The sequence below is a fragment of the Streptomyces cyaneofuscatus genome, assembly GCF_000718135.1.
Classification (GTDB): Bacteria; Actinomycetota; Actinomycetes; order Streptomycetales; family Streptomycetaceae; genus Streptomyces; species Streptomyces cyaneofuscatus.
In genome coordinates this window covers 1-106,412 of the sequence record NZ_JOEM01000024.1, presented here as the reverse complement: position 1 = coordinate 106,412, position 106,412 = coordinate 1, and the positions used below count along the sequence as shown (strand labels likewise).

General features: G+C 72.1%; 85 protein-coding genes, 1 pseudogene and 1 riboswitch. Of the genes and pseudogenes, 29 read left to right on the top strand and 57 right to left on the bottom strand.

What is annotated here, in order from left to right:
* Positions 1-478: 478 nt before the first annotated feature.
* A complete protein-coding gene (locus tag IF17_RS0131190; protein ID WP_018512548.1) occupies positions 479-928 on the top strand; it encodes a PTS sugar transporter subunit IIA in 450 nt (149 codons plus the stop codon).
* 76 nt (positions 929-1,004) lie between these two features.
* Positions 1,005-2,675: a phosphoenolpyruvate--protein phosphotransferase gene (gene ptsP / locus IF17_RS0131185; RefSeq protein ID WP_030573193.1), complete on the top strand. Its 1,671-nt coding sequence runs from the start codon at positions 1,005-1,007 to the stop codon at positions 2,673-2,675.
* 75 nt (positions 2,676-2,750) lie between these two features.
* Here ptsP and IF17_RS0131180 read toward each other — a convergent pair whose 3' ends face one another.
* Positions 2,751-3,701, bottom strand: a complete 951-nt coding sequence (locus IF17_RS0131180) for a hypothetical protein (RefSeq protein ID WP_030573191.1) — start codon at positions 3,699-3,701, stop codon at positions 2,751-2,753.
* 62 nt (positions 3,702-3,763) lie between these two features.
* Positions 3,764-5,743 (bottom strand): acetoacetate--CoA ligase, encoded by a 1,980-nt coding sequence (locus IF17_RS0131175; RefSeq protein WP_030573190.1) that lies wholly within the window; start codon positions 5,741-5,743, stop codon positions 3,764-3,766.
* Positions 5,744-5,957: 214 nt separating this feature from the next.
* On the opposite strand from IF17_RS0131175, the gene IF17_RS0131170 reads away from it, so the two are divergent.
* Positions 5,958-8,321 (top strand): glycoside hydrolase family 31 protein, encoded by a 2,364-nt coding sequence (locus tag IF17_RS0131170; protein ID WP_030573188.1) that lies wholly within the window; start codon positions 5,958-5,960, stop codon positions 8,319-8,321.
* Positions 8,322-8,377: 56 nt separating this feature from the next.
* On the opposite strand, the gene IF17_RS0131165 is transcribed toward IF17_RS0131170, so the two are convergent.
* Complete coding sequence (locus IF17_RS0131165; RefSeq protein WP_030573186.1) at positions 8,378-8,944, bottom strand: NUDIX domain-containing protein; 567 nt, start codon at positions 8,942-8,944, stop codon at positions 8,378-8,380.
* Between the two features lie 60 nt (positions 8,945-9,004).
* Between IF17_RS0131165 and IF17_RS0131160 the strand changes: the two genes are divergently transcribed.
* The 4 genes from IF17_RS0131160 (at position 9,005) to IF17_RS0131145 (ending at position 12,092) form a co-directional block, all read left to right on the top strand.
* Positions 9,005-9,862: a M15 family metallopeptidase gene (locus IF17_RS0131160; protein WP_032772878.1), complete on the top strand. Its 858-nt coding sequence runs from the start codon at positions 9,005-9,007 to the stop codon at positions 9,860-9,862.
* Between the two features lie 106 nt (positions 9,863-9,968).
* Positions 9,969-10,316: an Mpo1-like protein gene (locus IF17_RS0131155; RefSeq protein WP_030573178.1), complete on the top strand. Its 348-nt coding sequence runs from the start codon at positions 9,969-9,971 to the stop codon at positions 10,314-10,316.
* Between the two features lie 124 nt (positions 10,317-10,440).
* Positions 10,441-10,905 (top strand): Zn-ribbon domain-containing OB-fold protein, encoded by a 465-nt coding sequence (locus IF17_RS0131150; protein ID WP_237667011.1) that lies wholly within the window; start codon positions 10,441-10,443, stop codon positions 10,903-10,905.
* A complete protein-coding gene (locus IF17_RS0131145) occupies positions 10,902-12,092 on the top strand; it encodes a lipid-transfer protein (RefSeq protein WP_030573174.1) in 1,191 nt (396 codons plus the stop codon). Before IF17_RS0131150 ends, IF17_RS0131145 begins: the two co-directional genes overlap by 4 nt.
* Before the next feature lie 143 nt (positions 12,093-12,235).
* Here IF17_RS0131145 and IF17_RS0131140 read toward each other — a convergent pair whose 3' ends face one another.
* From IF17_RS0131140 to IF17_RS0131125, 4 genes are read right to left on the bottom strand one after another with little or no spacing between them, the layout of a single operon-like run.
* On the bottom strand, positions 12,236-12,844 hold the full coding sequence (locus IF17_RS0131140; RefSeq protein WP_030573172.1) for a GTP-binding protein: 609 nt from the start codon (positions 12,842-12,844) through the stop codon (positions 12,236-12,238).
* Positions 12,825-13,280, bottom strand: coding sequence for a DUF742 domain-containing protein (locus tag IF17_RS0131135; RefSeq protein WP_030573168.1), 456 nt, complete (start codon positions 13,278-13,280; stop codon positions 12,825-12,827). Before IF17_RS0131135 ends, IF17_RS0131140 begins: the two co-directional genes overlap by 20 nt.
* Positions 13,281-13,289: 9 nt before the next feature.
* On the bottom strand, positions 13,290-13,733 hold the full coding sequence (locus IF17_RS0131130) for a roadblock/LC7 domain-containing protein (RefSeq protein WP_015607287.1): 444 nt from the start codon (positions 13,731-13,733) through the stop codon (positions 13,290-13,292).
* Complete coding sequence (locus tag IF17_RS0131125) at positions 13,730-16,774, bottom strand: sensor histidine kinase (protein ID WP_030573165.1); 3,045 nt, start codon at positions 16,772-16,774, stop codon at positions 13,730-13,732. Before IF17_RS0131125 ends, IF17_RS0131130 begins: the two co-directional genes overlap by 4 nt.
* A gap of 626 nt (positions 16,775-17,400) precedes the next feature.
* Between IF17_RS0131125 and IF17_RS0131120 the strand changes: the two genes are divergently transcribed.
* Positions 17,401-17,754 (top strand): hypothetical protein, encoded by a 354-nt coding sequence (locus IF17_RS0131120; RefSeq protein WP_018512535.1) that lies wholly within the window; start codon positions 17,401-17,403, stop codon positions 17,752-17,754.
* 104 nt (positions 17,755-17,858) lie between these two features.
* Here IF17_RS0131120 and IF17_RS0131115 read toward each other — a convergent pair whose 3' ends face one another.
* The 7 genes from IF17_RS0131115 to IF17_RS0131080 form a co-directional block, all read right to left on the bottom strand.
* Positions 17,859-22,607 (bottom strand): hypothetical protein, encoded by a 4,749-nt coding sequence (locus IF17_RS0131115; protein ID WP_030573162.1) that lies wholly within the window; start codon positions 22,605-22,607, stop codon positions 17,859-17,861.
* 59 nt (positions 22,608-22,666) lie between these two features.
* Positions 22,667-23,593, bottom strand: a complete 927-nt coding sequence (locus tag IF17_RS0131110; RefSeq protein ID WP_030573160.1) for a membrane protein — start codon at positions 23,591-23,593, stop codon at positions 22,667-22,669.
* A gap of 109 nt (positions 23,594-23,702) precedes the next feature.
* Complete coding sequence (locus tag IF17_RS0131100; protein WP_030573156.1) at positions 23,703-25,229, bottom strand: hypothetical protein; 1,527 nt, start codon at positions 25,227-25,229, stop codon at positions 23,703-23,705.
* Between the two features lie 101 nt (positions 25,230-25,330).
* Complete coding sequence (locus IF17_RS0131095; RefSeq protein WP_030573153.1) at positions 25,331-28,930, bottom strand: hydantoinase B/oxoprolinase family protein; 3,600 nt, start codon at positions 28,928-28,930, stop codon at positions 25,331-25,333.
* Between the two features lie 52 nt (positions 28,931-28,982).
* A complete protein-coding gene (locus tag IF17_RS0131090; protein WP_030573150.1) occupies positions 28,983-29,549 on the bottom strand; it encodes a DUF4240 domain-containing protein in 567 nt (188 codons plus the stop codon).
* A 71-nt stretch (positions 29,550-29,620) separates the two neighbouring features.
* Positions 29,621-31,039 (bottom strand): HEAT repeat domain-containing protein, encoded by a 1,419-nt coding sequence (locus tag IF17_RS0131085; protein WP_030573147.1) that lies wholly within the window; start codon positions 31,037-31,039, stop codon positions 29,621-29,623.
* A 293-nt stretch (positions 31,040-31,332) separates the two neighbouring features.
* Positions 31,333-31,725 (bottom strand): ankyrin repeat domain-containing protein, encoded by a 393-nt coding sequence (locus IF17_RS0131080; RefSeq protein WP_030573144.1) that lies wholly within the window; start codon positions 31,723-31,725, stop codon positions 31,333-31,335.
* A gap of 322 nt (positions 31,726-32,047) precedes the next feature.
* On the opposite strand from IF17_RS0131080, the gene IF17_RS0131075 reads away from it, so the two are divergent.
* Both IF17_RS0131075 and IF17_RS0131070 read left to right on the top strand, forming a co-directional pair.
* Entirely contained in the window at positions 32,048-32,242 is a 195-nt protein-coding gene (locus IF17_RS0131075; RefSeq protein WP_003970432.1) for a hypothetical protein, read from the top strand.
* Positions 32,243-32,279: 37 nt separating this feature from the next.
* Positions 32,280-33,929 carry a membrane protein gene (locus tag IF17_RS0131070; RefSeq protein WP_030573142.1) on the top strand — a complete coding sequence of 550 codons (1,650 nt, stop codon included), beginning with the start codon at positions 32,280-32,282 and terminating at the stop codon, positions 33,927-33,929.
* A 20-nt stretch (positions 33,930-33,949) separates the two neighbouring features.
* Here the strand turns inward: IF17_RS0131070 and IF17_RS0131065 are convergent, their stop codons facing one another.
* Entirely contained in the window at positions 33,950-35,449 is a 1,500-nt protein-coding gene (locus tag IF17_RS0131065; protein ID WP_030573138.1) for an SCO1417 family PLP biosynthesis transcription factor, read from the bottom strand.
* A 102-nt stretch (positions 35,450-35,551) separates the two neighbouring features.
* Here IF17_RS0131065 and yczE point away from each other — a divergent pair, with 102 nt between their 5' ends.
* The 4 genes from yczE to IF17_RS0131045 all read left to right on the top strand — a co-directional run bounded on the left by yczE (position 35,552) and on the right by IF17_RS0131045 (position 39,072).
* The gene (yczE, locus tag IF17_RS0131060; RefSeq protein WP_030573135.1) at positions 35,552-36,247 is read left to right on the top strand and encodes a membrane protein YczE; all 696 of its coding nucleotides are present in this window, start codon (positions 35,552-35,554) and stop codon (positions 36,245-36,247) included.
* Positions 36,244-37,008 carry a glycerophosphodiester phosphodiesterase family protein gene (locus IF17_RS0131055; protein ID WP_030573134.1) on the top strand — a complete coding sequence of 255 codons (765 nt, stop codon included), beginning with the start codon at positions 36,244-36,246 and terminating at the stop codon, positions 37,006-37,008. Before yczE ends, IF17_RS0131055 begins: the two co-directional genes overlap by 4 nt.
* Positions 37,009-37,054: 46 nt before the next feature.
* Entirely contained in the window at positions 37,055-38,431 is a 1,377-nt protein-coding gene (locus tag IF17_RS0131050) for an MFS transporter (RefSeq protein WP_030573132.1), read from the top strand.
* A gap of 266 nt (positions 38,432-38,697) precedes the next feature.
* The gene (locus IF17_RS0131045; RefSeq protein WP_003959706.1) at positions 38,698-39,072 is read left to right on the top strand and encodes an RNA polymerase-binding protein RbpA; all 375 of its coding nucleotides are present in this window, start codon (positions 38,698-38,700) and stop codon (positions 39,070-39,072) included.
* A gap of 138 nt (positions 39,073-39,210) precedes the next feature.
* On the opposite strand, the gene fxsA is transcribed toward IF17_RS0131045, so the two are convergent.
* The 4 genes from fxsA to IF17_RS0131025 all read right to left on the bottom strand — a co-directional run bounded on the left by fxsA (position 39,211) and on the right by IF17_RS0131025 (position 43,349).
* Positions 39,211-39,822 (bottom strand): FxsA family membrane protein, encoded by a 612-nt coding sequence (gene fxsA, locus IF17_RS0131040; protein WP_030573129.1) that lies wholly within the window; start codon positions 39,820-39,822, stop codon positions 39,211-39,213.
* A gap of 76 nt (positions 39,823-39,898) precedes the next feature.
* Positions 39,899-40,666 carry a polyprenol monophosphomannose synthase gene (locus tag IF17_RS0131035; RefSeq protein WP_030573126.1) on the bottom strand — a complete coding sequence of 256 codons (768 nt, stop codon included), beginning with the start codon at positions 40,664-40,666 and terminating at the stop codon, positions 39,899-39,901.
* Between the two features lie 549 nt (positions 40,667-41,215).
* Positions 41,216-42,862, bottom strand: a complete 1,647-nt coding sequence (locus IF17_RS0131030; RefSeq protein ID WP_030573124.1) for an amidohydrolase — start codon at positions 42,860-42,862, stop codon at positions 41,216-41,218.
* 46 nt (positions 42,863-42,908) lie between these two features.
* Positions 42,909-43,349 carry an Lrp/AsnC family transcriptional regulator gene (locus IF17_RS0131025; protein WP_015607305.1) on the bottom strand — a complete coding sequence of 147 codons (441 nt, stop codon included), beginning with the start codon at positions 43,347-43,349 and terminating at the stop codon, positions 42,909-42,911.
* Positions 43,350-43,552: 203 nt separating this feature from the next.
* Here IF17_RS0131025 and IF17_RS0131020 point away from each other — a divergent pair, with 203 nt between their 5' ends.
* On the top strand, positions 43,553-43,951 hold the full coding sequence (locus tag IF17_RS0131020) for a hypothetical protein (RefSeq protein ID WP_030573122.1): 399 nt from the start codon (positions 43,553-43,555) through the stop codon (positions 43,949-43,951).
* A gap of 395 nt (positions 43,952-44,346) precedes the next feature.
* Here the strand turns inward: IF17_RS0131020 and IF17_RS0131015 are convergent, their stop codons facing one another.
* Positions 44,347-45,519, bottom strand: a complete 1,173-nt coding sequence (locus IF17_RS0131015) for an acyl-CoA dehydrogenase family protein (RefSeq protein ID WP_030573121.1) — start codon at positions 45,517-45,519, stop codon at positions 44,347-44,349.
* A gap of 387 nt (positions 45,520-45,906) precedes the next feature.
* Between IF17_RS0131015 and IF17_RS0131010 the strand changes: the two genes are divergently transcribed.
* The gene (locus tag IF17_RS0131010; RefSeq protein ID WP_030573118.1) at positions 45,907-47,178 is read left to right on the top strand and encodes a glycoside hydrolase family 18 protein; all 1,272 of its coding nucleotides are present in this window, start codon (positions 45,907-45,909) and stop codon (positions 47,176-47,178) included.
* A gap of 201 nt (positions 47,179-47,379) precedes the next feature.
* Complete coding sequence (locus IF17_RS0131005; protein WP_030573116.1) at positions 47,380-48,525, top strand: LLM class flavin-dependent oxidoreductase; 1,146 nt, start codon at positions 47,380-47,382, stop codon at positions 48,523-48,525.
* Between the two features lie 101 nt (positions 48,526-48,626).
* Here the strand turns inward: IF17_RS0131005 and IF17_RS0131000 are convergent, their stop codons facing one another.
* From IF17_RS0131000 to IF17_RS0130980, 5 genes are all read right to left on the bottom strand, one after another.
* Positions 48,627-49,124, bottom strand: a complete 498-nt coding sequence (locus tag IF17_RS0131000; RefSeq protein ID WP_018512512.1) for a cupin domain-containing protein — start codon at positions 49,122-49,124, stop codon at positions 48,627-48,629.
* A 6-nt stretch (positions 49,125-49,130) separates the two neighbouring features.
* Positions 49,131-50,132, bottom strand: a complete 1,002-nt coding sequence (cysK, locus tag IF17_RS0130995) for a cysteine synthase A (protein WP_032772873.1) — start codon at positions 50,130-50,132, stop codon at positions 49,131-49,133.
* A 123-nt stretch (positions 50,133-50,255) separates the two neighbouring features.
* Positions 50,256-50,873, bottom strand: coding sequence for a serine O-acetyltransferase EpsC (gene epsC / locus IF17_RS0130990; RefSeq protein ID WP_030573112.1), 618 nt, complete (start codon positions 50,871-50,873; stop codon positions 50,256-50,258).
* Complete coding sequence (locus IF17_RS0130985) at positions 50,870-51,859, bottom strand: DMT family transporter (RefSeq protein ID WP_030573110.1); 990 nt, start codon at positions 51,857-51,859, stop codon at positions 50,870-50,872. The genes epsC and IF17_RS0130985 overlap by 4 nt, the downstream gene beginning before the upstream one ends.
* A 48-nt stretch (positions 51,860-51,907) precedes the next feature.
* Positions 51,908-56,038, bottom strand: a complete 4,131-nt coding sequence (locus IF17_RS0130980; RefSeq protein ID WP_030573107.1) for an amino acid adenylation domain-containing protein — start codon at positions 56,036-56,038, stop codon at positions 51,908-51,910.
* Between the two features lie 334 nt (positions 56,039-56,372).
* On the opposite strand from IF17_RS0130980, the gene IF17_RS0130975 reads away from it, so the two are divergent.
* Positions 56,373-57,215 carry a helix-turn-helix transcriptional regulator gene (locus IF17_RS0130975; protein WP_157851187.1) on the top strand — a complete coding sequence of 281 codons (843 nt, stop codon included), beginning with the start codon at positions 56,373-56,375 and terminating at the stop codon, positions 57,213-57,215.
* Between the two features lie 19 nt (positions 57,216-57,234).
* On the opposite strand, the gene IF17_RS0130970 is transcribed toward IF17_RS0130975, so the two are convergent.
* Positions 57,235-58,521: an MFS transporter gene (locus tag IF17_RS0130970; RefSeq protein ID WP_244890563.1), complete on the bottom strand. Its 1,287-nt coding sequence runs from the start codon at positions 58,519-58,521 to the stop codon at positions 57,235-57,237.
* 253 nt (positions 58,522-58,774) lie between these two features.
* Here IF17_RS0130970 and IF17_RS01000000136770 point away from each other — a divergent pair, with 253 nt between their 5' ends.
* Positions 58,775-59,440, top strand: a complete 666-nt coding sequence (locus IF17_RS01000000136770; protein WP_030573100.1) for a hypothetical protein — start codon at positions 58,775-58,777, stop codon at positions 59,438-59,440.
* A gap of 168 nt (positions 59,441-59,608) precedes the next feature.
* Positions 59,609-61,150 (top strand): PepSY-associated TM helix domain-containing protein, encoded by a 1,542-nt coding sequence (locus IF17_RS0130960; RefSeq protein ID WP_030573096.1) that lies wholly within the window; start codon positions 59,609-59,611, stop codon positions 61,148-61,150.
* A 56-nt stretch (positions 61,151-61,206) separates the two neighbouring features.
* On the opposite strand, the gene IF17_RS0130955 is transcribed toward IF17_RS0130960, so the two are convergent.
* Together IF17_RS0130955 and IF17_RS0130950 are read right to left on the bottom strand one after the other, a co-directional pair.
* Positions 61,207-61,989, bottom strand: a complete 783-nt coding sequence (locus tag IF17_RS0130955; RefSeq protein WP_030573094.1) for an SAM-dependent methyltransferase — start codon at positions 61,987-61,989, stop codon at positions 61,207-61,209.
* A gap of 93 nt (positions 61,990-62,082) precedes the next feature.
* Positions 62,083-63,453, bottom strand: a complete 1,371-nt coding sequence (locus tag IF17_RS0130950) for a peptidase C39 family protein (protein WP_030573092.1) — start codon at positions 63,451-63,453, stop codon at positions 62,083-62,085.
* 186 nt (positions 63,454-63,639) lie between these two features.
* On the opposite strand from IF17_RS0130950, the gene IF17_RS0130945 reads away from it, so the two are divergent.
* Both IF17_RS0130945 and IF17_RS0130940 read left to right on the top strand, forming a co-directional pair.
* Positions 63,640-64,269 (top strand): uridine kinase family protein, encoded by a 630-nt coding sequence (locus IF17_RS0130945; RefSeq protein ID WP_030573090.1) that lies wholly within the window; start codon positions 63,640-63,642, stop codon positions 64,267-64,269.
* A gap of 359 nt (positions 64,270-64,628) precedes the next feature.
* Positions 64,629-66,560 (top strand): AAA family ATPase, encoded by a 1,932-nt coding sequence (locus IF17_RS0130940; protein WP_030573087.1) that lies wholly within the window; start codon positions 64,629-64,631, stop codon positions 66,558-66,560.
* Between the two features lie 57 nt (positions 66,561-66,617).
* Here IF17_RS0130940 and IF17_RS0130935 read toward each other — a convergent pair whose 3' ends face one another.
* From IF17_RS0130935 to ribD, 10 genes are all read right to left on the bottom strand, one after another.
* Positions 66,618-67,715, bottom strand: a complete 1,098-nt coding sequence (locus tag IF17_RS0130935) for a hemolysin family protein (RefSeq protein ID WP_030573083.1) — start codon at positions 67,713-67,715, stop codon at positions 66,618-66,620.
* Positions 67,712-69,118 carry a hemolysin family protein gene (locus tag IF17_RS0130930; RefSeq protein ID WP_030573081.1) on the bottom strand — a complete coding sequence of 469 codons (1,407 nt, stop codon included), beginning with the start codon at positions 69,116-69,118 and terminating at the stop codon, positions 67,712-67,714. Before IF17_RS0130930 ends, IF17_RS0130935 begins: the two co-directional genes overlap by 4 nt.
* 206 nt (positions 69,119-69,324) lie before the next feature.
* Complete coding sequence (locus IF17_RS0130925; protein ID WP_030573078.1) at positions 69,325-69,786, bottom strand: PH domain-containing protein; 462 nt, start codon at positions 69,784-69,786, stop codon at positions 69,325-69,327.
* 66 nt (positions 69,787-69,852) lie between these two features.
* Positions 69,853-70,701, bottom strand: coding sequence for an ATP phosphoribosyltransferase (gene hisG / locus IF17_RS0130920; protein ID WP_018512496.1), 849 nt, complete (start codon positions 70,699-70,701; stop codon positions 69,853-69,855).
* Between the two features lie 59 nt (positions 70,702-70,760).
* On the bottom strand, positions 70,761-71,033 hold the full coding sequence (locus IF17_RS0130915) for a phosphoribosyl-ATP diphosphatase (protein ID WP_018490177.1): 273 nt from the start codon (positions 71,031-71,033) through the stop codon (positions 70,761-70,763).
* A 35-nt stretch (positions 71,034-71,068) separates the two neighbouring features.
* The gene (gene ribH, locus IF17_RS0130910; protein ID WP_015607322.1) at positions 71,069-71,554 is read right to left on the bottom strand and encodes a 6,7-dimethyl-8-ribityllumazine synthase; all 486 of its coding nucleotides are present in this window, start codon (positions 71,552-71,554) and stop codon (positions 71,069-71,071) included.
* 42 nt (positions 71,555-71,596) lie between these two features.
* Complete coding sequence (locus IF17_RS0130905; RefSeq protein WP_030573075.1) at positions 71,597-72,901, bottom strand: bifunctional 3,4-dihydroxy-2-butanone-4-phosphate synthase/GTP cyclohydrolase II; 1,305 nt, start codon at positions 72,899-72,901, stop codon at positions 71,597-71,599.
* A complete protein-coding gene (locus tag IF17_RS0130900; protein ID WP_030573073.1) occupies positions 72,898-73,542 on the bottom strand; it encodes a nicotinamide mononucleotide transporter family protein in 645 nt (214 codons plus the stop codon). The genes IF17_RS0130905 and IF17_RS0130900 overlap by 4 nt, the downstream gene beginning before the upstream one ends.
* Positions 73,539-74,219, bottom strand: coding sequence for a riboflavin synthase (locus tag IF17_RS0130895; protein WP_030573069.1), 681 nt, complete (start codon positions 74,217-74,219; stop codon positions 73,539-73,541). Before IF17_RS0130895 ends, IF17_RS0130900 begins: the two co-directional genes overlap by 4 nt.
* On the bottom strand, positions 74,220-75,320 hold the full coding sequence (gene ribD / locus IF17_RS0130890) for a bifunctional diaminohydroxyphosphoribosylaminopyrimidine deaminase/5-amino-6-(5-phosphoribosylamino)uracil reductase RibD (RefSeq protein WP_030573067.1): 1,101 nt from the start codon (positions 75,318-75,320) through the stop codon (positions 74,220-74,222).
* 160 nt (positions 75,321-75,480) lie between these two features.
* A riboswitch (FMN riboswitch) is annotated at positions 75,481-75,611 on the bottom strand.
* A 300-nt stretch (positions 75,612-75,911) separates the two neighbouring features.
* On the opposite strand from ribD, the gene IF17_RS0130885 reads away from it, so the two are divergent.
* Complete coding sequence (locus IF17_RS0130885; RefSeq protein ID WP_030573064.1) at positions 75,912-78,281, top strand: chitinase C-terminal domain-containing protein; 2,370 nt, start codon at positions 75,912-75,914, stop codon at positions 78,279-78,281.
* 158 nt (positions 78,282-78,439) lie between these two features.
* Entirely contained in the window at positions 78,440-79,186 is a 747-nt protein-coding gene (locus IF17_RS0130880; protein WP_030573061.1) for an SDR family oxidoreductase, read from the top strand.
* A gap of 40 nt (positions 79,187-79,226) precedes the next feature.
* Here the strand turns inward: IF17_RS0130880 and IF17_RS0130875 are convergent, their stop codons facing one another.
* The gene (locus IF17_RS0130875; RefSeq protein WP_030573059.1) at positions 79,227-80,408 is read right to left on the bottom strand and encodes an ROK family transcriptional regulator; all 1,182 of its coding nucleotides are present in this window, start codon (positions 80,406-80,408) and stop codon (positions 79,227-79,229) included.
* A gap of 171 nt (positions 80,409-80,579) precedes the next feature.
* Between IF17_RS0130875 and IF17_RS0130870 the strand changes: the two genes are divergently transcribed.
* The 3 genes from IF17_RS0130870 (at position 80,580) to IF17_RS0130860 (ending at position 84,109) form a co-directional block, all read left to right on the top strand.
* Positions 80,580-81,833 (top strand): MFS transporter, encoded by a 1,254-nt coding sequence (locus tag IF17_RS0130870; protein ID WP_030573056.1) that lies wholly within the window; start codon positions 80,580-80,582, stop codon positions 81,831-81,833.
* Between the two features lie 124 nt (positions 81,834-81,957).
* Entirely contained in the window at positions 81,958-83,352 is a 1,395-nt protein-coding gene (locus tag IF17_RS0130865; RefSeq protein WP_030573053.1) for a uracil-xanthine permease family protein, read from the top strand.
* A 127-nt stretch (positions 83,353-83,479) separates the two neighbouring features.
* A complete protein-coding gene (locus tag IF17_RS0130860) occupies positions 83,480-84,109 on the top strand; it encodes a DUF5995 family protein (RefSeq protein WP_030573050.1) in 630 nt (209 codons plus the stop codon).
* Between the two features lie 39 nt (positions 84,110-84,148).
* Here IF17_RS0130860 and IF17_RS0130855 read toward each other — a convergent pair whose 3' ends face one another.
* From IF17_RS0130855 to IF17_RS0130835, 5 genes are all read right to left on the bottom strand, one after another.
* Positions 84,149-85,843, bottom strand: coding sequence for a flavin monoamine oxidase family protein (locus IF17_RS0130855; RefSeq protein WP_030573047.1), 1,695 nt, complete (start codon positions 85,841-85,843; stop codon positions 84,149-84,151).
* Between the two features lie 48 nt (positions 85,844-85,891).
* Positions 85,892-86,689 carry a carbon-nitrogen hydrolase family protein gene (locus tag IF17_RS0130850; protein ID WP_030573044.1) on the bottom strand — a complete coding sequence of 266 codons (798 nt, stop codon included), beginning with the start codon at positions 86,687-86,689 and terminating at the stop codon, positions 85,892-85,894.
* Positions 86,690-86,910: 221 nt separating this feature from the next.
* Positions 86,911-87,369, bottom strand: a complete 459-nt coding sequence (locus IF17_RS0130845; protein WP_030573041.1) for an Lrp/AsnC family transcriptional regulator — start codon at positions 87,367-87,369, stop codon at positions 86,911-86,913.
* Between the two features lie 193 nt (positions 87,370-87,562).
* The gene (locus IF17_RS0130840) at positions 87,563-89,020 is read right to left on the bottom strand and encodes an aldehyde dehydrogenase family protein (protein WP_030573038.1); all 1,458 of its coding nucleotides are present in this window, start codon (positions 89,018-89,020) and stop codon (positions 87,563-87,565) included.
* 164 nt (positions 89,021-89,184) lie between these two features.
* Positions 89,185-90,651, bottom strand: a complete 1,467-nt coding sequence (locus tag IF17_RS0130835; protein WP_030573035.1) for a GuaB1 family IMP dehydrogenase-related protein — start codon at positions 90,649-90,651, stop codon at positions 89,185-89,187.
* A gap of 319 nt (positions 90,652-90,970) precedes the next feature.
* Here IF17_RS0130835 and IF17_RS0130830 point away from each other — a divergent pair, with 319 nt between their 5' ends.
* Positions 90,971-92,041, top strand: coding sequence for a terpene synthase family protein (locus IF17_RS0130830; RefSeq protein ID WP_030573033.1), 1,071 nt, complete (start codon positions 90,971-90,973; stop codon positions 92,039-92,041).
* A 95-nt stretch (positions 92,042-92,136) separates the two neighbouring features.
* Here IF17_RS0130830 and IF17_RS0130825 read toward each other — a convergent pair whose 3' ends face one another.
* The 4 genes from IF17_RS0130825 to fmt form a co-directional block, all read right to left on the bottom strand.
* Positions 92,137-93,132 carry a sugar-binding transcriptional regulator gene (locus IF17_RS0130825; protein ID WP_030573030.1) on the bottom strand — a complete coding sequence of 332 codons (996 nt, stop codon included), beginning with the start codon at positions 93,130-93,132 and terminating at the stop codon, positions 92,137-92,139.
* Positions 93,133-93,264: 132 nt separating this feature from the next.
* A complete protein-coding gene (gene rpe, locus IF17_RS0130820; RefSeq protein WP_030573027.1) occupies positions 93,265-93,948 on the bottom strand; it encodes a ribulose-phosphate 3-epimerase in 684 nt (227 codons plus the stop codon).
* Positions 93,949-94,096: 148 nt separating this feature from the next.
* Positions 94,097-95,530: an RsmB/NOP family class I SAM-dependent RNA methyltransferase gene (locus IF17_RS0130815; protein WP_030573023.1), complete on the bottom strand. Its 1,434-nt coding sequence runs from the start codon at positions 95,528-95,530 to the stop codon at positions 94,097-94,099.
* Positions 95,531-95,660: 130 nt separating this feature from the next.
* Positions 95,661-96,593 (bottom strand): methionyl-tRNA formyltransferase, encoded by a 933-nt coding sequence (gene fmt / locus IF17_RS0130810; RefSeq protein ID WP_030573020.1) that lies wholly within the window; start codon positions 96,591-96,593, stop codon positions 95,661-95,663.
* 312 nt (positions 96,594-96,905) lie between these two features.
* Between fmt and IF17_RS0130805 the strand changes: the two genes are divergently transcribed.
* Positions 96,906-97,475: a hypothetical protein gene (locus IF17_RS0130805; RefSeq protein WP_030573017.1), complete on the top strand. Its 570-nt coding sequence runs from the start codon at positions 96,906-96,908 to the stop codon at positions 97,473-97,475.
* Positions 97,476-97,546: 71 nt separating this feature from the next.
* Here IF17_RS0130805 and IF17_RS0130800 read toward each other — a convergent pair whose 3' ends face one another.
* From IF17_RS0130800 to IF17_RS01000000136765, 9 genes and pseudogenes are all read right to left on the bottom strand, one after another.
* Complete coding sequence (locus tag IF17_RS0130800) at positions 97,547-99,712, bottom strand: primosomal protein N' (protein WP_030573015.1); 2,166 nt, start codon at positions 99,710-99,712, stop codon at positions 97,547-97,549.
* Positions 99,713-99,834: 122 nt separating this feature from the next.
* Positions 99,835-101,043, bottom strand: coding sequence for a methionine adenosyltransferase (gene metK / locus IF17_RS0130795; protein ID WP_030573012.1), 1,209 nt, complete (start codon positions 101,041-101,043; stop codon positions 99,835-99,837).
* Between the two features lie 235 nt (positions 101,044-101,278).
* Positions 101,279-102,487 carry a bifunctional phosphopantothenoylcysteine decarboxylase/phosphopantothenate--cysteine ligase CoaBC gene (gene coaBC / locus IF17_RS0130790; protein ID WP_030573010.1) on the bottom strand — a complete coding sequence of 403 codons (1,209 nt, stop codon included), beginning with the start codon at positions 102,485-102,487 and terminating at the stop codon, positions 101,279-101,281.
* A gap of 144 nt (positions 102,488-102,631) precedes the next feature.
* Positions 102,632-102,904 (bottom strand): DNA-directed RNA polymerase subunit omega, encoded by a 273-nt coding sequence (rpoZ, locus tag IF17_RS0130785; RefSeq protein WP_015607348.1) that lies wholly within the window; start codon positions 102,902-102,904, stop codon positions 102,632-102,634.
* Positions 102,905-102,965: 61 nt separating this feature from the next.
* Entirely contained in the window at positions 102,966-103,559 is a 594-nt protein-coding gene (gmk, locus tag IF17_RS0130780; protein WP_030573008.1) for a guanylate kinase, read from the bottom strand.
* Positions 103,560-103,609: 50 nt separating this feature from the next.
* Entirely contained in the window at positions 103,610-103,933 is a 324-nt protein-coding gene (locus IF17_RS0130775) for an integration host factor (protein WP_014157387.1), read from the bottom strand.
* 244 nt (positions 103,934-104,177) lie between these two features.
* On the bottom strand, positions 104,178-105,017 hold the full coding sequence (pyrF, locus tag IF17_RS0130770; protein WP_030573003.1) for an orotidine-5'-phosphate decarboxylase: 840 nt from the start codon (positions 105,015-105,017) through the stop codon (positions 104,178-104,180).
* Positions 105,014-106,126 carry a quinone-dependent dihydroorotate dehydrogenase gene (locus tag IF17_RS0130765; RefSeq protein ID WP_030573000.1) on the bottom strand — a complete coding sequence of 371 codons (1,113 nt, stop codon included), beginning with the start codon at positions 106,124-106,126 and terminating at the stop codon, positions 105,014-105,016. Before IF17_RS0130765 ends, pyrF begins: the two co-directional genes overlap by 4 nt.
* 15 nt (positions 106,127-106,141) lie before the next feature.
* Positions 106,142-106,412, bottom strand: a pseudogene (locus IF17_RS01000000136765) (hypothetical protein); the annotation flags it as partial.

The window sequence follows — 106,412 nt, the reverse complement described above, 5'->3', positions numbered from 1 at the left end:
GGGGCCCTCCGGGCGCTTCCCTTCGTGTTTCTTTGTCTTGCTGTCCTGCGTTTCCGACTCTATCAGACTCTTTCGTGTCCGATTCCCGGTCGAAGCGGGTCAAGTGGTTTTCCTGCTTTTCGCTTCCAGGTAATTCGCTTTCGCGCTTTTCCCTTTCGGCGAGTCCGACTCTATCAGGCCTTTTCCGTCTTCCTGACCACGTCCCTCGGGCATGCCGAAGAGAGGTTCAGGGTTAGGATCTGGGCTTAAAGGTCGCCGCCGACCCCCGACTCAAAGTCGCGTTGGGGTCAGGCAGGAGTACGACAGTACAGGCCGCCGGGGATCGAGGCAAATCGCTTGCGGTGCACCCCTAGGCCTGTCAACCGGGCGGTCTCGGGCGGAACCGGGACTTCATATGACTTACTCTGCTGAGCAGTACGCCGTCCTCACATCAGCCGCGGCGGCGACACCTGAATCTCCACCCCCTGGGAGGCTCCCCATGACCAACGTGACGTCCCCTCTTGCTGGACGCGCCATCGGACTCACCGCGGTTCCCGACCCGGTCTTCTCCGGCGCGATGGTCGGTCCCGGCACCGCCATCGACCCCGTACGCGAGCCCTCCGAGGCCGTGTCCCCGGTCGACGGCATCGTCGTCTCTCTGCACCCCCACGCGTTCGTCGTCGTCGACGCCGACGGGCACGGGGTGCTGACGCACCTCGGTATCGACACCGTCCAGCTCAACGGCGAGGGCTTCGAGCTGCTCGTCAACAAGGGGGACACGGTGACCCGGGGCCAGAGCATCGTGCGCTGGGACCCGGCCGGCGTCGAGGCGGCCGGTAAGTCACCCATCTGCCCGATCGTGGCCCTGGAGGCCACCGCCGAGTCGCTCTCCGATGTCCGTGAGGACGGGGACGTGAAGGTCGGCGACACGCTGTTCGGCTGGCAGTAACGCCTCGGGCGCAGTGACAAGCCAGTTGCACAACCACCGCGGTGACTCGGTCGCCGCACAACCGGAGACGGGTGAAATGGAGACAACGCTGCGAGGCGTCGGCGTGAGCCACGGTGTGGCCATCGGCGAGGTTCGGCACATGGGTACGGCGGTGCTGGAGCCGCCGGCCAAATCGATTCCCGCCGAGGAGGCCGGTCGCGAACAGGGGCGCGCCCGGCAGGCGGTGGAGGCGGTCGCGGCCGATCTGATCGCGCGCGGCAATCTGGCCGGCGGCGAGGCACAGCACGTGCTCGAGGCGCAGGCCATGATGGCCCAGGACCCCGAGCTGATGTCCGATGTCGACCGGCGTATCGCGGTGGGCAGCACCGCTGAGCGCGCGGTGTACGACGCGTTCGCCGCGTACCGGGCGCTGCTCGCCAACGCCGGGGAGTACCTGGCGGGGCGGGTCGCCGACCTCGACGACGTACGGAACCGGATCGTGGCGCGGCTGCTCGGTGTGCCGATGCCCGGGGTTCCGGACAGCGACGAGCCGTACGTGCTCATCGCGCGCGACCTGGCGCCGGCGGACACGGCGCTGCTCGACCCGACTCTGGTGCTCGGCTTCGTCACCGAGGAGGGCGGGCCGACCAGCCACAGCGCGATTCTGGCGCGGGCGCTCGGTGTGCCGGCCGTGGTGGCTCTGCCCGGCGCCGGTGAGCTGGCCGAGGGCACGGTCGTGGCGGTGGACGGCAGCACGGGCGAGATCTTCGTCGACCCGAGCGCCGAGAAGCGGGCCGAGATGCAGGCCGCCGCCGCTGCTCGTAAGGCTGCGCTGTCCGCCTCGACCGGTCCGGGTGCCACGTCGGACGGGCACAAGGTGCCGCTGCTCGCCAATGTCGGCGGTCCGGGCGATGTGCCCGCGGCGGTCGAGGCGGGGGCCGAGGGTGTCGGGCTGTTCCGCACGGAGTTCCTCTTCCTGGACGACAGCAAGCAGGCTCCTTCCGAGGAGAAGCAGGTAGCGGCCTACCGTGCGGTGCTGGAGGCGTTCCCCGAGGGGCGTGTCGTCGTACGCGTACTGGACGCGGGCGCCGACAAGCCGCTGGACTTCCTGACGCCGGCCGACGAGCCGAACCCGGCGCTCGGTGTCCGGGGGCTGCGCAGCCTGCTGGACCACCCCGATGTGCTGCGTACCCAGCTGACCGCGCTGGCGAAGGCCGCCGAGGGTCTGCCGGTGTACCTGGAGGTCATGGCGCCCATGGTGGCCGACCGCATCGACGCCAAGGCGTTCGCGGACGCGTGCCGTGAGGCCGGGCTGCAGGCGAAGTTCGGCGCGATGGTGGAGATTCCGTCCGCCGCTCTGCGGGCACGGTCGATCCTCCAGGAGGTCGAGTTCCTTTCGCTGGGCACCAACGACCTGGCGCAGTACACCTTCGCGGCCGACCGCCAGGTGGGTGCGGTGTCGCGGCTTCAGGACCCGTGGCAGCCGGCGCTGCTGGATCTTGTCGCGCTGTCCGCCGAGGCGGCTCGTGCCGAGGGCAAGAGCTGTGGTGTCTGTGGTGAGGCCGCGGCGGACCCTCTGCTGGCCTGTGTGCTGACGGGTCTGGGTGTCACCTCGCTCTCCATGGGTGCCGCGTCCATTCCTTATGTACGCGCCACGCTGGCCAAGTACACGCTGGCCCAGTGCGAGCGTGCGGCCAACGCCGCCCGGTCGGCCGACTCCGCCGAAGAGGCGCGCAACGCCGCTCAGGCTGTGCTGTCCGGCGAGTAGTTTGGGTGAGTTGTTTGTCGGAGGGGCTTCCCGCCTGGTGGTGGGGAGCCCCTCCTGCTGTGCGCGCTGTCCTCGTCAGTGGTGCCTTTCCGCGGGTTCGGCCCCGATGTCGAAGCCCGCGCTGTACTCCACGCCGGATTCCGGGGAGACGGGCTCTCCGGTCTCGGCGTCGGTGCAGTAGGCGTTGAAGACCTCACCCGCGGTGAGCGGGGCGAGGGCGCCGTACGCGAGGCGCCAGCCGTGGACGCGGTCCGGGCTGTCGGGGGTGCTGGTGCGGAGCACCACTCCCCCGGGTGTTTCCAGGGCGATCGCCACCGCGAGCACCGTGGCGAACTCCGCTCCTTCCGAGGCGTCCAGGCGGGCCGGGCCCGTGGCGTCGCGGTGGGTGTGGAGCACCGCGAGGAGCTGGTCGTTCTCCGTCGGGGTGGAGCAGACCAGGTGGTGGGTGCCCGGGCCCGCCGTTTCCAGCAGGCGGGTCAGGAGGTGGGAGGCCCGGTCGAAGGCGGCCCGCCCGATGTCCTGGCCGCACTCCGCGCAGGCGCCGAGGTCGGCGAGGAGGAGCGTGGCGTACTCCCAGGTGGCCTGGCGGACCGCGCGGGAGACCAGGAGCGGGATGAGATCGGTCAGGCGTTGGCCGGTGTAGGCGACGGTGGCTCCGGCGGCGGCGATCTCGGCGGTGAAGCGGCTGCGGCTGGCGCCGGTGTCGGCGTCCAGTCCGGACTCCGCGCAGAAATCGGCGTAGTCCTCCGGGTCGAAGAGCGCCACCGTGGTGTGCATGCCCTGGGCGGCCAGGGACTTGAGCAGACCTTCGACCTGGTGCAGGTAGGCGGTGTGGTCGTCGAAGGGGAAGGTGCGGTAGCGGCGCATGGCCGCGAAGTCCTGGGCGTCGACCAGGAGGCCGACGGTGCTGGGGGCTTCGCGGCGCAGTGTGCGTCGCAGAGTGGTGCCGTGTCGTGTGGTGGCGTGTTTCGAGCTGTGTTTGGTGTTCGGCTTGATGGTGCGCTTGGTGTTTTCCTGCTGCGCCATGTGTCCCCCTGTGCGCGGTGAATCCTTGCTCACTCAGCGTAATCAGGAGGACTGACAATCGGTCAGCGGCGGCGGTTCGCGGCCAGTTCGGCGTAGAAGTGGAGCAGGTCGAGGTTGTCGACCGAGCCCGGGTTGACCGCCTTGGCGAGCTCGGTGCCCTGGAGCAGGCGCTTGACCGGGACCTCGATGCGCTTGCCGGTGAGGGTGTGCGGGATGGCGGGGACCTCGATGACCTCGTCCGGTACGTGGCGCGGGGAGAGGTTCTCGCGGATGGTCGCCTTGATCGCGGCGCGCAGGTCGTCGTCGAGGGTGGCGCCTTCGGTGAGGTGGACGAAGAGCGGCATCCAGTATCCGCCGTCGGGTTCTTCGATCCCGATGACGAGGGACTCGCGGATCTCGGGGAGCCGTTCGACGGCCTCGTAGATGTCGGCGGAGCCCATGCGGACGCCCTGGCGGTTCAGGGTGGAGTCGGAGCGGCCGTGGATGATCACCGAGCCGTGGTCGGTGATGGTGATCCAGTCGCCGTGGCGCCAGACGCCGGGGTACATGTCGAAGTAGCTGTCGTGGTAGCGGGAGCCGTCGGGGTCGTTCCAGAAGCGGATCGGCATGGAGGGGAGCGGGTTGGTGACGACCAGTTCGCCCACCTCGCCGGTGAGGGGCTTGCCCGAGGGGTCCCAGGACTGGAGGTCGGTGCCGAGGCAGGGGGCCTGGAGTTCGCCGATGTGGACGGGGAGGGTGGGGACGGCTCCGGCGAAGCAGCTGCAGACGTCGGTGCCGCCGCTGACCGAGGCGATCCAGAGGTCTTCGGCCACCTCGTCGTGGAGCCAGCGGAAGCCGTCGGGCGGGAGCGGGGAGCCGGTGGTGGCGACGCACTGGACGCGGGAGAGGTCGAAGTCGCGGCCGGGGTGGATGCCGGCCTTGCGGCAGGCCATGACGTACGCGGCGGAGGTGCCGTACAGGGTGGCGCCGGTCTGTTCGGCGATCCGCCACTGGGCACTGACGTCCGGGTAGCCGGGGCTGCCGTCGTACAGGACGACGGTGGTGCCGGTGAGGAGGCCGGAGACGAGGAAGTTCCACATCATCCAGCCGGTGGAGGTGTACCAGAAGAAGCGGTCCTCGGGGCCGAGGTCGCAGTGGAGGCCGAGCTGCTTGAAGTGTTCGAGCAGGATGCCGCCCTGGGACTGGACGATGGCCTTGGGCAGGCCGGTGGTGCCGGAGGAGTAGAGGACCCAGAGCGGGTGGCCGAAGGGGATCTGTTCGAAGACCGGCTCGGTGTCGGCGGAGGTGAGGGCGGCCCAGGCGAGGGCGCCTTCGGGGGCGTCGGTACCGAGGAGCGGGATGTGGACGACGGCGCGGAGGGTGGGCAGTTCGCGGCGGAGTTCGGCGACGGTCTCCGTACGGTCGTGCTCCTTGCCGCCGTAGCGGTAGCCGTCGACGGTGAAGAGGACGACGGGTTCGATCTGCTGGAAGCGGTCCAGGACGCTGCGGGCGCCGAAGTCGGGGGCGCAGGAGGTCCAGACGCCGCCGACGGCCGCGGTGGCGAGGAAGGCGACGACGGCCTGCGGGATGTTGGGGAGGTAGCCGCTGACGCGGTCGCCGGGGGTGACGCCGAGGGCGCGGAGTTCGGCGGCGAGCGCGCCGACCTGGCGGCGGAGGTCGGCCCAGCTGATGGGTACCTGGGTGTGGGTCTCGTCGACGTACAGGAGGGCCGGGGTGTCGGCGCGGGCCGGGTCCTCGGCGGTGCGCAGGGCGTGCTCGGCGTAGTTGAGGGTGGCGCCGGGGAACCAGGCGGCGCCGGGCATGGTGCGGTCGCCGAGGACGCTCTCGTACGGCGTGGAGAAGCGGATGTCGAACCACTCGGCGACGGCCTGCCAGAAGGTGTCGAGCTCGTCGACGGACCAGCGGTGCAGGGCCGCGTACCCGCCCTCGGCCGGAGCCCCGAAGCGGCTCGCGGCCCAGCTCTGGAAGCGGGTCACGGCCGCGGCCTCGATGCGCTCGGGGCTGGGCTGCCAGAGGGGGGCGTCGGGCGTGGCTGCGGTCATGGGGCGGCTCCCTGGCTGGACGGGTACGCGGGTGGCGTGTCGGCGCGCACGGGCTGGGGTGTGCGCGTGAGCGGCTGACACGGACGATGCCATGTGATCGTCTTCGGCACCAGGGTGGCCCGGCGTGATGCGGGCTTCGATTCCTCGGCCGAGGCGGGTGAACGGGAGTTGAACGGGAGGTTCTGCGGTCCTGGCGGGTGGCAGGGTGTGCGCCATGGACGGTCGTGACCTGGTGCGTCGGGTGAGGTTGGTCGGTTCGGTACGGGGGCTGCGCACGGTGCGCGCGGCCTGGCGGCGCAGGTCGGCGGACGCGCGTGCGCTGCCTCCGCGCGGTGCGGAGCGGGCCCGCGTGCCCGGTGCGCTTGTGGGGGCGGAGCCGGGGCCCGGTGGGGGTGTGGTGCGGTTCGCCCGGTCGGAGCTGCGGATCCGGGTGGCGGTGGGGGGTGCGGTGTTCTGGGCGTGGGACGGGGCGGATCCGCTGCCGTCGTACGCCCTGGCGGGTGAGGTGCCGGCGGCGGATCCGCGGGCGGTGCTGGAGCCGGACAAGGACGGCGGCTGGCAGGTGGTCTCCGAGCGGCTGACCGTGGTGGTGTCGCGGACGGGTGCGGTGGAGCTGCGGACGCCGGGCGGGGTGCTGCTGCGCCGCGAGCTGCCGCCGCGCTGGTGGGAGCCGGTGGGCGGGGGCGCGGTGCGGTGGGTGCAGCGGTCGGAGGTGCCGGCGGACGCGCGGTTCTTCGGGCTCGGCGGGCGGGCGTCGGGGCCCCGGCTGCGGGACGGGGCGTACGGGCTGTGGAACACGGACCCGGGCGGGCGGTTCGGTCCGGGGGACGATCCGCTGTATCTGACGATGCCGGTGCAGGTGGTGGTGTCGGACGCGGGGACCCATCTGGCGTTCCATGACAACACCTGGGCGGGCCGGGTGGTGGTGCGGGAGGGCGAGGAGGGTGCGGGCTCCGGGCATGACCGGCCGGGCACGTGCGAGGTGCGGATGGAGGGCGGTCCGCTGCGGTGCTGGGTGGTGGCGGGGACGCCGGCCCGGGTGCTGCGGGGGTGGACGGCGTTGACGGGGGCGCCGGCGGTGCCGCCGTCGTGGGCGCTGGGGCCGCAGCACGCCCGGTGGGGGTTCGGGAGTGAGCGGGAGGTGCGGCGGGTGGTGGCCGGGTACCGGGAGCGGGGGCTTCCGCTGTCGGTGCTGCATCTGGACATCGACCACTACGACGCGCACCGGGTGTTCACGGTCGACCGGGAGCGGTTCCCTGCCCTGCCCGGGCTGGCGAAGGAGCTGCGCGACGAGGGCGTGCGGCTGGTGTCGATCGTGGATCCGGCGGTGAAGGCGGCGCCGGGGGACGCGGTGTTCGACGCGGGTGTGGCGCTCGGGGAGCGTGGGGCGTACGTCCGGGACGCGCGGGGGCGGGTCGTGGTGGGTGAGGTGTGGCCCGGGGCCTGCGTCTATCCGGATTTCACTGATCCGGTTGTGCGGGAATGGTGGGGATCTCTGTACGAGGAGCGGCTGGCGCAGGGCTTCTCGGGGCTCTGGCACGACATGAACGAGCCGGTGTCATTCACCGCGTTCGGGGACCCGTCGCTGCCGCGTTCGGCCCGGCATGTCCTGGAGGGCGCGGGCGGCGACCATCGCGAGGCGCACAACGTGTACGGGCTGGCGATGGCGCGTGCCGGGTACGAGGGGCTGCTCCGGCTGCGCCCTGAGGAGCGGCCGTTCCTGTTCTCGCGGTCGGGGTGGGCGGGGATGCAGAGGTACGGGGGCACCTGGTCCGGTGATGTGTCGACCGGGTGGCCGGGGCTGCGGGCCTCGCTCTCGCTGGTGCTGGGACTCGGGCTGTGCGGGGTGCCGTACTCGGGTCCGGATGTGGGCGGGTTCGACGGGTTCCCGTCGCCGGAGCTGTATCTGCGGTGGTTCCAGCTGGGCGCGTACCTGCCGCTGTTCCGGACCCATTCGGCGATCGACGCGGGGCGCCGGGAGCCGTGGGAGTTCGGGCCGGAGGTGCTGGAGCACGCGCGGGGGGCGCTGGTGGAGCGGGACCGGCTGCACCCGTACTTCGTGACGCTGTCGCACGTGGCGCGGCTGTCGGGGGCGCCCTATGTGCGGCCGGTGTGGTGGGCGGCGCCGGGGGACCGGGCGTTGCGGGGGTGCGAGGACGCGTTCCTGCTGGGCGATGCGCTGCTGGTGGCGCCGGTGATGGAGAGCGGGGCGGAGCGGAGGGTGGTGCGGCTGCCCCGGGGGCGCTGGTACGACACGGCGACCGGGCGGGCGTACGAGGGGCCGGGGCCGGTGGTGGTCGACGCGCCGCTCTCCCACATTCCGGTGCTGGCCCGGGCGGGGGCCGTCATTCCGGTGCGGGATGCGGACGGGGAGCTGGAGCTGGAGGTGTGGGCGCCGGCTCCGGGGCGTACTGGGGGCGGTCTTGTGGTCCGGGACCCGGGTGACGGGTGGGCCGAGGCCGAGGTGGAGCGGTATGTGGCGCGGTGGGAGGGCGACCGGGTCGTGGTGGAGCGGGACGGTCGGGAGGGGGCGGGGGCGGTGGGGCTTCCGGTGCGGGTGCGGGGGGTGGAGGGGTAGGGGGCGCGTCCCCCCCAGGCGGAGCCCCGTACGCCTCTGGCGGAGCCCCGTACGCCTCAGCCGTACCGGCCCGCGAACCAGGCGTCCACCGCTTCCGTGTGCAGCGGGAAGGCCAGCGGGCGCGGGGCGTGGAGGATCTCGTACCCCGTCGTCTCGTGGGTGGGGACGGAGGGCGGCAGGCTCGCGAGGGGGCGGGGCGGGAGGAGGCCGAAGAGCAGGAGGTGGCCGGCGGTGTCACTGAGGGCGTCGGCGAGGCGGACGTCCTGTTCGTCGGCCTCGATCCCGGTCTCCTCCCGCAGTTCGCGGACGACCGCGTGGCGCCAGTCCTCGGCGTGGTCGATGAAGCCGCCGGGCAGCGCCGTGCCGCCCTTCTGCGGCTGGATGGTGCGCGTGATGACGACGAGTCCGAGTGAGGCCGGGCCGGTCACGGGGAGCAGGGCCACGGCGACCGGGAGCGGGTTGCGGTAGGCGGTGGTGCCGCAGCGCGGGCAGGTGCGGGGCCAGGTGCCGGGAGCGGTCAGGGCGGGGTACGGGGCTCCGCAGGTGGAGCAGTGGGAGTCCCTGACGTACGGGGTCGGCTGCCGGCCGGTTGTCGGGGCGGGGCTGTCGGTGGGCTCGGACACGGGCGGACTGTATCCGATCGTCCTTCCGCGGGGGCGGCGAAGCTGATAGACGGTGTGCCCATGACAGGAATGCGTACCGCTCTCCGCGCCTTGGCCACCGCTGCCGCCGTCACCGCGCTGCTCGCCACCGCGGGCCTCTCCCCCGCGTCCGTCTCCCCCGCGGCCGCTCAGGTCCGGCCCGGATCCGCTTCGGCGGACGCCCGCTCCGAACCGAAGGCTCCCGATGGGTTCGTGGCGTTGCGTTCGGTGGATCCGACGATCATCCAGGAGATGCGCTACACCACGGCGCACACCTTCCTCGGCGAGCGCGTCGACGGATACCGACAGCCGGTCTGCATCCTGACCCGGCCCGCCGCCCGCGCTCTGCATCTGGCGCAGAAGCGGCTGTTGCGGCAGGGGTACGCGCTGAAGGTGTACGACTGTTACCGGCCGCAGCGGGCGGTGGACCACTTCGTGCGCTGGGCGAAGGATCTCGACGACCAGTCCATGAAGGGGGAGTTCTATCCGCTGGTGGACAAGAGCCGGTTGTTCGAGGACGGTTACATCGCGGAGAAGTCCGGGCACAGCAGGGGCAGCACGGTGGACCTGACGCTGGTCCGGCTGCCGGCTCTGCCGACCAGGCCGTACCGTCCGGGCGAGCGGCTGACGCCCTGCTTCGCACCGAAGGACGAGCGCTTCCCCGACAACTCGGTGGACATGGGGACCGGTTACGACTGCTTCGACACCCTGTCGCACACGGACGACCCCCGGATACAGGGCGTGCAGCGCGCCAACCGGCAGTTCCTGAAGCGGACGTTGACCGAGGTGGGGTTCGTGAACCTGCCGGAGGAGTGGTGGCACTTCACCCACAAGCCCGAGCTGTTCCCGGACACCTATTTCGACTTCCCGGTCGATCGCAGGGCGGTGGCGGGGCGCTGAAAGAACGGGCGACCGGGACCACCCCCGTGGGCTCCGGCCGCCCGTTCTTCCTTTCGGACGCGAAAGGGGCGTGTTCGGTTGCCGGTCGGGCGGCTACGGTGCCCGTATGTCACAGCAGACGTTCGATTCGTACGAGGAATTCTGGCCGTACTACGTCGCGATGCACTCCCGCGCCGCCACCCGCTGGGTCCATCTGACCGGCACGCTCACCGGTCTCGCGATCACGGCTTACGGGCTGGCGCGGGGGCGGAAGCGGTATCTGGCGGCGCTGCCGCTGATCGGGTACGGCACGGCCTGGCCCGCGCATTTCCTGATCGAGAAGAACAACCCGGCGACCTTCGGGCATCCGGCGTGGTCGCTGCGCGGGGACGCGCAGATGATCGGAATGATGCTGGCCGGCCGGAACGACGAGCTGGCGGAGACCGCGGCGAAGTGGCTCGCCGAGAACGGATGAGTCGCGTGCGGAGGGGCTCTGATGGCCGCGTGCGGAGCGGCTCTCCTGGTCGCTCCTCTCGCCGGGGGACGCCGCCCGTGGCACACTTCTGACGTTCCGTCAGACTCCGTGCCGGGGAGGGGCTTTGCCGCATACGCGCATACCCGTGGTGGCCGGTTGGTTCACCGAGGACACCGCGGAGGAGGAGTTCCGGCTGCTGGGCACCCGCTGCTCGGGCTGCCGGTCGGTCCACTTCCCCCGCGAGGACGGCCACTGCCGCAATCCGGGCTGCCCCGGCGGGGAGCTGGAGGAGGTTCCGCTGTCGAAGCGGGGCACGGTGTGGTCCTGCACCGACGGGCGCTACCGGCCCCCTCCCCCGTACGTCAGCGATCCCGGAGTGCCCTGGGTGCCGTACACCCTGGTCGCCGTGGAGCTGGCGGCCGAGCGCATGGTGGTGCTGGGGCAGGCCGCGCCCGGGGTGGGCGTGGACGATCTGCCCGTCGGCTCGGTGGTCGAGGTGGTGCCGGGTGTCCTGGACGAGGACCGGGCGGCCGGCACCGTACACACGACGTGGAACTGGCGGCCCGTGGCGGCGGGGGCTCTGTCGTGACCGGCGATGTGGCCGTCCTCGGGGCCGGGATGCACCCGTGGGGCAAGTGGGGGCGCGGCTTCGTCACGTACGGGCAGGCCGCCGCGCGTGCCGCCCTCGACGACGCGGGCATCGGGTGGCCCGAGGTGGGGTCGGTGGTCGGCGCGCAGACGGTCCGGGGCGGCTATCCGGGGTACGTGGCCGGGGCGACGTTCGCGCGGGCGCTGGGGTGGCAGGGGGCGCGGGTGACCTCCGTGTACGCCGCGTGCGCTTCGGGGGCGCAGGCGATCAACACCGCGCGGGCCCAGATCCTGGCGGGGATGGCGGACGTCGTTCTGGTGGTGGGGGCCGACGCGGCGCCCAAGGGGTTCTTCGCCCCGGCGGGCGGGGAACGGCGGGACGATCCGGACTGGCTGCGGTTCCGGGTGCTCGGGGCGACGAACCCGGCGTACTTCGGACTGTACGCGCGCCGCCGGATGGCGCTGTACGGGGATACGCCGGAGGACTTCGCGCTGGTCAAGGTGAAGAACGCGGCGGCGGGGGCGATGAACGCAAACGCCCGCTACCGGAAGCCGGTGACCGCGGAGGAGGTCGCCGCCTCGGCCGTCGTCGCCGATCCGCTGCGGCTGCTGGACATCTGCGCCACGTCCGACGGGGGTGCCGCGCTGGTGCTGAGCAGTGTGGAGTTCGCGCGGCGGCGCGGGGTGGCCGATCCGGTGCGGATCCGGGCCGTCTCGACCGTGACGCCGACGTTCCCGCGCACCGTCCTCGATCTGCCGGACATCGGCACCGACTCGGCGGTGGCCGTGGAACCGTCGCCGAAGAGCTTCCGGTCCTCGATCGCCCGGGCCGCGTACGAGGAGGCGGGGATCGGGCCGGAGGATCTGTCGCTGGCGGAGGTCTACGACCTTTCCACCGCACTGGAGTTGGAGTGGTACGAGGACATCGGACTGTGCGGTGCGGGTGAGGGCGCGAAGCTCGTACGGGAGGGAGCCACCGCGCTGGGCGGCCGCATCCCGGTCAATGTGAGCGGGGGGCTCGCCTCGTTCGGGGAGGCGGTGCCCGCGCAGGCGATCGCCCAAGTGTGCGAGCTGACCTGGCAGTTGCGCGGTCGGGCCGGGGAGCGTCAGGTGCCGGGGGCCCGGGTGGGCATCACGGCGAACCAGGGGTTGTTCGGGCACGGTTCGGCGGTGGTCGCCGTCCGCTGAGAACACCTTTTGCCCGGGCATGGCTTGACGGCTCGTCATGGCCGCAGAACACTCGCAGCCCGGCCCGCCGGACGTCGTGCGGCCCGTACCCCTGTCGGCGGGGGTACGGGCCGTACGCGTACGACCGTGGGAGCGCAGGGCCGTCAGGTGGCGACGGGCCGACCGTCCCGCGCCGCGCGCTCCAGGGCGTGCTCGACGACCGCGATCAGGACGTCGCGTACGGAGGAGCGGTCCCGCGCGTCGCACAGCAGCACCGGGACCTCGGGGTCGAGATCGAGGGCCGCCTGCACGGTCTCGGCGGGGAACTGTCCCGCCCCCTCGAAGCAGTTGACGGCCACGGTGAACGGGATCCGGCGGCGTTCGAAGTAGTCGACCGCGGCGAAGCAGTCCTCCAGGCGCCGGGTGTCGGCGAGGACGACCGCCCCCAGGGCGCCTTGGGCCAGCTCGTCCCAGAGGAACCAGAAGCGGTCCTGGCCCGGCGTGCCGAAGAGGTAGAGGACCAGGTCCTCGCGGACCGTGATCCGGCCGAAGTCCATCGCGACCGTGGTGGTGGTCTTGGACTCGACCCCCTCCAGGTCGTCCACCGGGCGGCCCGCCTCGCTCAGGCGCTCCTCCGTACGCAGCGGTCTGATCTCGCTGACCGCCCCGACCGCCGTCGTCTTGCCGACGCCGAACCCTCCCGCCACCAGGATCTTCAGGGTGACGGGCTCGACGGGCCGCTGCTTGACGCGGCTAGAGCGCCCGAAGGCCATTGATTACCTCGCGAAGAATGTTCACGTCCGGCAGCTCGGCCGGGGGAACGGGACGGGTGACGTGCACCAGCTCGTCCTCGACGAGATCGCCGACCAGGACCCGTACCACCCCTACCGGGAGGTCGAGTTCGGCGGCGAGCTCGGCGATCGACTGGGGCGCGTCGCTGCAGAGTTCGACGATCGTGACGTGTTCGGGCGCGAGCGTCTGGTCCCGGCCGGGGTCCTCGGCCGCCGGTTCGGGCACGACGAGGGCGATCAGGTCGAGCCGGTGCCGGGAGGCGCTGCTGGTGCGCCCCCGGGTCATGGCGTACGGGCGGACGACCGGCCCGGCCTCCGCGTCGTACCACCGCGACGACTGGGGGTCGGCGGCAGTCGTGTCCGTGGAGCCGGAGTCCGTGGGTCCGGGGTCCGTGCCCCGGCGGGAGTCAGCGCTCATGCCCGGCCCTCACCCTCCGGCGGGCAGACCGGTCGTCCGTGGGGCGTTGGCCAGGTGGGCCCCCACGCGCTTGACCATCAGCGTCATCTCGTACGCCACCTGGCCCACGTCGGAGTCCGCGTCGGCCAGGACGGCGAGACAGCTGCCGTCCCCGGCCGCGGTGACGAAGAGGAACGCCTCGTCCAGTTCGACGACGGTCTGACGCACCCGGCCTGCGTCGAAGTGGCGGCCCACGCCCTTGGCGAGGCTGTGGAACCCGGAGGCGACGGCGGCCAGATGCTCGCTGTCCTCCCGGGTCAGATCCTGCGAGGTGCCCGTGGCGAGCCCGTCGCTGGAGAGCACCAGCGCCTTGCGGATGCTGGCGACGCGCTGGACGAGTTCGTCGAGCAGCCAGTTCAGCTCGCCCGAGCCGTGGCGTGCGGGGTTGGGTGCTGCGGCGTTCGGTGCGGTCATCGACCGTCCCCTCCCGGAGTGGTTCCTGGTGCTGTTCCCTCGGGGCCGGTCGCGTCGTATGTGTCCTCGGCGTTCTGCCGACGACCGCGCTGCCAGCCGCGCTGGAGTGAAGCCATGCGGTTGCGTACCTCGTCCGCGTCACGGTCGTAGTCGTCGACCGTGTCCACGGGCGCCCGGTGAGGAGTCCGGTCGGCGGACTCCTCACGGAGCTGATGGGCGAGGCTGGCCTGCCGGACCCGCCGGGGCAGGCCGCCCACGGTGTCGGGGGCGGTCGGGCCGTTCGGCGCCGGAGGACTCTCGGGGCGCGCCTCGGTGGTGCGGGGTGGTTCTGGGGTGTGCGGGGGTTCGGTGGTGCGGCGGCCGGTGGTGCGGCGTGGGTCGGTGGTGCTGAGCGGGTCGGTGGTCCTGAGTGGTGCGGGGGTGCGCTGGGCGGCGCGGGCCGCCCAGGGGGTGGTGTGCGCGACCGGGCCGGTCGGGGTGCGGGGTGCGGTCGCGGGCGGCTCGGCGGCGTCCCGGTGCAGGTCCCCGTCCTGGTCCTGGTGGCGGTCCCGGTCCTGGCCCTGGTCGTCCACCCGGCGGCCCCGGTCGGTGACCAGGGTCGGCGGGGTACGGCGCGGCAGCGGTACCGGGCCCGCGGGGCGCATCGGGCGGACCTCGGCCGTGGGGCCCTCGCCGTGGTCGCGGGCCTGCTGGTGTTGTTCGCGGCCGGTGGACCGGCGCCGGTCCCGGCCGTCGTCACCGTGCGGGCTCCGGTCGTCCTCGCGGCGCGGGTCCCGGCCGTCGTCGCGGCGCAGGTCGCGGGCGCGGAAGATGCCGCCGCGCTCGCTCTCGGTGTCCTCCAGGTCCGAGACGCCGTCGAGTACGGGCCCCAGGGCCGGATCGAGGGCCGGGTCGGAGGCGCGGTCCAGCCGGTCGCCGGTGAGGTCCAGGGGGCCGACCGGGGCTTCCAGCTCCACCGGGCCGTCGAGCACCGCCGGTCCGGTGAGCCCGGTGGGGACCGGAGAGAGCACGGCGGACCGGCCGCCCGCCCTGCGGTCGCCGCCCGATGGGGTGCCGTCGGAGGACGGGGCGTCGCCGTCGGTGCGGCCGCTGCCGATGGCCCGCTCGGCGCGGCGGTCGAGACGGAAGCCGGTGCCGTGGGTGTCGGGGGCCTCGGTAAGGAGGGCCGCCGGGATGAACACGACCGCGGTGGTGCCCCCGTACGGCGATTTCTGAAGGGAGACCCGGACGTTCTGGCGCTGGGCGAGCCGGCTGACCACGAAGAGGCCGAGGCGGTCGGTGTCGGAGAGCTCGAAGTCGGGGGTCTCGGCGAGCCGGAGGTTGGCGTCGAGGAGGACTTCGGGGGGCATGCCGAGACCGCGGTCGTGGATCTCGAGGGTGAAGCCGTTGGAGACGCGTTCGCCGTGCACCTGGACCGCGGTGTGCGGGGGCGAGAAGACGGTGGCGTTCTCCAGGAGTTCGGCGATGAGGTGGGTGAGGTCGGCGACGGCGGGGCCGCCCACGCCGATCCGGGGCAGCCGCCGGACCTCGATGCGTTCGTAGTCCTCGACCTCGGCGACGGCGGCCCGGACCACGTCCATGAGCTGGATGGGTTTGCGCCACTGGCGGGAGGGGGCGGCGCCGGAGAGGATCACGAGCCCCTCGGCGTGGCGCCGCATACGGGTGGTGAGGTGGTCGAGGCGGAACAGGTCGGCCAGCTCGTCGCTGTTCTCGGTGCGGCGCTCCATGGTGTCCAGCAGGGTCAGCTGGCGGTGCAGGAGGACCTGGTTGCGGCGGGCGAGGTTGACGAAGACCTCGGAGACGCCGCGCCGCATGTCCGCCTGCTTGACGGCGGCCTCGACGGCGGCGCGCTGGAGGGTGTTGAGGGCCTGGCCGACCTGGCCGATCTCGTCGCGTTCGTAGGTGAGGTGCGGGGCCTCGGTCTCGACGTCGACCTGTTCGCCGGAGGCCAGCCGCCGCATGACGCTCGGCAGGCGTACGCCGGAGACCTCGTGGGCGTCCTTGCGCAGCCGGGAGAGGTCGCGGACGAGTTCACGGCCGATGCGGACGGAGACGAAGATCGAGATGATCAGGGCCAGGAAGCCGAGGACTCCGGCGATTCCGGCCTGGGCGAGGACCCGGTATCCGGCCGGTTCCGCCCGGTCCTGGAAGCGGTTGCCCATCTCCGTGGAGTCGCCGGCCAGCCGGTCGAGGACGGGTACGGCCGCCGCCTGCCAGCGCTCGGTGTCGACGGCTCCGGGGCGCTTGGTGGGCCCGGCGGCGATCAGGGTGTCCTCGGCCGTGCGCAGCGGTTCGGCGTCCGGGCTGCTCCAGAACTGCTGGACCCGGCGGCGTTCGGCGGCGGGGAGGTTTTCGAGACTGACCTCGTAGAGCAGCTCGCGCTGGGCCACCAGGCCGGATATCTGGCGCAGTTCGGCGGTGGTGAAGCGGCCCGCGATGAGGCTCGAAGCGACGAGCGCGTCCTCGCGCGACAGCATCTCGCGGGCCCTGGATATCCCCACCAGCGCCCGCATCTGCTTGTCCAGCGATCCGTTGTCCGTGGTGTGGAGGCCGTTGAGGAAGCGGTACGCGGGGTCGACGAGGCCGTTGTAGAAGTCCAGCGCCTTCGACCGGCCGATGGTGCGCTTCTCGACGGATTCGCGCAGGGAGTCCAGGCCGTCGACGGCGCTCAGGATCGCGTCGAGGCGGGTGCGGGCCTCGGCGTCGAGCGCCTCGCGGACGTCGTTCTGCCGGGCGCTGTCCCTGACTTCGGCCACGATCCGGTCGGTGTCGGCGCGTTGGCTCAGCAGGAGCGGCAGGGCGTCGGAGGCACGGGGGTCGGCCAGGAAGACCAGGGTCTGCCGGCGTTCGGCCTGGACGACCCGGACCGCTTCCTCCAGGGGGCCGGCGACCTTGTCGACGGTGGTGCTGACGCTCATCAGCTCGCTCGCCTGGCGGCCGGTGATGTACGTGGCGAGGACCCAGAGGCCCGTGAGGGAGACGAGCGGCACCAGCAGCAACGCCACGATCTTCCTGCGGATGGACTTCCCGCGAAAGCGCATGGCCTCCCCCAGATCGGCCCCGCACCGCGGGGGTGGTCTTCTCCCGGTCGTCCCTCGACCCTGCCCCGAGGTCCGCCGTACGTACACCGGCGCGCATCGGAAACGCGGGCGAGGGTCCGTCCTGCGTCAATAAACGGCGCGAGCCTACTACTGACACAGAGACAACTCGAAGACACGTCCGGATGATTTTCAGCCGTCCGGCAAGGATTTGATCATGAGTTGTCCCGGTATTCCCGGAGATGAAATTCGCGAAAGCGACAGAGGATCCCCACCGATCCCCCGAGTTCGGGCCCGGATCAGTTGGCTGGAATTATTCGTTCCGTAGCGTTCTGGGTCTCCGCGGTGGCTTTCAGCGGGAATCTTCGGAGCGGGTGGTTCGTCCATATGTACGGGGTAGACGCACGGCGGGGGCGCGCGCGGCGGTATGGAGTCCATCCGCCCGCGTAGAACCGGCGCAAGCCGGGCAGCCACCCTGAAGTCGGACAGTGGTGGGGAGTTGAAGGACCTTGAGCACGCAGGAGCGCGGGAGCGCCGGAGCACCGGTCGGCACCGCGAGGGCGGATGCCGCGTACGGGGCGAGAGTTCCGCGGCAGTTGTGGGTGGAGGAGCCGGCCAGGAAGCGGCGGATGCCCGATGCGGTGCGGACGGCCGCGGTGCGCGCCGTCCTCATCATGTCGCTGACGATCATCCAGGCGATGGTCGCCTTTCTGAGCACGTTGACCGGTTCCTGGCTGGCCTTCCCGATGGTGCTCAGCAGTGTGGCGAGCACGGTGGTCGCCACCTGGGCGGTGCTGGACGTCTGGGTCACCCGGCAGGTGTGGAACCAGCGCCATGGCGTGGTGTCCGAGCCGAGCAGCACCGCCCGGCAGATGCGCCGGGAGCGGCGGCGGGCCCAGCGGGCGGCGCGAGCGGCCGAGCGGGACGAGGCGGGCGGCAGGATACGCGGCCGCCGGAACGCCGGAGATCTCTCCCGGGCCTGAGGCCTGTCTGCGGACCGTCTCCGCAGGGCGTGGGGCCTGCTCTCCTCCGGGCTTGAGTCCTTTCCGCGGGCCCGATCTCTCATCGGGCCCGCGGGAGCCGGGGGTTACGCCTCCGGCTGCGGCTCGGCGGCCTGCTGTGTGCTCCGCTTGAACATGCGGGTCGCCGTGATCTCGCCGTGGACCGTCTCGCCGTCCGGGTCCTGCTGCGGCAGCCCGGGGCGCAGGTGCTCCTCCACGCTGATGTATTTCAGCCCGGCCCTCAGGTCGGCGTCGTTGCGCAACCGGATGACGAGGGGGAATTCGGCGAGCGCGGTCGTGTCGAAGAGACCGGTCGTGTAGAGCAGCTGCACACCGAGGGCGTCGGAGACCGCGCGCTGGAGCTCCAGCAGATACGTGGCGTTGGCGCGGCCGATCGGGTTGTCCAGGAACAGGGTGCCCGCGTGCCGGTGGCGGTCGCGGCCCCGGTCGTTGCTGCGGAGCGCCGCCATCGTGCAGTAGAGGGCGATGGCGGCGGTGAGGAGCTGGCCGCCGGAGAAGACGTCGCCCATCTGCCCGACCGGGACCCGCTCGGCGCGGAGCACGGCGTCCGGCTTGAGGATCTCCACCGCGATGCCCTTGGGCCGCAGGGCCGCCTCGACTCCCCGCAGGAGCAGGGACATGCCGTCCCGGCGCAGGTCGGAGTTCTTCTTGAGGGCGGCGTGCGTCGCCTCGTCGATGACCTCGCCGAGACGTTCGGTGAGGGTGGCCTGATCGGGCTCCTCGAAGCGGATCCGGAGGAATTCCTGCCCCGACCACTCCCCCAGCCCTTCGGGCAGTTGGGAGAGCCGCTGGGCGGAGCGGAGGGTGGCGAGCGCCGACTCGACCAGGCCGCGCAGCCGGTCGACGATGGAGTCGCGGTTGCGCTCCAGCTGGACCAGCTCGTCGGTCAGGACGCGCAGCCGGGGTGCGAAGGCGTCGGCCCACTTCTGGGCGTGCTCCGGCAGCGCGGAGGCGGGCAGTTCACGGATCTGCTGGCGAGCGGGGGTGCGGACCTGCTCGTAGCGGGTGGAGTTGGCGTGCCGTACGAGGATGTCGCTCGCTTCCCGGACGGCGCTCTCGGCGGCCGAGAGGTCGGTGGAGCAGCCGCGCAGGGAGCGGCGGGCCTCGGCGGCGGACTTCCGGGCCTCCTCCAGGGTGCCGGGGTACGGGTCGGGGCCTTCGGTGCCATCCTCCGTGCCGTGGTCGCGGAGCAGGTCGCGCAGGAGGGCTGCCGTCTCATCGAAGCCGCCCGCCGAGTCCTCGGCGGTGCGGTGGGCGTGGAGCAGCTCGCCGTGGGCGGCGCGGGCGGTGTCCAACGCGGCGGTGGCGGCGGCCAGTTCGCCGGTGGCCGTACGCAGGAGGGTCTGGGCCTGTTCGGCGTCGGCCGGGACCAGCTCGTCGGGCAGCTCGGTGTGGTGCGGCCGCTCGTCGTCGGGGGCGAGCCGCTCGGCCTCGCCTCGGTACCGGCCGAGCTGCTCGCTGGCGGTGGAGGCCCGGGTCTCCAGCAGCTGTACGTGGGATTCGGCGCGGGCCGCGGCCGCCTGGCGGGAGGGGCCGTCGGCTCCGTCGGTGCCTTCGAGGAGCTGGGCGGCGCGGGTGCGGACCTTGTTGGTGAGGCGGTCCAGTTCGGCGAGGGCGGCGCTCTCGTCGCTCTCGGCGCGGGCCTGTTCGGCGCGCAGGTCGGCGCCGACGCCGACCTTCTCGTACAGCTGGGAGGCGGCCCGGTAGGCCTCGCGCAGGGTGGGCAGCGCGGTGCGGGGCTTGGTCTCGTCGGGCTCCGGGAGGATCTCCGGGGCTCCGGCGATCTCCGCGCGCTCGGCACGCAGGGCGCGGGCGGTGCGGCGGGCGTCGTCCCCGGCGCGCTGGGCGGCCCTGCGGTCCTCGTCGGCGGAGCGGGCCAGGTCCAGGCAGACGGCGGCGCGGGCCTCGGACTCGGCGGCCTCGTCGACCAGTTCGCGGAGGCGGACCTGCCAGCGGGCCCGCTCCCGCAGCCGGTGGGCGAGCCCGGCGAGCGCGTCGGCGACCCGGCGGGCGCGCTGGGCGGCCTCCTGGCGCTCCTCGCGGACCCGGGCGGTGTCGGCGGCGGCCTCGTCGGCCTCGGCCCGGGCGGTGCGGGCCTCGGCGAGGACGGCTTCGGCGTGCTCGGCCGCCGTACGGGCGGTGGCGGCGGCCTCGGCCAGCTCGGCGAGCATGCCGGGCGGGCAGTCGGCGCGCCAGGAGCCGATGCGGGAGGCGAGGGCGCGGTCGGCCGAGAGGCGGGCGGCGAGCGTGCGGATGTCCTCGTCGCGGGCGGCGGCGCGGGAGCGCAGGGCGTGGCGCTCCTCGTCGGCGGCGTGCTCGTCGTGCATGGCCGGGTTCGGCGGGACGAGGAAGACGCCGTCGTGCTGGGCGTCGGAGCCGGTGGTGGGATCCGGGACGGGGGCGAGGAGGGCGGCGGCGGTGCCTACGGCGACGGCGGATCGGGGCAGCAGGGCGGCGGAGCCGAGGACGTCGCGGGCGCGGGTGTGGGCGTCGGGGTCGGTGATGACGACGCCGTCGACCAGCTCAGGGCGGGCGGCGAGGACGGCGGCGTGGTCGGCCGGGTCGACGGCCTGGGCGAGATAGCGCCAGCCGGGCAAGGCGGGGATGCCGTGCTCGCCCAGGTATTCGACGGTGGCCAGGACGTCGGGGCCGGGCGGCAGCAGCCCGCCTTCGCCGAGCGCGCCGAGGATGCGGGCGTCGTCGGCCGCGGCGGTGCGCAGGTCGAAGAGGCGGCGCTCGGCGGCCGCGACGGACTGGTCCAGGAGGTCGCGCAGCTCGTCGGCGCTGCGGTCGAACTCCTGGGCGGTGAGCGGCTGGTGGGGCGTCGTGGGCTGATCGGCGAGGGCGACCGCGCCTTCCGGGGCGGTGGCGGTGCCGTCGCCTTGAGGTCCGGTGCGGGCGGTGTCCCGCTGTGCCCCGCCCGGAGTCTCCTCGGCCGCTCCCCGGCGGGGGTGCGGGACGCCCGTGCCGGTGGGCAGGCCGAGCAGGTCGGCGAGGCGGGGGTCGGCGGCGATGGACTCGGCGGCCCTGAGCTCGTCCTCGTAACTCTGCTCGGCCGCCTTGGCTCCGTCGGCGGCGCGGGCGGCGGCCAGCTCGGCGCGGCTCTCGGCGGCCGCCGCCTCCCTGGCCTGGTCGGCGGCGGTGCGAGCGGCCTCGCGGGCGGTGTCCCAGGCGGCGACGGCGGACTGTTCGGCGTCGCTGGCGGCCAGGGCGGCGCGGGCCGGGTCGGCGTCGGGCTCGGTGTTGTCGAGCCAGCCCGCCTGGACGGCCTCGGTGGTCTCCTGCTCGACCTCGGCGAGGCGCTGGCGCAGGTGGCCGGCCTCGCTGCGGGCGCGCTGGGCCTCGGTGGCGGCGACGGTGGCGTCGCGGTGGGCGCGCTCGCCGGTGGCCTGGAGGGTGTCGGAGCGCTCCTCCTGCTCGTTGGCGACGCGCTCACCGTCCTCGGCTGCGGTGTGCAGCGCCCGTACGAGGTCGGCGGCGGCGGTGGCGCGGGCGGCGAGGGCCGGGGCGGCGTCGCGCTCGGCCTCGCGGATGGCGACGGCGACCCTGGCGGAGCGGTCGGCGGCGGCACGGTGGCGCAGGACGGCCTCGGCGGCCTGCCAGGCGGCGTGCAGCGTACGGGCCTCGGCCAGCTCCTTGCGTCCGGCGGCGGCGCTCTTCTCGGCGCCGGCCAGGGCCAGGGAGGCGTGGCGGTAGGCGAGTTCGGCGGCGATGAGGGAGCGGTGGCCGCGGGTGGACTCGGCCTCGGTGACCGTGTGGGCGGCGGCGGTGACCCGCTCGGCCAGCTCGGCGGTACGGCCGCGCTCCTCGGCGGCGCGGGCGCTCAGGCGGCGGGCCAGGGTGCGGGTGCGGCGCTCGGCGCCGGCGTGGATGTCGCGGCTGCGGGCGCGGGTCTCGGTGGCTTCGACGATGCGGTTGAGCAGCTCGACCGAGCCTGCGGTGAAGTCGCGTTCGGCGGTCAGCTCGGCGCGGCGGCCCAGCTTGTTGCCGAAGCCGCTGACCAGGTCGGCGAGTCCGTCCGTGTCGCGGGTGTCGGTGACGGCTCGCAGCAGCAGGTCGGTGAAGTCGGAGTCCTTCTTGACCGCGAAGAGCCCGGCGGCCTCGCCCTCGTCGGCGTTCATCTCGCGCTGGTAGCGGAAGAGTTCAGGGTCCAGGCCGAGGTCGCCGAGGTGTTCGTTCCAGCGGTCGTGGATCTCTTCCCAGTGCACGTCGAGGTGCTGGTAGAACTTGCCCGCGTCCACCAGGGCGTCGCGGAACCCCTTCATGGTGCGGCGCCTGCCCCGGGCCCCGGAGACCCCTTCGGCGGGACGGCCGACGGCGGTGGCCTCCGCGACAGGCAGGCTGTCCAGGCTGAGTCCGGGACCCGGCCGGAACGAGTACCACGCCTCCGCGAACTTCCGCGGGTCGTTGGAGACCTGCCGCCCCCGCCACTCGCTGACCTTGGCCACGACGACGCACTCACCGGTCAGGGTGTGCTGCCACTCCAGGGCGACATGGCCGCAGTCGTCCGCGAGCAGGAACTTGCGGAGCACGCCGGAGCTGGCGCCGCCGAGGGTGTTGCGGTGGCCCGGGAGCATCACCGAGAAGATCAGCTTCAGCAGGACGGACTTGCCGCCGCCGTTCTCCAGGAAGAGCACGCCGGCCGGGGCGGGGCGGCGCGGCGGACCGACCGGCTCGTCCTCGAAGAACTCCGCCTGGGCGGGGGCCGGGTCGGGGACGGGCTCACCGACGCCGCGCAGGTCGAGGACGGTGTCGGCGTAGCGCGCACCGGCAGGCCCGATGGAGTAGAGGCGGACCCGGGACAACTCGTACATGGCGGCGGACTCTCGTCGTTCGGTGAGCGGGTGCGGAGCGGCAGGTGGTGCGGGCGGGGTCAGGAGGAGTGGAAGGGCAGGCCCGCGTCGGCCGCCAGCTCCAGGTCGTCGGGGTCGGACGGCGGCAGCAGGGTGGCGGTGCCGTCGGTGACGGGGACGACACCGAGCTCCAGCAGCTCGGCCATGGCGGCGCTGCCCGCCATGTCGCGGACCTGGAGCTGGTAGCGGGCGGTGGTGCGGTAGGCGCCGCCCGCGTCGTCGCCGGTGCGCTGGAGGAAGCCGGAGTCGGTGAGAAAGGCGACGGCCTTGCCGATGATGCCGGTGGTGGATCCGGCGAGGCGGCGGGCGTCCTTGGTGGCGCCGGTGGAGCTGCGGCGGGCGTAGATACGCCAGCCGGATTCGAGGCCGGGGGTGTCGGTGGCGGGATCGGTGTTGTCGCCCTGCTCCTCGGCGCGCTCCTCCAGACGCTTGCAGGCCTGGCGTACGAAGGCGTCGACGCCGTTGACCGTGATGCGGCCGATGTACGCGTCGTCGGCGAGGTCCTCGGGGCGGGGGAAGGCGAGGGCGGCGACGGCGAGGTGGGCGAGGCCGTGGAGGAAGCGGTCGGCGGCGTCGGAGGAGGCGCGGCGGGCGTAGTCGCCCATGCGGACGGCGAAGACGGAGTCCTCGCCCGCGGTGACGGCCATCCCGGCGCGCGGGGAGACCTCCAGGACGATGAGGCCGAGCCCGGTGGCGACGGCGTCGGAGAGCCGGGCGAAGGCGCTCTCCTCCCGGTAGCGGCGGAGCAGGTCGGCGTACTCGGCGTCGCGGGCGGGCAGCAGCTTGGGCTGGAGCCCGAAGGAGACCAGGCGGGCGGCGTCGGCGGCGTCGGCCGGGGTGACGGCCTGCGGGCCGGCGGGCCCGGCTGCCTGCGGATGCGCGGAGTCACCGGCGTACGCGGAGGGCTCGGTCCACGCGTCGGGGTGCTCGGCGTCGTGGTCGCTCACGGCTGGGACTCCTCGGTACGGAACAGGTCGGGGTGCACGTAGGTACGGAACAGGTGGGGGCGCACGTCGGTACGGGACGGGCGGGGGTGCACAAGGCGTACGAGGCCGGTCATGAGGCCTCCTGACGGTCCGCGGCCATTCCGGCGGCGTCCAGCAGGGCCATGCCCACGATCAGGTCGGCGCCGCCGAACTCCGGGTCGTCCAGCTCGGTGCCGTCGTCCACCGCGAAGAGCAGGCGCCGCTCGCCCTGGCGGTAGGCGGTGCCGACCGGCGGGCTGGCGGCGTGGACGGCGAGCAGGGCAACCAGGTACGGCAGCTCGGGGTCGCTGCGGCGGGCCTCCGCGAGCAGCCCGGAGAGCCGGCGCGGGGCGTCGTGCTCCAGGTCGAGCAGGGCCATGGCGCTGCTCAGCTGGGCGTCGCTGAAGCGGCTGTCGTCCGGGGTGGCGATCAGGTCGGGCTCGGGCATCTCCATGCCGAGGTGCTCCCGCTCCAGCGGCGGGGTCAGGAGCATGTCGACGAGGTCGCCGACGCGGACGGAGGTGGGGGTGCGCAGGCCGGTGCCGTGGGCGAAGAAGGCGTCGGTGGCCCGGGTGGACTGTTCGACGGGGAGCGGGAGGAGCGGGGCGAGGAGCTGACCGTACAGATCGAGGCCCGCGTGGGCGGTCGGGGTGGCGAACGCCTGCCGGTCCTGCTCGGCGCGGAAGAGCGGTCCGGCTTCAAGGAGGCGGGACTGGAGCTGGGTGTGGCGCCGGATGCAGTCCTTGACGATGTCGACGAGCTCGGCGGCGCGGCGCTTGTGCTCGGGGTCCTCGGCCTCGTCGCGCGCCTTGCGGATGTTGGTGAGGATCGCGTTCTCGTGGCGGTAGCGGTCGGCCACGTGGTCCAGGGCTTCGGCGATCATGTCGGGGACGGTGGTGAGCCAGTCGACCGCGCGAACGTTGCGCCGGGTGGCCTCCAGTGTGCGGCGGAGCGTCTCGGCGTACTGCACGGTCCGGTAGCGGGCCTGTTCGGCGGCGAGCTGGGCGTCGGCGAGGCGGCCCCGGCTGATCAGGACCTCCAGCTTGACCTCGGCGGCGATCTGGGCGCTGGTGACATCGGTGTCCAGGGCGCCGACGAGGACGTTGACCGCTTCGTCGGTGGCGCGGAGGTAGACCGTGCCACCGTAGCCGGGGACCTCCTCGATCAGCTTGAAGTCGTAGTCCCGGCGGACGTAGACCCCGTCGGGACCGAAGGTGCCGTAGACCGCGCGGAAGCCGCGGTCGACGCTGCCGACGTTGATCAGGTTCTCCAGGACCCAGCGCGCGACCCGCTCGTGCTCGGCGACGGGGCGCTCGGGGGCCTGGGCGCCGACGCGGGGCAGCAGCCTGGCCACTATCTGGTCGTGGTCGGCCCCGGTGTCGAAGTCCATGTTGAGCGTGACGTGGTCGATGGCCGCGAGGGCGACCTCCGCCATGGCGTAGACCGTGTACTCACCGGCCAGATTCGCCTTGCGCACGTCGAGGTCGTGCAGCGGCGCCGTGCACGCGAGCGCGCGCAGCCGCCGCGAGAGCCCCTCGTCGGCGGCAGGGCCCGGGGCAGGCCTCGGCCCCGCGCTGAGCTGCGGCGCAGCGTTTTCCGTGTCGGCAGGCGAAGTCACGAGGGACAGATTAGGTCCTCGCACTGACAACGGTCGAAACGGCGTTTATGCGACCGGTGCGGGGCGGCTCGCCGCGCGCCACAGGACGGGGCGCCGGCGGCTCACCGGTGGGCCGCCGGCCCGTACCCCCCGCCGCCCGGCGTCCGCACCACCAGCACGTCACCGGCCTCCGGTTCGGCGGTGTCGCACCCCTCCAGCCACTCGACGCCGCCGTCCGCCCGCTCGATGTACTGCTCCCCGAGCGCCCCCGGCTCCCCGCCCTCCGCCCCGTACGGCGGGACCCGGCGGTGCCCGGAGAGCAGCGCCACCGTGACCGGCTCCAGGAAGCGGATCCGGCGCTCCACGCCCCCGCCGCCGTGCCACCGCCCCGCTCCCCCGCTGCTCTCCCGGACCGCGAAGCTCTCCAGAAGTACCGGCAGCCGCCACTCCAGGATCTCGGGGTCGGTGAGCCGGGAATTGGTCATATGGGTCTGTACGGCGTCGGTGCCGTCGAAGCCGTCGCCCGCCCCGGAGCCGCTGGCGACCGTCTCGTAGTACTGGACGCGGTCGTTGCCGAAGGTGAGGTTGTTCATGGTGCCGGACCCCTCGGCCTGGCCGCCGAGCGCTCCGTACAGGGCTCCGGTAACGGCCTGCGAGGTCTCGACATTGCCCGCGACGGTCGCCGCCGGGAAGGTGGGGTCGAGCATCGAACCGGGCGGAATCCGCACGTCCAGCGGCTTCAGGCAGCCGCTGTTGAGCGGGATGTCCTCCCCTACGAGGGTGCGGAAGACGTAGAGGACGGCGGCCATCACGACCGAGCGGGGCGCGTTGGTGTTGCCGGGCTGCTGGGACGAGGTACCGGTGAAGTCGATCACCGCGCTGCGGGCGTCCCGGTCGACGGTGAGCGCCACCTGGATGACGGCCCCGGCGTCGGTCTCGTAGCGGAAGGCGCCGTCGTGGAGCCGGGCGACGATCCGGCGTACGGACTCCTCCGCGTTGTCCTGGACGTGCCCCATATAGGCCCGCACGACGTCGGCCCCGAACTGGTCGGTCATGCGGCGGAGTTCCGCGGTGCCCTTCTCGTTGGCGGCGATCTGGGCGCGGAGGTCGGCGAGGTTGGTGTCCGGGGAGCGGGAGGGGTACGGGGCCGAGGTGAGCAGGTCGCGGGTCTCGGCCTCACGGAGCGTGCCGTCGCGGACCAGGAGCCAGTTGTCGAAGAGCACGCCCTCCTCGTGGATCGTCCGGCTGAAGGCGGGCATGGAGCCGGGGGTGGTGCCGCCGATCTCGGCGTGGTGGCCGCGCGAGGCGACCAGGAAGCGGAGCTCGTCCCCCTCGAACACGGGGGTCACGACGGTGACATCGGGCAGGTGCGTGCCCCCGTGGTACGGGTCGTTGATGGCGTAGACGTCGCCGGGGCGCAGGGTGCCCTCGTTGCGTCGGAGCACCTCCTTGATGGACTCCCCCATGGAGCCGAGGTGCACCGGGATGTGCGGGGCGTTGGCGATGAGGTTGCCGGCGGCGTCGAAGAGGGCGCAGGAGAAGTCGAGGCGCTCCTTGATGTTGACGGAGTGGGCGGTGTTCTCCAGGCGGACGCCCATCTGCTCGGCGATCGACATGAAGAGGCTGTTGAAGACCTCCAGCATCACCGGGTCCACGCGGGTGCCGACGGCCGTCCGGTCGGGGCAGGGGCGGGCCCGGGTGAGCACCAGGTGCCCGGTGGTGTCGGTCGTGGCCTGCCAGCCGGGGTCGACGACGGTGGTGGCGTCGTCCTCCGCGACGACGGCGGGCCCGGTGACGGTGTCGGTGGGGCGGAGGTCCTCGCGGCGGTGGAGGGGGGCCTGCTGCTCCCGGCCCTCCGCGTACATCGTCACGGTGGCGCGGGGCCGGAGCGCGCCCTCGCGGGGTGCGGGGTCGGCGGGACCGGAGCCGTGCTCCCCGGTCGTCCCCGTGGCCTCCACGGAGACGGTCTCGACTACGAGGGGCTTGTCCATCGTGAAGCCGAACCGGGTGCGGTGGGCGGCGGTGAACTCCTCGCTCATTTCCGCCACGGAGTCCAGGGCCACGGCGAGCGCCGCGTCCGTGCCCGCGTACCGCAGCAGGATCCGGGCGCGTGTGCCGATCGCGGAATCGGGCACTCCGTCGGCGCGCAGGTCGTCCCGCGTACGGTCGGCCAGCTCCGCGCAGAGCCGGTCGACCCGTTCCCATACGGTCTCGTCGAGTTCCGCCTCCACGGACTGTTCGCGCATCGCGGTGGCGTCGGCCAGGCCGATGCCGTACGCGGAGAGCACCCCGGCGAGCGGGGGTACGAGGACGGTGTCGATGGACAGCGCGTCGGCGACGGCGCACACGTGCTGGCCGCCGGCGCCGCCGAAGCCGGTGAGGGCGTAGCGGGTGATGTCGTGGCCGCGCTGCACGGAGATCTTCTTGACGGCGTTGGCCATGTCGAGCACGGCGATCTCCAGGAAGCCCGCCGCCACTTCGGCCTCGGCCGGCCGGTCCCCGGTGGCGCGCCCGATCTCGTCGGCGAGCTCCGCGAACCGTTCCCGTACGAGGTCGGCGTCGAGCGGCAGGTCGCCGTCGGGGCCGAAGACGGCGGGGAAGTGGGCGGGCTGGATGCGGCCGAGCATGACGTTGGCGTCGGTGACGGTGAGGGGGCCGCCCCGGCGGTAGCAGGCGGGGCCCGGTTCGGCCCCGGCGGAGTCGGGCCCGACGCGGTAGCGGCGGCCGTCGAAGTGGAGCAGGGAGCCGCCGCCCGCCGCGACGGTGTGGATGCTCATCATCGGGGCACGCATCCGCACCCCGGCGACCTGGGTGCCCAGCTCCCGTTCGAACTCTCCTGCGTAGTGGGACACATCGGTGGAGGTGCCGCCCATGTCGAAGCCGATCACGCGGTCGTGTCCGGCCTGCTGCGACGTACGGACCATGCCGACGACGCCTCCGGCCGGGCCGGAGAGGACGGCGTCCTTGCCGCGGAACCGGGCGGCCTCGCGCAGTCCGCCGTTGGACTGCATGAAGAGGAGCCGGATGCCCTCCAGCCGGGCGGCGACCTCGTCGACGTACCGGCGCAGCACGGGTGAGAGGTAGGCGTCGACCACGGTGGTGTCGCCGCGGGGGACGAGCCTGATCAGGGGGCTGACCTCGTGGGAGCTGCTCACCTGGGTGAACCCGGCCTCGCGGGCCGCCTCGGCGACGGCCCGCTCGTGGGCGGGGTGGCGGTAGCCGTGCATCAGGACGACGGCGGCGCTGCGCAGCCCGTCGGCGTGGGCGGCGCGCAACTGCTCGCGTACGGCGTCGAGTTCGAGGGCTCGTACGGTGTGCCCCTCGGCGTCGATACGTTCGGGGACCTCGATCACGCGCTCGTGGACGGCCTCCGGGAGGACGATGTGCCGGTCGAAGAGACGGGGGCGATTCTGGTACGCGATCCGCAGCGCGTCCCGGAAGCCCTCGGTGATGAGCAGGACGGTCGGCTCGCCGCGCCGCTCCAGCAGGGCGTTGGTGGCGACGGTGGTGCCCATCCGGACGGCGGCGACCTTGTCGGCGGGCACGGGCTCGTCGTCGCGGAGGCCGAGGAGCAGGCGGATTCCGGCGACGGCAGCGTCGTCGTAACGGTCGGGGTCGTGCGAGAGGAGCTTGCGGGTGACCAGCCGGCCGTCGGGGCGGCGGCCCACGACGTCCGTGAAGGTGCCGCCCCGGTCGATCCAGAACTCCCAGCGTCCGGTCATGGCGCCATTCTGTTCCGGCAGGCGCGAAGCCGCAGAGAGAAAGGGCCCCCGTTCAGTCCAGGAAGAGCGCCGCCAGCCTGGGCAGCTGCCGGCGCATGGCGTCGGCGTCCTCCGCGTCCCCCCTCACCCCGCCCGGCTCCCCGGTCCGTATGCGCCCCCGGTCGGCCGCCTCCACCGCCTCGTGGAAGGCCTCGCCCCCGGCCCGCACGTACGCCGCCTGCACCGGCCCGTTCAGCGACTCGTAGCCGATCCAGCCGCTCTCCCCACGGCTCATCCGGACCACGACGGGCAGCCCGGCCAGCGAGTCGGGGTCGGCCACCGCGCGGGTGAAGACCTCCCGCCCCAGCAGGGCGAGCCCGTCGCGGAAGTCCATGAATCCGTCGTCGCCGCAGCCGCCCTCGATGAGGTAGGCCGCGTTCCACAAGGGCCACCGGTAGGCGGACGCGGTCACCTCGTACGCCGTCACGGCGAAGTCGACGATCTCCGCGGGCTCCAGGGCCGCGAGCACATCGGTCAGCGCGCCCGGCAGCGGATCGTCGGGCGGGTCCCGGTCGTCCGCCCGGTCCCCGGCCGCCTCACGTGCCCGTCCGACGAGCCCCCACCACGTGTCGATGTCCATGGTGAGAAGCGTAGGAGGGGGGTCTGACAACGGAGGTCCGACAACGCCCCCTCCCACCTCGGATCGCGGGGTCAGAGCGCCGGTGCGTCCGGCCCGATCCGGCTCCGTACCGCCGTCTGCACCTCGGCCTCCTCGGCCGGGTCGGCGGCGAGGCGGCGCAGGCGTTCGGCGACTCGGATGTCCCCGGTCTCGGCGTGCAGGGCGGCCACCTCGCGGGTGGTCTCCTCGCAGTCCCACAGGCACTCCACCGCGAAGCCGGTGGCGAAGGTGGGGTCGGTGGCGGCGAGGGCCCGGGCGGCCCGGCCGCGCAGGTGCGAGGAGGACGTCTCGCGGTAGACGTGGCGCAGTACGGGGGCGGCGCAGGCGATGCCGAGGCGGCCGGTGCCGTCCACGAGGGTCCAGAGCCGGGGGGCGTCGGGTCCGTCGCCGCGTACGGCCTCCCGCAGCGCGCCGAGGACTTGGGGAGCGTCCTGGGCGGTGCCGCGGCAGGCGAGGATGCCGGCGGCGGAGGCGCCGAGGGCGTCGGGCCGCCGGGCCCAGCGCCGGGCTCGTTCCACGGCCTCCTCGCCGCACATCCGCTCGAAGGCGGCGACGGCCGCGTCGGCGACCGTGCGGGAGGGGCTGAGGGCGGCGGACTCGATGAGGTCGAGGACGGCCGGGTCGGCCGCCTCGGCGAGGTAGTGCAGGGCGGCGCAGCGGGCGCCTTCGGCCCCGTCGCGGGCGGCCTCGATGATCTGGGGACGGTCCTCGGGTCCTGCGACGGCGGAGAGGCAGCGGGCCGCGGGGACGTGCAGTTCGCTGCCGCGCTCCAGGGCCTGCTGGGCCCAGTCGAAGACGGCCTGGACGCTCCAGCCGGGGCGGGGACCACCGGGGCGCATCTGGCGCTGCCAGCGGTCGAACGAGCCCTGTTCGGTGGCGGCCCGCACGCGGGCGCCGACCGCTTCGCGCGGGTCGCCGGCCCAGAGCCGCCAGGGGCGCGGCTCGAAGGAGTCGCGTACGGCGGCGGCGAGCTCGGCGGTGCCTTCCTCGGTGGCCGGAAAACGACCCAGGACGGGCAGGGCGAGGGAGCGCAGGCCCGCGTCGTCGTCGCGCAGGGCGAGCTCGTCCAGGGCCCAGGCCCAGTTGGCGCCGGTGGCCGCGTAGCGGCGGAGCAGCGCCAGGGCGTCGTCGCGTCCGTAGGAGGCGAGGTGGCCGAGGACGGAGAGCGCCAGGCCGGTACGGGAGTCGTCGGTGTCCGTGTGGTCGTCGGGGTCACCGAGGTGGCGCTCGATCTCTTCGATGCCACCGTCGAGATCCAGGTACAGGCGGGCGTAGTAGAGGGAGCGGTTCTCCACCTGCCAGTCGTGACGGGGGTCGCTCACGACGCAGTGGTTGAGGGCCGCGAGGGCCTCGGGGCGTGGTGCGGCGAGCGCGTGGAGCGTGCCGTCGCCGCGGCCCCTCTGCAGCAGGCCGAGCAGGGTGCCGCTCGGCGCTATGAACGGATCGAACATGGGAGAAAGCCTCACATCAAGCTGTCGACACAACCGGGACTGTGTGCAGTGCTGCGTACCCCTCGGGGCACGGGGGGATGTCCTGGGGACATCCCTACGCCGCGCAGCGACATGATCGGCCGATCGCCGTCCGGTGCTTGGTGTAGACCATCTTCCTCTGCCTCTCGTCGGTGGCCCGAAATGGACCCGCGACGTCATGATGACCCAGCCATTTCGCCACCGCGACCACATTTACGACGGACCGGTCAGCGGACCCATCGGCGGACATGCCCGCAGGCGTGCCCGCCCCCGTCTCAACGGGCACCGAAGCGTTCCAGCAGGTCGGCCTTGCCGAACATCTGGGCCGTGTCCCGCGCGGACGGCGATCCGGCGGCGGGATCGGCGCCCGCGCCGAGCAGGGCGTCGATGACGGCGTCCTCGCCCTTGAAGACGGCTCCGGCCAGCGGGGTCTGGCCGCGGTCGTTGGCGCGGTCCGGGTCGGCGCCGCGGGCGACGAGGGCGGTGACGGCCCCGGCGTGCCCGTGGTAGGCGGCGAGCATGAGCAGCGAGTCACCCCGGCCGTTGGTGAGGTCGGCGGGGACGCCGGCGTCGACGTACGCGGCGAGCGCCTCGGCGTCGCCGGTGCGGGCCAGGTCGAAGACCTTGGTCGCCAGCTCGACCACCTCGGGATCGGGGGTTTCGCTCATCGCGCGGGCCGCCTTCCTTGACCGTGCGGCGGCTGTCACCGCCGCTGTTGACCGGGGGGTGTACGGCAGGGGGCCGTACGAGTGAATCGACAGGGTACTGCTCCGGGACGGACATGACCGGGCCCGGATACGGCAAAAGATCACCGCGGGTGACTCCTGCCCGGCACGGAGTCCGAAATACCGCGCGCGGGCCACAGGTTCAGCTCCACCAGTCAAGTGAAAACACGACTTATTCACTCGATTGCACCTTTTATCGTATAGATACTTCGCGTGATCCTGGAAGGACTCATGGTGACTGTCCCCTCAACCAGGAGATCCGCTCATGATCCTTTCCATCTCGGGCGTGGTACTGCTCGCCATCGTCGTCTTCCTGTTCTTCAAGAAGGACGGGCTCAAGGCGTCCCACGCCATCGTCTGCGCGCTGTTCGGCTTCTACCTGGCCGGCACCGCGATCGCGCCGAGCATCACGGCAGGCGGGGCGAGCCTCGCCGGCCTGCTGGGCGGGATCAAGTTCTGACGCTCCGCAACCGCTCCCACCCCTTCAGGAGACAGCTGTGGCACGGCGACCACTCCCCCGCGTTCTGAGCAGCGGCAGCGCTTCGATCACTCGCAGCAGAGAGATCGCGCGTACGGCCGCCGACAGTGCCACCGATGTGCTCCATCCGCTGATCACGATCCTGCGTGGTCTGCGGCTGCTGGCCGTCTCCGGCCGGCAGAAGTGGGCCGCGACACCCAAGGAACGGCGTGGTCCCAAGCTGTTCCTGGCCGCGGCCTGCGTGCTCGCCGTGGCGCTCGTGCCGTACGGGCCGATCCTGGCCCTGATCACGGTGATGGGCGCCGCCGCGTGGAAGGGGCGGGAGCGGACCCCCGTGAAGACCGGCCCGGACGAGGCGGAGTCCACCCGCCTGCGCGCGCTGTACGAGGCGCTCGTGCCGTACTTCTCGGTGCCCGACGATCCCGACCCGCTGTTCGCCCACGGCGGCGACTGGGAGAAGGCCTTCGACAGGTACGCCTTCGACGCCGACGGGCGGATCTCCCGCCTCCAGATCTCCTACCCGGCGTACTTCACCGACGGCGAGGCCGCCGCCCGGGCCCGGATCGAGCAGCTGCTGCACACGAAGTCGGGCCGCGCCCGCGAGTACCGCTTCTCCTGGGACGAGGAGGCCAACCGCCTCGTCATGACCGTCCCCGCCCCCCTGTCGACCTCGATCGCCGCCCAGCGCTTCGTGACCGCCCCCGGCGAGACGGTGCTCGGCTTCACCGACCCCGACGCGGTCCGCCTCACCGTCCCGGTCCGCGACGGCGACACGACCGTGGACGCCTCCCCCGTCGTCTGGCGGACCGGCCACCGCTCCACCGAACCCCACCTGCTGGCCGTCGGGCAGCCCGGCAGCGGCACCACCACGCTGATCCGCTCCATCGCCCTCCAGGCCCTCCAGCAGGGCGATGTCCTCGTCGTCGACGGCAGCGGGACGGGTGAGTACGGCGCCCTCGTCGGCTGCCCCGGCGTCCTCGCCGTGGAGTCCGGCCTCAGCGGGGCGCTGGCCACCCTGGAGTGGGCCGCGCACGAGACGGAACGGCGGCTGATCTTCGCCAACCGGGCCCGGCAAGGCGGCCACCCCGTCCCCGAGGACATCAAGCGCCCGCTCTGGATCCTGCTGGACCGCCCCGGCGTCCTCGGTCACCTCGCGGCGGCCGACGGCAGGCCCGACCCGCTGGAGCTGCTCCAGGTGCCGCTGCGGCACGGGCGGGCGGCGGGCGTCACGGTGGTCCTGGCCGACCAGTTCGACACCCTGGAGACCCTCACCGAGACCGTACGGACCCACACCCGGGCCCGCGTCGTCCTCGGCCCCGCGTCCCGCGAGCAGATCACCGCCGTGCTGGGCGACGGGCCGAACACCACCCCGCCGCCGGAGGTACCGGCGGGGCGGGGGTACGCGCGCCTGGGCACCGGGCCGGTGCTGCGCCTCCAGGTCCCGGCGACCCCGGACCCGTACGACGAGGACGCGAGCGAGACCCACCGGCAGGCGGTGCTGGACGCACTGCCGGAGCGGCCGGGTGCCGCTCCCCGGCAGGAGTCGCAGCCGGAGCCCGTCGGCGTGCCCGGCGGACCGGTCGAGGACACCGCCGAAATGCCCGTGGCCGTGGAGGCCGCGCCGACCGGGCAGCTCGCCAAGGCGCAGGCGGCGATCGCCGAGGGGTGAGCTGCGGGGGGGGCGGCCCCTCAGGCCACGAAGCTGCGGGGCGCGTCCACCCCTGCGCCCGCGCCGGAGCGGACCAGCTCCACCGCCGCCGCGAGCCGCACCGCCGCCTCCTCCGCGACCGGGCCGCCCACCGTGAACGGCAGCCGCACATAGCCCTCGAACGCCCCGTCGACCCCGAACCGCGGCCCCGAGGGCACCCGTACGCCGACGCGCTCGCCCGCCACCGCCAGACGGGAGCCGGAGAGGCCGCCCGTGCGCACCCAGAGGGTCAGCCCGCCGCTCGGCACCGCGAACTCCCACTCCGGCAGCTCACGGCGGACCGCCGCCACGAGCTCGTCGCGGTTCTGACGTGCCTGGTCCCGGCGGATCTCGACCGCCTGCTCCCAGCCGCCCGTACCCATGAGCCAGTTGACGGCGAGCTGTTCCAGGACCGGGGTGCCCATGTCCGCGTAGGCGCGGGCGGAGACCAGGGAGCGGATGACGTCCGGGGCCGCCCGCACCCAGCCGATCCGCATCCCGGCCCAGAACGCCTTGCTGGCCGAGCCGACGGTGAGCACCGTGCTGCCGGCCGGGTCGAAGGCGCAGACCCGGCGGGGCATGGTGGTGTCGGGGTCCAGCCGGAGTTCGGTCATCGTCTCGTCGACGACCAGGACGGTGCCGGCGGAGCGGGCGGCGTCGACCAGGTCCCGCCGCTGCTGCTCGTCGGCGAGGGCGCCGGTCGGGTTGTGGAAGTCGGCCACCACATAGGCGAGCCGGGGCGCGGAGTCCCGCAGCGCCTGGCGCCACCGGTTCATGTCCCAGCCGCCGATGCCCTCCTCCATCGCGACCGGGACGAGGCGGGCGCCCGTCTCACGCATCAGCTGGAGGATGTTGGCGTACGAAGGGGACTCGACCGCGATCCGTTCGCCGCGGCCTGCGAAGAGGTGGCAGATGGCGTCGATGGCACCCATCGCGCCGGTGGTGACCATGATCTGTTCGGGCATGGTCGGGATGCCGAGCGCGGTGTAGCGGTCGGCGATCGTCTGTCGCAGCGCGGGCAGCCCGGCCGGGTAGTCGCCGTGCGTGTGGGCATAGGGCGGCAGCTCCTCCACCGCCCCCTGGAAGGCGCGGGTCAGCCAGGGCTCGGGGGCGGGCAGCGAGGCGCAGCCGAGGTCGATCATCGAGCCGAGCGACTCCGGGGGCAGCGGTTCGAGGCCCCTGGCGGGCAGCGGGTTCCCGGCCGGGACGGCGGTCCAGCTGCCCGCGCCGCGCCGCGACTCCAGGAACCCCTCCGCGCGCAGCGCCTCGTAGGCGGCGGCGACGGTGGTGCGGCTGACGGAGAGGGCGAGGGCGAGTTCACGTTCGGCGGGCAGCCGGGCGGCGACCGGGACCCGGCCCTCCAGCACCAGCAGCCGTACGCCGTCGGCGAGCGCGCGGTAGGCGGGGGGCTTCCGTCCGGCCGGGCCGGTGGGCCGGGGCTGCTGCGCCTGGAGCTGCCGCGCGAGCTGAGCCGCCCCCACCGTCGAAGTCCACTGCGTCACCGAAATCAGTCCACCTTCCTCGAATTGGCCATGGTTGGCGACCAATCCCCTGCCACAGGGTGACATGCAGCAGTCCACTACCACCACACCAGGGGGCAACACGTGTCCGACACCACCGCCCGGAGCACCACCCACCTCCCCCGGCGGCTGGTCCAGCTGTACGTCGGTCTGACGCTGTACGGGGCGAGTTCGGCGCTCCTCGTCCGCGCCGGACTCGGCCTGGAGCCGTGGGGCGTCCTGCACCAGGGCCTCACCGAGCTGACCGGCATCTCGATCGGCGTCGTCTCGATCATCGTCGGCGCGATCGTGCTGCTGCTCTGGATCCCGCTGCGCCAGCGCCCCGGGCTCGGCACCGTCTCCAACGTCTTCGTGGTCGGCCTGGCCATGGACGGCACGCTCGCCCTCGTCGGCGACCTCAACGGCTACGGGGTCCGGATCCCGGTGATGGTCCTGGGCATCGTGCTCAACGGGGTGGCGACCGGGCTCTACATCGCGGCCCGCTTCGGCCCCGGTCCGCGCGACGGGCTGATGACCGGGCTGAACCGGGTCACCGGCCGCTCCATCCGGCTGATGCGTACGGCGATCGAGGTGGCCGTCGTCGTCACCGGCTTCCTGCTGGGCGGCTCGCTCGGGGCCGGTACGGTCCTGTACGCCCTGGCGATCGGCCCGCTGGCCCAGCTCTTCCTGCGGGTCTTCGAACTCCCCGCGCCCGCCCCGGTGACCGTCACCCCGGCGCCGCCCGCCGGACCCGACCCCGTTGCCACCCCTCCATCCGGGCAGGCCATACTGCCGCAGTGAAACCGAGCCGCCACCCCTATCTGGATCACGCGACACCTCTTGCCTTCGCCCACCGCGGCGGTGCGGCGGACGGGGTGGAGAACACCGCGGCCGCCTTCCGCCGAGCGGCGACCGCGGGGTACCGCTACTTCGAGACCGACGTCCACAGCACGGCGGACGGCCGTCTCGTCGCCTTCCACGACCCGACGCTGGACCGGGTCACCGACGCCACGGGCAGGATCTCCGCGCTGCCCTGGAGCGAGGTGCGCCGGGCCAGGGTCGGGGGCACCGAACCCCTCCCCCTCTTCGAGGAGCTGCTGGAGGAGTTCCCCGAGGCCCGCTGGAACGTGGACGTCAAGGCGGAACCGGCGCTGGAACCCCTCCTGGAGCTGATCCACAGGACCGACGCCTGGGACCGGGTCTGCGTCGGCTCGTTCTCGGAGGCCCGGGTGGCCCGTGCGCACCGCCTGGCGGGCCCGCGCCTGGCCACCTCGTACGGCGTGCGCGGCGTCCTGGGACTGCGGCTGCGCTCGTACGGCATCCCGGCGCCGCTGCGCACGGGCGCGGTCTGTGCGCAGGTTCCCGAGCGGCAGGGCGGCATCCCGGTGGTCGACGCCCGTTTCGTCCGTACGGCGCACGCGCTGGGGCTCCAGGTGCACGTCTGGACGGTCAACGAGCCCCAACGGATGGCGGCCCTCCTGGACCTCGGGGTGGATGGCATCATGACCGATCACATCGAGACGCTGCGTACGGTGCTGAGCGAGCGGGGGGCCTGGGCCTGACGCCGGGCCCGTCCGCGTCCGCACGCGAGAACCGAGGGGGCGCGGGTTGAGCACCGGGACCGCAGGAACAGCCGATCCGGCCGGACGGCCGCCGGGCGACGGGACGGCCGCCGCCGCCCGCAAGCGCGAGCAGCACGGCTGGTACTTCTACGACTTCGCCTGTTCCGTCTACTCCACCAGCGTGCTGACCGTCTTCCTCGGTCCCTATCTGACGTCGATCGCCAAGGCCGCGGCCGATCCCGACGGTTTCGTGCACCCGCTGGGCATACCCGTGCGCGCGGGTTCACTGTTCGCGTACTCCGTCTCGGCCTCCATCGTGGTGGCCGTCATCCTGATGCCGATCGTCGGCGCGGCGGCGGACCGTACGGGCCGAAAGAAGCCGCTGCTGGCGGCGGCCGCCTATACAGGTGCCGCGGCTACAGCAGGGATGTTCTTCCTGGACGGCCACCGCTATCTGCTGGGCGCGTTCCTTCTCATCGTGGCGAACGCGTCGATCTCCGTGTCGATGGTCCTCTACAACGCCTATCTGCCGCAGATCGCCGAGCCGGAGGAGCGGGACGCGGTCTCCTCGCGCGGCTGGGCCTTCGGCTACACCTCGGGCGCCCTGGTCCTCGTCCTCAACCTGATCCTCTACACCGGCCACGAGTCCTTCGGCCTCGCGGAGTCCGACGCGGTGCGAATCTGCCTCGCGTCGGCGGGTGTGTGGTGGGGCGCGTTCACCCTCGTACCGCTGCGCAGGCTGCGCGACCGGCGGGTGGCACCGGACGGCGAGGGGGCGGTCGGTTCGGGCTGGAAGCAGTTGATGGCGACCCTGAAGGACATGCGGCGCCATCCGCTGACGCTCTCGTTCCTGCTCGCGTACCTCGTCTACAACGACGGCATCCAGACGGTCATCTCCCAGGCCTCCCTGTACGGCTCCGAGGAGCTGGGTCTCGACCAGACGACCCTGATCGTCGCCGTTCTGCTGGTGCAGATCCTGGCGGTGGCGGGGGCGCTCGGCATGGGCCGGCTCGCCCGGGTGTACGGCGCCAAGCGCACGATCCTGGGCTCGCTCGTCGTATGGACCGCGATCCTGGTCTCCGCCTATCTGCTGCCCGCCGACGCGCCCGTCTTCTTCTTCGTTCTCGCGGCGTTCATCGGGCTCGTGCTGGGCGGCAGCCAGGCACTGTCCCGCTCGCTCTTCTCCCACCTGGTGCCGCGCGGCAAGGAGGCGGAGTACTTCTCGGCGTACGAGATGAGCGACCGAGGTCTGAGCTGGCTGGGGCCCCTGGTGTTCGGTCTGGCGTACCAGCTGACCGGCAGCTACCGGGAGGCGATCATCTCGCTGATCGTGTTCTTCGCCCTCGGTGCGGTGCTGCTCGCGCGGGTGCCGGTACGGCGTGCGATCACCGCCGCGGGCAATCCCGTGCCGGAACGGATTTAGACGTTGAAGTCAAAGGCCGGTAGTGTACGCCTTTGGCCTGCCCGGAGGACCGTTACTGCGAGTGGAAGCAGCTCAACCGTTGGGTGACAACACCCTCCAGAGGTGACAAACCGGGCAAGGGTGGGTACTCAACCCAGATACAGCAGCGGCACGAACGGGCGACGCATGACCGGCGACGGGAATCTTTGCCAGCGACCGGACGTTGACCGGATGACGACGACAGCGACATTTTGTCCTGTGGGCGACAAGCCCGGGAGGCACGATTCATGAGTGAGCGAGCTCTTCGCGGCACGCGACTTGTGGTTACCAGCTACGAGACGGACCGCGGCATCGATCTGGCCCCGCGCCAGGCGGTGGAGTACGCATGCCAGAACGGACATCGATTCGAGATGCCGTTCTCGGTGGAGGCGGAAATTCCGCCGGAGTGGGAGTGCAAGGCGTGCGGCGCCCAGGCACTCCTGGTGGACGGGGATGGCCCCGAGGAGAAGAAGGGCAAGCCTGCGCGTACGCACTGGGACATGCTCATGGAGCGGCGCACGCGTGAGGAGCTCGAGGAGGTGCTGGCCGAGAGGCTGGCGGTTCTGCGCTCCGGAGCCATGAACATCGCCGTGCACCCGCGGGACAGCAGGAAGTCTGCCTGACCGCGTAGCACACCGCACTCCGCGTAACCATCGCATCGAGCGCGACAACAGCACAGCACAAGAGCCGCGGGCCGTGACACAGAACGTGTGTCACGGCCCGCGGCTCTTTTCCCTGTCCGGCGCCGGCCCGCCCGGGCCTCAGGGCGTGAGCGGCGGGCGCGGGCCCCGGGGGTCGTCGTCGGGGCCGGAGGGGCGGGAAGGGGGCTGCGTGCCGTCCTCGCGGATGACCTCCCCCTGGACGACCTTTCCGTCCGGCCGGTGCATACGGGCCTGCTGGAAGGCGTCCGAGAGGCTGCCGGGGGAAGCGGCCCGCATCCGGCGCTCCAGGGACCGTTCCGCCCTGCGGCTGATCAGGGCGCGGACGGGCGGGATGAGCAGGAGGAGACCGGCCGCGTCCGACATGAGGCCGGGGATCAGGAGCAGCAGTCCGCCGAGCATCAGCAGGCCGTTGCCCTGGGAGGCCTTTCCGCCGGTGACCTGCGGGGCCTCGGTGGCGCCGGGCTGCCCCGGCATCTGCTGGAGGGTCTCGGTGAGGTTCTTGAAGGCGCGGCGCCCGGCGCGCTTGATCACCACGGTGCCGAGCACCGCCCCGGCGACCAGGAGCAGCAGGACGGTGAGCCCGCCGGCGGCCGAGGCGACCACGGTCAGCAGCCAGATCTCCAGGACCAGCCAGGCGGCGAGGGCCAACGGCAGGAATCTACGGGCGCGTGAGCGCCGGGGACGGGTCGGGGGCGGAGTGCCGGTCGTCATGCCACCAGTGTGCCCGTACGGAGGTGGAAGCGGCGTAAGGGGGTGATCATGGACCGGCCCCGAACGCGCCGGGAGGTCAGGGTTTCTTACGGCCCAGGACCTTGTTGGCGCGGGAGGTGACGCCCCAGCCGGTGACCCGCCACAGCGCCTCGACGAGGATGTCCCGGCTCATCTTGGAGTCGCCGACCTCGCGGTCCACGAAGGTGATGGGGACCTCGACCACGTGGTAGCCGGCCTCGACCGAGCGGCGGGCCAGGTCGACCTGGAAGCAGTACCCCTGGGAGGCGACCTCGTCGAGTCCGAGGCCCTGGAGGGTCTCGGTCCGGAAGGCGCGGTAGCCGCCGGTGACGTCGCGGACCGAGAGGCCGAGGGCGAGGCGGGAGTAGAGGCTGCCGCCCCGCGAGATGACCTCGCGGCTCTTGGGCCAGTTGACGACCCGGCCGCCGGGCACCCAGCGGGAGCCGAGGACGAGGTCGGCGCCCTTGAGCGCGGTGAGCAGCCTGGGCAGCTCCTCCGGCTGGTGGGAGCCGTCGGCGTCCATCTCGACGAGGACGCCGTAGCCGTGCTCGGTGCCCCAGGCGAAGCCCGCGAGGTAGGCGGCGCCGAGCCCTTCCTTGCCCTTGCGGTGCAGGACGTGGACCTGCTCGTCGGCGGCCGCGATCTCGTCGGCCGCCTTTCCGGTGCCGTCGGGGCTGTTGTCGTCGGCCACCAGGATGTCGGCATCCGGCACGGCCGTGCGCACCCGGTCGACGATCGGCCTGATGTTCTCGACCTCGTTGTAGGTCGGAATGATCACCAGGACCTTGCCGAGCGGGCCGAACTGCCTCTGACCGCCGTCGTTCACTACTGCCCCTTAAAGTCCGTACACAGGGGGACACCATATCCAGCGCACCGCCCCGGGGCTCCTACGCGGTCGCGCGGGCGCGTGGCACAGGCCGGGCAGATGGACGGAACTGCGGACAGAAGCACGTGACGGCACGTGCGGAACTGCGGATCGGGGCCCGGCGCCCTTCGGGCCGACCTGGGACCCGCTGGCTGCGGGTCGACCGAAAGCCGTTGTCTACTGAACGTCCGGGCCCCACCCGGGTCGCACCCTCCGTCCGGCTGAAACCTTCCCTCGCCCCCGAGGCGCGGGCGCTGAACCTGGCTGTCAGTGATGGTGGGCCGGTGCGGCACACCACCCCATGACCCAGCGGCGTTCGACGACTGCGTGGAGGTTTAACCGGTCGGACGTCCTGTGGTGGACCCGGCCGAACCTACCGGCCCGTGGGCGCGTTCTGTCAACACCCGTGCGACCTGGGCCTTTTGCCCAAATTGCCTGGTCAGTGCCCGGGATGCGCAGGTCGGGAACGCGTGCCCGAGCCATCGATCGGCGGTACGGAATCCTCCGACGTCACTCGTTCGGTCGCACGTAGACCGGGTGCCCGGAGACCACTGTCCGCAGGCAGACCGGCAGTTCGGCGCCGGGGGTCAGATCCGGCAGCCCGGGCGTGCCGGAGCGGGGATCGGTGGACCAGCGGGCGACCCGGTCGTCGGGGGCCTGGACCAGGAGTTCGGCGGTCCGCCAGACGGCGTAGTCGGCGGGTGCCCCCGGCACCAGGAGCCCGGCGTCGTCGCGGCCGATGGCCCGCCAGCCGCCCCGGGTGTGCGCGGTGAAGCCGGCCCGGACGGAGATGCGGTGCTCCGGGGTGCGGTGGTGGGCGGCGGCCCGGACGGTGCCCCAGGGGTCGAGCGGGGTGACCGGGCTGTCGGAGCCGAAGGCGAGCGGTACTCCGGCGCGCAGGAGTGCGGCGTACGGGTTCAGGGTGGCGGACCGCTCGGCGCCTAGGCGCTGGGCGTACATGCCCTCGGGGCCGCCCCAGGCGGCGTCGAAGGCGGGCTGGACGGAGGCGGTGAGCCCCAGCTCGGCGAAGGCGGCGATCGTCTCGGGGGTGAGCATCTCGGCGTGCTCGACCCGGTGGCGGGCGGCACGGATCCTGGCCAGGCCGAGCCTCTCGGCGGCGGCCCGTACGCCCTCCACGACGGCGGTGACGGCCGCGTCGCCGATGGCGTGGAAGCCCGCCTGGAGGCCGGCCTCGGTGCAGGCGGTGACATGGGCGGCGATGCGGGCGGCGTCCAGGTGGGCCGTGCCGGTCTGCGGGTCGTCGGCGTACGGCTCGTGCAGGCAGGCGGTGTGGGAGCCGAGGGAGCCGTCCACGAAGAGGTCGCCGGCCGCGCCGATCGCGCCGAGCTCCCGGATGCGGCGGGCGCCCTTCTCGTCGGCGATCTCCTCGGCCCAGAGGCCGAAGACCCGGGGTCCGGGCCGCTCGGCGGCGAGCGCCAGGAGGGAGGTGAAGTCCTCCTCGTCGGAGATCTGGGGTCCGGCGCACTCGTGGAGGGTGCCGATGCCGAGGGAGGCGGCGTGGTCGAGCGCGGCGCGCTGGGCGGCGGTGCGCTGCGCGGGGGTGAGCGCGGCGTGCGCGGCGGCGCGTACGGCGTGGTGGGCGTCGCCGGTCAGCGGCGCGTCGGAGTGGTATCCGGCCATCCCGGTGACGCCCGGGACGAGGTCCAGCAGGGCGGTGGTGACGACGGCGGAGTGCACGTCGATCCGGGGCAGGTACAGGGCGCGGCCGCCGGACGCCTCGTCGAGCTCGGCGCGCGAGGGGTGGCGCTGTTCGGGCCACCGCGCGGCGTCCCAGCCGTGGCCGAGCAGGACGTCGGCGGCGGCGTGCCGGTTCGCGAACGCACGGACGAGGCCGAGGGCTTCGGGGAGCGTACGGGCGCCGGAGAGGTCGAGCCCGGTGAGGGCCAGGCCGGTCGCGGTGGTGTGGACGTGGGCGTCGGTGAACGCGGGGGTGACCAGGGCGCCCTCCAGGTCGACGACTTCGTCGACGCCGCTCGCGAAGGCGTCGGCGGCCCCTTCGGAGCCCACCCAGGCGACGTGCCCGCGCTCCACGACCATCGCGGTGGCGAACGGGTCGGCCGGGCTGTGGACGTCTCCCCCGCGCAGCAGCAGGGTGCGGTGTTCGGGGGCGCTCTGGGGGGCGGTGCTCTGGGTCATGGGACCAGTCTCGCGCCTGCCGGGTTCCGGCAGGCCCGCGGCCCCCTCAGACGCGCGGGGGCCGCGCCTCGTACGGGGTGGACAGGACCACGGTCGTCCGGGTCGAGACGCCCGCCAGCGTACGGATCCTGGTGAGCAGGTGCTCCAGCTCCAGCGGGGTCGCCACCCGCACCTTGAGGATGTAGTTCTCGTCCCCGGCGACGCTGTGACAGGCCTCCAGCTCCGGCACCCCGGCGAGCCGCTCCGCGATGTCGTCGGGCGCGCTGGGGTCGAACGGCTTCACCGAGATGAACGCGGTGAGGGGCAGCCCGACGGCCTCGGGGTCGACGACGGCGGCATAACCGCGGATCACCCCGCGCTGCTCCAGCCGGCGAACGCGCTGATGAACGGCCGAGGTGGACAGGCCGGTGGCCTTGCCCAGGTCGGTGTAGCTCATCCGCCCGTCCTTGACGAGCAACTCCACAATCTGACGGTCCAGCTCCTCCATGCGGATCAACCTATGGCCCCGGGTGCCTGTCGGCACAGTCGCGCGGGTCACGGAACGGCACCTGCGGGGGGCATGTGACGAACACCACAGACCTACGGGTCGGTAAGGGGCCCCCTCGCGGTTATCGGCCGCGGGCGGCGGGAAGTGCTTGCTGTGGTCGTGGCCGTGGCGCTGTGCCGGCCCACCCGAGGGGGGAAGATCCCATGCAGAGCATGAAGCTCACCGGACGTACCGAACCGGAGCCTGTCGATCCCGACGAGGACGACGGCGCCGATGTGTACGACATGTTCGAGATGTTCCGGGTGGTCTGCCCGGACTGCGCCCAGCCGATCGCACTGCTGGCCGACGAGGACGTCCTGCCGGAGCACGCCCGGTGCCCCACCCCGTGGAACCCGTTCGTGCTGACCGTCTGCTCCGGCACCGGCCGCGTCGCGGCGGATGCCCGGCCCGCCGACGAGACGCTGGAGCCCCAGGAGCAGGAGGCGGCGCTGCTGCTGACGCTGCCCCAGGGGCTCGACTGGCGGATGCAGCCCTTCTCCCATGCCGGCGGCCCCGGCTCCCGGCCGCTGCGGGTGGACCGGATGCGGCGCGAGGCCGCCTGAGCCGCGGCCCGCGGCCGTAGGACGTTTCCGGGCGGGTGCCCTCCCGTGGGCACCCGCCGAACTGGCACTCGGTTCGCGGCGGCAGTGACCCGGGCCCGCCCCGGGACGTTGACCCCGTATGACGACGCTGCATTCACCAGTCGGCTCGGGGCGCCGCCGTCTCGCTCCCCCGGCGCCCGAAGAATCGGTTCGGCAGCCGCAGCCGCTGCCCCGGTCGACGGGGAACTCCCCGATGGCCTCCCCCGTCGACCCGCCCATCTACAGCGCCCTGCTGCGGGACTGGCGCGGGAGCGGCCGGACCGTACCGGGCTACCGCGACCAGGAGTGGAACCAGGCCGCCGCGCTCCCCGCCTGGTGCGACCGCCCCTCAGCGGGTGTCGGACACCCCCTGAGGGTCAGCGGGTCTCCGGACCCGCGAGGTGACGGGCGATGACCATGCGCTGGATCTGATTGGTGCCTTCCACGATCTGGAGCACCTTGGCCTCACGCATCAGCCGCTCGACCGGGAAGTCGAGGGTGTAGCCGTAGCCGCCGAGCACCTGGACGGCGTCGGTGGTCACGCGCATGGCCGCGTCCGTGCAGAAGAGCTTCGCCATGGCCGCCTGGCGGGAGAACGTCTCTCCCGCGTCGCGCAGCCGTGCCGCCTCCAGGTAGAGCGCCCGGCCGGCCTCGATCTGGGTGGCCATGTCGGCGAGCATGAAGCGCAGCCCCTGGAAGTCCGCGATGGGACGGCCGAACTGGCGCCGGTCGGTGGCGTACCGCACGGCCTCGTCCAGGGCCGCCTGGGCGACCCCGATCGCGCAGGCGGCGATGCCCAGGCGCCCGGAGTCGAGCGCGGACAGGGCGATGGCGAAGCCCTGGCCCTCGGCGCCGATGCGGCGGTCGTCACCGACCCGTACTCCGTCGAAGTTGAGCTGGGCCGTGGGCGAGCCCTTCATCCCCATCTTCTTCTCGGGGAGCGCGGCGTTCAGCCCGTCGGCGTCGCCGGGGACGAGGAAGGCCGTGATGCCGCGGGGGCCGTCCACACCGGTGCGGGCGAGCACGGTGTAGAAGTCGGCGACGCCGCCGTGGGTGATCCACGCCTTGGTGCCGGTGATGACCCAGTCCTCGCCGTCGCGTACGGCCTTGGTACGGAGGGACGCGGCATCGGAGCCGGAGGCGGGCTCGGAGAGGCAGTAGGCGCCCAGCAGTCCGCCGGAGAGCATCGCCGGGAGGTGCGCGGCCTGCTGCTCCTCGGTTCCGTAACCGGCGAGCGCGTGGCAGGCCAGGGAGTGGACGCTGACGCCGAGGCCGACGGTGAGGCGGGCCGCGGCCAGCTCCTCCAGCACCTGGAGGTAGACCTCGTAGGGCTGTTCGCCGCCGCCGTGGGCGGAGCCGTAGGGAAGTGCGAGGAGGCCGGATTCGGAGAGGAGGGTGAAGACCTCGCGCGGGAAGTGGCCCGCGTCCTCCTCCTCGGCCGCCCGGGGGGCGATCTCCTTGGACACGATGTCGCGGACGAGCGCGACGAGCTGCCGGGACTCCTCGGTGGGCAGACGGCGTTCCACCGGCTGCGGGGCACGGTCGGACATGACGGCGCTCTCCTCCCTGTCGGGCGTTGCGACGGTCGCGCGCTCGGGGTGTGAGAGGCGCCGCCGGGTGATCTCCCGGAACGGAGCCGGGAAAAGCAGACTGCCCAGCCGATCCTGCCCTCCCGGGTCTCGGGGGGCGCGGGTCAGCGGCTGTGGCGGGTTGAGTATGCCCGATCGGATGCCTCCCGTCACGGGGTGACGGGCTGGTCGGAGGGGTGGAAGCGGTCCGCGAAGATCCGCGAATTGGTCCGAACCATTGACCCAACTGGTCTAGTCCTTCTACGGTTCCAGCGAACGCCTTACCGCGTTCATGCCAAACCGGGCGCGTACGGCCCGGTGTTCGGCCCGCACCCCCTACGCACCAGCCCTCCCCCACGAGGAGCCACGATGCTCACACTGCACCGTCCCCGCGCCCGGCTCCGGGCGCTCGCCGCGGCCGCCTGTACGGCGGCGCTCGGCGCCACCCTGCTCGGCGTCGCGGGCATGTCCCCGGCCGGCGCGGCCCCCGCCGCGCAGCCTCCCGCGGCCCCCGCCGCCGAGGCCGCCCCCACAGCGGCCGGCGACAAGGTGATCGGATACTTCACCAACTGGGGCACGTACGACCGCAATTACCACGTCAAGAACATCGTGACGTCAGGTTCGGCGGACAAGCTCACCCACATCAACTACGCCTTCGGCAACGTGCAGAACGGCAAGTGCACGATCGGCGACTCCTACGCCGACTACGAGAAGGCCTACACGGCCGAGGAGTCCGTCGACGGGGTCGCCGACACCTGGGACCAGGAACTGCGCGGCAACTTCAACCAGTTGCGCAAGCTGAAGGAGCTCCACCCGGACATCAAGATCCTCTGGTCGTTCGGCGGCTGGAGCTGGTCGGGCGGGTTCGGTGAGGCCGCGCAGAACCCCGCCGCGTTCGCGAAGTCCTGCTACGACCTGGTGGAGGACCCGCGGTGGGCCGATGTCTTCGACGGCATCGACATCGACTGGGAGTACCCCAACGCCTGCGGTCTGACCTGTGACACGAGCGGCCGGGACGCCTACGGCGAGCTGCTCGGCGAGCTGCGCAAGTCCTTCGGGAACGACAACCTGATCACCTCGGCGATCACCGCGGACGGCTCCGACGGCGGCAAGATCGACGCGGTGGACTACGCGGGCGCGGCGCAGCACCTCGACTGGTACCTGCCGATGACGTACGACTTCTTCGGCGCGTTCGCGGCGCAGGGCCCCACGGCCCCGCACTCCCCGCTGACCTCCTACCCGGGCATCCCGACGGAGGGCTTCAACTCCGACGCGGCGATCTCCAAGCTGAAGTCGCTGGGCATCCCGTCGGAGAAGCTGCTGCTCGGCATCGGCTTCTACGGCCGGGGCTGGACGGGCGTCACCCAGACCGAGCCGGGCGGCAGCGCGACCGGCGCGGCGAAGGGCACGTACGAGGACGGCATCGAGGACTACAAGGTCCTGAAGGGCAGCTGCCCCGTCTCGGGCACGGTGGCCGGTACGGCGTACGCCCACTGCGGGAACGACTGGTGGAGCTACGACACCCCGGAGACCATCGGCACCAAGATGGACTACAAGAACGAACAGGGCCTGGGAGGCACGTTCTTCTGGGAGCTGAGCGGTGACACCACGAACGGCGAACTGATCAAGGCGATCAGCTAGGAGCCGTCACGCGGAGTGCGGGGGCGGGGTGCCGGACAGGCGCCCCGCCCCTTCGGCGTCCTCGGCGTCCTCGCGCCGGAGCCGCACATGAAGGTTGCGTTGCCAGGTCCGGGAAGTGATTGACGCTCTTCCGGCGGCCTCCGTACGTTACGGCCAGACCGGCTCCGTACCGCTGCCTCTTGCTGCACAGGGAACCCCATCGTGGCCACCGCCCGTACGCCTCTCGCCGTCCTGGACCTCGTGCCGGTCTCCACCGGATCGAGCGCCGGACAGGCGTTACGCAACAGTCTCGACCTGGCCCGCCGGGCCGAGCAACTCGGCTACAGCCGCTACTGGTTCGCCGAGCACCACCTCAACCCCGGGGTCGCGGGCACCTCGCCGGCCGTGCTGCTGGCGCTCGCCGCGGCGGTGACGTCGGACATCCGGCTCGGCTCCGGAGCGCTCCAACTCGGGCACCGTACGGCCCTGTCGGCGGTGGAGGAGTTCGGACTGCTGGACGCGGTGCACCCGGGCCGCTTCGACCTGGGGCTCGGGCGCTCGGGCGGGCCGGCGGAGAGGGGTACGCCGGTGGCGGACGGGGCGGCGGAGGCGGCGGCCACTATCGACGGACGCGCCCCCAACGGGCTGCTCGTACCGGAGCGTTACTCCAACGAGCACCTGCTGCGCTCACCGCGCCTCGCCCTGCACCGGAAGCTGCTCCAGCTGCCGGGCGCCGAGTCGCAGGCGTACGACGAGCAAGTGGACGACATCCTGGCCCTGTTGGCGGGCACCTACGCACCCGACGCGGGGTTCGAGACGCAGGTGGTGCCAGGGGAAGGCGCCGCGCTGCAACTGTGGGTCCTGGGCAGCAGCGCCGGTATCAGCGCGCAGGTGGCCGGTGCCAACGGCCTCCGCTTCGCGGCCAATTACCACGTCAGCCCGGGCACGGTGCTGGAGGCCGTCGAGGGGTACCGGCAGGCGTTCAAGCCCTCGGCCGGACTGGACCGGCCCTATGTGAGCGTCTCCGCCGATGTCGTGGTCGCCGAGGACGAGGGCACCGCCCGCGAACTGGCCACCGGATACGGCCTGTGGGTGCGCAGCATCCGCAGCGGCGAGGGCGCCATCGCGTTCCCGACGCCGGAGGAGGCCCGCCACCACATCTGGAGCGAGGAGGACCGGGCGCTGGTCGCGGACCGCACCGCGACCCAGTTCATCGGCACGGCACCCCAGGTGGCCGAGCAGCTGCGGACCCTGCGGGACGCCACGGGGGCGGACGAGCTGATCGTCACGACGATCACGCACGGCCACGCCGACCGGGTGCGCAGCTTCGAGCTGCTCGCCGCGGAATGGGACCTCACGGCCGGGTGAGGGGCGCACGGCCGGGTGAGGGGCGCACGGCCGGTCCGGGGTCTGCGGTGCGTCCGGTGGGCCTCCCCTGAGGGGCGGAGGCCCACCGGGAGCGGCATGGGTCAGTGCCTGCCCCACCCGGGGCGGGAGGTCGTCCCGTCCAGGGTCAGTTCGAACTGGTCGTAGCGGGCCATGAGGTCGAGCAGCTCGTCCTCGGTGGGCCGGTTCCCGTCCGCGTACAGCTCGGCCAGTCCCCGGAAGTACTCCTCGCGGTTGATGGCGGGCGTGAAGATGATCAGCATGGTCGCCTGGTCCTGATAAGGGTTGCGGAACCCGTGCGACATGTTCTCGGGGACGTTCACGTAGGTGCCCGGTGGCGCGGCGAACGTCTCCCCGTCCAGGTGCAGTTCGACGACACCGTCCAGGACGTAGAAGGCTTCGAGCTGTTCGCGGTGGATGTGCGGCGAGGCGCCCGGGGCGCCCGGCTCCATGCGGTGCTCGAAGAGGCCGAGGCGGTCGTCGGTCTCATGGCCGACGGCCTTGAACGTGGTCTTCGTGGTCGTGCCTATCTGCACCGCTTCGCCTTCACCGGGCAGCAGTATGCGGGGAAGCATGGTCATCCGGACTCACTCCTCAATCTTCGCGACGGTTTCGGTGTCCCGCGCCTGGCCGGCCGACTCCTCGTCGGCGGCGGCCTCCAGCAGGGACAGATATCTCTCGCCGGTGTCGGGGAAGACCGTGACGATGGTCTTGCCGGCGTGGTCGGGCCGCTCGGCCAGGAGGCGGCAGGCGTGGGCCGCGGCTCCGGAGGAGACGCCCACCAGGAGGCCGAACGTGCGGGCCAGGAAACGTGCGGTGGAGAAGGCCTCGTCGTCGGAGACGGTGACGACCTCGTCGATCACCCCGACATCCGTCGTGTCGGCGACGAACCCGCCGTTGAGCCCCGGGATGCGGTGCAGGCCGCCCCAGCCCTCGCTGAGGACGGGAGAGCGCACCGGCTCGACCGCGACCACCCTGAGGTCCGGGTTCCGCTCCTTGAGGTAGCGGGCGGTGCCGCTCAGGGTGCCTCCGGTACCGACGCCGCAGACCAGGACGTCCACCGTGCCCTCGGTGTCGTTCCAGATCTCCGGTCCGGTGGTGGCGTAGTGCGCGGCTACGTTGTCCGGGTTCTCGTGCTGGCAGGCGAACCAGGACCCCGGCCGCTCGCGGTGGATCTCCTGGGCCTTCTCGATCGCCGCCGTGTAGCCCTGCTCGTGGGGGGTCCGGACGACCTCCGCGCCGAACGCGCGCAGCAACTGGACCCGTTCGTTGGTGGCGTTGTCCGGGAGCACGATGACGCAGGTGTAGCCCCGGGCGGCGCACAGGGCGGCGAGCGAGATACCGGTGTTCCCCGAGGTGGCCTCCACGACGGTGGAGCGGCCGGGGATCAGTTCACCGCGTTTCTCGGCCGCCTCCAGCATGTACAGCCCGGTGCGGTCCTTCACGCTGGAGAGGGGGTTCGCCATTTCCAGCTTGGCGTAGACGGTCGTGCCGGAGGCCGTCCCGCCCAGGTCGAGCCGGATGGTGGGGGTGGAACCGATCAGATCGTCCAGCGACGATGCGGGCCTGCGTCGGTCCGGGACGGGCATGGGCTTCTCCGTTTCGGTGGATCGGGTCGCCCCGGCGCGGGTCACCGGGGGCGGGGCACCAGGAGCGTTCACCCCGGCGCGGGGCACCAGGAACGGTCACCCGGAGGGATCACCAGGACCGGGTCACCAGGAGGGGAAGAGGACGGACACCTCCCTCGTCCCTCGCGGCGGGTGGGGCCGCTGCGGGGTGCGGAGCGGGCGTGGCACGGCGGCCATCGGTGCCAGCACCCGGGAGTGGCTCGGCACATCGCGGACGACCAGGGCCTGGGCGCCGACGACGGTGTCGTGCCCGACGGTGATCGGCCCGAGCAGGGTGGCGTTGGCGCCGATCACCACCCGGTCGCCCACCTCGGGGTGGCGGCGCGCGTCCCGCGGCCGGGCCTCGTCGTGCCACCAGCCGACCGAGCCCAGCGTGACCTGGTGGAAGACCGTGACGTCGTCGCCGACGACGGCGGTCTCGCCGATCACCACTCCCGCGCCGTGGTCGACGAAGAAGCCGCGGCCGATCCGGGCACCGGGGTGGATCTCGATCCCGCCCGACGCCAGCCGCGCGGCGACGGAGACGAGCCGCGCGGTGCGGCGCAGCCCCCGCCGGTGCAGCCGGTGCGCGACGCGGTGGCCCCAGACGGCGGGGACGGCGGGGTGCAGGAGGGCCTCGGTGCGCGAGTGCACCGACGGGTCGCGTGACCTGATCATGTCGAGGTCGCCGACCGCCCGGCGGTAGAGCCCGGGCGGGCTCACCGCGGTTCCTCCGCGCCGCTCCGGCGGCTGCCCGCGACCGGCTCGGCCGCCGCGGCTCCGGTCTCGGCTTCGGAGGCCGCCGACGGAGCCGCCGGCGCGGGTTCCTTGGAGCGGAGCTGCCGCAGCCGGTTCTCCGCGTACGCCACACCCGCGAGCACGACCAGGCCGCCGACCAGCAGGTTCCAGGTGACGGACTCGCCGAGCGCCACCACGCCGATGAGCACGGAGGCGACCGGGACCACGTAGTTCACGGCCGACGCGGTGGTGGCGCCGACGTCGCCGATGAGCCGGAAGTACAGCACGTACGCCAGGCCGGTGCTGAACAGGCCGAGCGCGACGATGCTGAGCGTCACCTTGAGGGTGAACTCCGGGGTGTGCCAGGTGAGGAAGGGGGTGACGACGGCCTGCAGCACGGTCGCGGCCAGGAGCTGGGAGGCCGCGGCGGCCATCGGGGCGAGACCGAGCGGGGAGAGGAACTTGCGTACGTAGACGAAGCCGCACGCGTAACTGAGTGCGGCGCCGAGGCAGGCGAGCTGGCCGCCGAAGGAGCCGAGGGCGTCGGTCCACGGCCCGATCAGGACCACCACACCGGCGAATCCGATGAGGAGGCCGAGCACCTTGCGCCGGGTCGCCCGCTCGGTGGGCAGCGCCGCGGCCGCGATCGTCAGGGTCAGCAGCGGGGTCGCCCCGATGAGGACGCCCGCGATCCCGGCCCCGGTGGTCTGTTCGCCGTAGGAGAGCAGCAGGAACGGGATGACGTTGCCGAAGAGGGCCGCGGCGGCGACATGGCCCCAGACGCCGGCGGACCGGGGAAGGCCGATCTTGCGGAACGCGACGATGGCGAGCAGCACGGCGGCGCCGAGCACCAGTCGGCTGAGCACGAGCTGACCGGGGGTCAGCCCGTCCAGGGACACCTTGATGAAGGTGAAGCTGCCTCCCCACAGAAATGCCAGCAGCAGGAACCGGCCGACGGTTGCGTTCTTCATGCACCCTCCCTTTGGGATACGGAATTCATTCGTGTTTCACCGAACACCTCAGTAGTTCGGTGTCTTGTGCAGCAGGTCCTTTCGCTGCACTATCTCCGGCAGGTAGACGCGTTCGTTCCACACCTCTTTCTCCACCGGTTCGAGGGCGACCGATATCACTCCCTCGTCGCAGCGGAAGGCGCTTTTCACCGCCCTGGTGACCGCCTCCACCAGCTCCGAACGCTGGTCCTCGCTGAGGGGGACGGGGAAGAATTTGATGTTGACGTGCGGCACGACGGTTTCCTCTTTCCTCGCGGAGATACGGTGGCGGATCTGCTGGACCAGTTCCTTCAGTCCGGGGCTTCTGAGCATGGTGTAGTGCCCGCTCGAAAGTTCGACCACATCGGGCTCCACCTCGGAATATCCCTGGCTGCTCTCGATGAACGAATAGTCGTCACCGCGCGCCTTGAAGATCGTGACCGGTGCCTTGATCCTCCGTTCCCGGAGTTCCTCGAAGGTGTAGCGGAGGGAGAAGGTGCGGCGGACCACCTGGATGATTCTCTTCACCAGTTCGGTGTCGAGGTCCGGCCGTTCCGCACGGATGAATTCCGTGAAGCTGTCGTCGTCCTCGGCGTACGCCACGCAGGCGTCCGCCTCCTCGCCGGTGATGGTGCCGGCGAAGACGGAGTGGAGGATGCGCACATACGCCTTGTTGGTGTAGACGGGGTCGTCGCCGTGCGCGAGGGAGTCGGCGTTCGTCTGCGGGATGACGGGGGATCCGGGGGCCAGCAGGAAGAGGTTCTCGACCGTCCCGCCCGCCTGCTCGATCTGGTGGGCGGCCTCGAAGGCCACGCGGGCGCCGAAGGAGTACCCCCATAACGTGTACGGGCCCGTTCTCTGCAGCCGCCGGATGGCACGCACATCCGCGGCGGCCATCTCCTGGATGGTGGCGTAAGGGATTTCCCCCGGGTTGATTCCGTAGGACTGCACTCCGTGGAACGGGCGGCCGATGTCCAGTTCCCCGGCGAGGAACCGCAGGTTCATGGTGTAGCCGCCGAGGCCCGGCCAGCAGAACACCGGATTTCCGGTGCTTTCGGAATGGAGGCGCACGAGCCGCGAGGCGGGTTCGGTGTCGGTGCTTTCGAGCGCGAGGGCGAGTTTCTCGACGGTCGGCGACTCGAACAGGATCTGGAGCGGCAGCGAGCTCCCGAACTCCCGGTTGATCCTGTTGACGAGGCCGACGGCCAGGAGGGAATTTCCGCCGGAGGCGAAGAAGTCGTCGTGCACCGAGGTGCCGTCGCGCTTCATCACCTTCTCCCAGATGTCCCGGACCCGCTCCTCGGTCCTCGTCCGGGGTGCGACGAAGACGCGATCGGTGGTCGCGGCGGCGATCCGCTCCGAGGACGCGAGCGCCTTCGCATCGATCTTTCCGTTGGCGGAGAGGGGAAGTGCGTCCATGACGACGACCCGGTTCGGCATCATGTAGTCGGGCAGAAAGCGGCTGAGATCCTCCCGGACGATCTCCGCCGGCCCCTTCATGTGCACGATGTCCTCGCGCATTCCCTCGCTGCGCAGCTGCCCCTCGCTGATGCGCCCGCCCACGGAGAAGTACGACGCTCCGGCCTTCTCCCCCAGAGCCCCGAGAATGCCCGTCATCCTGACCGCGGCCGGCAGGTCGTGTCCGGTCTTCGAGCTGTATCCGGCGGACATCAGCCCGATGTGGAGGTCGTTCATCTGGAGGTGCTGGAGCGCCCGGCCGAGATCGATGTAGTCGAGCCACGTCTCCCGTGCGCGGCTGATGACGGTGATCCCGAACGAGGACCTCTCGTACACCTGCTGATTGATCGCGATGACATGTCTCTTGTGGATCAGCGCGTCCGAGATCCGTTCGAGCCCACGGTTCCGGTACCGGTACTGGCCCTCGGGCAGACCGGCGACCTTGTCGGCGTGCGCCTGGACGTAGATCTCGGCGGGGGGTCCGGGGCGTACGGCGGTGAGCGGGAGCACCTCGAACGTCCCGAGGTAGAAGTCCTCGTCGGCGCAGTCCAGCCGGTCCAGGGTGGCCGGTTCGTACGTCCCTGTCGCCAGGCCGAGTCCGTAGGCGGGGAGCACCCGGTCGAAGAGACCGGCCATGTGGCCCGCCTCTATCTCCAGGACCTCGGCGATGTTGTTCTTGTAGACGGGCTCGATGGCCCGGCGCTTTCCCACGAAGTGCAGCCTGATCCGCGCCGCCGCCCCCGGGGTCTCCGGCTTCGGGCTGATCAGGATCAGCCGGTGCTCCACCGGGTGGTAGTAGTGGAATCCGGGGCGCAGGAAGGGGATGCCGTCGGCTTCCAGGTAGAGCTGGGTCGCGTACAGGGCGCCCGGTGACGCGTAGGCGTACTTCGGCAGGAGACGTTCCTCGCTGATGAACTGCCCGAAGTTGCGCAGGAGTTCACCGAGCTCGGCCAGGTCCAGCGCGCCGACGTCCCGGGATGCCCCGGCGGGCTCGTGGGGTCCGTCGGGTCCGTCGGGTCCCGCGAGCAGGGCGAGAAGGTCGGCCGCGGTGACGTCACCGCCGTCGAAGGACCGGTAGGTCTTCCGGCCGAAGGCGAGCTGCCGCTGCTCGGGGGTGGGGACCGCGCCGGGGAGATCGACCGTCACCCTGCCGTCGGCGTCCTGGTCCTCCCGCACACCCGGATTCGCGAGCTGGGCCCTCACCTGGAGCTTGCTCTCCTTGGACTGATGGTGGGCGCCGTGACGGCCCTGGTCCATCAGCGCCGCTTCCTTGGGGCTCAGCTCGATGCAGGCGATCAGGTTCTGGAATCCGGTGGAGGTGTCCTCCTTGACGAGGACCGCGGCATTCTTGACCCAGTCGTGGGTCTCGATCGCCAGCCGTATCTCGTCCAGTTCGACCCTGAATCCGCGCAGCTTGATCTGATTGTCCGCCCGGCCGGCGAAATGGGCGGCACCGTCGTCGTCCCGGTGGGCGAGGTCTCCCGTCCGGTACAGCCTGACCGGGACGTCTTCACCGTCGACGGTGTGCTCGATGAATCTTTCCGCGGTCAGGTCCGGCCGGTTCAGATATCCGCGGGCGAGCTGGACTCCCTCGATGTGGAGCTCGCCGACTTCACCGGAACCCACCGGATTGCGGTGCTTGTCGAGAATATGGAACCGGGTTCCCCGGACCGGCCTGCCGATGGAGATGACCTGCGGGCCCTCGGCGAGCGTTCGTCGGTCGACCGTGAAAGCCGATGCGTTGACCGTGGTCTCGGTCGGCCCGTACAGATTGGTCAGCGCGCTCCCGGGCAGCGTCTCCACGAATTTCTGCGCGAGGTTCCGGGAAAGCGCTTCGCCGCCGCTGAAGACCCGGGTGAGCGAGGTGCAGGTGCGGAAGTCGTCGGTGTCCAGAAGCGCCTGCAACAGTGTGGGGACGCACTGCAGTGCGGTGACCCGGTGCCTGATGACGGTGTCGATGATTCTTTCGGGGTCGCGGTACAGGCCGGGACCGCCCACGACGACCGTGCTTCCGCAGGCGGGGGCGAGGATCTCCCACTGCGCCGCGTCGAAGCTCATCGGCGTCTTCTGCAGGACGGTGGTCGAGCGGTCCAGCACCCCGGACTCCGCCAGCCAGCGCATCTGGTTGACGATGCCGCGCTGCTCGATCATCACGCCCTTCGGCTTTCCCGTGCTGCCCGAGGTGTAGATGACGTACGCGAGATGAGCCGGCGTGAGGTCCGCGGGCACCGTCCACGCGGGCGGCGGGCCGGCGGAGGTACGGGCCGCCGCCGCGCCGGCCGGGCTGATGACCATGGTGCCGGGCGGGGCCAGCAGGGAAAGTCTCGGCCTGAGCTCCTCCGACGCGATGACCACGCGCACCCCGGAGTCCTCGATCATGTAGCGCAGGCGTTCTTCCGGGTATTCGGGCGAGAGCGGGAGGTAGGCGCCGCCCGCGAGGAGGACGCCCCAGATGCTCGTCATCAATTCGATCGACGGTTCGACGAAGATCCCGACGGAATCATCGGGAACGATCCCGAGATTCAGCAGATAATCCGCGATGACCGAACTGTGGGCGGCAAGGTCGCGGTAGCTGAGGTGCTCGTCCCCTTGAACGACAGCTGTGCGGTCGGGATGGTCCCGCACCTGCCGCAGAAGGAGATGAGGGAGGCTCTGTTCTCCGGCGGTATCACGTTCCGTCTGGTCGACGTCATTGATGGCCATGGTCTTCTTTCGCCTCGAAAGAAAAAAGGGCTCGGGAGCCACGGAATGGGTGGCCGAATCATGCCCATGTAAGGGTCTCTCACTCCGCACCTTGCATTCAACCACCCATGGGGCCATGATGCTGCAAACAGCAACCTGCACGGGGGTAAAGATGGACAGAAACGACTTTATCGGCGACACGCAGGCCGACCACCGGCTTAATGCGACCGCCATTCGTGTTTACAAATGGTCGGTTTCCCGGGGGTATGTTTCGATCGCTGAAACAATTGACCTCCTGGGGTTGACGCAGTGCGAGGCCAGGGACTCACTGGACAGCCTGGTTTCCGTACATTTGATGGAGTTACAGACAGGCTCCGAAAGAGCTGGGGACGACACGGCCCTGCGGTGGCGTGCGCTCGATCCGCAGATCGCCGCGGCCGGCCTGGCGTCGGCCGAATCCCGGCTGCGGCGGAAGGTGGCCGACCTGAGCGGCTCCCGGCGGAATCTCGACGAACTCTCCCGTGTCTACTCGATCCTCTCCACGGCCCACCGCAGCGGGGACGCGATCGAAGTCTTCGACTCGCCCGCGGAGGCGGCGCTGCTCAGCGAGGAGGCCATGACCAGATGCAGGAGCGAGGTGATCAGCGCGCAGCCGGGCGAGGTCGGCACGGCGGAAGAGGTGGGGCCGGCCACGGCGAGGGATGTCGAGTTGCTCGGCCGCGGGGTCCGGCTCCGGTTCCTGTACCGGGAGTCGTCCCTCCACCACCCGCCCACCCGCTCCCACGTCAGCAGGGTGACCGCGGCGGGAGCTCATGTGCGCACGAGCGCCGAGCTGTTCGGGCGGCTCATGGTCGTCGACCGGTCCGTTGCCTTCGTACCCCATCACCGGGTTGCCGGCGGCGCCGCCGTGGTCAGGGACCGGTCGGTGGTGACGCTGCTCTGCGAGGCGTTCGACCATGCCTGGGGACGGGCCCACGCCGTCGAGGTCGGCCGGGCGAAACCGGCGGAGCTGAGCGATCTGCACCGGACCGTTCTCCGGCTGCTCAGTGAGGGGGCGCGGGACGAGACGATCGCGCGGCGGCTCGGGGTGTCGCTGCGGACCTGCCGTAAGTACGTGGCGGAGATCTTCGAGGCGATCGGCGCGGAGAGCAGGTTCCAGGCGGGGTATCTCGCCGCGCAGCGGGGGCTGCTCAAGTGAGGCGGGCGCCGGAGGCCGCTCATGTGGTCTCGGCCTGCACGTATCTCCTGTCGTGCCAGGCGGGCACCAGGACGGCCAGGAGGAGCACGGCGGTGACGGCGAAACCCCACGGGTAGCCGGTCCGGTCGATCAGCAGTCCGAACCCGACCGCGCCCAGACCCATGCCCGCGTCGAAGGCGAGGTTCCAGACCACGCTCACCCGGCCGAATCCGGAGCGGGGGACGCGTTCGAACATGGTGGCCAGGGTCAGGTTCTGCACCGCGCCGAACCCCGCGCCGAACAGGACCATGCTCACGATCACCATCACCGGACTCTCCAGCCGTACGAGCCCCGCCGTGCCGAGGGCGACCGCGAGCACCGCGGGCAGCAGCAGCGACGAGCTCCCGTGCCGGTCGCCCCACCACCCGGCGCCCCAGCGGGCGAGGGGCGCGACGGACGCCTGGACCAGCAGGGCCACCACCGCCAGGTGGGACGGCCCGCCCAGCAGGGCGAGCGGCAGGAAGGTGACGAGGACACCGGAGGCGAACGTCGCGGCTCCCAGGATCAGCGTCGGCCGGACGAGCGACCGGTTCACCGCGGCACCGAGGGGGCCGTCCGGGGCTCCATTACGGACGCCCGGGTCCTCACTCCGGCCGCCCAGTTCCCCGTTCCGGCCGCCCGGGTCCCCCTTCCGGCCGTCCGGGTCTCCGCTCAGCCGTTCGCCCCGGGTTGCCCGCCGCGCGGGCAGCCCCGCGACGGCCGGGAGGGCCAGCAACGTCAGTGCGGCGGTCAGGAGGAAGACCGGCTCGAAGCCGAGGCGGTCGCTCAGCCAGACCCCGGCGGGCAGCCCGAGCACCGACGGGACGCCCAGGCTCACCCCGTACAGGCCCAGGCTCTCGGACCGCCGTCCGGGCGGCGCGAGTTCGGCCGCCAGTGCCGTCCCCGCGACGACGACGATGCCCAGACCCACGCCGCGCGCGAGACAGACGCCCAGCGTCAGCGGGAACGAGGACCACAGGCACAGCACCGCCGACGGGAGACCGAGCAGGAGCAGGCCCGCGCCCACCACGGCGCGGTGGCCGAACCGTGCGAGGGCCCACGGAACCGCGGGCTCCGCCAGGACCGTGGCCAGCATCATGGCGCCGGTGGTCAGCCCCGCCCCCACGCCGCCTCCGCCGGCCGTGGCCGCGTAAAGAGGAAGCACCGACAGCAGCAGGTAGAAGCCGCCCATCCCGCCGACCGAGGCCACGAGCAGCAGGAGCATCGGCCGGGTGAGCAGGCGGCTCGTGCCGGTCGCGGCCGCCGTCCGGGCTGCTCGCGCGTTCACGCTGCGGACCACGGGGGCCTCGGCATGGTCGGTCCTCCGATGACGGGTCAGGGGCCGGTGCCGTATCCGCCGCACCGCCGTCGGAGCATAGGGCACGCGCGTAGGCGCGGCGGGCGTTTCGGGAGCCGGGCAACACGGTGTTCGTACGGCGGCAACGTTCGCCGCCCGGACGGGAGATCTGCCGCTTTTCGGACAGGAATCTTTTCGGTATGCGTGCGGGAACTTTTTCGGCCACCTGGCCGACTACTGCCCCATGGGAAGAGACCGTGACGGAGACCCCCGGGTCGGAGCGCGCGAGGGGGCTGGCTACCTTGTCTCCACGCGTGCACGGGGCGGCTGGCCGACGCGAGCGGCCAGGGGCCTGCTCTGCGGCTCCGCCTGCCTGCTTCTCGGCGCCGTCAGCCATGTCGCGGCGGGCGGACGCCTGCCCGGCGCGGGGGTGCTCGCCCTCCTGTTTCTCGCGCTCAGCCTCCAGGGCGCCCTGCTCTTCGGCGGCTGGCGGCGCCGCTTCGACGTCGTGACGCTGGTGCTGGGCTCCACCCAGTTCGCCCTGCACGGCGCCTTCCACTTCCTCCCGGCGCCCGGCGGAGGCCGACACTCCGCCATGACCGCCGGACGCGAGCACCACGCGGCCGGGCCGTCCGGCGGCCACGACGGCGGGCACGCCACGGACCCCGGGATGGCCCTCGCCCATGCGGCGGCCACCCTCGGAACGGCCCTCTTCGTGATCTACGGGGAGCGGGTGCTGCGGCGCCTCGCGGCCCTGCTCGTCCCCCGCGTCGCCCTCCGGACCGCTCCTCCCCTCCCCTGCCTGCGCCGGACGCGCCCGGTGCCGCCGGTGGTCGCGCGGATCCGGTTCGGGGCGCTCCTCGCCCGGTCCTGCCTCCGGCGTGGGCCGCCGGCGGCGACTGCGGCCTGACGGGCCCCGCAGCCAGCCGCGAGCGCCGGAGGTGATCCGGCGCCCTGAGGCGTGCGTACGGGAACCGCCGGGTCGCCAACGCCACCGCGTCCCACCGCCCGGGCAGAACCCGGCCCCCACCGGCAGGTCGACGGAGTCTCCCTCCCGCCTGCCCTCCGAGGAGCACGCATGTCTCGCAGAACCGAAGAAATACCGCAGAACGACCATGACCCGACCGGCACCGCGCAGGGCGAGCCGGACGGCGACAGACCGGACGGCCTCGCGAAACCCGCCGTCGCCACGGCGGAGGGCCCTGTGGCAGCGACCGACGATCCCGGCTCCGACCCGCAGCGCCCGGCCCGTTCCTGGGAGGCCGTACGCCACCTCCTGGTCCGGCTGCACTTCTACGCCGGTGTGCTCGTCGCCCCCTTCCTGCTGGTGGCCGCGCTGACCGGACTGGCCTACACCTTCACGCCCCAGCTCGACCAGCTCCTGTACGGCGACCAGTTGCGGGTCGAGAAGGTCGGGGACGCACCCCGTCCGCTCGCGGAGCAGATAGCCGCCGCGCGGGCGGCGTACCCCGAGGGCACCGTGGCGTCGGTGGTCACCCCGCCGGACCCGGAGGACACCACGCGGGTGGTGCTCGCGGTGCCGGAGCTGGGCGAGAAGCAGCGCACGGTCTTCGTCTACCCGTACACCGCCGAGGTGCGGGGTGAGCTGACGACCTGGTTCGGGTCGACGCCCCTCACCACCTGGCTCGACGACCTCCACCGCAACCTCAACCTCGGCGAGACGGGCCGCCTGTACTCCGAGGTCGCCGCGAGCTGGCTGGGGGTGACCGTCCTGGGCGGCCTCGTCCTGTGGCTCGGGCGCAGCCGGGGACAGCGTGCGAAGTCGGCCCGGGGCGCGCTGCTGCCGGACCGCAAGGCCCGCGGGGTGCGCCGGACGCGCAGCTGGCACGCGGCCACCGGGGTGTGGCTGGCGCTGGCGCTGCTCTTCCTGAGCGCCACCGGTCTCACCTGGTCGAACTACGCGGGTGAGCGGTTCGGGCGGCTGCTGGACGCGGCGAACGGCAACGCCCCGGCCCTCGACACCGCCCTCCCGGGTGCTCAGGCCCCCGTCGAGGACCACTCGGACCACGCCGGCCACGGCGGCGGCGAAGCAACGGCCGACGCCGACCCGGCCGACTTCGACACGGCCCTCACGGCGGCACGGGACGCGGGTCTCGGGGGCACGGTGGTGGTCACGCCCGCGGCGGACGCGGCGAGCGCGTGGACCGTGGCGCAGAACGACAACGTCTGGCCGGTGCACTACGACCGGGTGGCGGTGGACACTTCCAGCGGCGAGATCACCTCGCGCACCTACTGGGCCGACCACCCGGCTCTGTCCAAGCTCAGCAAGCTGGGCGTGCAGGGGCACATGGGCGTGCTGTTCGGGGTCGTCAACCAGATCGTGCTGGCGCTGGTCGCCCTGGGCCTGACGGCCGTGATCGTCTGGGGCTACCGCATGTGGTGGCAGCGGCGCCCCACCCGGGACGACCGCCGGGCGCTCGTCGGCCGGGCCCCGGAGCGCGGGGCGTGGCGACGGCTCCCGCTCCCGGTCCTCGTCCTGGGCATCCCGGCGGTCATCGCCCTGGGCTGGGCGCTGCCCGTCCTGGGGGTGACCCTGGCCGGGTTCCTGGTGGTCGACGTGGTGGTGGGGGCGGTCAGGCGACAGCGGCGTACCGCCTGAGTGTCCGGTACGAGGCGCCCGGCCGGGACCGCCCGGCCGGGCGCCTCACCATGACGTCACTTACGCCCGACGCCCGCGTACATCGCGACGTCCGCCGCCGGCGTCTCCGGCCGCCACGCGGAGCAGGACACCACCCCGGGCTCCAGCAGCTCCAGGCCGTCGAAGTAGCGCGCGACGGCGGCGGGGGTCCGCTGGGTGAGCTTCGGGGTGCCGTGCTCGTTCCAGAACGCCACCGCCTCGTCCACGTCCGGCATGTCGGGGTGGGTGACCGTATGGGACAGGACGAGGTGGCTGCCGGGGGCGAGCGCATCCAGGAGCCGGCGGACGATGGCGTACGACTCCTCGTCGTCCTCGATGAAGATGACGACGCCGAGCAGCATCAGCGCGACCGGCTGCGAGAGGTCGAGCGTCTTCGCCGCGGCGGCCAGGATCGTGTCGATGTCCCGCAGATCGGCGTCCAGATAGTCGGTGCGCCCCTCGGGCGTCCCGACCAGCAGCGCACGGGCGTGCGCCAGGACGAGCGGGTCGTTGTCCACGTACACGACCCGCGCGTCGGGGGCGACGCGCTGGGCGACCTCATGCGTGTTGTCGGCGCTCGGCAGCCCCGTCCCGATGTCCAGGAACTGCCGGATGCCCTCCTGCCCCGCCAGGTGGCGCACCGCCCGTCCCAGAAACAGCCGGTCCGCCTTCGCGTACTCCCCGATGCCGGGGTGCAACGCCCGGATCCGGTCTCCGGCCTCCCGGTCGACGGGGTAGTTGTCCGTACCACCGGTCCAGTAGTTCCATATCCGGGCGGTGTGCGGCCGGGTCGTGTCGATGCGCGATTCGATGTCGGTCACCCCGTCAACTTATCGCAACGTCCGATCAACTCCCCTGCCCCAACACCTCCTTGACGGAGCCACAGCAGGGACGGAGTCACAGCAGGGACGGCGTCACAGCAGACCGAGCGAGCGCAGCGCACGGCGCTGCCCCGGCGTCGGACCCGACGGCCAGTACACGTAGCAGACCCCGCCCGTACCGCTCCTGACCCGGCCGCTCGCGTCGTAGCGCTTGGTGCGCAGCCAGATGTTCTCCCAGTCGCGCCGCGGATAGACGCGCCGTACCGCCTCGTTGCTCGGGGAGGCGGGGTCGTTGGCGATCACGTCACCCCCTGGGGTGAACCCGACCACCGTCATCAGGTGGCCCGCCGTCCCGTAGCCCGCCCCGGGCAGCTCCTCCTGGAGGAAGGACTGCGAGGTGATGACGGGAATTCCGGCATGAACCAGCCGCTCCAGGTCGGTGAGCGAGCCGAGGCGGGTGACGACCGCGTTCAGGTCGCGGTAGGTGGCGGCGTAGGCGGCGTTGAAGGGCCAGTTGCCGCAGCCGCCGTACTGGTAGTCGTACGTGTACCGGGCGGCGTGGCAGACCTGGGGGTCGGGCAGGCCCGGCCGGACCCAGGCCAGGTCCTCGGCGGTGGGCTTACGGCCCCAGTACTCGATGATCATCTGCGAGGAGGTGGGGCTGCACCAGGCCTCGCCGCCGTTGTCGTACTCGGGGTACTGGCCGATGTGGACGTTCTGCGAGTAGCGCGGGACCCGCAGTTCGCGGGCGTGGGCGGGGGTGGTCGCCGGGACCGTGAAGCGGTCGGGGATGTCCGAGGCCATCGCGCCGACGCGCCGGACCGTGGGGGTGAGGCGGGTGCCGGGGGTGCGGTACAGGGTGAGGCGGAGGCGGTACGCGGTGAACCGTACGCCGCTCGCCGCGTCGTCCACGGAGAGCGTGTCTGTCCAGACCGAGCTGTGCGGGTCCCCCTGGTCGTCCACCGAGGTGCGGCGGATGTCGCCGTCGCCCGAGGCCCAGCGGCCCATCACGAACCAGGGGGTCGCCGTGCCGTCGGCATAGGTGGCGCTCAGCTCGATCGCGATCCAGGTGCCCGCGGGCGTACGGGCGTTCCAGGAGGTGATCAGCTCGGTGGCGGGGACGGCGGAGCGGTGGAGCGGCGAGGTCCAGGTGGCGTACTCCCAGGCGGCCGCCCTGCCCGTGTGGGGGTCGGTGTAGTCGGTGCGGCCGGCGGGGGTGGCGATGGCCAGGCCGGGGCGGGTGCCGGCGAGGACGCGGGTGCCGTCGCCGGAGCCCCAGCGCCAGTCGGTGTACGTGTGCCAGAAACGGTTGTCCACGAGGGGTGCGGCTGCCTGGGGTGCGGAGGGCGTCGATGCGGGTGCCGGTGCTGCTGCCGCTGGTCCGGCCGCCGCTGCGGTGCCCGCGGCGGCGGCTGTGGCGAGCGCGGCGGTCAGGACGGTCCTGCGTGAGGTCGGACTGGTCATGGGCGAGACCCCCGGTCATGGGTGGGAGTGGGGCTGCGGATGCCGATCGGTGGGCCAACTATCCCGTCTCCCGGCTCGGTCGGGCCAGTGATTCGGCCTGTGCCGCGCTACCAATATGGGTCTGGACCACTGGCGTGACCTGCGGTGGGCCCGGGGCGGCGGCCTCGGGGCCCGTACCCTGGGGCCATGACCGACCTGGCCCGCCACGCCGACACCCTGCGCTCGCTCCCCGCCTCCTGCGGGCCGGTCCGGCTCGTCGCGGTGGACGGGCACGCGGGGTCAGGGAAGAGCACGTTCGCCGGGCGGCTGGCGGAGACGCTGGGTGGTGCGCCGGTGCTCCATCTGGACGATCTCGCCACCCACGAGGAGCTGTTCGGCTGGGTCGGGCGGCTGCGGGACCAGGTGCTCCTGCCCCTCGCGCGCGGCGAGTCCGCCCGGTACGCGCCGTACGACTGGACCGAGCGGCGCTTCGGCCCGGCGCGCAGCCTGGAGCCGGCCCCGGTGGTGCTGGTCGAGGGCGTCGGGGCGGGGCGCCGGGAGGTGCGGCCGTGGCTGGCGGCGCTGTGCTGGATGGAGCTGGAGCGGGAGGCGTCCTGGGGGCGCGGGAGGGCGCGGGACGGCGCGGGGCTCACGGAGTTCTGGGACGGGTGGACCGCCGCCGAGGAGGCGCACTTCGCCGACGACCCTTCACGCCCGTACGCCGATGTGCTGGTACGTCAGTCGCCCGAGGGGTACGCATGGCAGGAGGGGCCCGGCTCGACAGCGGGAGCGAACCGTTTCGTCACCGACGGTAGGCAGCGGACTCCCCCGTACTGAGCAGTCGGAAATCAGTCCGGAAGTGCCCCAACTCGGCTTGACCGAGGGGCCGTACTGGTCTTACGTTCTCATTGTGCGGCTTTTCGGAGCCCCCGCAGACGCGAAGCCCCCGGTTGTTCCCCCGTGATCGGGGGCTTCGTTCTGTGCGCGCACCGCCGCCCGGCGACCACGCAGAGCGATCCGCTCACGTTCGGTCACCGCCCGTCTGGTCCCCCGCTGACCGGCCTTCTCCCCCGTGCGCAGGTACGATGCCCCTCGGTGCGGTCAATTCCCTTCCTCCGCGCAGTGATTCGGCACGCTCAGGTGGGCATGCTGTGCGGGCGGGACATCCTGGGGGAACGGTTGGCGTGGGGGACCTGATGGACATCGGCACACCGGGCGCACAAGCCCCCGCCGACCTCGCCTGGCTGCGTGGCATGGACGCCTACACGATGGGCGCCTACCCGCAGGCGGAGGAGGAGTTCAGAGCTGCGGTACGGATCGATCCCGGCATGGCGGACGGCTGGCTCGGCCTCCACGCGCTGCGCATCGACACCGCCACCGCGCTCTTACGTATGTACCGGCACCGCGACCGCTTCGGCGAGCAGCGGGCCCGGCACCGCCGCCCGCTCAACTCCTGGTACTGGCTGGGCTGGTGGGTGCAGCCGTTGCTGGAGAGCCCGCGCGATCTGCTGCTCGCCCACGCGTCGCACTGGCTGGACGGACGCCATGTGCCGGAGCTGGACCGGGCGTTGGCGGGGCTGCCGCCGGTGGACGCGGACGCGCAGGTGCGGTTCCTGCACGCCTGCCGCTCGTATCTGGTCAAGGACTGGGAACAGTTGGTCCGTTACACCGAGCAGCTCGTCGACGACCCGATGCTCGGCATAGAGGCCGGCCTCTTCGGGGGCATGGCCCGGGTCCGGCTGGAGATGTACGGGCAGGCCGAACCGCTCCTCGCCGCCGCCCTGATGCGGTGTCGCAGCGAGCAGCCCCAGCGCAAGGAGCTGCGTTACTGGCTGGCGCGGGCCCACGAGGGCACCGGGCGCAGCGCGGCGGCGCTACCGCTGTACCGGGCGGTGCACCGGGTCGACCCGGCGTTCATGGACACCTCGGCCCGCCTGGCGGCGATCTCTGAAGGCGACGGGTACGACGAGTCCGCCGACCTGGCCGCCGTGATGCTGACCGGCTTCGGAGCGGGAGGAGCGGAAGGCGCGGGTGCCGAGACGCTTCCGGACGGCGACGCGAACCTGGGGACGGATCTGGTGGACGGCCGCGAGCCGTGGGCGATGGGCGAGGCCGGGCTGCTCGGCGACGGGGACGGGGGCGGGGACGGCCCGGCGCCCTCCTCGGCCGGTCCCGTCGAGGGCGTACGCCGGACGAAGACGCGGAAGCCGCCGCCGTTCCCGGCCGGGCCGAGCGATCCCGTCCTGCTGGCCGAGGCGCTTGCCCAACTGGAGCGCATGGTCGGCCTGGAGCCGGTGAAGCGGCAGGTCAAGGCGCTCTCCGCACAGCTGAACATGGCCCGGCTGCGGGCCGAGCAGGGGCTCCCGGTGCAGCCGCCGAAGCGCCACTTCATCTTCTCGGGCCCCTCCGGCACCGGCAAGACGACGGTCGCCCGCATCCTGGGCCGGGTCTTCTACGCGCTGGGGCTGCTCGGCGGCGACCATCTGATCGAGGCCCAACGGTCCGATCTGGTCGGCGAGTTCCTGGGTCAGACGGCGGTGAAGGCCAACGAGCTGATCGACTCGGCGCTCGGCGGGGTGCTCTTCGTCGACGAGGCGTACAGCCTGGCCAACTCCGGTTACAGCAAGGGCGATGCGTACGGCGACGAGGCCCTCCAGGTCCTCCTGAAGCGGGCCGAGGACAACCGGGACCACCTCGTCGTCATCCTCGCGGGCTACCCGGAGGGCATGGACCGCCTCCTCGCGACCAACCCCGGGCTCTCCTCCCGCTTCACCAGCCGGGTGGACTTCCCCAGCTACCGCCCGCTCGAACTCACCGCGATCGGCAGCGTGCTGGCCGCCGAGAACGACGACGTGTGGGACGAGGAGGCGGTCGACGAGCTGCGCTCCATCAGCGGCCATGTGGTGGACCAGGGCTGGATCGACGAGCTGGGCAACGGCCGCTTCCTGCGCACGCTGTACGAGAAGAGCTGCGCCTACCGCGATCTGCGGCTCTCCGGCTACCCGGGGACGCTGAGCCGGGAGGACCTGTCCACGCTCCGGCTGCCGGACCTGATGCAGGCGTACGGCGAGGTGCTGTCCGGGCGCGGACCGGTGGGGCGGGGGAAGCAGGAGCCGGGCGGGGTGTGAGCCCTGTACGGGTTCGGGCCGGCCCGAGACTTCCGGGCCGGCCCGAACCCGTACCCCTCAAGAAACCAGCGCCCGGTCCTCCGGCCCCGCGGCGTCCACCGTGCGCAGGGGCACCGGCACCACCCGGTGGGCCGGATCGCGGACCTCGCCCACCAGCGTCTCCAGGACGTCCTCCATCGCCACCAGGCCGAGAATGCGGCCCGAGCCGTCCGCGACCTGGGCCAGGTGCGTCGCGGCGCGGCGCATCACCGTCAGGGCGTCGTCGAGCGGGAGTTCGGCCCGTACGGTCGTCATCGGGCGCCAGAGCTGCTGCGGGACCGCCCGGTCGGCGTCCTCCAGGTCCAGGACGTCCTTGACGTGCAGGTAGCCCATGAACGGGCCTTGCCCGCCCTCCGCGCAGACGGGGAAGCGGGAGAATCCGGTCCGCACCGTCAGCTCCTCGACCCGGCGCGGGGTCACCGACGGGTCGACGGTCACCAGGCCGCCCCGCTCCAGCAGGACGTCGGTGACCGGGCGGCTGCCCAGGACCAGGGCGTCCTCCAGGCGTTCCTGGGCGTCCGGGCCGAGCAGCCCGGCCTGGCCGGAGTCCTCGACCAGGCGGTTGAGCTGCTCGCTGGTGAAGACGGCCTCCACCTCGTCCTTCGGTTCGACGCCGAAGAGCCGCAGCACCAGACCGGCGCAGGCGCCCAGTGCGGTGGTGACCGGACGGCACAGCCGGGCGAAGGCGACGAGGCCGGGGCTGAGCCAGAGGGCGGTGCGCTCCGGGGCGGCCATCGCGAGGTTCTTCGGGACCATCTCGCCGATGACCAGGTGCAGGGCGACGACGAGGGCGAGCGCCAGCGCGAAGCCCAGCGGGTGGATGAGCCCTTCGGGGATGTGGAGCAGGTGGAAGACCGGCTCCAGGAGGCGGGCCACGGTCGGTTCGGCGACGGCCCCGAGGGTGAGCGAGCAGACGGTGATGCCGAACTGGGCGGCGGCCATCATCCGCGGCAGGTTCTCCAGCCCGTACAGGACGGTCCGGGCCCGGCTCGATCCCTGGGCGGCCAGCGGTTCGATCTGGCTGCGGCGGACGGAGACGAGGGCGAACTCGGCGCCGACGAAGAAGCCGTTCGCCAGCACGAGGAAGGCGGCGAAGAGGAGTTGGAGCAGGCTCATCGCACGGCCTCCAGCAGGGCGGGTACGGATGCGTCCGGCGCGCCGTGTGCCGATGCCTTCAGCGGGGCTCGTACGGGCTCCTGCGGCTGCGGGCCGGGGACCCGGGTGAAGCGGACCCGCTCCGCGCGGTTGTGGCCGACCTGGCGGACGGTGATCCGCCAGCCGGGGAGTTCGGCCTGGTCGCCGGGGGCGGGGATGCGGCCCAGCAGGTCGGCGACGAGCCCGGCGACGGTCTCGTACGGCCCCTCCGGCAGCTCCAGGCCCGCCCGGCTCAGGGTGTGGACCCGGCAGCTGCCCTCGGCGTCCCAGGCCGGGCGGCCGTCCTCGCCGATGGCCGGGGTGAGTTCGGGGCGGTCGGAGCCCACCGCGTCGTGCTCGTCGCGGACCTCGCCGACGAGCTCCTCGATGATGTCCTCCAGGGTGACGACCCCGGCGGTGCCGCCGTACTCGTCGACCACGACGGCTATCGGCTGCTCGTGGCGCAGCCGCCGCAGCAGCCGCTCCACGGGCAGGGTCCCGGGGACCAGGAGCGGGGCGACGGCGATCCGGCCGGCCGGGGTGCGCAGCCGCTCGTGGGCGGGGACGGCGAGGGCGTCCTTGAGGTGGACCATGCCGACGACCTCGTCGATCCGGTCCCGGTAGACCGGGAAGCGGGAGAGGCCGGTGGCGCGGGTGAGGTTGAGGACGTCCTCGGCGGTCGCGGAGGAGTGCAGGGCGCTGACCTTCACCCGGGGGGTCATGACGTGCTGGGCGGTGAGCCCGGCCAGCGACAGGGTCCGTACGAAGAGGTCGGCGGTGTCCTGTTCCAGGGTGCCGGCCTCGGCGGAGTGGCGGGCCAGGGAGACCAGTTCGCCCGGGGTGCGGGCGGAGGCCAGCTCGTCGGTCGGCTCGACGCCGAAGAGCCGCACCAGCCGGTTGGCCAGCGTGTTCAGCGCGGTGATGACGGGGCGCAGCAGGGTGGCGAAGCGGGCCTGCGGTCCGGCGACGAAGCGGGCGACCTGGAGCGGCCGGGAGACCGCCCAGTTCTTGGGGACGAGTTCGCCGACGACCATCTGGACGGCGGAGGCGAGCAGCATCCCGATGACGACACCGACGCCGGGGACCGCGCCCGCGGGCAGTCCGGTGGCGGTGAGGGGTCCGGCGAGCAGCTGGGCGAGGGCCGGTTCGGCGAGCATGCCGACGACCAGGGAGGTGATGGTGATGCCGAGCTGGGTGCCGGAGAGCTGGAAGGAGAGTTCGCGCAGGGCGTCGACGACGGTACGGGCCCGCCGGTCACCCTCGGCGGCCGCGCGTTCGGCGTCGGGCCGGTCCACGGTGACGAGCCCGAATTCGGCTGCCACGAAGAATCCGTTGGCGAGGATGAGGAGGAAGGCCGCCGCGAGGAGCAGCAGAGGGGTGGTCATGAGGCCGCCGCCTCCGGGGAAGGGGCGGCGCAGGTACTACCGGACGATCCGTCCATTGCTGGAGGGAGTCACTCCTTGGGTCGCAGGAAGGCCCCGCGGGCCCCCGCTGATGGGGGGCCGGTGGTACGGGCGGGGCGGGGCGCACGGGGCGCCGCCGCCCACCAGAGTAGACAACCCGGCGCCGCGCGGCGCGGGTGCTCCGCCGGTCAGGGGGTGTCGTCGCCTGCGGTCGACCGGGACTCGGTGAGGGCGCGCAGGGCGCGGGCGTCACGGATGGCCTGCTCCTTGGCGATACCGGGCTGGATGCCGAGGGCGGGCATGCTGGTGCCGTCGCTGAGGTCGAGGAAGACCCAGGGGTCGCCGGACCGCAGGTTGACGCGGAGGATCTCCTCCCAGGCCAGCCTGCGGGTCCGGGTGATGTTGACGACGGTGACCCCGGTGTCGTCGGCGGTGACCCGGGGCCTGCTGAGCAGGGTCAGGACGCCGAGGAAGAGCGCGGCGACGAAGATGAAGGTGATCCGCTCCCCCGGGTTGAGCCGCTCCAGCATCAGGGCGATGACCGTGATGACGAGGAACATCGCCAGGCCCACGCTCAGCAGGACCACCCGGGTGAGGGTGGGCCGGAAGGTGACCGGGAGGGCGGGAACGTCGGGCCGGGGCGCGGACATCGGGTCTTCTCTCGGGGGTGCGGTGGCCGGGCGCTCAGCGGCGGCAGGCCTGGTTGGCCGTGGTGCTCAGAGGCGGCAGGCGTGGATGGCCGTGGTGAGGATGGCGCGGGCGCCGAGCTCGTACAGGTCGTCCATGATCCGCTGCGCCTCCTTGGCGGCGACCATGGAGCGGACGGCGACCCAGCCCTCGTGGTGCAGCGGGGAGATGGTCGGCGACTCCAGGCCCGGGGTGAGGGCGACGGCGCGCTCCAGGTGCTCCACGCGGCAGTCGTAGTCCATCATCACGTAGGACCGGGCGACCAGGACGCCCTGGAGGCGGCGCAGGAACTGCTGGACCTTGGGGTCGTCGGTCGGGGCGCCGTTGCGGCGGATGACGACGGCCTCGGAGGTCATGATCGGGTCGCCGATCACTTCGAGTCCGGCGTTGCGCATGCTGGTGCCGGTCTCGACGACGTCCGCGATGATCTGGGCGACGCCCAGCTCGATGGCGGTCTCGACCGCGCCGTCGAGGTGGACGATCGACGCCTTGACGCCGGACTCCTTGAGGTGGGCGGCGACGATGCCCTCGTACGAGGTGGCGATCGTCATGCCGTCGAAGTCCTGCGGGCCCGTGGCGGTGCCGGGCTTGGTGGCGTAGCGGAAGGTCGAGCGGGCGAAGCCGAGCTGGAGGATCTCCTCGGCGTCGGCGGCCGAGTCCAGCAGCAGGTCGCGGCCGGTGATGCCGATGTCGAGCCTGCCGGAGCTGACGTAGATCGCGATGTCCCGGGGGCGGAGGTAGAAGAACTCGACCTCGTTCTCCGGGTCGACCAGGACGAGCTCCTTGGACTCCTTGCGCTGCTGGTAGCCCGCCTCATGGAGCATCGCCATCGCAGAGCCGGAGAGTGCACCCTTGTTGGGGACGGCGATGCGCAGCATGAGGTCAGGTTCCTTTGTGCGGAGGGAGAACGGGGGGAAGTGCGGTGCTCGGGCCGGGCTCAGAGATGGGCGTAGACGTCGTCGAGGGAGATGCCACGGGCGACCATCATCACCTGGACGTGGTAGAGCAGCTGCGAGATCTCCTCGGCAGCGGCCTCCTTGCCCTCGTACTCGGCGGCCATCCAGACCTCGGCGGCCTCCTCGACGACCTTCTTGCCGATGGCATGCACGCCCTTGTCCACCAGTTCGGCGGTGCGCGAGGTGGAGGGGTCGCCTTCGGCGGCCTTGAGCTGGAGCTCGGCGAAGAGCTCTTCGAAGGTTTTGTTCGCCATGATGGTCCTCAGAATACGGGGTCGCCGGGGCGTACTCAGCGCCAGGGTTCGCTGACGGTCCGCAGCGTGGCCGCGGTGGCCACGGCGGCGGTGACCGCTTCGTGCCCCTTGTCCTCGTTGGACCCCTCGATGCCCGCCCGGTCGAGCGCCTGCTCCTCGGTGTCGCACGTCAGTACGCCGAAGCCGACGGGGACACCGGTGTCGACGGTGACCTGGGTGAGGCCCATGGTCACGCCCTGGGAGACGTACTCGAAGTGCGGGGTGCCGCCCCGGATGATCACGCCGAGGGCGACGATCGCGTCGTAGCCACGGCCGGCGAGCACCTTGGCGACGACGGGCAGCTCGAAGGAGCCGGGGACGCGGAGCAGCGTCGGCTCGTCGATGCCCAGCTCGTGCAGGGCACGCAGGGCGCCGTCGACGAGGCCGTCCATGACTTTCTCGTGCCACTGGGCCGCGATGACGGCCACCCGGAGGTCGGCGCAGTTGCGTACGGACAGTTCGGGTGCACCCTTGCCGCTCATGGTTCTCCTGAAGCTCGTTGCGTAGTAGTGGTCGGTCGGTCGTTACTGGTTGGCGCAGGGCGACGCGGGGGCGCCGTCGAGCCAGGGCAGGTCGTGGCCCATGCGGTCGCGCTTGGTGCGCAGGTACCGCAGATTGTGCTCGCCGGCCTGGACGGGCATCGGTTCCCGGCCGGTGACGGCGAGCCCGTGGTGCAGGACGGCCGCGGTCTTGTCGGGGTTGTTGGTCATCAGCCGCAGGCTGCGTACGCCGAGGTCCTTGAGGATCTGCGCGCCGGCCGCGTAGTCGCGGGCGTCGGCGGGCAGGCCGAGCTCCAGGTTGGCGTCGAGGGTGTCCACGCCGCGCTCCTGGAGTTCGTACGCGCGCAGCTTGGAGAGCAGGCCGATGCCGCGCCCTTCGTGACCCCGGAGATAGACGACGACACCCCGGCCCTCCTCGGTGATCCGCTGCATGGAGGCGTGCAGCTGGGGGCCGCAGTCGCAGCGGGCGGACTGGAAGATGTCGCCGGTCAGGCACTCGGAGTGGATGCGGACGAGGATGTCCTCGCCGCCGTTCTCCGAGACGTCGCCGTGGACGAGGGCGACGTGCTCGACGCCGTCGACGGTGGAGCGGTAGCCGTACGCGGTGAAGTCGCCGAACGCGGTGGGCAGCCGGGTGGCGGCCTCGCGGCGGACGGTCGGCTCGGCGCTGCGGCGGTAGGCGATCAGGTCCTCGATGGAGATGATCGTCAGGCCGTGCTTGCGGGCGAAGGGGATCAGTTCGGGCAGGCGCAGCATGGTGCCGTCCTCCCCCGCGATCTCCACGATCGCTCCGGCGGGACGGAGTCCGGCGAGCTTGGCGAGGTCGACGGCGGCCTCGGTGTGGCCGTTGCGGACGAGGACGCCGCCGGAGCGGGCGCGCAGCGGGAAGATGTGGCCGGGGCGGACCAGTTCGCCGGGTCCGGCGACCCCGCCCGCGAGCATCCGCAGGGTGGTGGCGCGGTCGGCGGCGGAGATGCCGGTGGTGACACCGTGGGCGGCCGAGGCGTCGACGGAGACGGTGAAGGCGGTCTGCATCGACTCGGTGTTGTCGGCGACCATCTGCGGGAGTTCGAGCCGCTCCAGCTCGTCGCTCTCCATGGGTGCGCAGATCAGGCCGCGGCACTCGCTCATCATGAAGGCGACGATCTCCGGGGTCGCCATCTCGGCGGCGATGACGAGGTCGCCCTCGTTCTCGCGGTCCTCGTCGTCCACGACGACGACGGGCCGGCCGGCGGCGATGTCACGGATGGCCTGCTCGACGGGGTCCAGGGAGAGGTCCTCGGCGAGCGGGTCGTGGCCGGGGTGCAGCCAGGTGGGCTGAGCAGTCATGCCGTGGCTCCTTCCAGAGCGGGTGTCCGCGTACGCAGCCACCAGTCGCGCATGCCCCACAGGACGAGGGCGCCGTAGATGATGTAGACGAAGCCGGAGAAGGCGAAGCCGTTGGCGAAGTTCAGGGGGACGCCGACGAGGTCGACCAGGAGCCAGGCGAACCAGAACTCGACCATGCCCTTGGCCTGGGCGTACATCGCGACGACCGTGCCGACGAAGATGTACGCGTCCGGCCAGGGGTCCCAGGAGAGCGACGGGAACAGGGTGAACAGGCCGCCGACGGCGAGGGTGCCGAGGGCGGTGGCGCCGATCAGCACACCGCGCTCGCGCCAGGTGGCGAAGCGGACGGCGAGGGAGCCGTCCTGGGCCTGCTGCTTGCCGCGCTTCCAGGCCTGCCAGCCCCACAGGGCGACGACGATGACGACCAGCTGCTTGCCCGCGCTGCCGGAAAGGTGCGCGGAGGCGAACGCGGTGAAGAGGATGGCGCCGGCGAGGAGCTGGGCGGGCCAGGTCCAGATGGAGCGCCGCCAGCCGAGGGCCAGGGCGGCCAGGCCGATCAGGTTGCCGATCATGTCGGCCCACTTGATGTGCTGGCCGAAGACGGTGAAGGCCTCGGAGTTGAGCCAGGAGACGGCGTTCATCGCGGGTCCTGTCCGGTGGCCTGGTCGCTTCCCGGCAGCGGGCCCTGCCCGGCGGCCAGGTCGCTCAGCGGGTCCTGTGCGGAGCCGGACCGGTCGCCGAGCAGCCGCTCCACGTACTTGGCGATCACGTCCACCTCCAGGTTGACCGGATCGCCGGGCTGCTTGTGGCCGAGCGTGGTCAGGGCGAGGGTGGTGGGGATGAGGCTGATGGTGAAGTAGTCGGCCGCCGCCTCGACGACGGTGAGGCTGACGCCGTCGACGGTGATGGAGCCCTTCTCGACGACGTACCGGGTCAGCTCGGGCGGCAGGGAGACCTTGACGATCTCCCAGTGCTCGGAGGGGGTGCGCTCGACGATGGTGCCGGTGCCGTCCACGTGGCCCTGGACGATGTGCCCGCCGAGCCGGCCGCCGAGCGCCATCGGGCGCTCCAGGTTGACGCGGGAGCCGGTGGTGAGGGCGCCGAGGCTGGAGCGCTTGAGGGTTTCGGCCATCACGTCGGCGGTGAACTCGCCCTCGCCGGTCTCCACGACGGTGAGGCAGACGCCGTTCACCGCGATGGAGTCGCCGTGCTTCGCGCCGTCGGTGACGACGGGGCCGCGCAGCCGGAAGCGGGAGGCGTCGGCCAGGGGCTCGACGGCGGTGACCTCACCCAGTTCTTCGACAATTCCGGTGAACACTCAGTTTCCCTTCCGAGCAGGGGCGGGGGCGGCGGTGATGCGCAGATCGGGGCCGATGCGGACCGTCTCGGTCACATCGAGGCGCAACGCGCGGGAGATGGTGGTGATTCCGGCGTCGCCGAGGGCCGCGGGGCCCGCGCCGAGGAGGACCGGGGCGAGATAGCCGACGACCTTGTCGACCTTTCCCGCAGCGACGAAGGCACCGGCGAGCGTGGGGCCGCCTTCTAGGAGTACGGAGAGGACGCCGCGCTCGTGGAGAGCGGCGAGGAGGGCGTCGAGGTCCAGGCCAGGGCCGGTGGCGGCGCGGGGCAGCCGCAGGACGGCCTCCTCGGGGAGGTGGCCGGCGGGTGCGTCGGCGGCGACCGCGATCAGGGTGGGCGCGGTGGCGTCCAGGACCCGGGCACCGGGCTTCACGGCCGTGGCGTTCGTGTCGACGACGACGCGCAGGGGCTGGGTGGCGCCGTCGATGCCGCGTACGCCCAGCTGGGGGTCGTCGGCGCGGACGGTGCCCGAGCCCACGATGACCGCGTCGGCCTCGGCGCGGAGCCGGTGGACGTCGGCGCGGGCCTCGGGCGAGGTGATCCAGCGGCTGGTGGTGTCGGCGGCGGCGATCCGGCCGTCGAGGGTGGCGGCGTACTTCCACAGGACGTACGGGCGGCCCAGGCGCACCGAGGTGAGCCAGGCGGCGTTGCCCGCCTCGGCCTGGTCGGCGAGGAGGCCCTGCTCGACCTGGACCCCGGCCGCGCGCAGGGTGTCGGCACCACCGGTGGCCTGCGGGTTCGGGTCGCCGACCGCGTACACGACCCGGCTGATCCCGGCGTCCAGGAGGGCCTGGGCGCAGGGGCCGGTGCGGCCGGTGTGGTTACAGGGTTCGAGGGTGACGTAGGCGGTGCCGCCCCGGGCCCGCTCGCCGGCCGCGCGCAGGGCGTGGACCTCGGCGTGGGGTCCTCCGGCGCGCTGGTGGAAGCCTTCACCGGCCACGGCTCCGGAGGCGTCGGTGATCACACATCCGACGACCGGATTGGGGCTGGTGGAGCCGAGACCGCGGGCTGCGAGCGTGACGGCTCGGCCCATGGCGGTGATGTCGGCTGCGGTGGCCACCGGGTCCTCCTGCCTCTTCGGGCACGGACTCCGGGGCCTGTCGATGACGACAGATGAAGCGGCTCACCAGGGGAAACGCCGAAAAACCCGAGAAGGGACGCAAGGATCCAGACCATCCCGGCCATGCGTCCGCCTACGGCGGCGTACCGATGAAGAACCGCCGCGCACTGCCTCCCATCCGGACTTTAACCGTCGGTCCAGGAATCTCACCTGGTCAACCGGCCGCTGGCTGCGGACGGGTCGCGGACTATAACCGCCGGTTCGGAATTGCACCGACCCCGGAGTGCGCTGCTACTGGTACGGAACCAGTCTGCCACGGACGCTCCTCGGCCATGCGGGTGAGCGCTGTGGGCTGGGTCACAGGATACCTGGCGCAAACCCGCCCAGAGGAAACCCGACAAGTGGGCGACAACGTAGTCATTCAGAAAGTTGAGCGGTAAAGGTCCAGACCTATTGACGCACTGGTCTAGTCCTCTTAATCTCTGCGTCACCTCCGAGGTTCGGTCCCACGGTGTGCGCACACCGGGACCCCGACACGACCCACCCCTTTGCCAGTTGTGTTCTGCCGACCTCCCCAGGAGGAACGTCCACATGCTGTCCCCCACCCGAGCGAGAGCCACGCTCCTCGCCGCCGGCGCCGCCGTCGCCGGCCTGCTGATGACCTCCCTCGCCGCCACCCCGTCGGCCGCCGCCACCGACCACGAGTCCTGTCGTCCCGACGGGCTGTACAAGACCCCCGGTGTCGACACCCCGTACTGCACCGTCTACGACGGTGAGGGACGCGAGAAGATGGGCGCCGACCACAAGCGCCGCGTCATCGGCTACTTCACCAACTGGCGTACCGGCAAGGACGGCAAGGACGCCTACCTGGTCCCCAACATCCCCTGGGACAAGGTCACGCACCTCAACTACGCCTTCGCGCACGTCGACAGCTCCAACAAGCTCTCGGTCGGCCCCGACGGCGCCGACAACGCCTCCACCGGAATGACCTGGCCCGGTGTGGCGGGCGCCGAGATGGACCCGACGCTCCCGTACAAGGGTCACTTCAACCTGCTGACCAAGTACAAGAAGCAGCACCCCGACGTGAAGACCCTGGTCTCCGTGGGCGGCTGGGCCGAGACCGGCGGCTACTTCGGCCCGGACGGCAAGCGCGTCAACTCCGGCGGCTTCTACTCGATGGCGACCAACGCCGACGGCTCGGTCAACCAGACCGGCATCAACACCTTCGCCGACTCGGCCGTCACCTTCATCAAGAAGTACGGCTTCAACGGCGTCGACATCGACTACGAGTACGCGACGTCCATGAAGGACGCGGGCAACCCCATGGACCACACGCTGGCCAACGGCCGCCGCGCGGGCCTGGTGAAGGGCTACGACGCCCTCATGAAGACCCTGCGCGAGAAGCTGGACCGCGCGGGCGCCGCCGACGGCAAGCACTACCTGCTGACCGTCGCCGCCCCCTCCTCCGGCTACCTGCTGCGGGGCATGGAGACGTACCAGATGCAGAAGTACCTGGACTACGTCAACATCATGTCCTACGACCTGCACGGCGCCTGGAACGAGTACGTCGGCCCGAACGCCCAGCTGTTCGACGACGGCAAGGACAACGAGCTGGCGCAGGCCGGTGTGTACACCACCTCGCAGTACGGCGGGGTCGGCTACCTCAACACCGACTGGGCCTACCACTACTTCCGCGGCTCCATGCCGGCCGGCCGGATCAACATCGGCCTGCCGTACTACACCCGCGGCTTCAAGAACGTCCAGGGCGGCACCGACGGCCTCTGGGGCAAGGCGGCCACCACCACCTGCCCGGCGGGCGCGGGTCTGACCAAGTGCGGTGACGGCGCGGTCGGCATCGACAACCTGTGGCACGACAAGGACGACAACGGCAAGGAATCGCCGGCCGGTTCCAACCCGATGTGGCACGCGAAGAACCTGGAGAAGGGCATCGCCGGCGACTACCTCGCCAGCTACGGCTTCCCCGCGAACACCCAGCTGACCGGCACCTACGTCCGCAAGTACGACTCCACGCTGGTCGCCCCCTGGCTGTGGAACGCCCAGAAGAAGGTCTTCCTCTCGACGGAGGACGAGCAGTCGGTGAAGCGTAAGGCCGACTACGTGGTCGACAAGGGCATCGGCGGCACGATGATCTGGGAGCTGGCGGGCGACTACCAGTGGAACGCGGCGAAGGGCCAGTACGAGACCGGCAACACGCTGACCACCGCGATGTACGACGCCTTCAAGTCGGCGGCCCCGTACGGCGCGAAGCGCTCCACGGTCACCCTGCCCACCGAGGCCGTCGACATCGACGTCTCCTTCAACCAGTTCGCGCTCGGTGACTCCAACTACCCGATCAGCCCGAAGCTGAAGATCACCAACCGGACCCAGGCCACGCTGCCCGGCGGTACGGAGTTCCAGTTCGACTACTCCACCTCCGCCCCGGCCAACGCCAAGGACCAGTCCGGCTTCGGTACGTCGATCATCCGCAGCGACCACACGGCCGCCAACAACATCGGCGGGCTCAAGGGCCCCTACAACCGGGTCTCCCTGAAGCTCCCGGCCTGGCAGACGGTGGCCCCCGGCGCCTCGGTGGAGCTGGACTTCGTCTACTACCTCCCGACCTCCACCCCGTCCAACTGGACCGTGACCTTCGGCGGGAAGTCCTACTCCCTCGCCGGTGACCTGGCCCGCGGTACGACCCTGGTGGAGCCCGGCACCGGCACGAACCCGACTCCGACCCCGACCCCGACGCCGACCCCGACCGGCCCCACTCCGACGCCGACCCCGACCCAGCCGGGCGGCGCCTGCACGGCCCCGGCGTGGAACGCGGCCACCGAGTACGGCGGCGGCTCCACCGTCAGCCAGGACGGCCGCCAGTGGAAGGCCTCGTGGTGGACGAAGGGCGAGAAGCCCGGCACCACCGGCGAGTGGGGCGTCTGGAAGGACCAGGGCGCCTGCTAGCTCCTGTACGGGAGTGAGCGCATCGCCCCTGCTCGTACGGGGGTGAGCTCATCGCCCCCGTGACCTCTCCCCGCACCCCACGTGAAGCCCCGGCGCCCACCGCCGGGGCTTCACACGTTCCCGCCGCGACCGGATCCCGCCTCTGGCAGGGTGGCCCCATGACGACGATTCTGGTCACCGGCGCCACCGGAACACTCGGCCGCCAGGTCGCCGAGCGGCTGCGCACCGAGGGGGCCGACGTCCGTGGTCTGAGCCGCCGCTCCCCCTCGTACGCCGTCGATCTGCGGGACGGCAGAGGGCTCGACGCGGCGGTCGACGGGGTGGACACGATCGTGCACTGCGCCAGCTCCCCGCGCGGCGGCGACGACCGGGCGGCGGGCTTCCTCATCGAGGCCGCGCAGCGGGCCGGGGTGCCCCATCTGGTCTACATCTCGATCGTGGGCGTGGACCGGGTGCCGCTGCGCTACTACGCGGCCAAGCGGCGGGTCGAGCGGATGATCGAGGACTCCGGGGTGGGCGCGACCATCCAGCGGACCACGCAGTTCCACGACCTGGTCCTGTCCGTCGTCTCCGGCGCGGCCAAGCTCCCCGTGCTGCCGGTGCCGGCCGGGGTGTCGGTCCAGCCCGTCGACAGCGGCGAGGTCGCCGACCGCCTGGCCGCCCTCGCGCTCGGCGCTCCGGCGGGCCGGGTGCCGGACCTGGGCGGGCCCGAGGTCCGGGAGTTCAGCGCCCTGGCCGGGGCCTACCTCCGGGCGACGGGACGCAAGCGGCGGGTGGTGCCGGTGCGGCTGGCGGGGAAGGCGTACGCGGGGTTCCGGAGCGGCGGCCATCTGAGCCCGGAGCACGCGGTGGGGACGGTGACGTTCGAGGAGTTCCTGGCCCGGCGCCACCGGCGGGCGGGCTGAGGGCGGGAGGCTGAACCGGGGGGCTCAGCCGTACGGTTCCTCAGCCGCCGGGCGCGAACAGCGCGTCCTGCGCCGCGTCCCGGGCGGTGAGCAGCGCCCCGCGCAGCACGGCCCCGTCCCCCAGGGAACCGGCCCGGACCTCGGTGCGCAGCGGTGACATCAGGGCGAGCCGCTCCTCGACCCGGGCGGCGAGCGCGGGCCCGCCGGCCTCGCCGACCGCGCCCGCCAGCAGGACGCAGCCGGGGTCCAGGACCGAGACGACGGCCGCGGCCCCGAGGGCGAGGCGGTCGGCCAGTTCGTCCAGGAACGGCTGCCCCCGCCCGCCCGCCGCCAGCGCGGTGCGTACGGCGGCCACGGCGGCGGCCTCCGAGGCCACTCCGCCGGGGAGCTCGATGCCGTGCCGGGCGGCGAGTTCGCAGACGGCCGCCGAACCGGCCAGCGAGAAGAAGCCGCCTTCGCAGTCGACGGCCGAAGGCAGTCCGGCCACTCCGGGCACCGGCAGGAAGCCGATCTCCCCGGCGCCCCCGGAGGCACCCTGCCGCAGCTTGCCGTCCAGCATGACGGCGGCTCCGATGCCCTGGCCGAGCCAGATCAGGACGAAGGTCTCGCGGTCGAGGGCGGCCCCGGCGCGGTGTTCGGCGACGGCGGCGAGGTTGGTCTCGTTCTCGACGAGCACGGTCGCCGGCAGCCGCTGCTGGAGCACCCGGACCAGGCCCCGGTGCCAGGCGGGCAGACCGGTGCTGTCGCGCAGTTCGCCGGTGGCCGGGTCGATCAGGCCGGGGGCCCCGATGCCGACGCTGTGCAGCGGCACGGACCCGGCCTCGCGGGCCGTACGCTCCAGGAGGGCGACGGCCTGGTCGACGGCGGGCCCGGTCCCGGTGCCGTCGGCGATGGGCAGGGTGGCCTCCGCGAGCGTGGCGCCCAGGAGGTCGGCGACCACCACGGAGACGCTGCCGGTGCGCACGTCGAGTGCGGCGAGGTGGGCCCGGTCGGCGACGATCCCGTACAGCTTGGCGTTGGGGCCCCGGCGGACGGCGCCGGACTCGCCGACGACATGGATCAGCCCGGCTCCCTGGAGCCGTTCGACCAGGTCGGCGACGGTGGGGCGGGAGAGTCCGGTCAGGGTCTTGAGCTGGGTGGCCGTCAACGGGCCGTGCTGCTGGAGCAGTTGCAGGGCGAGCCGGTCGTTGATGGCCCGAGCCGTGCTCGGTGATGCGGGCATACCGGGATCCTTCCAGACCGCTGCGGAGCCTCTTTCCCGGGTCGGTGTCGGGAGCGCCCGGAAAAAACTATTTATCAGGCAGGGTTCCTGATAGTTTACGCGACGCAGTGAGGAGCGGGAGCGCCGGGAAGGGCCCGCACACCGTCGATCCTCAGGGGAGGGCACGACCGCATGACGCACGAACCGACCGCTACGGTCCCCACCGTCTACAGCATGGAGCAGGTGAAACGGGCCAGGGTCGCCGTCGCCGCCGTCTTCGCGGTGCACGGGGCGGTGACCGGGAGCTTTGCGACCCGGGTGCCCTGGATCCAGGACCACGCCGGGGTGAGCGCGGGCCAGCTCGGTCTCGCGCTGGCCTTCCCGGCGATCGGTGCCTCGATCGCGATGCCGCTGGCGGGCCGGATCAGCCACCGCTTCGGCGCCCGGACCGCCCTGCGGGGGCTCCTCGCTCTGTGGACGCTGGCGCTGATCCTGCCCGCGCTGGCGCCGAACCTGCTGACGCTGTGCGCCGTCCTCTTCGTCTACGGGGCCACGGCCGGGATGTCCGATGTGGCGATGAACGCGCTGGGCGTGGAGGTGGAGAACCGTCTCGACAAGTCGATCATGTCGGGGCTGCACGGGATGTGGAGCGTGGGCGCGCTGATCGGTTCCGCGGCCGGCACGGTCGCCGCGCACATCGGCGCCGACGCCCGGCTCCACCACACGCTCGCCGCGCTGATGCTGACGGCGCTGGGGCTGCTCGCCTGCCGCGGCGTGCTGGACCTGCGCAGCGAGCCGGACGAGGAGCCGCCGCCGCGCTTCACCCTGCCGCCGAAGTCGGCGCTGATCATCGGGGCCGTCGGGTTCTGCGCGGTGTTCGCGGAGGGCGCCAGCCTGGACTGGTCGGCGGTCTACCTGCGGGACATCCTGGGCAGCTCGGACGGTGTCGCGGCCGCCTCCACCACGGCCTTCGCCCTGACGATGGCGGTGGCGCGGCTCGCCGGGGACCGGATCGTGGACCGGTTCGGCGCAGTGCGGACCGTACGGGTGGGCGGGGCGCTGGCCACCCTGGGCGGGCTGCTCGTGGTGTTCTCGCCCTCCCCCGCGGCGGCGATGGGCGGCTTCGGGCTGCTGGGGCTGGGCGTGGCGGTCGTGGTGCCGCTGGCCTTCGCCGCCGCCGGCCGCAGCGGGCCGAACCCGAGCCAGGCCATCGCGGGCGTCGCCACCATCACGTACACCTCCAGCCTGATCGCCCCCTCGGCGATCGGTGCGCTGGCGGAGACGACCTCGCTGGTGGTGTCCTTCGGCGTGGTGACCGCGCTGGCGTTCGGCCTGGTGGTGGGGGCCGGGGTGCTGCGGGCGGGCGACCGGAAGGTGACCGGGTCCGGGCCCGGAGCCGGCTCCACGCTGGGCGGTGCGGCGGCGAAGAGCCCGGCCGGGAGCTGAGGCCGCCCCGGCGGCGAGGACCGGCGCCGCACCATTACCATGGCGCTGATCTTTTCCGCAGGTGAACACCGAAGTCCGGATCGCAGACCGGCCGGCACACCGAGCAGACCTTCAGGGAGCAACCATGAGCCTCGGCGTGCGCTGGACCTTGCACGGCGACGGGAAGACCCCCGCGCCCGGGGCGGTGGTCCGCCCCGACGAGCGGCTCTCCTGGCCCCGTACGTTCGGACTCGGCGCCCAGCATGTGGTGGCGATGTTCGGGGCCTCGTTCGTCGCGCCGGTCCTGATGGGGCTCGACCCGAACCTCGCGATCATGATGTCCGGCGTCGCGACCGCGATCTTCCTGCTGGCGACGAAGGGCCGGGTGCCGAGCTATCTCGGCTGCTCGCTCTCCTTCGTCGGCGTCGCGGCGACCATCCGGGCGAGCGGCGGTGACAGGGCGACCATCACGGGTGCGGTGCTGGTGGTCGCCGCCGTCCTGTTCCTGGTGGGCCTCGCGGTGCAGCGGTTCGGCGCGCGGATCATCCACGCGGCGATGCCGCCGGTGGTGACCGGCGCGGTGGTGATGCTGATCGGCTTCAACCTGGCGCCGGTGACCGCGTCCACGTACTGGCCGCAGGACCAGTGGACGGCACTGGCGGTGATGCTCGCCACCGGGCTCGCCGTGGTGTGCCTGCGCGGCTTCCTCTCCCGGATCGCTATCTTCCTCGGGCTGGTCTTCGGCTACGTGCTCTCCTGGGTGCTGGACCTGGTCTTCGGCAAGATCCACTCCCCTGCGGGCGGCGCGGAGGCGGTCGACCACTGGCGCCTCGACCTCTCCGCGGTCGGCAAGGCCGACTGGATCGGCCTGCCGTCCTTCCACGCCCCGGCCTTCGAGTGGTCCGCGATCCTGGTGGCCCTGCCCGTGGTGATCGCGCTGGTCGCGGAGAACGCGGGCCATGTGAAGGCCGTCGGCGAGATGACCGGCGACTCGCTGGACGACAAGCTCGGCACCGCCATCGCGGCGGACGGCGCGGCGTCGATGCTCTCCACCGCCGTGGGCGGCCCGCCCAACACCACGTACTCCGAGAACATCGGCGTGATGGCCGCGACCCGGGTCTACTCCACGGCGGCCTACTGGGCGGCCGCCTGCTTCGCGCTGCTCTTCGGCCTCTGCCCCAAGTTCGGCGCGGTCGTCGCGGCGATCCCGGGCGGGGTGCTCGGCGGCATCACCGTGATCCTGTACGGGATGATCGGCCTGCTCGGCGCCCAGATCTGGCTCAACGGCCGGGTGGACCTGCGTAACCCGCTCAACCTGGTCCCGGCCGCCGCGGGCATCATCATCGGCGTCGGCGGGGTCAACCTGAAGATCACCGACAACTTCGAACTGGGCGGCATCGCGCTCGGCACCCTCGTCGTGATCACCGGCTACCACGTGCTGCGCGCCTTCGCCCCGGCGCATCTGAAGACCGAGGAACCGCTGCTGGACGCGGGCACGTCGACGTACGACGAGAAGCCGGGCCGCCCCGAGGGGCCCTGAGCCGTACGGAGCTCCAGTCGTCGAGGTATTCCGGGAACCCCCTTCTTCCGGCACCGCCGTTCGTCCGTTCCGATGAACCTTCGGCCGGTCGGTGCCGCGCGGGACTCGGGGCTGCCACGCTCCGCACATGGCGCAGATCGAACAGTTCGCGGAACCAGCAGTGCTCGCCCGCACCCACCGATGGCCGCCTGGCGACGGGGTCGGGGTCTTCCACGACGTACGGCAGGCGATGGGATGGACGGCCGCACCCGCCGGCACGCTCGAAGCGCGTCTCGCCGAACGCTACCTCTCGGCCCTCGACGCGGCCGATGCGGGCAGGCGGCCGCCGGAGTGCCGGCGGCCGCTCTTCCGGTACCGCCACCACCCCGGCGTACGCCCGGTGCAGTTCGCACTGGCCGGACTGCATGCGCACATCGCGCACGACCTGGTCCTGGCCGTGGTGGACACCTGCCGTACGCGTGACTGCGAACCGGCCGCGCTGGAAGGGGAGTTCGAGCGGGTGGGCGATCTCCTCGCGTTGCTGGAGGAGCGGATCCACGACGAGCTGATGCCGGGGCCCGATCTGCTCCGGATCGCGGATCCGCTGACCCACCTGGTGAGCACATGGAGCCTGGAGCGGGCCCGTGAGGCCGCCTGGACGGCGGCCCGGGTGCTCCGGCAGCTGCGTGGATTCTCGTCGGCGGCCGAGGAGTTCGCGGAGCAGAACGACGCGGGCGCCGGGCTCGTGGTGCGCTTCCTGCTCACCCCGTGCCGCTGACGCCCGCGTACGTACCGCGCGTTCCGGACGGTCTCCGGATCAGTCCTCCGGGAGCTCCACCGGCGCGATCTCGTCGAAGACGTCGCCGGGGCCGGGGTTCGTCGGGTCGGTCGCCCCGCCGAACTGGTGCATGACGCCCCACACCGCGTTCAGCGCGGTCTGTACGGCGCCCTCGGCCCAGCCGGCCGTCCAGGAGATGTCGTCGCCCGCGAGGAAGAGGCCGCGCTTGTCGGCGGGCAGCCGGTCCTGCATGAAGTGGGTGAACAGCCGCCGCTGGTAGCGGTAGTGGCCGGGCAGGTTCGCCTTGAACGCGCCCATGAAGTACGGCTCGTTCTCCCAGGAGACGGTGACCGGGTTGCCGATGATGTGGCTGCGGATGTCGACGTTCGGGTAGATCTCCCCGAGCGATTTGAGCATGACCTCCATGCGCTCCTGCGGGGAGAGCGGCAGCCACTTCAGGCTGTCGTCGCACCAGGTGTAGGAGAGGCAGATGACGGCGGGCTTGTCCGGGCCGTCGTCCAGGAGGTACGTCCCCCGGGTCATCCGGTCGGTGAGCGTCATCGACATGGTGTCGCGGCCGGTGGTCTCGTCCTTGTCCAGCCAGAACGGCCGGTCCACCGGCACGAACAGCTTGGACGACTCCATGTAGTGGGTGCGCTCCATCGCCGTCCAGTGGTCGATCGGGAAGAGCGCGTCATCGCAGTCGATCTTGGAGAGCACCAGCCAGGACTGGCCGGTGAAGACGGCCGCCCGGAAGGTGCGGATGTCGCCGGTGGCGTCGGTGACCGTGATGCGGTTGCCCGCCGTACGGGTCAGCCGGGTCACGGCGCCGCGCGGCTCGCCGCCGTGCAGGGAGGCCAGCGAGGTGCCCAGCGGCCAGTGGACGATCTTCTGCGGCTCACGGTCCCACAGGCGCAGCGGGAGCTGCTGGCTGCCGCCGACGATGCCGCGGTGGTGGTCGTCGGCCTCGGTGTAGACGACCCGCAGGATTTCCAGGATGGAGTTGGGGAAGTCGGTGTCCCAGCCGCCGGTGCCGAAGCCGACCTGGCCGAAGATCTCGCGGTGCCGGAAGGACTTGAAGGCCTCGGACTCGCAGAGGAAACCGTAGAAGGTCTGGTTGTCGAGCCGCTCGACGAGCTGCGACCAGATCTCCCGGATGCGCGGGACGTCGCGCTCGCGCAGCGCCCGGTTCATGTCGGAGAAGTCGGCGCCCTCCTCCAGACAGGCGCTCCAGGCGTCGGCCACATCGCGGTAGACCTGGGGCAGGTCGTCGATGGTCTCGGCGTAGTGCGACTCGCCCTTGAGGTCGACGACGGTCGAGGGCGTGGCCGGGGAGAGCGGGTTGGGGAAGGCCCGGGTCTCCAGACCGACCAGGTCGATGTAGTGCTGGAGCGCCGTGGAGGACGGCGGGAAGCGCATCGCGCCCATCTCGGCGGTGAGCGAGGGGTCGCAGCCGTCGAAGCCGACGGTGCGCAGCCGGCCGCCGATCTGGTCCGCCTCGTAGACGACGGGCTTGAGGCCCATCTTCATCAGCTCGTACGCGGCGATGAGGCCGGAGAGCCCGCCGCCGATGACGGCGACCTCCTGGCCGTGCTCGGTCGCCGGTATCTGGCCGAGGCCGGCCGGGTGGGCGAGGAAGTCGTCGTACGCGTACGGGAAGTCCGGCCCGAACATGGTGATCGGCGGGGCGGCCGCGTCGGTGTGCTGGACGGCGTTGGGCACCGTGGACGTCATGGGGTACGGACTCCTTGCGCGGTACGGAAGTTCGGGGAGGAGGCGGGCTCAGGCGAGGGAGCCGTAGAGGCCGGGGCGGCGGTCGTTCAGATACGGGTTGGCGGCGCGGGAGGCGGCCAGGAACTCCGGGTCCACCTCACCGATCACCAGTTCCTCGCCGCGGCCGGCGCGGGTGCGCACGGTGCCGTCGGGGCCGGCCAGGCAGCTCAGCCCGACGAACTCGAACTCGCCTTCCGGGCCGGTGCGGTTGACGTACGCCACGTACATCTGGCTCTCGAAGGCCCGTACGGGGATGACGGACTCGGCGACGAACTGGAACGGGTGCATCTGCGCGGTGGGCACCAGCAGCAGGTCGGTGCCGGCCAGCGCGTGCGCCCGGACGTTCTCCGGGAACTCGACGTCGTAGCAGATCAGCAGGCCGATCCGAAGGCCGTCCAGGTCGGCCTGGACCACGGCCTGCTCGCCGGGGGTGAACCACTCCTGCTCGAAGCAGCCGAAGAGGTGGGTCTTGCGGTAGTTGGCCAGCGACGCGCCGTCGGGGCCGATGAGCTGGGAGGCGTTGAAGATCCGCTCGCCGTCGCGCTCCGGGTAGCCGTAGAGGACGGCGATGCCGTGGCGTACGGCGATCTCGGCGACGGCCCGGGCGCCGGGGCCGTCGGCGGGCTCGGCCAGCTCGGGGACGGCGTCACCGATGGCGTACCCGGTGAGGAACAGCTCGGGTGCGACCAGCAGCCGGGCGCCCGACGCGGCGGCGCGCGCGGCGGCCTCGTCCAGCACCTTCAGGTTCTCGGCGACGGCACCGGGCCGGCCGGAGCTCTGGAGCAGGGCGGTACGCAACGGCGGCATGGCTGACCTCGGGCGGTGCGGGCGGGGGTGGGGAGACGTATCGAAGGTACGTGGCCCGGATCGGCCCGGACAAGGCGCGAGTGTTGCGCACCGACCGTCGATTCGTTGCGCGCTCAGGCGCTGAGACGGCGAAACGTTGCGTCCGCCATCACCGCAGGTCAGCGGGGTGATGTGCGCCACCTGTTTCCGGCCGGAGCAGGCCCCGGAACGCCCGGTGACCGCTAGGCCGGCGGGGCCTCCGCCGAGTACCGGCGCAGCAGCGGTGAGAGCACCAGCACCGACTTCGTACGCTCCACGTACGGCTCCCCCGCGATCCGCTCCAGCACCTGCTCGAAGTGGCGCATGTCGGCGGCGAAGACCTGGACCACCGCGTCCGCCTCGCCGGTGACGGTGGAGGCGGCGGCGATCTCCGGATAGCGGGCGAGGCCCTGCCTGATCGCTTCCGGGGAGGTGTTGCGGCTGCAGTAGATCTCGATGAACCCCTCGGTCTCCCAGCCGAGCGCGGCCGGGTCGACGCGCACGGTGAAGCCGGTGATCGCACCTTCGGCGCGGAGCCGGTCGACGCGGCGTTTCACGGCGGGGGCGGAGAGGCCGACGATCGCGCCGATGTCGGCGTAGGAGCGCCGGGCGTCTTCGGCGAGGGCGTGGACGATGCGTTCGTCGAGGTCGTTCAGGCGCACGTCGGGCGGTTCACTTCTCTGCGGTGGGTCTGGCCGGCGGGAGGCGGCGGGTGTGCCGCCTCCCGCAGTAGACCACGGGCCGCCGCCCGGGGCGCGCCCGGTGCGGCGGGGCAGGCCGTCGGAACGGCCGGTGGCGCAGGCTGTCGGAACGGCTGGCGGGGCAGGCAGTCGGAAGAGCTGGCGGGGCAGGCCGTCAGAACGGGAACTGCGAGCGGCCGTGCTGGACGGAGATCCACTTCTGGGTGGTGAAGGCCTCCACCATCGACTCGCCGTTCAGCCGGCCGAGGCCCGAGCTCTTCTCGCCGCCGAAGGGGACGATCGGCTCGTCGTGGACGGTGCCGTCGTTGATGTGGATCATGCCGGTGTGGATGCGCTGCCCGACCCGCACGCCGCGCTCGATGTTGCCGGTGTGGACGGCGCCGCTGAGCCCGTACGGGGTGTCGTTGGCGATACGGACGGCCTCGTCCTCGCCGTCGAAGGGGACGAGCAGGGCGACCGGGCCGAAGATCTCCTGCTGGAGGACGGGCGAGTCGGCGGGGAGGCCGGTCAGTACGGAGGGGCTGACCAGGTTGCCGTCGGCGCGGCCGTGGAGCAGGGCGGTGGCACCGGACTCGACGGTCTCGTCGACGAGCCGGGAGATGGACTCGGCCTGCGAGGAGTTGATCAGCGGGCCGATCTGGGTGGCCGGGTCGGCCGGGTCACCGACGGTGAGCGATGCGACCTTGGCGACGAACTTCTCGGTGAATTCCGCCTCGATCGCCCGGTCGATCAGGATCCGGTTGGCGGCCATGCAGACCTGGCCCTGGTGGACGTAGCGGCTGAAGACCGCGGCGTCGACCGCGTAGTCCACATCGGCGTCGTCCAGCACGATCAGGGCGCTGTTGCCGCCGAGTTCGAGGACGACGCGCTTGAGGTTGGCGGCGCAGACGGTCGCGACGTGCCGGCCGACCTTGTCGGAGCCGGTGAAGGAGATGACCTGCGGTACGGGGTGCTCCAGCAGGGTGTCGCCGATCTCGGCGATGTCGGTGACGACGACGTTGAGGAGCCCGGCGGGCAGGCCCGCGTCCTCGAAGACCTTGGCCAGCAGGGTGCCGCCGCAGATCGGGGTGTTCTGGTGCGGCTTGAGGACGACCGCGTTGCCGAGGGCGAGAGCGGGGGCGACGGACTTGAGGGAGAGCAGGAAGGGGAAGTTGAAGGGGCTGATGACCCCGACGACCCCCACGGGCACCCGGTAGACGCGGTTCTCCTTGCCCTCGGTCGGCGAGGGGAGGATCTGGCCGGCCGGGCGCAGGGCGAGCTGGATGGCCTCGCGCAGGAACTCCTTGGCCAGGTGCAGCTCGAAGCCGGCCTTCAGGTGGGTGCCGCCGAGCTCGGCGACGATGGCCTCGGCGATCTCCGGCTCGCGCTCCTCGACGATCTTCAGCGCCTTCTCCAGGACCGTGCGCCGGGCGTACGGGTTGGTGTCGGCCCACGCCTGCTGGGCATGCTGGGCGGCGCGGTAGGCCTGGTCGACCTCTTCGGCGGTGGCCACGGGGATCGAGGCGAGCTTCTCGCCGTTGAAAGGGTTGAAGTCGATGATGTCCCAGGACCCCTTCCCCGGCCTCCACTCACCGTCGATGTACTGATGGGCCAGGTCAGTGAAAAAGGACATGAGATCCCTTACCGCAGAGAGGCAGGCAGCTGATTGCGCTTCATATTACTTATGTTTCAACAGAGTTGAAGTGGGATACCGACCGCTTCGGAAGGCCGGGTACGACACCGCCCCTCCCGGCGGGAATCACCGGAAGGGGCGGGCGTGTCACTGGTTCTGCGGGATCAACTCCAGCTGGCGTGCAGCGGCTTGCCCTCGGCGTATCCGGCGGCGCTCTGGACGCCGACGACCGCCTTCTCGGCGAACTCCTCCAGGGAGGCCGCTCCCGCGTAGGTGCAGGAGGAGCGGACGCCCGCGATGATCGAGTCGATCAGGTCCTCGACGCCCGGGCGGGTCGGGTCGAGGAACATCCGCGAGGTGGAGATGCCCTCCTCGAAGAGCGCCTTGCGGGCCCGGTCGTAGGCGGACTCGTCCGAGGTTCGATTCTTGACCGCGCGCGCGGAGGCCATCCCGAAGGACTCCTTGTAGTACCGGCCGTCGGCGGACTGCTGGAGGTCGCCGGGCGACTCGTACGTCCCCGCGAACCAGGAGCCGATCATCACGTTGGACGCGCCGGCGGCGAGCGCCATGGCCACATCGCGCGGGTGGCGGACGCCGCCGTCCGCCCAGACGTGCTTGCCGTGCTTCTTCGCCTCGGCGGCGCACTCCAGGACGGCGGAGAACTGCGGCCGGCCGACGCCGGTCATCATCCGGGTGGTGCACATGGCGCCGGGGCCGACGCCGACCTTGATGATGTCGGCGCCCGCCTCGATCAGGTCGCGCACGCCCTCGGCGGCGACGATGTTCCCCGCGACGATCGGGACCTGCGGGTCCAGCGCCCGTACGGCCTTCACCGCGGCGATCATGGACTCCTGGTGGCCGTGGGCGGTGTCCACGACGAGCGTGTCGACGCCAGCGTCCAGGAGCTGCTTGGCCTTGCCCGCCACATCGCCGTTGATGCCGACGGCGGCCGCGATGCGCAGCCGGCCCCGGTCGTCGGTGGCGGGGGTGTAGAGGGTGGCGCGCAGGGCCGCCTTCCGGGTGAGGATGCCGACGAGCCGGCCGTCCTTGTCCACGGCGGGGGCGAGCTTGCGGTTGGCGCCGTCGAGCTTGTTGAAGGCGTCGCGCGGGTCGATGTCCGCGTCCAGGACCACCAGGTCCTTGGACATGACCTCGGAGAGCTGGGTGAAACGGTCGACGCCGGTCAGGTCGTGGTCGGTGACGACGCCGACGGGGCGGCGGTCCTCGTCCACGACGACGCCCGCGCCGTGCGCCCGCTTGGGCAGCAGGGAGAGCGCGTCGGCGACGGTCTGGCCGGGGGCCAGCTCGATCGGGGTGTCCAGGACGAGGTGGCGCGTCTTGACCCAGGTGATGACGTCGGTGACGACCTCGATCGGGATGTCCTGGGGGATGACGACGAGACCGCCGCGGCGGGCGATGGTTTCGGCCATCCGGCGGCCCGCGATGGCGGTCATGTTGGCGACCACGAGCGGGATGGTCGTCCCCGTGCCGTCGGGCGAGGAGAGGTCCACCGCCTGGCGGGATCCGACGGCGGAGCGGCCCGGAACCATGAAGACGTCGTCGTACGTGAGGTCGTACGGAACCACGGAGGAGTCTGTGTAGCGACCGGTGCCCGGCTCAAGAAAGCGCATAACACTCATTTTTTCATACGAAACGGTGCAGGTCGTTTCCACGAAGACACAGCAATAGACCCCCGCGTTCGTCTGTTCCTCCAAAGGGCGCTTGGAGGCCTCCGGGGAGGCGGTCGGGGGGTCCCGGGCAAGTGGAACCTGCCTTACCCACGGACTCTACCCGAACGGGATCCGATTCATTCGTGATCACCATCCCTGGACCCGGTGACAAGGGGTCAGGTAGCTTCAAAGCCGCAGGTCTCGGGGGTGTCCGAGGTGCCGCTCCGGCACATCGGCAGCCCCGGCACACCGTTTGACCGGAGAGGATCCAGATCCGCCTGTGGACAGCGAACTGCCGGACATCTACTGCCCGTTCCCCCAGCGGACGAACCCGCACGTCGGGCACACACGCGGTCACCTGGCCACCTGGATCAGACAGACGGGCCTGGTGCACCGCGAGTCCGCGATGAACCGCTTCGAACAAGCCGATTTCGGCGCGTTCGTCGGCATGGTCTACCCGACGGCCGGACCGGAACACCTCGATCTGGTGGCCGACTGGTTCGTCTGGCTCTTCCTCGTCGACGACCAGCTGGACGACGGCCACCTCGGCCGCTCGCCCGAGCTGGTGCGCGCCGTGGTCGAGCGGATGCGCGCCGTCGTGGAGGGTGCCGCTCCGGGCCCCCTGGGGGGCGAGGAGCTGCCGGCCGCCGTGATCGCCCTGATGGACCTGTGGGAACGTACGACGCCGAACGCGGCACCCCACTGGCGGACCCGGTTCGCCTGGCATCTGATCACCTACCTCACGACGGCCACCACCTGGGAGGCGGGCAACCGCGCCAACGACGTGGTGCCGTCCGAGGAGACGTACATCGCCAAGCGGCGGCACACCGGGGCGATCCACGTCTGCATGGACCTCATAGAGATCGTCACCGGCATCGAGGCTCCGGAGTCGCTCCACAACGACCCCCGGTTCATCACCGCCCTGGAAGCCTCCTGCAACCACGTGTGCTGGGCCAACGACGTCTACTCCTTCGAGAAGGAGCAGGTGCTCGGCGAGATCCACAACCTCGTCCACCTGGTCCGCCACCACCGGGGCCTCGGCGAGCAGCAGGCGCTGGACCATGTCGCGGAGCGGCTGGCGCTGGAGACGGAGCGGTTCCTGACCGCCGAGGACGAGCTGCTGGAGATGTACCCGGAGCTGACCGGCCTGCTGGTGCCCTACCTCGAAGGAATGCGCAGCTGGATGCGCGGGAACCTGGACTGGTCGCGCCAGACCCCGCGCTACAACCCGGCCGACGTGGGCCAGTACGAGGAGCCCCAGGAGTATCTGGAGGAGACCGTGCTGGGCATAGCGCCCGACCACGCGGAGGCCGCGGCGCCGTGCGCGGCGGAGGCGCCGCGGCAGGGCTGAGGCGTTACGTGAGCCGGAGCCGAGGCGTTACGTGAGGAGGCCGGGCACCCCGTGTCAGGGGTGTCCGGCCTCCGTACGTACGTTTCCGCTCCCGGTCACTCACCGTCCGGGTCGGCCCGCTCCAACGCCGGGCGGACCCCGGCCGGCGACTCGGTGAGCAGGTAGTCGGCCGCGGCGGTGTCCGTCACCAGGCTGGTGACCAGGCCCGAGCGCAGTACGGCTCCGATCGCGGCCGCCTTGCGCAGGCCGCCCGCGATCGCCACCACCTCGGGGATCCGGCGCAGCCGGTCCGCCTCCACGGTGATGCAACGCTCGCCCAGGTCGCGGCCGACTCTTCGGCCGTCGGAGTCGAAGAGGTGGGCGGACATCTCGGCGGCGACGCCGAGGGAGGCGTAGTGGGCGCGCTCCTCGTCGGAGAGCATGTCGTGGACGGTGGAGATGCCCGGCTCCCAGGAGCCGATGGAGACCGCGGCGACCGTCACCTTGTCGAAGTACTCGAAGGCGCGGGCGATGCCGGTCTGCTCGCGCAGGGCTGCGGCCGTCGCCGGGTCGGGCAGCAGCATCGGGGCGTAGATCGGGTGGGCCTCGCCGCCGGAGACCTGGGCGGCCCGGCGGACCGCCTCGACGGAGCCGCGCTCGGCGGTGCCCGCGTCGTAGACCCCGGTCAGCTGGACGACCGTGCAAGGCGGGAGCCGGTCCAGCGCCGCCGCCATGTGGATGGTGGAGCGGCCCCAGGCCAGGCCGAGCACATCGCCCTCGGCCACCAGCTCGCCGAGGAGGTCGGCCGCGACCTCGCCGAGGTTCTCCGGGTCGGGGGCGTCGTCCTGCTCCTCGGCCGGGGACTCGACGACGACCGCGTGGCGCAGCCCGTAGCGGGCCCGGAGCGCGTCGGAGCGTTCGGCGTCCAGCTCGGCCGGTACCCGGATCTCGATCCGTACGAGATCACGCTCCAGGGCCGTCTCCAGGACCCGGGCCACCTTGAAGCGGCTGACGCCGAACTCCTCGGCGATCTGGATCTTGGACTTGCCCTCCAGGTAGAACCGGCGGGCCATGGCCGCCGCCTGCACCAGCTCCGCGGGTCCCATCCGCATGGCTGACCGACCCGCCGAGATGCCAGACACCGCGATCTCCTCACTGCTGTTCACACGCCCGATACGCCTTCATCCTGTCAGATCCGGCGATCCTTGATCGGCCCCGTCGGGCCGCGTTCATCTGCCCTTTGTTCAGTGGCCGCATGCCCAGGGCGCGGCGGCCGTGACCGCCTCCGCCTGGGCCCGCAGACCCCGCACCGCGGCCGCCGGATCCTCGGCCCCGTAGACCGCCGAACCCGCGACGAAGACATCGGCGCCTGCCTCGGCGCAGCGCTCGATCGTGGTGGAGGAGACACCGCCGTCGACCTGGAGCCACAGCTCCAGGCCGTGCTTGCCGATCAGCTCCCGGGTGCGGCGGATCTTCGGCAGCATGATGTCCAGGAAGGCCTGGCCGCCGAAGCCCGGCTCGACCGTCATGATCAGCAGCATGTCGAGCTCGGGGAGCAGGTCCTCGTACGGCTCGATGGGCGTCGCGGGCTTGAGCGCCATCGACGCCCGCGCCCCCTTCGCCCGGATCTCGCGCGCCAGGCGCACCGGGGCCGCCGCGGCCTCCACGTGGAAGGTGACCGAGCCGGCGCCCGCCTCCACGTAACTCGGGGCCCAGCGGTCCGGGTCCTCGATCATGAGGTGGCAGTCCAGCGGGGTGTCCGTGGCCTTCCCGAGCGCCTCGACGATCGGCACGCCGAGGGTCAGGTTGGGCACGAAGTGGTTGTCCATCACGTCGACATGGAGCCAGTCCGCGCCTTCGACGGCCTTCGCCTCCTCGGCGAGACGCGCGAAATCGGCGGACAGGATGCTGGGGTTGATCTGCGCCATGCCCCAAGCCTGCCACGTTCCGCGCCGGTTCCCCGCCTCGGCGGTCGCCGAAGGCTCACCCGGCCATCACAGTTTGCACATTCTGCGCATTTTGCCTGCGCTTTGCTTTTACTTTACCTTCCGGGAGGGCCCTGTGACGGGGCGATATTCAGCCGGTCCTGCGCAGCAGAGCGAGATACATGGCGTCCGTCCCGTGCAGATGCGGCCAGAGCTGGACGTCGGGCCCGTCCCCCAGCGCGGGCACCCCCGGCATCAGCGGCCTGGCGTCGACCCACTCGGCCTCCACCGGCTCGCCGCCGCGCCCCTTCAGGACGTCCTCGACGACCACCCGGGTCTCCGCGAGATGCGGCGAGCAGGTCGCGTAGCCGACGAGGCCTCCGACGCGTACGGCCTTCAACGCCTCGCGCAGCAGCCCGCGTTGGAGCGGCGCGAAGCTCTCCAGGTCCTCGGCGCGACGGCGCCAGCGGGCTTCCGGGCGGCGGCGCAGCGCGCCCAGACCGGAGCACGGCACGTCCATCAGGATGCGGTCGAAGGTGCCGGGGAGCCACGGCGGGCGGGTGCCGTCGGCGGTGACCACCTGGTACGGACCCGGGTTGCCGGAGAGCGCCCGCTCGACCAGCCGGGCCCGGTGCGGCTGCTTCTCGGCGGCGAGCAGGGTCGCGCCCCGGTCGGCGGCGAGGGCGGCCAGCAGGGCGGCCTTCCCGCCGGGGCCGGCGCAGCCGTCCAGCCAGCGGGTGTCCCGGCCCTCCACGGGGGCGGCGGCGAGCGCGGCGGCGACCAGCTGGCTACCCTCGTCCTGGACGCCCGCCCGGCCCTCCTGGACGGCCGTGAGCGCGCCGGGCTCGCCGCCCTCGGCCATCCGGACGGCGTACGGGGACCAGCGGCCCGGCAGCGAGTTCTCGTCGCCGAGCGCCTTCTCCAGCTCGTCGGTGGTGGAGCGGCCGGGGCGGGCCACCAGGGTCACCTCGGGCCGCTCGTTGTCGGCCTCCAGCAGGTCCTCGATCCCGGCGCGGCCGCCGCCCAGCGCGTCCCAGAGCGCCGAGACGATCCAGCGCGGGTGCGAGTGGACGATGGAGAGGTGGTCCTCGGCGTCCTCCTCGTACGAGGGCGCGACCTTCTCCACCCAGCCGTCCAGGTCGTGCGCGGTCACCTTGCGCAGCACCGCGTTGACGAACTTCGCCCGCCCCTCGCCCAGCACCACCCGGGCCAGCTCCACACTGGCGGAGACGGCCGCGTGGGTGGGGATGCGGGTGCCGAGCAGCTGGTGGACGCCCATGTTCAGGACGTCCAGGACCGGCGGGTCGACCTCGCGGAGCGGCCGGTCGATGCAGGCCGCCACGATCGCGTCGTACGTGCCCTGGCGGCGCAGCGTCCCGTAGACCAGCTCGGTCGCCAGCGCCGCGTCCCGGGCGTCGAAGTCACCCTTGGCGCGGGCCTTCTTCAGCAGCGGGGGCAGCACGAGGTTGGCGTACGCGTCCCGCTCGTCGACGGCCCGCAGCGCCTCGAAGGCGAGGAACCGGACGGGGTCCTTCTGGGGGCGGCGGTGGGGCTTGGCGGGACGGCGACGCGGCTGGTCGTTCACGTGAAAGGTGCTCCGCAGAGGGTGAGGAAGTCGAACTCTCCCAGCGTACGTCGCCGTCCCCGGGCTCCCGTACGGAAGGTTCTACGCCCTCTCGTACGGAAGGCTCCGCGGCCCTCTCGTTCGGGAGGTTCTACGACCCCAGCAGCTCGCCGTGGACGATGCGGACGCCGCGCGCCCAGTCGGCGGCCTTCATCGGCTTCTTGCCCTGCGGCTGGACCCAGAGCAGCTCGACGGCGTGCGATCCGGTGCCCACGTACACGTTGTTCTTCGCCGCCGAGAGCTCGCCGGGCGCCAGGTCGGTGCGGTCCAGGACGGGCGTCGCCTGGATGAGCTTGAGCCGCTCGCCCCGGAACAGGGTCCAGGCGCCGGGCGCGGGGGTACAGCCGCGCACCACGCGGTCGACGCGGAGGGCGGGGGCCGACCAGATGATCTGGGCGTCCTCGACGGTGATCTTCGGGGCCAGGGTGACGCCGTCGTGGGGCTGCGGCACGGCGTGCAGGGTGCCGTCCTCGATGCCGTCCATGGTGGCCGCGAGCAGCCCGGCACCGGCGAAGGCGAGCCGGGTGAGCAGGTCGCCGCTGGTGTCGGTGGGGCGGATCTCCTCGGTGAGGACCCCGTACACCGGGCCGGAGTCGAGCCCCTCCTCGATCAGGAAGGTCGAGGCACCGGTCACCTCGTCCCCGGCCATCACCGAGTGCTGTACGGGGGCGGCGCCCCGCCAGGCGGGCAGCAGCGAGAAGTGGAGGTTGACCCAGCCGCGGGCGGGCACGTCCAGGGCCACCTTGGGCAGCAGGGCCCCGTAGGCGACGACCGGGCAGCAGTCCGGGGCGATCTCGCGCAGCCGGGCGAGGAACTCCTCGTCCCGGGGCTTCGCCGGCTTGAGGACCTCGATCCCGGCCTCCGCCGCCCGCTCGGCCACCGGACTGGCCACCAGCCGGCGGCCGCGCCCGGCGGGGGCGTCGGGACGGGTCACGACGGCGGCCACCTCATGGCGGTCGGAGGCGATCAGGGCGTCCAGGGCGGGGACGGCGACCTCGGGGGTACCGGCGAAGACGAGCTTCATGGGTGGCTGACTGCCTCTCGGGCCAAGACGTACGGTGACGAGCAGCACACCAGTCTAGGGTGCCCGGCCGATCACGGCCCGGCCGCTCCCTTGCGCGGGAACGGTTACCCCTCTGCGCGGGAGCGGCGTTTCCTTTGCGCAGGGGCGGCGACCAGGGGGCGCACGTGCGCCGCGCACGCCCCGTGCATATGCACATACGCCCCGATAGCGTGACCACATACCCGGCTCCGGCGTTGGTCAAAGGAGATTGACCGAAGCGGGCCGCCCCGATGCGGCCCGATCCCTTTCAACGCCGGTTCGAGAGGCTTCTTCATGGCCGACCACGCAACCCACGACGCCCAAGCGCGGGCCAGCCTGCATCTCCTGGTGCGGGACATCGAGCGGGTCCGGCGGCAGGTGGACGCGCTGCGCACACTCACCGCCCAACTGGGCAACGTCTACCGCCCGCGCCGCTCCGGCCCCTCCGCGGGCTTCGTCGTCTACGGCAGGGCCCCGGCCCCCACCGTCCGCCTCGCCCAGGAGCTGCGGGACAGCGTCGAGACCCTGGTCACCGCGGCGGTGGACTTCGACCGCTCGCTCGGCTTCTCCTGGGACGCGGTGGGCTCCGCCCTGGGCGTCACCAAGCAGGCGGTGCACCGCCGTTACGGAACGCGCCGGGCCACCGCGCAGTCAGCAGCCACCGAGACGAGCACCGAGACCGCAGCGGCGCCCCGCCCGGTCTCCGTGGGACCCGGCCTGCCGGGGTCGCCTTCCGGCGGCGTCGGCTCCCCGGTGCCCTCCGTGCCCGCGGCCCGCTCGATGCCGCCGCAGCCGTCGGCGGGCCAGCAGCCGGTCCGTGAGGAGCTGCGCCCCGGGGCGTTCCCCGGCCCGCGCAACGGCTGACCGCAGGGTCGTACGTACGTGACCGGAGCGGCGGTCTCCCCGGCCCGCCGCCCCTCGCTCCCGCAGCGCACTCACCCGATGTCGGGCGGATCGATCCTGATCCGCACCTGGTCTCCCCCGCCCTTGGCCGTACGCGCCGCCTGTGCCGTCTTCAGCGCACCCGCGAGCGCCGCCCCGCGCCCGGGCACCACCCGGATCAGCATGCGCTCCCAGCTCTCGCCGGGCGGCGCGTCCGAGGGCCTGCGCGGGCGCCCCGGCTCGGCCGACGGGACCGGCACCGGCCCCAGCAGCTCGGCCTCCGGCGGCAGATCGGCAGCCGCCAGGAAGGACGTCAGGGCCTCGGCGGGGCCGGTCACCGACGCCATCCGGGAGACCGGCGGGAAGCGCAGCTCGGCCCGGTCCGCCAGCTCACGGCGGGCGAAGCCGGCCGGATCCCAGCGGACCAGCGCCTGCACCGGGCGCAGCGTCGGCTCGGCGACGATCACCACCGTGCCGCCCTCGTCCTGTCCGCGTACGAGTGCCCCCGCCGCCGTCCACCGGCGCAGCGCCTCCTCCCCCGCCCGCAGATCGGGCCGGCCGAGCATGGCCCAGCCGTCCAGGAGCAGCGCCGCCGCGTAGCCGCCCTCGGCGACGGGCTCGGCGCCGGGCGTGGAGACGACCAGCGCGGGGGCGGCCGGCACCGCGTCGAGGATGTGGTCGCGCCCCGACGTACGGACGGGCACGGCGGGAAAGGCCCGGCCCAGCTCCTCGGCGGTGCGGCGGGCGCCGACGATCTGGGCGCGCAGCCGGTTCGAGCCGCACTCCGCGCACTGCCAGGCCCGCGCGGCCTGCCCGCACCAGGCGCAGTTCAGGTCCTGCTGGTCCGGGGCCTCCAAGGGGCCAGCGCAGTGGCGGCAGCGGGCGGGGGTGCGGCAGCGCTCGCAGGCGAGGCGGGGGGCGTAACCCCTCCGGGGCACCTGGACCAGGACCGGGCCGCTGCGCAGGCCGTCGCGCACGGTCTGCCAGGCGAGGCTGGGCAGCCGGGCGGAGCGGGCGGCGCCGTCCCGGGCCAGCTCGCCGTCCCCGACCGTACGGATCAGGGGCGCGGCCCGCCGCAGCTGCTCCCGGTCCGCGATCAGGGGCAGCGCCCAGCCGCTCTCCACGAGCTGGGCGGCCTCCACCGTGCAGCTCGTGGAGCCGAGCAGGAATCCGCACCGGCCCTGGGCGGCCCGCAGCTCCAGGACCTCGCGGACGTGCGGGAAGGGCGCGTTGGTGTCGCTGTGGCTGGAGTCCCCGTCGTCCCAGACGGCGACCAGGCCGAGGTCCCGGACGGGGGCGAACATGGCGGCGCGGGTCCCGACGACCGCCCGCACCGAGCCCCGGCGCACCGCGAGCCACTGGCGGTAGCGCTTCTCGGGGCCGGAGTCGGCGGTGAGCAGGGCGTGCCGGCCCGCACCGAGCACCTCGGTCAGGGCGGCGTCGATCCGTCCGGCGACCCGCCCGTCCGGGACGACGACGAGCGCGCCGCGCCCGGAGGAGAGCGTGGCCGCGACGGCTCGGGCGATCTCGGCGGGCCAGTGCGGTCCGGGGAGGGCTGTCCAGACGGCTCGGGGCGCGCCGCCCTCGGCCAGGGCGCGGAGGAAGGCGGGACCCTGTCCGTACCGCTCCCAGGTGCCCGGCTCCGGGGGCGGGGGCGGCGGCAGGGGCTCCGGGGAGGGCTTGGACTCGGCGCGGCCGTTGCGCGGCGGGACGGCGAGCTGGAGGACGTCGGCGAGGCTGCCCGCGTACCGGTCGGCCACCGCGCGGGAGAGGGCGAGCAGCTCGGGCCCGAGGACCGGCTCCGGGGAGACCACATAGGCGAGGGCGGCCAGCGTGCCCTGGTAGTCGGACTCGGCGCGGCGCTCGACGATGAACCCGTCGATCAGGCCGCCGCCCTCGCGCCGCCCGCCCTGGACGTTGTGGCGGCCGGCGCCGAACCGCACCCGTACACGCACGCCCGGCTGGGCGTCGGCGTCCAGCTCCTCGGGGACCGCGTAGTCGAAGAACTGGTCGAGGTGGAGGACGCCCTTGTTGACCAGCACCCGGGCCACGGGCAGCTCCTTGGCAAGCGCGGCGCCGCGCCAGGTGCGCGGCTTGGCGCGGGGCACCTTGGCCTGGCGCACGGTCTCCCGGATCAGCGCAAGCTGCTCCGGCGCCCCGGGCCCGGGCTCGGCCGCCCCGGCTCCCGGATCGGCGGACTGCTCGTTCTCGCTGCTCACAGCCAAATTCCTACCAGACGGCACTGACAGCGTCGGCCCCGCACAGAGCACACAAGGCGGCAGAGCGGCGGGGCCCGGCCACCGCGTTCGGTGTCCGGGCCCCGCTGTCGTGCACTGTTCTGCTAGAGACCGGCGGCGGCGCGCAGCGCGTCCACGCGGTCGGTGCGCTCCCAGGTGAAGTCGGGGAGCTCGCGGCCGAAGTGCCCGTACGCGGCGGTCTGGGCGTAGATCGGGCGGAGCAGGTCGAGGTCGCGGATGATCGCGGCCGGGCGGAGGTCGAAGACCTCACCGATCGCGTTCTCGATCTTCTCCGTGTCCACGGCGGCGGTGCCGAAGGTCTCGACGAAGAGACCGACCGGCTCAGCCTTGCCGATCGCGTAGGCGACCTGGACCTCGCAGCGGGTGGCGAGCCCGGCGGCCACCACGTTCTTGGCGACCCAGCGCATCGCGTACGCCGCCGAGCGGTCGACCTTGGACGGGTCCTTGCCCGAGAAGGCGCCGCCACCGTGGCGGGCCATGCCGCCGTAGGTGTCGATGATGATCTTGCGGCCGGTGAGGCCGGCGTCGCCCATGGGGCCGCCGATCTCGAAGCGGCCGGTCGGGTTCACCAGGAGGCGGTAGCCCTCGGTGTCCAGCTTGATGCCGTCCTCGACGAGCTGCGCGAGCACGTGCTCGACGACGAACTCGCGGATGTCGGGCGCGAGCAGCGAGTCCAGGTCGATGTCGCTGGCGTGCTGCGAGGAGACGACCACGGTGTCCAGGCGGACCGCCTTGTCACCGTCGTACTCGATGGTGACCTGGGTCTTGCCGTCGGGCCGGAGGTAGGGGATGGTCCCGTTCTTCCGCACCTCGGACAGGCGCCGCGAGAGGCGGTGCGCGATGTGGATCGGGAGCGGCATGAGCTCCGGGGTCTCGTCGCAGGCGTACCCGAACATCAGGCCCTGGTCGCCCGCGCCCTGCTTGTCGAGCTCGTCCTCATCGCCCTCGACCCGCTTCTCGTACGCGGTGTCGACACCCTGCGCGATGTCCGGCGACTGCGCGCCGATGGAGACCGAGACGCCACAGGAGGCACCGTCGAAGCCCTTTTTGGAGGAGTCGTAGCCGATCTCCAGCACCTTGTTGCGCACGAGGTTGGGGATGTCGGCGTAGGCCTTGGTCGTGACCTCGCCCGCGACATGCACCAGACCGGTGGTGATCAAGGTCTCGACGGCGACGCGCGAGGCGGGGTCGTCGCGCAGGAGCGCGTCGAGAATCGTGTCGCTGATCTGGTCAGCGATCTTGTCGGGGTGACCCTCGGTGACAGATTCCGAGGTGAAGAGACGGCGGGACACATCGCTCCCTGGGGTTGCAGCGGCTGCTGGCTGATCATGGGTGGCACGGCCGAGAGCTGCGCTCGGTACGTACCGTCGACCAGTTTATCGGTCACGCCCGGCGGCCGGGGCAGCTGTCTCGCCCTTTGGAGCGCGACAGCCCGTGACACGGCGGACACCTGAAGGATAATCCACCGTTCCGGACGGTGGTTACATCCCGTTATGAACCACTCTGGCTCGGCCAGAGGGTTGATTGTCACATCTGTGGGAACCTTCCCGAAACCAGATCCCAGACCGTGTCGGCGAGTGCTTCCTTGGGTCCGTACGGCACGGGGGTCTCCGTTCCGTCGGCGGAGAGGACGACCGCCTCGTTCTCCTCGGAGCCGAAGGTCTTGCGCTCCCCCACCTCGTTGACCACGAGCAGATCGCACCCCTTGCGGCGGAGCTTGGCCCGGCCGTTGGCGAGGACGTCGTCGGTCTCGGCGGCGAAACCCACCACGAGCTGCCCCGGCCGGGCCCGCTCGGCGGCGACCTCGGCGAGGATGTCGGGGTTGCGGACGAGGGGGACGACGGGCGCCTCCTCGCCGTCCTTCTTCTTGATCTTCCCGGTGGCGTACTCGGCGGGCCGGAAGTCGGCCACGGCCGCCGCCATCACCACGACGTCCGCGTCGGCGGCCGCCTTCAGGACGGCCTCCCGGAGCTGGACCGCCGTACCGATCCGTACGACGTCGGCGCCGGCCGGGTCGGGCAGCCCTGTGTTGGCCTCGATCAGGGTGACGCGAGCGCCCCGGGCCACAGCGGTGCGCGCCAGCGCGTACCCCTGCTTGCCGGAGGACCGGTTGCCGAGGTAGCGCACCGGGTCCAGGGGCTCGCGGGTGCCGCCCGCGCTGATCACCACATGGCGGCCCGCGAGGTCGGGTTCGGCGACTCCGCGCGCCAGCACCCGGCGGCAGACCTCGAAGATCTCACCCGGGTCGGGCAGCCGGCCCTTGCCGGTGTCGACGCCGGTGAGCCGCCCCACGGCGGGCTCGATGACGACCGCTCCCCGGCGGCGCAGAGTGGCGACGTTCTCCTGGGTGGCCGGGTGCTCCCACATCTCGGTGTGCATGGCGGGGGCGAAGACCACCGGACAGCGGGCGGTCAGGAGGGTGTTGGTGAGCAGGTCGTCGGCGAGCCCGTGGGCGGCCTTGGCCAGCATGTCGGCGGTGGCCGGAGCGACGACGACGAGGTCCGCGCCCTGCCCGATCCGTACGTGCGGCACCTCGTGGACGTCGTCCCAGACCTGGTCGGAGACCGGGTGACCGGAGAGCGCGGACCAGGTGGCGGCGCCGACGAAGTGCAGCGACGAGGCGGTCGGGACGACCCGTACATCGTGCCCGGACTCGGTCAGCCGGCGCAGCAGCTCGCACGCCTTGTAGGCGGCGATGCCACCGCTGACCCCCAGGACGACCTTCGGCTTGTCCACTGCGTCTCCCCGCACTCGGCAACGTAAGAACGTAGCTCCCATGCTGCCTCACCGCGCGCAGCCTGTTCCCACCCGGTCCCGGACACACCTCAGGCCCGGCGGACGGGCCGCCGGGCCTGATGGGGGTGCTGAGGTGCTGTCCTGCTACTGCGCGGGGCCCTCGATGGGCTCCGAGGTCAGCAGGCCCGCGTTGATCTCGCGGAGCGCGATCGAGAGCGGCTTCTCGTGCACGTGGGTGTCGACGAGCGGACCGACGTACTCGAGGAGACCTTCGCCGAGCTGCGAGTAGTACGCGTTGATCTGGCGCGCACGCTTGGCGGCGTAGATCACCAGGCTGTACTTCGAGTCGGTGGCCTCGAGGAGCTCATCAATCGGCGGGTTGATGATGCCCTCGGGCGTGGTGATGGAAGAGGACACTCTCTGCCTTCCGAAGGGGGTGTAGATCAAAGATCCGAGAGATCTGAGCGATCGCAGAGATCTAGGCCTGAAGCATCAAGGCTAGCAGCTCGCGGGCGACGTCCTCGACGGAGGTGTTGACGAGCGTCGTGTCGAACTCGGCCTCGGCGGCCAGTTCGACCTTCGCGGCGGTGAGCCTGCGCTCGATCACATCGGGCGCCTCGGTGCCCCGGCCGGTGAGCCGGCGCACCAGCTCCTCCCAGCTCGGCGGGGCCAGGAAGACCAGGCGCGCGTCGTCCATCGACTGGCGGACCAGCCGGGCTCCCTGGAGGTCGATCTCCAGCAGGACCGGCTCGCCCGCCTCCAGGCGGTCGAGCACGGCCCTGCGCGGCGTGCCGTAACGGTTGCCCGCGAACTCGGCCCACTCCAGCAGCTCACCGTTGGCGACGAGCTTGTCGAACTCCTCGTCGTCGACGAAGAAGTAGTGCACACCGTTGCGCTCCCCGGGGCGGGGCTTACGGGTCGTCGCCGACACGGAGAGCCAGACCTCGGGGTGCACGGTGCGCATATGAGCGACGACCGTGCTCTTGCCGACCCCTGAGGGGCCGGAGAGCACGGTCAGCCGCGGACGTTCGTCCGGGGGTACGGGGGACGTCCCCCGGGATGTTGCAGCCATGGAGCGATTATCCAGGTTCTCAGGGGTGCCTGAGAACCTCGGGCGGAACGTCAGGCGGCGCTGCCGCCGAACTCGCGCTCCAGGGACGCGATCTGGTTGGAGCCGAGACCTCGGACGCGGCGGCTTTCGGAGATGCCGAGACGCTCCATGATCTGCTTGGCACGGACCTTGCCGACGCCGGGCAGCGACTCCAGCAGGGCGGAGACCTTCATCTTCCCGATGACGTCGTTCTCCTGGCCCTGCTTGATGACCTCGTGGAGGGAGGCGCCGGAGTGCTTGAGTCGATTCTTGACCTCGGCCCGCTCCCGGCGAGCCGCGGCGGCCTTTTCGAGCGCGGCTGCGCGCTGTTCAGGGGTAAGGGGCGGAAGAGCCACGCCTACGTCACCTCGGATGTCGATCTGTCGGATACGGACCGGTGGGGAAGCTGGACGCCCTCCACCAGGTGAGCGACGGACACACTGTGCCCGGCTGCTCTCGACGGAGACTAGCGGCCAGGGCCGCTGTAGTCAGCGAGAACAGACGAAAAGTCCTGGTCAGCCTTGGCCGACCAGGACATTTGCCGCATAACCACCGGGTTTCCGGTCAGTAATTCGTCAACAGCCTGTAAACGTGCCAGGGTCAACTGCCGGAGACGGCACTGCGGACCTCGTCCGCGAACCGTCCGGCCGCTTCGCGCAGCCCTGACGCGTCCGGACCGTGGCGCAGCACGCCCCGGCTCACGCTCGGCACCACATTGCCGACCGCGTCGCCGAACACCGCCGGAAGATCCGCCGGGGTCGCCCCCTGGGCACCGATGCCGGGTGCGAGGAGCGGTCCGTTGATCGCCAGGTTCACCCCCGCGTCGCCGAGCGTCGCCCCGACCACCGCACCGACCGAGCCGAGCGGGGCCGCGCCCTCGTTCTCCGCCGCCATGTGGTCCAGCATCAGCTGGGCCAGCGAGCGGCCGTCGGCGGCGGTGGCGCGCTGGACCTCGGCGCCCTCCGGGTTGGAGGTGAGGGCCAGGACGAAGACGCCGGCGCCGGAGAGGGCGGCCGCGTCCAGGGCCGGGCGCAGCGAGCCGAACCCGAGGTACGGGGAGACCGTGACCGCGTCGGAGAAGAGCGGGGAGTCCTTGTCCAGGTAGGTCGCCGCGTAGGCGCCCATCGTGGAGCCGATGTCGCCGCGCTTGGCGTCCATCAGGACCAGCGCCCCGGCGGCCCGGGCCTCCTCGACGGCCTTCTCCAGTACGGCGATGCCGCGCGAGCCGAACCGTTCGAAGAACGCCGACTGCGGCTTGAGGACGGCGACCCGGTCGGCCAGCGCCTCCACGACGGTCCGGGTGAAGCGCTCAAGACCCGCGATGTCGTCGCTCAGCCCCCAGGAGGTCAGCAGGGAGGCGTGCGGGTCGATGCCGACGCAGAGCGGCCCCCGGGTGTCCATGGCGTGGCGCAGCCGCGCGCCGAAGGGTTCGAGGGTCACAGGGCGGCCTTCTTCCGGGTCTCGGCGCCGACGGCCTCGGCGAGGGTGGCGTAGGGGGATGCGGCGAGCCGGGCGGCGAGGCCCTTATGAATGGCCCGGGCGTAGAAAGGACCCTCGTAGATGAAGGCGCTGTAGCCCTGTACGAGGGTGGCACCGGCCAGGATGCGCTGCCAGGCGTCCTCGGCGCTCTCGACGCCCCCGACACCCACCAGGGTGATCCGGGTCCCCACACGGGCGTACAGGCGGCTCAGGACCTCCAGGGAGCGCTCCTTGAGGGGTGCGCCGGAGAGCCCGCCGGTCTCGGCCACCAGGGCGGGGTCGGACTTCAGGCCGAGCCCTTCGCGGGCGATGGTGGTGTTGGTGGCGATGATCCCGTCGAGCCCCAGCTCCACGGCGAGGTCGGCGACCGCGTCCACGTCCTCGTCCGCGAGGTCCGGCGCGATCTTGACGAGCAGCGGCACGCGGCGGGAGGTGACGGTACGGTCGGCGGCCTCGCGGACGGCGGTCAGCAGGGGCCGCAGGGACTCGGTGGCCTGGAGGTTGCGAAGACCCGGGGTGTTGGGCGAGGAGACGTTGACGACCAGGTAGTCCGCGTGGGCGGCCAGCCGCTCGGTGGACTTCACGTAGTCGGCGGCGGCCTCGGCCTCCGGCACGACCTTGGTCTTGCCGATGTTGACGCCGACCGTGGTGCGGAAGACCGGGTTACGGGAGGCGAGACGGGCGGCGACGGCGGATGAGCCCTCGTTGTTGAAGCCCATGCGGTTGATCAGCGCACGGTCCGCTACGAGGCGGAAGAGGCGCTGCTTGGGGTTGCCGGGCTGCGGTTCGCCGGTGACGGTGCCGATCTCGATGTGGTCGAAGCCGAGCATCGCCATGCCGTCGATCGCGACGGCGTTCTTGTCGAAGCCGGCGGCGAGCCCGAAGGGGCCGTGCATCCGGAGGCCGAGCGCCTCGGTGCGCAGCTCCTTGTAGCGGGGCGCGAGGGCGGCGGCGACGAAGGTGCGCAGGACGGGGATGCGGGCGGCGAGGCGGATCCAGCGGAAGGCGGTGTAGTGGGCCTGCTCGGGGTCCATCCGCTTGAAGACCAGCCGGAAGAAGAACTTGTACATGGAGTGGTGTCCTCAGGCGGCGGTACGGATCTCGTACCCGTCGAGCCGGCCACCGGTGCCGTAGGGGGTGTTGACGATGAGATCGACCTGCCCGTCATGGATGAGCTGGACGATGGTCTTCTCCCCGTTGGGGCCTTCGCCTTCGGACTGCTTGCGGACGATCGTGGCGTTGATCCCGTTGCGCTTGAGGACCTCGGCGGTGCCGGAGGTGGCCATCAGCTCGAACCCGTGGGCGACGAGCTCACGGGCCGGGAAGATCATCGACCGCTTGTCCCGGTTCGCGACC

Coding starts and splice junctions, on each gene's coding strand:
- IF17_RS0131190 (WP_018512548.1), top strand. CDS start 479: ATGACCAACGTGACGTCCCCTCTTGCTGGACGCGCCATCGGACTCACC.
- ptsP (WP_030573193.1), top strand. CDS start 1,005: ATGGAGACAACGCTGCGAGGCGTCGGCGTGAGCCACGGTGTGGCCATC.
- IF17_RS0131180 (WP_030573191.1), bottom strand. CDS start 3,701: ATGGCGCAGCAGGAAAACACCAAGCGCACCATCAAGCCGAACACCAAA.
- IF17_RS0131175 (WP_030573190.1), bottom strand. CDS start 5,743: ATGACCGCAGCCACGCCCGACGCCCCCCTCTGGCAGCCCAGCCCCGAG.
- IF17_RS0131170 (WP_030573188.1), top strand. CDS start 5,958: ATGGACGGTCGTGACCTGGTGCGTCGGGTGAGGTTGGTCGGTTCGGTA.
- IF17_RS0131160 (WP_032772878.1), top strand. CDS start 9,005: ATGACAGGAATGCGTACCGCTCTCCGCGCCTTGGCCACCGCTGCCGCC.
- IF17_RS0131155 (WP_030573178.1), top strand. CDS start 9,969: ATGTCACAGCAGACGTTCGATTCGTACGAGGAATTCTGGCCGTACTAC.
- IF17_RS0131140 (WP_030573172.1), bottom strand. CDS start 12,844: ATGGCCTTCGGGCGCTCTAGCCGCGTCAAGCAGCGGCCCGTCGAGCCC.
- IF17_RS0131135 (WP_030573168.1), bottom strand. CDS start 13,280: ATGAGCGCTGACTCCCGCCGGGGCACGGACCCCGGACCCACGGACTCC.
- IF17_RS0131130 (WP_015607287.1), bottom strand. CDS start 13,733: ATGACCGCACCGAACGCCGCAGCACCCAACCCCGCACGCCACGGCTCG.
- IF17_RS0131125 (WP_030573165.1), bottom strand. CDS start 16,774: ATGCGCTTTCGCGGGAAGTCCATCCGCAGGAAGATCGTGGCGTTGCTG.
- IF17_RS0131120 (WP_018512535.1), top strand. CDS start 17,401: ATGCCCGATGCGGTGCGGACGGCCGCGGTGCGCGCCGTCCTCATCATG.
- IF17_RS0131115 (WP_030573162.1), bottom strand. CDS start 22,607: ATGTACGAGTTGTCCCGGGTCCGCCTCTACTCCATCGGGCCTGCCGGT.
- IF17_RS0131095 (WP_030573153.1), bottom strand. CDS start 28,930: ATGACCGGACGCTGGGAGTTCTGGATCGACCGGGGCGGCACCTTCACG.
- IF17_RS0131090 (WP_030573150.1), bottom strand. CDS start 29,549: ATGGACATCGACACGTGGTGGGGGCTCGTCGGACGGGCACGTGAGGCG.
- IF17_RS0131085 (WP_030573147.1), bottom strand. CDS start 31,039: ATGTTCGATCCGTTCATAGCGCCGAGCGGCACCCTGCTCGGCCTGCTG.
- IF17_RS0131080 (WP_030573144.1), bottom strand. CDS start 31,725: ATGAGCGAAACCCCCGATCCCGAGGTGGTCGAGCTGGCGACCAAGGTC.
- IF17_RS0131075 (WP_003970432.1), top strand. CDS start 32,048: ATGATCCTTTCCATCTCGGGCGTGGTACTGCTCGCCATCGTCGTCTTC.
- IF17_RS0131045 (WP_003959706.1), top strand. CDS start 38,698: ATGAGTGAGCGAGCTCTTCGCGGCACGCGACTTGTGGTTACCAGCTAC.
- fxsA (WP_030573129.1), bottom strand. CDS start 39,822: ATGACGACCGGCACTCCGCCCCCGACCCGTCCCCGGCGCTCACGCGCC.
- IF17_RS0131030 (WP_030573124.1), bottom strand. CDS start 42,862: ATGACCCAGAGCACCGCCCCCCAGAGCGCCCCCGAACACCGCACCCTG.
- IF17_RS0131025 (WP_015607305.1), bottom strand. CDS start 43,349: ATGGAGGAGCTGGACCGTCAGATTGTGGAGTTGCTCGTCAAGGACGGG.
- IF17_RS0131020 (WP_030573122.1), top strand. CDS start 43,553: ATGCAGAGCATGAAGCTCACCGGACGTACCGAACCGGAGCCTGTCGAT.
- IF17_RS0131015 (WP_030573121.1), bottom strand. CDS start 45,519: ATGTCCGACCGTGCCCCGCAGCCGGTGGAACGCCGTCTGCCCACCGAG.
- IF17_RS0131010 (WP_030573118.1), top strand. CDS start 45,907: ATGCTCACACTGCACCGTCCCCGCGCCCGGCTCCGGGCGCTCGCCGCG.
- IF17_RS0131000 (WP_018512512.1), bottom strand. CDS start 49,124: ATGACCATGCTTCCCCGCATACTGCTGCCCGGTGAAGGCGAAGCGGTG.
- cysK (WP_032772873.1), bottom strand. CDS start 50,132: ATGCCCGTCCCGGACCGACGCAGGCCCGCATCGTCGCTGGACGATCTG.
- IF17_RS0130985 (WP_030573110.1), bottom strand. CDS start 51,859: ATGAAGAACGCAACCGTCGGCCGGTTCCTGCTGCTGGCATTTCTGTGG.
- IF17_RS0130980 (WP_030573107.1), bottom strand. CDS start 56,038: ATGGCCATCAATGACGTCGACCAGACGGAACGTGATACCGCCGGAGAA.
- IF17_RS0130975 (WP_157851187.1), top strand. CDS start 56,373: ATGGAGTTACAGACAGGCTCCGAAAGAGCTGGGGACGACACGGCCCTG.
- IF17_RS01000000136770 (WP_030573100.1), top strand. CDS start 58,775: ATGGGAAGAGACCGTGACGGAGACCCCCGGGTCGGAGCGCGCGAGGGG.
- IF17_RS0130960 (WP_030573096.1), top strand. CDS start 59,609: ATGTCTCGCAGAACCGAAGAAATACCGCAGAACGACCATGACCCGACC.
- IF17_RS0130950 (WP_030573092.1), bottom strand. CDS start 63,453: ATGACCAGTCCGACCTCACGCAGGACCGTCCTGACCGCCGCGCTCGCC.
- IF17_RS0130945 (WP_030573090.1), top strand. CDS start 63,640: ATGACCGACCTGGCCCGCCACGCCGACACCCTGCGCTCGCTCCCCGCC.
- IF17_RS0130940 (WP_030573087.1), top strand. CDS start 64,629: ATGGACATCGGCACACCGGGCGCACAAGCCCCCGCCGACCTCGCCTGG.
- IF17_RS0130935 (WP_030573083.1), bottom strand. CDS start 67,715: ATGAGCCTGCTCCAACTCCTCTTCGCCGCCTTCCTCGTGCTGGCGAAC.
- IF17_RS0130930 (WP_030573081.1), bottom strand. CDS start 69,118: ATGACCACCCCTCTGCTGCTCCTCGCGGCGGCCTTCCTCCTCATCCTC.
- IF17_RS0130925 (WP_030573078.1), bottom strand. CDS start 69,786: ATGTCCGCGCCCCGGCCCGACGTTCCCGCCCTCCCGGTCACCTTCCGG.
- hisG (WP_018512496.1), bottom strand. CDS start 70,701: ATGCTGCGCATCGCCGTCCCCAACAAGGGTGCACTCTCCGGCTCTGCG.
- IF17_RS0130915 (WP_018490177.1), bottom strand. CDS start 71,033: ATGGCGAACAAAACCTTCGAAGAGCTCTTCGCCGAGCTCCAGCTCAAG.
- ribH (WP_015607322.1), bottom strand. CDS start 71,554: ATGAGCGGCAAGGGTGCACCCGAACTGTCCGTACGCAACTGCGCCGAC.
- IF17_RS0130905 (WP_030573075.1), bottom strand. CDS start 72,901: ATGACTGCTCAGCCCACCTGGCTGCACCCCGGCCACGACCCGCTCGCC.
- IF17_RS0130900 (WP_030573073.1), bottom strand. CDS start 73,542: ATGAACGCCGTCTCCTGGCTCAACTCCGAGGCCTTCACCGTCTTCGGC.
- IF17_RS0130885 (WP_030573064.1), top strand. CDS start 75,912: ATGCTGTCCCCCACCCGAGCGAGAGCCACGCTCCTCGCCGCCGGCGCC.
- IF17_RS0130880 (WP_030573061.1), top strand. CDS start 78,440: ATGACGACGATTCTGGTCACCGGCGCCACCGGAACACTCGGCCGCCAG.
- IF17_RS0130875 (WP_030573059.1), bottom strand. CDS start 80,408: ATGCCCGCATCACCGAGCACGGCTCGGGCCATCAACGACCGGCTCGCC.
- IF17_RS0130870 (WP_030573056.1), top strand. CDS start 80,580: ATGACGCACGAACCGACCGCTACGGTCCCCACCGTCTACAGCATGGAG.
- IF17_RS0130865 (WP_030573053.1), top strand. CDS start 81,958: ATGAGCCTCGGCGTGCGCTGGACCTTGCACGGCGACGGGAAGACCCCC.
- IF17_RS0130860 (WP_030573050.1), top strand. CDS start 83,480: ATGGCGCAGATCGAACAGTTCGCGGAACCAGCAGTGCTCGCCCGCACC.
- IF17_RS0130855 (WP_030573047.1), bottom strand. CDS start 85,843: ATGACGTCCACGGTGCCCAACGCCGTCCAGCACACCGACGCGGCCGCC.
- IF17_RS0130850 (WP_030573044.1), bottom strand. CDS start 86,689: ATGCCGCCGTTGCGTACCGCCCTGCTCCAGAGCTCCGGCCGGCCCGGT.
- IF17_RS0130840 (WP_030573038.1), bottom strand. CDS start 89,020: ATGTCCTTTTTCACTGACCTGGCCCATCAGTACATCGACGGTGAGTGG.
- IF17_RS0130835 (WP_030573035.1), bottom strand. CDS start 90,651: ATGCGCTTTCTTGAGCCGGGCACCGGTCGCTACACAGACTCCTCCGTG.
- IF17_RS0130825 (WP_030573030.1), bottom strand. CDS start 93,132: ATGCGGATGGGACCCGCGGAGCTGGTGCAGGCGGCGGCCATGGCCCGC.
- rpe (WP_030573027.1), bottom strand. CDS start 93,948: ATGGCGCAGATCAACCCCAGCATCCTGTCCGCCGATTTCGCGCGTCTC.
- fmt (WP_030573020.1), bottom strand. CDS start 96,593: ATGAAGCTCGTCTTCGCCGGTACCCCCGAGGTCGCCGTCCCCGCCCTG.
- IF17_RS0130805 (WP_030573017.1), top strand. CDS start 96,906: ATGGCCGACCACGCAACCCACGACGCCCAAGCGCGGGCCAGCCTGCAT.
- gmk (WP_030573008.1), bottom strand. CDS start 103,559: ATGGCTGCAACATCCCGGGGGACGTCCCCCGTACCCCCGGACGAACGT.
- IF17_RS0130765 (WP_030573000.1), bottom strand. CDS start 106,126: ATGTACAAGTTCTTCTTCCGGCTGGTCTTCAAGCGGATGGACCCCGAG.